The sequence below is a fragment of the Alteribacillus sp. JSM 102045 genome (assembly GCF_041949975.1).
In the GTDB taxonomy this organism is placed as follows: Bacteria; Bacillota; Bacilli; order Bacillales; family Marinococcaceae; genus Alteribacillus.
Map to the genome: position 1 here is coordinate 1 of NZ_JBHFQG010000012.1, position 102,658 is coordinate 102,658.

The following is a 102,658-nucleotide window of genomic DNA, read 5'->3' on the forward strand; positions in this document are numbered from 1 at the left end:
GATCCTTCGGGGAGCCGACTCCTGTGAAGACACAGACAACTCCAGAACGGAGCCTGCTTAAGGGAGGAAGTGGTGAAGTCCACGGGGGACCTTGAGAGGGTGGAACAGGAGAGGAAGAGAACGAAGTGTATATAGTAACTTAAAAGTGAGCCACCATGACAATTGAAAACTGAGCCACTTTTGAGGAAAATAACCCTAATGACATATTAGGGGGAAATCTCAGGAGTGATTAAGTTGAAAGAGAAACAGATGATTATAAAACTATATTTGAATGGAATGAGCAGGAGAAAGATTGCCAAGAAAACAAAGAAATCTAGAAATACAGTTAGTAAATATATAAAAGAATATGAGAAAAGTAAGACGGAGGATGTTCGTAATCTACCGATTACAGAAGAGATCATGAAGCCGCCTACTTATAAAAAGAGAAGAGGGAGAAAGAGAGCATTAACGGAAGAAATTAAAAGCATTTTAAGAAGCTATATAAAGGAAAAGCTAGTTGGGTGGTGCGGGTACTTCGCCTTAGCCGACACGAGGAGCACGTTCAAGGCGCTTGATGAATGGATACGAAGACGATTGAGGATGTGTCTATGGAAAGAATGGAAATGGCCGCGTACACGTAAGAAGAACTTGATTCGCCTCGGAGTTCCCAAAGGGAAAGCGCATGAATGGGCGAATTCCAGGAAGGCCTATTGGAGAATTTCAGCCAGTCCAATACTACAAAGAACCCTAAAACAACTCCTACTGGAGCCGTTTAGGGTTGCGTGATCTGTTTACTAGATATCAATTCTTACGTCAATCTTAGAGAAACCGCCGTATGCGGATCCGTACGTACGGTGGTGTGAGAGGACGGAGGTTAATCACCTCCTCCTACTCGATTTACAGTAAATAACGTCAGGACTTCTTCGTGCTGCGCTCTTTTTCAACATAATCTATATATTTATTTAACGTTAAAATTGTCTGCAGACCAAGCATATCTTTCACTTGCTCAGGCGTTTGACCTTGTTGAAGAGAGCGAACGATAAAGGTATTCCGAAAGTGTCGAGCTGAAACGGCCCGGTCCAATCCAGCACGATTTCGTTCTTCTCGAATCATTTTTTGAATCGCAATTTCCGTTAAATTTTTCGGTGCATCTGTTTCATAACTCCAGCGGTAGGTTTGACGCTGAAAATCAAAAGCTACTAAAAAAGGATCTGCGGGCCTTTTAGGGCGAACCGGTTCTGGAATAACCTTGATATAGTGATAAAGAAGATTTTTATCTTTTTTAGATAATGAAATAGTACGGGGGTTGCCTGTTTCTTCTGGTATGGTTATTTCTCCTTTTCCTTGATTAATGTGAGCGGTCTTCAAAAGCGCTATTTCTTGCAGTCTTAGGCCATAATGCAAGAAGAGGGTAATGATCAATAAGTTACGAGGGGCGAGCAGAGGTCGTGCTGCTGCCTGTTTTGGGGACAGCCCTGCATCAGACGAAAGAGACCCAAGCAGTTTTTTTTCTTCATAACGCGTAAGGAGTTCTTCTTTTGCTAACTTGTTCCAAATCGATTCATCTAAATCAAGAGAAGCCATTGGATTAATATGTATTCTACCCGAACTGTATAAATAAGAAAAAAATCGTTTTAATACGGTTTGAATTCTTTTTAAAGTTCGAAGCGAATAGTGGCGGTGGTTTTCTAAAAAATAAAAATACTCTTCTACCATATGAGGGGTAATGCCCATTGCTTGGTGAACTTTTTCTTCCCCTTCTGTAACAGAAAGGTACCGAAAAAAATCGGCCAAATCATATCTATATCTATTAATGGTACTCCCTTTTCGTTGTTTTGCTGTAAGGCTGTCCAGAAAACGTTCCGCATCTTGCGGAAGCTGAAAAGCTGGCCCAGTCATATCAATCACCCTTTCGCGGCACAAGATAAGAACTTACTTTCGATTATAGCAAACGTACGAATCACCAATCAGCTTTTTTTGCGTATAGTATAGGTAAACGCCCGCTTTATATTTGCAAGAAGAGAGGGGATTGTTCGTGATGATACAAACAAAAGGCCGAGATAAAATTCAAATCACTATAAATTCAGCACAAAAGGGGGCTTCTCATAAAACCCAAAAAAACACACTTTCATCCGAACAGCATTACCCGCTTCTAAAGGCAGAGAAAAGTCTGGATACGATGATAGGGATGAAAAATGTAAAAGAGTTTGTGCGGGAAATGTATGCGCTTGTTTATGTAAACCAATGCAGAGAAAATGTTGAACTGCAGCCTACGCAGCAAAACCTTCACATGCTTTTTATTGGAAATCCGGGAACCGGTAAAACCACCGTAGCCAGAATAATGGCTGATATGTTAAAAGAAATGAAGGTCATTGAAAAAGGACATTTTATTGAAGCGGAGAGAGCGGACCTGGTTGGTGAGTATATTGGACAGACGGCACAAAAAACAAGAGACTTAATAAAAAAGGCCGAAGGAGGCATTCTGTTTATTGATGAAGCTTATTCCCTTGCAAGAGGCGGGGAAAAGGATTTTGGACGTGAAGCAGTAGATACGCTGGTAAAAGCAATGGAAGATCATCAACATAAGTTTATTCTCATTCTTGCAGGGTATCCCGATGAAATGAAGCGATTTTTAAAATTAAATCCTGGTCTCCCGTCAAGGTTTCCAAATACGTTGCAGTTTCATGATTTCACAGGTGCTCAAATGCTTGAACTATTTAAAAGAATGACTAAAGAAAAGGAATATCAATGTACACAAGAACTAATTGAAAAAATGAAAGCCCATTTTAATAAAGTTACTTACTTTAATGAAAAAAGTCATAATGGCAGGTACGTCCGCAATCTCATTGAGAGGATGATAAGACGGCATGCTGTTCGAGTATTAGAACAACAAAAATTAGATAAACAAACGCTCATGACATTAGAAATTGGGGACTTTATAATAGAAGAGGGCTGAAAAGAGGTGCATCTATGAAAGAAAAAGTGATTATTGTAGGCTGTCGTTTACAAGACCAAAAAGAAGAATCATTCCAAATGCTTATGGAAGAATTAAGAGCACTTGTTCATACAGCAGACGGAGAAGTAGTGGAGGAGATGGTGCAGACAAGGGAGCGTCCGCATCCAGCTACCTATATTGGAAAAGGTAAAGTTTCGGAGCTTTCTATTACAGCAGAAGAAAAAGAGGCAGATTCAATTGTGTTCAATGATGAATTGTCACCAGGCCAGGTCCGAAATTTAGATGATGAAATAAATGCCAGAGTCATCGACCGCACACAAATCATACTTGATATTTTTGCCTCGCGTGCTCAAACGAAAGAAGGTAAGATCCAAGTAGAACTAGCTCAGCTTATGTATCTTTTGCCGCGATTATCTGGACAAGGTCAAGTCCTTTCCCGTCTCGGAGGCGGTATCGGAACAAGAGGTCCAGGGGAGACAAAGCTTGAAACAGACCGGCGCCATATTCAAAAACGAATGGATGACTTAAAAAAGCAGCTTGCAGATGTTCAAGCACATAGAGAAAGTTACCGTAAACAGCGCCGCAAAAACAATGCAGTTCAATTTGCTTTGGTCGGTTATACAAACGCAGGAAAGTCGACACTTTTAAGTAGATTATCAGGTGCTGATACGTTTCAAGAAGATTTATTATTTGCTACACTTGACCCGCTTACTAGACAAATTGAACTTCCAACTGGTTATCAAGCATTGCTCACAGATACGGTAGGGTTTATACAGGACTTACCGACAACGTTAATTGCAGCCTTTCGTTCCACACTTGAAGAAGTAAAAGAAGCAGACATCCTCCTTCATGTAGTCGATGCTTCCCACCCGGAAGCCCATGAACAGATGGAGACGGTGGACAAGCTTTTGAGTGAACTAGAAGCAATTTCAATTCCTTCTATTACGGTATTTAACAAAAGAGACCAAGTACAGGAACCAACTGCTTTAACAAGATCTGACCAGCCGTCCATTTTTATATCAGCTTTCAATGAAAGCGACATTCAAGAACTGCGAATAATTATGGAAGAAACATTAAAACAGCAAATGAATTACTTTCATGTGAAAATTCCAGCGCAAGATGGTAAAAGTCTTTCAGATATCCAAAGATATACGCTGATTAAAAACGAGAAGCTGCTCGAAGAAGAAAATAGTTTTGATTTCAAAGGATATGTGCTCCCGAATCATCCAGTAAACGGAACCATAAAAAAATATGAAGCAAACATGTAGAAAGTTGGGAAAAAATGTCTGCACCTTGGCATGACAAGAAAGAATTAATAAAATTAGCCGAACAAGCAGAAACTAAAATACAGCCAATGATAAAACAGGCGGAAGAAACGGCTGATTGGAATCAGGCAAAGGTTTTAAACATTTTTAAAGAAGAAGGTGTTTCGTCCTTTCATTTTAATCCTTCCACTGGATATGGTTATGATGATACAGGCCGCGAAACACTTGACCGAATATATGCTAAAGTATTTGGTACCGAAAAAGCGATGGTCAGGCACCAGTTTATATCTGGAACCCATGCCATCACTGCAGCACTATTTGGAGTATTAAGGCCTAAAGAGCGGTTGGTATACGCAGGAATGCCCTATGATACGCTCCAAACAGCAATCGGCCTGTCTGAAAATAAACGAGGGTCCATGAAGGATTACGGTATTGCTTGTGATATTGCTCCCTTGGATTCAGAAGGATATCCGGACAGCAAAGCTATCCTCGACCGTGTTTATCCAGAAACAAGAGTGGTGGCATTGCAGCGTTCCAAAGGTTATGCGTCCCGTCCTTCTGTTTCGATGGAGAAAATGCAGAAAATAATAAATGAAATTAGAGCATACCGAAAAGACCTAATCATATTTGTAGATAATTGCTATGGAGAATTTGTTGAGAAAACAGAACCGGGGCATCTAGGTGCTGATTTGTTAGCTGGGTCATTAATAAAAAACCCGGGAGGCGGATTGGTTCGAACAGGCGGTTACATAGCAGGCAGAAAGCAATATGTAGACCAGGCAGCTTCAAGGTTTGCCGCTCCAGGTATAGGATTAGAAGGTGGAGCAACATTAAACAGCCTGCTTGAAATGTATCAAGGGTTGTTTTTGGCTCCTCATATTGTTTCACAAGCGTTGAAAGGTGCTTTTTATACGGCTGCTTTACTTGAAGAAGCTGGACTAGAAACATTTCCATCTTGCCTGGAAACAAGAACAGATCTTATCCAGGCAGTCACATTTAAAAACAAACAAAGTATGATCCGGTTTTGTCAGGCTATTCAGGAAGCATCCCCGGTTGACTCTATGGTAATACCAGAACCTTCTCCAATGCCAGGATATAAAGATGAAGTAATTATGGCTGCTGGTGCATTTATACAAGGCTCTAGTATTGAATTATCTGCTGATGGACCACTGCGGCCTCCTTATACGGCTTATATCCAAGGCGGCCTAACATTTTCCCATGTGAAATATGCCGTACAACAGGCATTGCATGCATTAATGAAAGAAGGTTTGCTACCAGAGCAACATAGCAATGAACAGTAATAGGTATAAAGGCATCCGACGTTTCTGAAAATTTCGATGTAAAAAAAGTTAACATGCACTTGACGAAAAACCTAACATCGTGTAGGATGAAAATATCTTCTTAAGGAAGGAGGCGGCCAGGTGAACGATAATATCCGGCGCAACATGCCTTTATTTCCTATTAGCATTGTGAAAAAGCTGACAGAATTGTCCGCACGCCAAATTCGTTATTATGAAGAACACGGTCTTGTATATCCGGCAAGAACCGAAGGCAATCAACGACTGTTTTCTTTTAATGACGTAGACAGGCTGTTAGAAATTAAGGCACTCATCGAACGAGGCGTAAATTTATCTGGAATTAAAGAAATTTTTGAATTACGCTCGCAGCATGAAGAAGAAAAGCCTAAGCCTGCTCTTAAGAACACAGAAAGTATGAGTGATAAAGAACTTCGCCGTCATTTGAAACATGAAGTGATGGCAGCAGGAAGGCAAGGCAGAACTTCTATGATTCAAGGACAATTGTCAAGGTTTTTCCATTGATCAGGTGATTTCCTTTTGTCTCAAGGACAAAAGATTTCATACTAATTTTTTTGAAACGAAGAGAGGAGACTCACCACATGGCCACCAAGTACACTAGAGAAGACATTACAAGAATGGCTGAAGAAGAAAACGTTAAATTTATTCGTCTGCAATTTACGGACCTTCAAGGAATTATTAAAAATGTAGAAATTCCAGTTGATCAACTTTCTAAAGCATTGGATAACAAAATGATGTTTGATGGTTCTTCCATTGAAGGTTTTGTAAGAATTGAAGAATCTGATATGTACTTATACCCTGATTTAGATACATGGGTAGTATTCCCTTGGACTCCGGAAAAAGGGAAAGTAGCTCGTCTTATTTGTGACATATATGAGCCAGGGGAAGTAGGAGGAGACCCAAAACCATTCGCCGGTGACCCTCGCGGAATCTTGAAGCGTGTATTAAAAGAAGCAGAAGAAATGGGCTTCACTGCTTTCAACATTGGTCCAGAGCCAGAGTTCTTCCTTTTTAAAAATGATGAAAAAGGCGAGCCTACCATGGAGCTTAATGATAAAGGCGGCTATTTTGACCTTGCTCCAACAGACCTCGGTGAAAACTGCCGTCGCGATATTGTGCTTGAGCTTGAAGACATGGGCTTTGAAATTGAAGCTTCTCACCACGAAGTTGCTCCTGGGCAGCATGAAATCGACTTTGAATACGCGGACGCTGTAACTACTTGTGATAACATTCAAACCTTTAAGCTTGTTGTAAAAACAATTGCAAGAAAACACGGGTTGCACGCAACATTTATGCCAAAGCCGTTATTTGGAGTAAATGGTTCTGGTATGCACTGTAATATGTCCTTGTTCAAAGGAAAAGAGAACACGTTCTATGATGAAAAGACAGATTCTCAATTGAGTGAAACAGCAATGCAGTTCTTAGGAGGTATTCTTGAGCATGCCCAGGCTTTCACTGCATTGACTAATCCGATTGTTAACTCTTATAAGCGTCTTGTTCCAGGATTTGAAGCACCAGTATATGTAGCATGGTCGCTTCGAAACAGAAGTCCGCTTGTGCGTATTCCTTCTTCTAGAGGATTAAGCACACGTGTAGAAGTAAGAAGTCCAGACCCTTCTGCTAACCCTTACCTTGCTATGGCAGCTATGCTAGCTGCAGGTCTCGATGGCATAAAGAGAAAACTGAACGCTCCAGAGCCAACGGATCGTAACATCTATGTGATGAGCAAAGAAGAGCGTGAAGAAGAAGGTATTAAAGATCTTCCTGCTGACCTAAAACAAGCATTGGACAGCCTTTTGAAAGATGAAGTGCTTGTCAACGCTATCGGACCTCATGCAATTGAGCATTTTGCAGAAGCAAAAGAAATCGAATGGGATATGTTTCGCTCTCAAGTACATCCTTGGGAAAGAGAACAATTCCTTTCCACATATTAATAAGATCCATAAACCCCTTGATGACCTCGCTGTTATCAAGGGTTTTTTAGGTGTTCTGTAACTGAATCCATTATGCTCCTTTTTCATAAATACATCTTTCAGCAAGAAATAAGGCTCCTCATCATGATTATATATCAATGAAAAATGAAAAAAATTTATGATGATACCGTGTACCATTAAATGTTTAAACAGCTCGTCAAAGATAACATAGATTATTAGGGAGGTAAGGTTTAAGGGGAGGGATAGATCGACCGTAACTTGCAGATTCATTCGCAGTCTCCAAGAACGAAAAAATACCCGGCTCATGCTGTATATCAGCAGCCGGGTAAACTATTTAAATAAGTACAAAATTAATGCAGTGTTCGAAATACTCCAGTAACTTTTCCTAGAATAGTGCAATTGTCTAAAATAATAGGTTCCATAGCAGCATTTTCCGGCTGCAGGCGAATGAAATTATCTTCTTTATAAAAACGTTTGACAGTCGCTTCTAACTCTTCTGTCATCGCTACGATAATATCCCCGTTGTCCGCAGTTTGCTGGTGTCTTACCACTACTAGGTCTCCGTCATAAATACCAGCCTCAATCATACTATCTCCTTGAATAGTTAATATGAATACTTTCTCATCAGAAACCATACGCTCTGGTAAGGGGATATACTCTTCAATGTTTTCAACAGCGGTAATAGGTTCACCCGCTGTAACTTTCCCCAAAACAGGAACATAAACAGCATTGCTTTCTGAGATTTGCGGTTGAACGTCTTCTAGTTCTAAAACTTCAATTGCTCTCGGTTTTGTCGGGTCTCGGCGTATTAATCCTTTATTTTCAAGCCTTGAGAGATGACCGTGTACAGTCGAACTTGATGCGAGCCCTACAGCTTCGCCTATTTCACGAACGGAAGGAGGATAGCCTTTTTGCCTGACTTCTTCTTTTATATAATCTAAAATTTGCTGCTGGCGTTTCGATAGTTTGGGCATCGGGTCAGCACCTCTATTTCTATTTTTTTCATATAAACAGTATAGCATGGAAAACATATGTACGCAAACACTCGTTCTAATCTTATCTTGACGGGAACAAAAGTTCTCTATATACTAATTCGTAACGGGAACATACATTCTTATTTATCGGAGGGTATTTAATGATTTTAAAAATGAAGAAGTTAAGCAGTCAGGAATGGGCTATTTTAATTCTTTTTATCATTTCTATTATTTCTCTTGTCTTAACTGTGCAATTAACTGCTCCTGAAGAAGAAAAAAGCATGTATGTAGACAGTATGGATGGACAAGAAGAGGATGTGCTAACCTATACATGGATCGAAAATGGACGCTGACTATATGAGAGGCTGAACAAATGAAGGAGAGAAAATATTTTGAAAAGCTGCATCATTTATTGCCGGGTAAGCACGAACAAAAAATCACAGCAGTCTTCCTTAACAAGACAGCAGGAGGAGCTAACCCGTTTATCGAAGGCAAAAGAATTTACAATTACTAAAATTATTACAGAAGAAGCGAGCGGATATTCCATTGAGCGAGAAGGGCTTCTTGAAGTATTGGATCTGTTGAGCTCACAAAAAGCCGAAGTATTATGTGTGCAGGATGATACGAGACTGGGGCGGGGAAATGCAAAAGTTGCTTTGCTTCATCAATTATTTAAATTAAATGTCCCCATTTATACGGTAAAAGACGAAGGAATTCTTGAGTTATCTGAAACCGATAATATGTTGATGGATATTTTGTCGATGGTGGAAGAACATCAAAGAAAACTTCATAATTTAAAAATAAAAAGAGGAATGAAACAAGCAATAGAAAACGGTTTTAAACCTGAAAAAAACCTCTCGGACCTCCAACAGGGCGGAAGAAAAAAGAAAAAAGCGCCGATAGATGAAATCGTCCGGCTCAGAAAACTCGAACTGACGTTTCGTGATATAGCGGCTACCTTGCGTGGTTTTGGATACGATGTTTCTAAAGCTACTGTACATAGAAGGTACAAAGAACATATAGAGAGCCTGAAAAATTCGGAGTAATTCTTTCTTTGTTTGAAAATAACGTATTTGAGAATGTTGAATGCCCTCTCATCGACTGCAGTGAGGTTTGCAAAATAAAAATAGATCATATAGATTAGAAGACAAGTTAAAAAAGCGGAATACCAGGGAGGTTATTATACATTTATGCTTTCTCAAGAGAAGATTGCACGTATTAATGAGCTGGCTAACCGTTCTAAAACCACTGGTTTAACGGAAAATGAAGAAAAAGAACAACAGCAGTTACGACAAGAATATTTATCTAAATTTCGATCCTCATTCAAAAGTCAGCTGCAGTCTGTTAAAGTAGTTGATCCAAACGGCAAGGATGTCACTCCCGACAAAGTCGTTAAAACGAAAAGTAACAATTCGAACTTTCGCCAATAGATTTATATAGTAGAAATGGAACCTGGTGGTTAAGTTAATTTTCCATCAGGTTTTTGTTATGAAAATTACTAGAATCAGGTTAAAAGGAAGTCAATCTGTTTACATTAAAGCTTCATAAATTTCCGAACAATCTATTTTATACCAATAAATAACAGCTAGAAAAATTATCGTTGTTATTTAAATGAACGAAGTGAAGCAAATGATATGCATAACGATTCCATGATAACCACCTTGTACAATCAGGATAGAACGTTTATGATTAAACACGTAGGTAATAATACATATTGAGTTGTGGGAAAGGAAGGGAATAACATGGCAGCTAAAAATGTGGAAGAATTAGCCATTAATACAATCCGAACATTATCTATTGACAGTATCGAAAAGGCCAATTCCGGCCACCCGGGGTTACCAATGGGGGCGGCTCCTATGGCTTATACATTATGGAGCAAATTTATGAAACATAATCCGGGCAATCCAGACTGGTTTGACCGCGATCGCTTTGTGTTATCAGCGGGACACGGTTCTATGCTATTATACAGTCTCCTTCATTTGAGCGGATATGATTTGTCATTGGATGAATTGAAAAACTTTAGACAATGGGACAGTAAAACACCGGGACACCCGGAATATGGCGATACTCCTGGAGTTGAAGCTACAACTGGACCGCTTGGACAGGGGCTTGCTATGGCAACAGGTATGGCTATGGCAGAACGCCATTTAGCTGCTGTGTATAATAAAGAAGACATTAAACTAGTAGACCATTACACTTATGTATTGTGCGGAGATGGAGATTTGATGGAAGGAGTCTCATCCGAATCCGCTTCGCTTGCGGGGCACTTAAAGCTTGAAAAGCTCATTGTGCTTTATGACTCTAATGATATTTCTCTTGACGGAGATTTACATCAATCTTTTTCCGAAGATGTATTAAAACGTTACGAAGCTTACGGTTGGCACACTATTCTAGTAGAAGACGGAAATGATATCGAAGCTATCGAAAAAGCGATTGAAGAAGCAAAAAATACAGACCGCCCTTCTATGATAGAAGTGAAAACAGAAATTGGATTTGGGTCTCCTAATAAAGGCGGGACGAATGCCGCACACGGTGCGCCATTAGGTGAAGACGAAGTAACCCTCGCTAAAGGATCTTACAAATGGGAGTTTGAAGAAGATTTTCATGTTCCTGCGGAGGTTATGGAACATTTTGCTAAAAGAAAAGCAGAAGGTGCCCGCAATGAACAAGAATGGAATGACAAATTAGAAACGTATAAAGAAAAATATCCTGAACTAGCTGAACAATTTATTCGTGCTGTAAAAGGAGAACTGCCGGCTGAATGGGAAAAAGACCTTCCTGTATATACTGAAGAAAAGCTGGCGACAAGAGCAGCATCTGGTGAAGTACTTCAAGCTATCTCAAAAGCAGTACCGTCTTTATTTGGCGGATCAGCTGACCTTGCTTCCTCTAATAAAACACTAATCAAGGAAGAAACAGACTTCAGCCGTGATAATTATAAAGGAAGAAACATTTGGTTTGGTGTACGTGAGTTTGCGATGGCAGCTGCAGGAAACGGCTTAAAACTGCACGGGGGTGTCCATCCTTATGTTTCTACCTTCCTCGTGTTTTCTGATTATTTGCGTCCGGCTCTGCGTTTAAGTGCTTTAATGGAACTGCCTGTTACTTATGTGTTTACTCATGACAGCATTGCCGTTGGTGAAGACGGTCCAACTCATGAACCAATTGAACAAACAACATCTTTACGGGCTATCCCTAACTTAAATGTTATTCGTCCGGCTGATGCAAATGAAACAACAGCAGCTTGGAAAGCAGCACTAGAGAGCGAAAATACACCAACGGCTCTAGTATTGACCCGTCAAGGTCTTCCAACCCTGTCTGGTACTGCAGAAAAAGCAGAAGAAGGAGTAAATAAAGGGGCGTATGTTCTTGCAGAATCAGCTAAACGTCCAGACATCCTGCTATTAGCAACAGGGTCTGAGGTGTCACTCGCTATTGAAACAAGACAAGAATTAGAGAAAGAGGGAATCAAAGCGAATGTAGTCAGCATGCCGAACTGGAAAGCATTTGATGAACAAGATGCAGCTTATCAAGAAGAAGTTCTTCCAGATGGAGTGCCAGCTTTAGCGTTAGAAATGGGAGCTTCCCACGGCTGGCATAAATATGTTGGTTATAAAGGAGCAGTTTTAGGAATTGACTGTTTTGGCGCCTCTGCTCCTGGAGATAAAATTGTTAAGGAATACGGGTTTACAGTAGAAAATGCAGTAGCCAAAGCTAAATCTTTATTAGATGAATAATAAAACCAAACGCTTCGTTAAAGAGACACGTTATAGTGCTCTTTTACGGAGCGTTTTTTAAATATTAATTATGGTACATTCAGGTAGTTCTCACATAGATATAGTTCCAAAGATGCAGTGTAGAAGAAACTCTTCTATATCTATGTTATCTATTTTTTATTCGACAAAATCAGTATTATTTATTTTCAGAAAATGACAGCACTTTTACTTGTTATAAGTTATTATAAAATTAAAGCAGTGAAGGGGGGAGAAAAACACATGACCCGGTATCAAATGGTTATTATTACAAAAGAAGTAGCTCTCCAATATTACCAATCAGAGGACAAGTTATTTCGTTTGTTTCTAGATTACAATCGTGCATATGAGTGGGCTCGTCCAGTTTTAGAAAAACAAATACGTTATATTACAGACGCTGTATTGCCTGTTCATTGGAATAACTCCCTGTCATGTTACCTGCAAGAATTAGGTTATAACGAAGAAAAGACGAAAGAAGGATATTCTTATTATTCTGAAAAATCGAACAACAATCTGTATGTCACGGAAAGGTACATCTATTTTCATCACGCGGGAAACTCAAAACAGGAGTGGGAAGTGTTTGATTGTATAAAAAACCTGTCGCCCTATGTATTCGCCGTGAATTTCGAGAAAGAAGCATATGGCTGGTTAAAGCCATTAAAAGTATTCTCTGTGTTATAATATCAATTCGCAGAGCTTACGATTTTTCATTTTATCCACTGTTGTTTGGAAGACCTCTATAAAGAAATATTGTCCCCCTCTTTTAATGACAGTAAGGATACGTTATAATTATATAGGTTAAACGTGGCAATTATTACAGAATATTTGTTTCAATGGTTTTAGAAGGAGGATAAAAGAGGAATGGACTGGCTTTGGTTTGTACTCGTTGGTGTGCTTTGTCTATTGGCGGGTGCTGCATTAGGATTTTTTATTGCACGAAAAACAATGATGAATTATTTAAAGAAAAACCCGCCAATCAATGAGCAAATGCTCCGGGTAATGATGATGCAAATGGGACAAAACCCATCGCAGAAGAAAATAAATCAAATGATGAAAGCTATGCAAAAGCAACAGGATAAAAAGTAAGGAAGAGGCTGTTTCAAAAGGAAGTGTAGAGCAATAAAGCTTTTTACACTTTACCGTTTTGAAGCAGTCTTTTCATTTGAAAACATCTCGTTCACTTAATGACTTCCATATTGCCGCATTTTGCTCGTCTATCGTATAGGATGTTTTCAACTTCTTAATTCCTGTTTGCATGCATTCTCTTTTACGTTGTATGATAGAAGTAATGTTTTTAATGAGCGTCCCTGCAATAGCAGCATATGATAACATGCAGGGAGGGGAGTTGGAAGAAATGAACAGCATGTTAATTGTTACTACAATTGGTGCCGCATTCATGGCTACAATCGCTATATTTATTCGAATGAAAGCGATAAAAAAACCGGCCTCCGTAAAGAAAATTATTTTACCACCTTTATTTATGTCGACAGGATTTCTAATGTTTTTATATGAACCAACCCATATTACTTTTTCACAGACGATTGAAGCATTATCGGTCGGCCTTATTTTTTCATTGCTGCTAATTAAGACGTCAAGCTTTGAAATTAGAGATCAACATATCTATATGAAGCGTTCCAAAGCTTTTGTTTTTATTTTATTCGGCCTCTTGATCGCAAGAATTCTATTTAAACTAATAATCGGTGATGCAATAAACATAGAAGAATTAGGAGCCATGTTTTTTATTTTGGCATATGGCATGATTATTCCGTGGCGGATATTTATGCTCGTTACTTATAAGAAAATGGAAAGACAAATGAGGCTGGAAGATAAAAATACTGCCATTGCGTTTCGGCCTTAATTTTAAAAAGGCTGTCCATCGATTACCGATTTGGGCAGCCTTTTTTAAGTAAATAAATGTTCGTAAGGAGCGACATCAATTTCCTTTTCCTTTAATTTTTTTCTTAAAAATTTGTGATCTCTTTTTGGAGTAGCGATAATATAACCGCGTATTAACAGATCTTCATTAATCAGGTTTGCGTTTTCTTCTAGTGCCAGTTCTCCAATTTTGCCGGCAATTTTTTCACGAGCCGTATCTCTGAACAGCTCAGGCACGGGTTCTACTAATTCCTCTAGCAGATCTTTTTTTTCCTGCGGCCACAGGTGAATGGTTTTTTCAAGATAATAATCCTGCCAATCTAAAATAGATTTACCATCTTCTTTGGGAAACCTCTTTAAAAACTTTCGAAACATAAAATATCCACCAATAAACATAATGACCGTAAGAAAAACAGACCAGAAAACAATAAACCACATGAACATATCAGAAGGCATCTGATTCACCTCATTTGCTGAATCTCATCGATATTTTATCATAGAACTAGAAAAAAAGCAGGATTAAAATCGTTTTCTATAATATAAAAATAATCCGGGTTTTGATATACTTCCTATGGAAAGGAGATTGTTTATGTGGATTGATATTACCAGTTATATTATTCATTGGATAATGGCCCTGTCTTTTTTTCTTATGATACCTTTGCCTTTCTTTTTAAAAGGAATGGAAGGGGAGAATCTATTATTTATTAAAAAAATTTACCGGCCGATCATTCACTTTGCTCATGCCGGCATAATAGGTTCAATAATAACCGGTTTGTTTCTCATTCAGGAATGGCTATCCTGGTGGACCATTGCCGTGTTTGTTCTCTGGTTAGTCATTGGAGCTTTCTTAGGTTTAACTGCCAAATCGCTTCGAATTTCCATGGAGAATAATCAATCGAACAGTTCATTATTAAAGCACAGCTGGATTCTCACTAGTGCAGTTTTAACTATGTTCATTTTGAAGTTTGCCAATTGGTTTTAGCGTAAATAATACATATTGATATGGTAATTGCACAGAAAGGAAGTATGAAAACGATGGCCGGCAAAGATGTTAACGATTATATTGAACAAGGAATCTACGGGCCAAAAGAAACAAAGCCGGATGAAAAAAGGAGATTTCTTGGGATGTACCGAGAGCGTATTCTTTTGGCGCTTACAAAAGAGCAAGTAATGGAAAAAGGAACATATTCAGAGGTAGAAGATGTGCTCCAATCTCACTCCGACGTGGTTATGGTGGTGAACGGGAAGTTGGGATATACGGCTTTATCTCCTTACACCAAAATAGCCAGCAAGTATGGAGTGCACGCAAAGCGCGTGACCAATATGGATAACAAAACAGACATTGGTCTCGTTCTAGCTAAAGATTACGCTGTAGATAAAGAATCTATTTTTATAGAAACAAAAAAAGAAGACCAAAAAACAAAAACAGAGAAAAAACCCTGGTGGAAAAGAATATTTAATTAACCTGTGATTCATCATCGGTTTTTTTATTGTTTATTACAAGTTGTGGATAACTATCTCCATATTGTTTGATCCGCGTCTAGCTTTAGCGCCCAGCCTCTCGGAGGCCCAAGAAGGTTTAAGGAACTTTTGCTAGAATCGCGAACATCGTGTTCGCAACGCAAAAGTCAGCACATCCTGTGCAAGCCAGTTCGACGTTGTCACAGGACGTGCTAATGTCGCCAATGCCACAGGACGTGGCGTTTTTGGCGACGAAAGTGCAACGCAGAAGTCACCACATCCTGTGGAAGTAAGAGCGCCTTTCATGACTGAAGAACATTTACCTGTCGAGGCTGATCAGGGCGCTTGCGCTTTTGTTCTTTGTGAGCTTAGCGCCAGGTAATGATTTTATGATCGCTTTCTTTGGAATAATTTATCCTACTTTAACTCGCTTTGCAACCTTTTTAATACGATTTACATTCCCCACAGAGCACTGCCATATTTCTACAACTATTCCCATCTGACCATTACCCTCTTTAAAATCCCTTCTTTGTAGAAATTTCAAAAATTGGGGAGAGATTTTACTTATAAGTGTTTGTTTTTTACAAATATTAAACCAATAAATAGTTTATGGAGGCGATGGAACTGGCGCCGGTAAAAACAATAACGTACCGACATCCTAAGATGGAAGATGGCAAAAATATTTGGAAGCTTATTCAGGAAATTGATGTGTTGGATTTAAATTCTGCTTATTACTACTTAATTTTTTGTGAGTATTTTAAAGATACATGCTTAGTAGCTGAAAATGAGGGTGAAATCGTAGGCTTTGTTTCTGGTTTTCGGCATCCAGAACATAGAGAGATTTTATTTGTCTGGCAGGTAGCTGTAGCAAAGTCCCAGCGTGGAGAAGGACTTGCCTCTAAACTTCTGCAAAAGCTTCTAGAATGTGACGAATGTGCAGATATTAGAGCCATTCAAACAACCATCTCACCTTCTAACAAAGCTTCTTACGGACTTTTTCAAAAGCTCGCTAAACAGCTGGGAGCAGATATGAAAAAAACAATGCGAATTCCACCTGAAGTCTTTCCAGGTAAAGATCACGAAGCGGAACAGACATACAAAATTAGTCCTATTCATTAAAATAAATAAGAAAAGGAGAAAAATGATGAGTATACAGATAAGCGCAGACTTAAACATTTTTAACGAGCATGAATCGGAAGTTCGCAGCTACTGCCGCAGTTTTCCAACTATTTTTTCTAAAGCACAAGGAGAATATTTATGGGATAAGGAAGGAAACAAATTTATTGATTTTTTTGCAGGAGCTGGGGCATTAAATTATGGTCATAATCATCCTAAAATGAAAGAAAAACTGTTAGAGTATGTTAACAAAGATGGGGTCACTCATGGCCTCGATATGGCAACAGAAGCAAAGGAAGAATTTATCAAACAGCTTCAACATATTATTCTTAAACCCAGGAACATGGCTTACAAAATGATGTTTCCGGGGCCGACTGGGACAAACGCTGTCGAAGGAGCCTTAAAATTAGCACGCAAGATTACCGGACGCGAAACAATAATGAGTTTTACCAATGCATTTCATGGTATGACATTAGGAGCTCTTTCTATAACAGGAAACCAATTTAAACGTCACGGAGCCGGTATCCCGCTTCATCATGCAGTCGTTATGCCCTATGACAATTTTTTAAAAGATGGAGCGGATTCAGTAAAGTATATGGAACAGTTTTTAGAAGACAATGGGAGCGGGGTATCTAAGCCGGCGGCTATCATTTTAGAGACAGTTCAAGGAGAAGGCGGTATTAATGTAGCCAGCTTTGAATGGCTTAAAAGAGTGGAAGAGCTGTGCCGGAAGTTTGACATTTTCTTAATTATTGATGATATACAAGCAGGTGTGGGTCGAACAGGATCATTCTTTAGTTTTGAACCAGCAGGAATTGAACCAGATATCATCTGTTTATCTAAATCTATAGGTGGATACGGTCTTCCATTTGCGATCACCTTAATGAAACCAGAACACGATATTTGGGAACCTGGCGAGCATAATGGTACATTTCGAGGGAACAATTTAGCGTTTGTGACAGCAGCTGAGGCATTACACTTCTGGGAAGATGATACGTTAATAAAAGAAGTAAAACGTAAAGGAAACACGGTTCAGGAACGGTTAGAAAAGCTGGTAAGCATCCATCCAGAACTGAAAGGAGAAGTGCGCGGCAGAGGCCTCATGAAAGGATTGGCCTGCACCGTGGAAGGGATGGGAAGTGATATTTGCTGCAAAGCCTTTGAAAATGGATTGATCCTTGAAACGGCAGGGATTAATGATGAAGTCGTAAAAGTCATGCCGCCCCTCAACATTAAAGATGAAGCCTTAGAAAAAGGTTTGAATATTTTAGAAGAAAGCATAAAAACGGTATTAAAGAAATAAACAAAAGGCACGATGGACATTTCCATGGTGCCTTTATTAATAGATAAGAGTATTTTATTCCGGGACATCTTCATACCAGCATTCATTGTTTCTCCAAGCATTTTTGCTATTGCAGACTGCACTTAAAGATATTTCATGGGAGTCGCCAGTTCCATGTGGCTCCGAACGGATTCCCTCTTGTATGGCTTTCTCTTCAATGAATGAATAATAAATTGGTATTGATTACTTGTTAAATGATTATCTTGAAGCTCGCGCAAAAAGACCCTCCTATCTTTTAGTGTTTGATGTTTTTATCAATACATGCATGCAGGAAAACGGAAAAGTCATTGGTGAATAAGCTAGAAAAAGGATTGGAAAGTGTGTTATACAACATTTCGGTTTCTTTCATACTAGATGCCTTTCCCACAGTTGTCAGCCTTTTTTCATTCAATTTCCCTTAAACAATGTATATACCCTTACTATCTTTTGTACTTTGAATAAACTAAATAGATATTTACAGCAGAACTCATAGAAGGAGGGAGAAAAGAAATGAAAATAAAAGGCAGAAATAAATGGAAGTTATACCTTGCTTTGAAAAAAAATAAAAAGCTCCGGCCTTATCTTGTTCCTACAAAAAAGTGGAGTAAAAACAATTTCGAGTATATGTTATCTAAATATCAATCTATCGTAGTGAAGCCAAATAAAGGTTTAAAGGCGAATGATATTTATTTTATTTCAAAGATAGATTCGGGTTATGAAATCCAAATATATGAAAAAAAAAATTACTTTTCAACACGTCAAGAAGCTTATAAATTTATGAAGAAAACGTTAAAAGATGTTGCCAATATTATTCAAAAACGAATTGATATAGCAAAAATAGACGGACGACCTTTTGATTTTCGGGTAATCATTCAAAGGAAAACATTATCATCTCCATGGACGGCCACGGCTTACAAAGTAAGGGTTGCTGGGAAAGGAAGAATGGTAACAAATGCCAGCAAGGGCGGTCATCTTTTGACTTTTAAAGAGGCAATGGAAAAAAGGGCTGTTCCTGGAGACAAAATGGAGCAGTTGATAGAGCACATTAAATACGTATCGGTTACGGCGGCAAAGGCATTAAATGCTTATTATCCTAAAAAACGTCTTTACGGGATAGATATCGGAATGATGAATGATGAATCCCTTCACATTTTTGAAATTAACCGTAAACCTTTACTAAAAGGATTTACCAAAAAACACCAAAAAATGATAAAAAGGTTTAGAAAAGGAGGTTAATCCTTGTTTCGTTTCTTTGCTGTGTTTTTATAACTGAAAATATAAAAAGAAAGAGTGATGATAGGGTGGTAAAAAGATTAAAAGGAAGAAATAAATATAAAATGTATTTAGCCCTGAAAGAAAACAAAGCACTTCAATCATACCTTCCTTATACAGTGAGGTGGAGCAAACAAAATTTTTATAGGATGTTGAAAAAATATCGATCTTTAGTAGTGAAACCAAGAAATGGACGGCAGGGCCAAAGAATATACTTTGTAAACAAAACAAAGAAAAAATATGTTGTTCATATTAACAAAATAAAAAAGGTTTTTAAGACAAGAAAAGATGTTTTCAACTATCTTAGTCAATTTACAAGGAAGAGAAAATTCATTATTCAAGAAGAGATTGATCTTGCAAGAATCGATGGAAAGCGTTTTGATTTCAGGATTATTATACAGCGGCTCTCACGTAAGGATAATTGGGTAGTGAATGGTATCATTGCGAGAAAAGCAGGTAAAGGTTACAAAGTAACAAACAAGCGGCGCCATGGAATTGTGCTGCCATTACAAGAAGCGATGAATAAATTGAATATCAATGAAGAAGTAAAAGTTTCTAAGGTGAAAGAAGTAAAGGACACTGCTCACTTGGCTGCTGTTACTTTAGGGCGTTCTTTTCCTAATCAACGAATATTTGGCGTAGATATTGGTATGAAAGAAAATGGTTCGCTTTATATTTTTGAGTTAAATCGATGGCCATTAATAGCCGGCTTCAAAGGCTTAAAAGATCAAACGCAATATAAAAAAATAATCGAATATAAACGAAAAGCAAAAAAATCATAACGATTGTGCTGTTAGAAAATGACAAATGGTGGAATGCAGTAAAACATTCTAGCAGTTGTGTAACTGAAACAAAAGATGGGTCATATATTTGACAGTACTACATCTTTGAGGAGGATACTGCTGATATATTGATTTTTCGTAATTATTTGAATTATGCTTCTATTTACTACTATAATCCCTAAAGAACCGGTTGACCCTGATCTTTTGTATCAATCAGCACATCAAATAAAGTAGCTTTAGAATGAGGCAGCTATGGTAGTGGATAAACTTTCCGCTTTAAAAGAATTCGGATGGAATTTAAATCTCAAATAGAGGATATTGACTGCTGCAAATTATTGCGTTGGAATTAAAAGAGATTGTTGTTCTTTGCTCGCTATTTGTTATAATACGAAAATAACCATTTTCCATCATTAGAAGGAAAAATCAGCTATTGGAGGATTATTAACGTGTATTATTTTGCTTACGGTTCGTGCATGAATGTTAAAGATATTAAAAGAACAGTATATGCCAGACCTATAGGAGCAGCTGTACTTAAAGATTATCGTTTTGGCTATCGTGCTTATTCGAAGTCTCGGAAAGGCGGAGTAGCAGACATCATTCCAGACCCGGGAAATGAAGTTGAAGGCATTTTATTCGAAGTTCCTGACTTTAAAGGATTGGATAATAGAGAAGGTCATCCTCATTTTTATGAACGAATTGAAACAGAAGTACAGTTATTAGATACGAAAGAATGGATTGAAGCTAAAACATACAGTGTGGTGGAAAAATCTGACGCAGATATTGCTCCTTTCTCTTATTACTCCGGATTAATTTTTGAAGGAGCAAAAGAGCTGACTCAGGAATATCAGCAAAAAATTAGAGCACTCACCGAAAAGCTTCAAAAAGGACCTGAAAGTTATGAATAAATTTCTAAACCCTTTTGACTCAAAGCAGCACTAAGGTTTATTCATTTTACAGCAGATAAAAAAAGCGATAAAGCCATAACCATAGCTTTATCGCTTTTTTTAGATTCTAATTCCAAGTTAAGAAAGATATGTATCGACTGAATGCCGTTTGTGTTCGAAGATTAAACTAATATTTGGCGGGACCGTCTGGGAATCGAACCCAGCGGAGACGGCACGCGCCTCCCTGAAGGTTTTGAAGACCTCGGCGTGCACCAGCATCGCAACCGGCCCCATATTCTTTTACGAGATGTATTTTACCCGCTCTGCCGTTACATTGCAATCAGATAGAATTATTTTCAATCCTTGCTTACCTATAGTAAGATGTACACATAATTATTGTACATACGATCGAGCATAAAGGCGGGAAGTTAAATGGGAAAACGGATGTTTACAATAGGAATGGCTGGTCATATTGATCACGGGAAGACAACGCTCACCAAAGCGTTAACGCAAATAGATACCGACCGTTTAAAAGAAGAAAAAGAGCGCAATATCTCAATTGAACCAGGTTTTGCTCCTTTACAATTAACAGAGGAGATGGATGTTTCCATAATAGATGTACCAGGCCATGAGCGCTTTATTCGTCAAATGATTGCCGGAGTAGCAGGAATTGATGCTGTAGTCCTGACAGTGGCAGCGGATGAAGGGGTCATGCCGCAAACGAAAGAGCATCTGGACATTTTATCTTTGCTTGATGTAAAAGGCGGCCTTATTGCCGTAACAAAGGCGGATAAAGTAGATGATGATTTACTGGAGCTTGCTGGGGAAGATATTCGAGAAGAAGTAAAAGGCACACCGTTTGAACGCGCAGATATGGTGTTTGTCGATAGTGTATCTGGACGCGGAGTGGAAGAGGTACGCAAACATTTAATTAAAATGCTTGCAACGGTGCCGGTGCGAAATGAAAAAGATGCTTTCCGGCTGCCCATTGACCAGGTGTTTACGGTTCACGGACAAGGTACTGTCGTTCGCGGCACCGTATATGAAGGGACCATCCGTGATGGGGAAACAGTGCAGATTCTGCCTTCACGAAAGCATACAAAAATTAGACAGCTACAAATTCACGGAAACCAGGTTTCAAAAGGAGTAGCCGGGCAGCGGCTTGCAATGAATCTAAGTGGGGTTTCAAAAGAAGAAATAAAGCGCGGAGATGTGGCAGTTTCTGCTGAACATTATGTTACGACACAGATTATTCATATTGTGTTATTCACTTCGAAAGAATTTTTATATGCTTTAAAACAGCGCGGCCATATTAAACTACATCTTGGCACGGCAGAAGTGTATGGAAGAATTGTGTTTTTTGACCGTAATCTCCTAGAGCCAGGAGAGCATAAAGTCGTTTGTCAATTAAGATTAGAAGAGCCAGTTGTTACAAAACGAGAAGACCGGTTTATTTTACGCCGCCCTTCACCGGTAGAGACAATAGGAGGGGGCTGGGTTATTAATCCTCACGGGGAACGTCTTCCATTTGGTGAAAAGTCGGTAAAGCGTCTAGAAAACGAACTACAAGGTACTCCTGAAGAACACATAAAAACAGCTCTTCATGAAGAGAAATGGCTGACAAGAGAAGAAGTTGCAAAACAAGCAGGCCTAACGAAAGAAGATGCGGATGAACTGGTACAGCAATTAATAGACGAAAGCACCATTTGGGAGACTTCCAATAAGAAACTCGTCTTGATAGAGGAGTATGAACAGTTTAAAGAACATCTAATAGATGAATTAGCAGATTATCACGATGCTTATCCTTTGAGGTTCGGTAAGAATAAAGAAGAATTAGAAGCTGTAAAAACAGGTGTGCTGCCAAAAGAGTTAAATGACCGATTTTTAGAAGAAGCAGAGAAACAAGAAAAAATAAAGAAAATAAAACAGTATGTATCTCTTTTTTCCTTTTCACCAACTTACCCAAAAGGCTGGGAAAAACGAATGAAGCAATTGTTGGAAACGTGGAGAAATGACGGCATTGCTGTGAAACCTTGGACTGAATATGCTAAAGAGCAAGGCATACCCAAAGATCTTTCCGAGGAACTAAGATGGTCTTTGCTGCAAGCTGAAAAAGCAGCGTCAATGGATGAAAAACATATATGGGATATAAAGCAGATTCATGCAGCTGCAGAACAACTGCGTGCTATCCATCCCGATTCATTTACCCTTCAACAGGCAAAAGAAGTGCTGGGTGTAACTAGAAAATACCTGGTACCCCTGCTGGAATGGATGGACCATGCAGCAATTACAAAAAGAATAGATCAGGAAAGAGTGTGGCGTGACTAACATGAAAGAAAAAAAAACGTTAAACATATTATATTTGACGCCGTATTTTTCCTCTAAACGCGGAAATGCTACAACAGCGAAACGCATGCAGGAATATTTAAAGAAAGCTGGTCTCAAAGTAAACGTCTTTGCTTTTGATGAGGAAGCAGGCTCGATAGAGGGATATTTGGCTCAAGTAGATATAGTTCATGCCCTTCATGTAAGACGGACAGCTGAATGGCTTTCCTCGACGGGAATATCTATTCAAAAACCGTTCATTATTACAACAGGCGGAACAGATATTAATGTTGATTTAAAAGAAAAACATAAAAAGAACAGAATGCAGAAGCTTTTAGAGAAAGCTGATGCTTTAACAGTATTTACTAAGGATGGTAAAGAAAAAGTGCTGCGTCATTTTCCGCAGTTCAGTGAAAAAGTACAGGTTATTCCGCAAGCGGTACCACTGCCAATAACCAACAAAGAAGTACAATTTTCTCTTCCAGCCGGCAGCCCAAATATATTACTTCCGGCTGGTCTTAGGCCAGTAAAAGATGTATTGTATGTCCTCAAAGAGCTTGATGAACTAAAACAAATTTTTTGTAATCTTGAATTTGTACTCATTGGAGAAGCTTTGGATGAAGATGTCGAAATGCAGGTGATCCGGGCAGCAAAGCAGCGTCCTTGGTTTACTTATCTTCCACCTGTAGAGCAGGAAGAAATGCACGCTTTATATGATTGGGCCGATGCAGTCATAAACACATCTCAATCAGAAGGGCAGCCAGTCAGCCTTTTAGAAGGGATGAGTGAAGGGGTGCCTGTATTAGCAAGAAACAACCCAGGTAATCAGAGTGTCATAAAGCACAGTTATAACGGCTATTTGTTTTCCTCCCCGGAAGAATTTTTCAAGTTGTTCTACCAGTTGTTTTCGCATCAGAACTTATATAAGAGATTATCAGAGCAGGCGCGTGATTATGTTTTTACCCACCATCATCCAGAGGAGGAAGCTGATAAATATATAAGGTTGTATAAAAAAATACTTCAACAAATATGCAAGTAATTTTATTAGGTCTGGCTATTGTTTACTTTCCAAATATCGGCTGTCCTTTTGAAAGCGGCCACCGTTTCTTTAGTCTCAGCACTTTTAGAATAAGTAACATAAAAATCTCTTTCATTTGGTAAAAATCCTTTAAACACGCACCCTCTTGCTTGAGAAGAAGAAAGAGCAAATTCAGATAGAAACCCATAACCTATCCCCGCTTCTACAAGAGAAAGCAATCCTTCTGTATTCGGTACGACAGCTGCTGTTTCTAATTCTGCAAGAGTTCCATCCCAGTCATTCAAAGCACTCTCAACGGCTTGATACGTACCGGATCCTTGCTTTCTTTTCACGAAAGCAAAAGACTGCAGTTCAGAAAAACTCGTAACCGGTTTTGATTGGACACCTGGAGGACCAATAATAGCGAGACGGTCTTTTAAAAGCGGATAGGAATGAAAAGCAGATGAGGATGTTTTCGTACCAACCACAGCAATATCTATTTTATTTTCAGTAAGCAAGGTTAACACACTGTTAGAATCATCTATGTAAAGGTTCAAGCGCAAATGTGGAAACCGCTCATGACATTCTTTACATAAAGACGGCAAAAAATAAGTACCTGGAGTTGTACTTGCTCCGATCCGTAAGGTTTGTGTGTACTTTTGGCTGCGCTTTTTGCAGAGTGTGCGGAGGTTTTTCCATTCATCCATCATTTTTTTAGCTTTTTCATGCACTAATTGTCCTTCTTCTGTTAAAGCGGTGGTTTGCCGGTTTATTAATTGACTGCCAAGCTCTTGTTCCAAACTTTTCAACTGCTTGGTTACGGTAGACTGTGAGACCCCCAGTTGGTATGCGGTTTGTGAAAAACTGCGACAGGCCGCTAGCTCTATAAAAACCTCTAATTGTTTTTCGTTCATAATTTTCTCCTTTTATAAGGCTAAATCCTTTACATTGATCATAAACAGTGCTAGCTTTATAACGCAAGATTATTCCAATTTGGAATAATAATTATTACATAAAAGAAAAAAGGGGAGGAGTTCAAGTGAAAAAGTGGATGGGTGCCATTGCAGTAAGTTCTTTGCTCGTCACTGGAGCCTGCGGCGGGGAAGAAGATAATAGAGAAGAAAATGAAAGCGGCAGCGATGCTGAGGAGTCATTAGAAATTGCTGTCATTCCAGCTCAATCTTCTGGGGAAATGGAAGATGGCTTAACTAAACTGGAAGACACCTTAAATGAAAGCATGGACCAAGAAATAGAGGTAGAGCATTATCCAAATTATAATGCTGTTGTCGAAGCTTTAAACTACGGACATATTGATATGGCTTATCTCGGACCGCTAACTTATGTAGTTGCTCATGAGGAAAGCGGGGCCGAAGCTATATTAACGCAGGAAATCGACGGTGAACCTTATTATTATTCTTATATCCTCACTCATGTAGACCAGCCCTGGGACAATTTAGATGAAATGCTGGAAGATGCAGAAGAGGTTGATTTTGCATTTGGAAGCATTTCTTCCACGTCTGGTTCCTTAATTCCTGGACTGGAATTGAGGGACAGGGGTGTATTTGAATCCGAAGAAGAACATAAGTTTGCATCGGTTCGTTATACAGGCTCTCATGATGTTACGGCTAGTGCCCTTGAAAGCCAGGAAGTAGACGCAGGGGCAATTGACAGCGCTATTTACAACGAGCTTGTAGACGACGGCGTGATTGATGATAGTCAATTAAAGACAATCTGGGAATCAGAGCAGCTTTATCAGTATCCTTGGGCTGTTCGAAGTGATATGGATGAGGACACTAAGCAAGCATTGCAGGATGCGTTTACTAGTATAGAAGATGAAGAAATACTTGAAATATTCGGTGGTGCTTCGTCGTTTGTAGAAACAGATCACAGTAATTATGAAAGTATTTTAAAAGCAGCAGAAGATTTCGGTATGCTGAATATGGAAAGCATTGAGGATTAAAAGCCTGATCTGTGAAGTAAAGGAGTATAGGCAATGAGCTGGTTTCGGAAAAGAGCCTGGGTATATGCAGGGCTGTTAGCTCTATTTACGTGGTGGAGCATGGGGAAAACAGAATTTGAATGGGATAATTTTGAAGAATTCAGCAATGCTTATTTTTTTATAAATGACCGGTTTTTGCCGGCAAATTGGGATATATTGCCGAGTCTAATCGACCCCATACTTGTAACTCTCGCAGTGGCATTTCTAGGTACCTTTATTGCATTGCTCATTGCTTTGCCTCTTAGCTTTGCAGCTGCTAAAAATACGACGGCTAACCGATTTCTTTATTACTTTAACCGGTTTTTCCTTTCCATCCTCCGTTCGATTCCGGAAATCGTCTTTGGGCTGGTGTTTGTAGTCGTTTTAGGACTGGGGCCTTTTCCAGCAGTAATGGCTATTTTACTGCATAATGTTGGGGTTTTGGGCAAATTAATATCAGAGCTTATTGAAGCAGCGGATGCTGGACCTCAGGAAGCAATGGAGTCTGTAGGAGCAGGTCGGCGTATTGGCAATTTATTTTCGATTCTTCCACAAATTTGGCCCAATGTCCTGTCTCATTATTTTTACAGGTTTGAGGTAGCTATTCGCACCTCTCTGATTCTTGGTTTTATAGGCGGGGGCGGTATTGGACAAAAGTTGATTAATGACTTTAACAGCTTTAACTATACCGCTGTAACTGTAGAAGTCATCTTAATCATGATTTTAGTCATAGCAGTGGATTTATTTGGAGCTTTTGTACGTAAAAAGGTAATTTAACCGTGGGAATAAAAGAGGTGAAAAAATGATCGAATTAAAAAATGTTTCGGTTTTCTATCCCAAAGCAAAGGATCCTGCGCTAAAAAATATTAATCTTGCCTTCAAATCAGGGGAGTTTATTTGTGTGCTTGGGCCGAGCGGAGCAGGAAAATCTACTATGATTCGAACCATAAATGCGCTTCAACCAGTGACAGAAGGCCAAGTAATAATAGATGGCAAGGATCTTGCTGCCTTGCCAGAGCTGAAAAGACGGGAATGGAGAAGCCGGACGGGGATGATATTCCAACATTTTCACCTTATTCCCCGGCTTACCGTTGAACAGAATATCCTCACAGGTTTGTTTGGGAAGAAAAAAGCCTTTACGACGTTTGCAGGGGTGTTTTCCCAGGAAGAAAAGGTTAAAGCAAAAGAAATATTATATCACGTAGGCTTAGAACAAATGGCAGATCGCAGGGTAGAATGGCTTAGCGGCGGACAAAAACAACGAGTAGGTGTGGCACGTGCGTTAATGCAGGAACCGGAAGTCTTTTTAGGAGATGAGCCAGTGGCAAGCCTTGACCCAGGTACCGCCCGCTCCATCTTTCAGCTATTAAGTGGCGTTCATGACCAGAATAACCTTACTACGATTATTAACGTCCATGATGTCACTCTAGCCAAAGCGTTCGCTACTCGTGTGATCGGCTTATCACATGGAGAAGTCATTTTTGATGGCTCACCTGAAGAATTAGACCCCATGAATTTAGAAACCATTTACGGAAAAGCTCTGCAAGCATAGCCTAAAAACATACGCATGATGTAAACTCGGGATGCTAGTATCTCGAGTTTTTTTATGATTTATTTAAGTAAAGTTGATACAATAAACCATGGGAGAAAAGCTATAACGGTGGCAGTCATCCAAAAGGGGTATAGGTATGTTTGACTTATTGTTAACGATGCTCGAACGTTTAGGAATTATTGTAACGATTGCGTTCATCCTCACTCGGTTTCCTTTTTTTAGAGGCATGTTTTATCAAGATCAGTTAAACCGAAAACAGCAATACATAGCCATTTTATTTTTTGGATTTTTTGGTATTATCGGCACCTATTCCGGCTTAACCTTTAATACGGAATCTCTTCAATTTAACCGGTGGACAGCTGAACTTGCTGCCGATGAAGCAATTGCTAATTCCCGCGTAATTGGTGTTGTTCTAGCCGGAATACTTGGAGGTTATAAGGTTGGAGTTGGGGCAGGTCTTATCGCCGGTGTTCATCGTTTTACTCTTGGCGGTTTCACCGGCTTCTCTTGCGGAGTAGCTTCCATTGTTGCGGGGTTGATTGCAGGGGCTGTGCACAAACGTAATCATCATGTAAAACTAAAAACAGCTTTTTTTGTTGGAGGCTTTGCTGAAGCAGTTCAAATGCTAATTATTTTAACACTGTCAAGGCCGTTCGAAGCAGCTGTCACATTAGTGGAATCGATTGGAATTCCGATGATCATAGCGAATGGGCTAGGATCGGCTCTGTTTCTATTGGTGATTAAAAATGTAATGAATGAAGAAGAAAAAGCAGGAGCGCTGCAAGCGCAAAAAACATTACGAATTACAGATCAAACTCTAGCCTACCTTCGCCATGGGATGACAATAACGTCAGCTCAACAAGTTTGCCGTATCTTATATAATGAAATGACCTCCAGTGCAGTGGCCATAACAAACGATACCCATATTTTAGCTCATATTGGGGAAGGGAGCTCCCATCATCGTACAAACAGTCCCATCCAAACGGACATAACCAAAGACGTGTTAAAAAAGGGGAAAGTTGTCGTGGCAAGTGATCAATCGATACACTGTGTGAATGAAAATTGTCCCCTTGATGCGGCGGTGATTGCTCCATTAAAACAGCGCGGAGAAACTATTGGAACGTTAAAGGTTTATTTTCACTCAGAAAAAGAGATCACAAGTGTTATTAAAGAATTAATTTCAGGGTTAAGTAATCTTTTGAGTCATCAACTTGAAGTGGCCCAAGCAGAGAAAGCATATCAGTTGGCAAAGGAAGCGGAAATAAAAGCTTTACAAGCACAGATTAGTCCGCATTTTCTTTTTAACTCGCTCAACACCATTATTTCTCTCATTCGGATTGATCCTAAACAAGCTCGGCAACTTCTTGTCTCCCTCTCACATTTTTTACGCCAAAACTTAACCGGTACAACAGTTGATATGATATCGCTAGCGCAAGAGCTTCAGCATGTAAAAGCATATCTAGCGATAGAAGAAGCACGTTTTGTAGATAAGCTGAACATTTCCTATAGTATTGAAGAGAATGGACTCCAGGCCAATATTCCGCCACTCACATTGCAGCCAATCGTTGAGAATTCGATCAAACATGGGCTTAAAAATAAAAATCAAGATTGTTTTGTAACCATTACAATCGAAAAGAGTGAAAAGGGAACAAAAGTTAAAGTAGAAGACAACGGACAAGGCATGGATGCAAAAACAATCGAAAACATTTACAAAGGAAAGGTAGTATCAGAGACGGGAGCAGGAGTTGGACTATATAATGTGAACCGAAGATTGACGATGATGTTTGGAGAAAAAGCAGCCCTCCAAATAGAAAGCAAACCTCAGCTCGGAACAGAGATTACTTTTTTCTTGCCTAATGAAGGAGGACGGCTAGATGGAAGCAGCCATTACCGCGCTAATCGTAGATGATGAACGCTATAGTCGAGATGAATTAAAACATTTAATTAGTGAGCATTCTTCGATTTCTATTGTGGGTGAAGCAGACTCAGGAGAGAATGCTATTGTTAAAGCCTTACAGCTTGAACCCGACGTTGTGTTTCTTGATGTGGAAATGCCAAAAATGAATGGCATGGAAGTAGCTCAATCACTGGAAGAATTAAAAAAAGTACCGCTCATTGTATTTGCTACCGCTTACCCACAATTTGCAGCGGAAGCTTTTCGTTATGAAGCCGTCGACTATTTATTAAAGCCTTATGATGAAGAACAGTTAAAACAGGCCATCAACAGATTGGAGAAAATTCTGCAGCCATCGCTTAAAGAGTCAACGACAGATAAATCGCTTGGAAAATTGGCAGTGGAGGACGATGGTGAAATTTTTTACCTGGATCCAAAGCAAATTATTTACATCTATCGAGAGGAAAAAGTATCGAAGCTTATTACAAAAGAAGCAATGTATGAAGTCAAAACCCCATTAAAGGATTTAGAAGCACGGATGGCCTCTTATTCTTTTTTTCGCATTCATAAAAGCTATCTCGTCAATTTAGATTATGTAGTTCGCCTTACCCCCTGGTTTAACGGGGCATACCAGCTTGAGGTGAAAGGACAAAAAGATATGCTGCCGGTTAGTAGAAACTATGTAAAAGCGTTAAGAGCCCGTTTGGAGTTATAGCGCAGTTTTCATATCAGTCTTGAGCAGTTCTCAGTATTTAGCGAGATCTGCTTTTTAAAAATAAATTATTCCTCATTGTGAAAAGGGTTACATACATTGCGTTTCGGGGCGATTATACGACATGATAACGTTATTTTTTTGCACGTTACTTCCTATATCCCCTGCACGACGGTTTGTTAAGCTATACTTCTTTGTAACCGAATTCACAGCATAGCAAAGAGGAGGAGTAAAACATGTATACCTTTTTAACCGGCATTCTTTTATTAATTATAGGTTATTTCACATATGGTAAGTTCGTTGAAAAAGTGTTTGGCGTGAATGAAGGACGAGCCACTCCCGCTTACGCCAATCAAGATAACGTTGATTACCTGCCGATGAATACAAAAAAGAATTCATTAATTCAACTGCTTAACATTGCAGGGGTCGGGCCGATTTTTGGACCTATTATGGGAGCGCTTTACGGACCAGTTGCTTTTTTATGGATCGTCTTTGGTTGTATTTTCGCTGGAGCCGTTCATGATTATTTAACGGGAATGATCTCGATTCGTAACCGTGGTGCTCATCTGCCGGAGCTTGCAGGTAAGTTTTTAGGAAATGTGATGAAGCATGTCGTTAATGCGTTTGCTGTTTTGCTTCTCATATTAGTTGGTACTGTTTTTGTATCCGCCCCGGCTGAACTTCTTCTTAGTTTATCAGACGGATGGACCACTATGGGTCTCATTTTAGCAGCAATCTTTGTTTACTTTATTATCGCAACTCTTTTGCCAGTTGATAAAATTATCGGACGTATTTATCCCTTTTTAGGAGCCTTACTACTAATTAGTGCACTCGGTGTTGGAGGGATGCTCTTGTTTACAGGAGCTCCGATTCCAGAAGTTTCGCTTTCAAATCTTCATCCAGACAATGCACCGATTTTCCCGTTGTTGTTTTTAACGATTTCATGTGGGGCTTTATCTGGCTTTCATGCAACACAAACACCGATTATTTCTCGTACTACGCAAAATGAAAAACAAGGCCGAAAAATATTCTATGGAATGATGATCGCAGAAGGGATTATCGCTATGATCTGGGCGGCAGCAGCTATGAGTTTATTAAATGGACCTGTTGGGTTAAACGAACTGCTTGCAAATGGAGGACCAGCAGCCATAGTTAGTGAAGCTTCTATCTTAATGCTTGGGGCTGTGGGAGGAACACTAGCTGTTCTTGGAGTCATTGTTTTGCCAATTACTTCTGGGGACACAGCTTTTCGCAGTGCAAGAATGATTATTGCAGATTATATTAAATTGCCCCAAAAGAAAATGCGCAGCCGTTTATGGATTGCTCTTCCTCTTTTTGCTATTTCATTTGTTTTAACCAATATTGATTTCGAACTACTATGGCGTTATTTTAGCTGGGCAAACCAGTCTACAGCTGTGATTGCTTTATGGGTTGGATCTATGTATCTCTTTATTGCTAAGAAAAATTATTGGATTGCCATGGTTCCAGGGATATTTATGACGATGGCTACGACAACCTATATTTTAAACGCACCGATTGGATTTGGGCTGCCTATGAACATTTCTTACATTGGTGCGGCAATTGCAACAACTATTGTAATCGTTCTCTTTTTCTCAGCAGCGAAAAAAGCCTGTGCAAACGAACTTCCGTTAGAAGAAGAAATAAACGACAAGAACAATATTGCATGAAAAACGACGGGGATAGAAATTCTCATTTCAGACCATAGTTTTTACAATTTGAAATATTATGGACACTCCTTAGCTCTAATGTGGCTGTGGAGTGTCTTTATTCATCCATTCTTATTTAATGTTTACCAAACAGAAACATTAAACCTTTGAAAATAAGAAAAAGAGAAAATACTAATATAGCAAGAATGCCGATAATATTTGTAACTGGGGCTAGCCCTTCAAGGAAAGTGCCTGCTAAAGGTACTCTGATTAAGGCAACCCCCCCAAAATACTGGCCAGCATTAAAAAAATCCAACTATTCATGCAGATATCCCTCCTTTCTGAATCATAGTATGTGAAAGGTAAGGGAGAGTGTTTGTCAGTGGAAGGAACAGGTTTTAAGTACTAGTAATTTTTTTACTAAAAAATCAAAGTGTATGCTTTCGTATTGTGCCTCAAATTAAGGTGAAAAATGGTGAAAAGATAAATTCTAATTATAATGGAAAACGAATATGTATTGCATTTTAAAAGGGGGAATCTGTTAAAGTTAAATAAGATAAATGTGATCACTCGATGTATATGTAAATAATGAGTGTGAGGGTGAAAAAGATGGAAAATCAAATGAAAGCGGAACGAAAAACTTACACAACTATTCAAAATACCAACCGTCATCCATCAGCTTATTGTTCCAATGTATTTGGATTACATATTAAGACAGACTGACCAAACTACAAAACATGAATTATGGCAGAGGAACTCTTTTTTGAAGTTAGCTGTCCCAGAGTTAAAACTAATGGGACAGCATCATTTTGTTACTTTAGATAAATAGCGTGTGTATTTCGTTCTGTTACCTGACCAATAATTTGTGTATCAGTTTCTCCTTTATTATGCATATCTTGTACATAATTCTCAGCTTCGTCCACTGACATAGCGATAAGAAGTCCGCCGGATGTAATGGCATCACAAAGAATAGATTGCATTAATTCAGAGACATTGCTTTCTCGTGCAATGTGCGACTCAAGGTATTTAGCGTTTGACTTGGAACCTCCTGGAAGTATTCCTTGCTCAGCTAAAGAAGCTGCGCCTTCAAGAAGCGGGATCGTTTCCGTATCAAATGAAAATGTGACATGACTGGCTTCTGCCATTTCACATGAGTGACCGAGAAGCCCGAAACCTGTGACGTCTGTAACAGCATGAGGAGTATAGGCTGACAATGTTTCTGCTGCCGTTTTATTCAGCTCCGCCATTACCTTTGTCACAGCTTCTTCTTGTTTCATAGTAGCTGCTTGTCGCTTGATAGCTGTTGTTAATATTCCTACCCCGAGTGGTTTTGTTAGGACTAAAACATCCCCAGGCTTTGCCCCTTTGTTTGCCCACACTTTTTCTGGGTGGACAATGCCGGTGGCAGCCAGGCCAAATTTTGGTTCCTGGTCATCAATCGAATGTCCGCCCACGATTGTTGCTCCTGCTTCTTTTACCTTATCAGAAGAGCCTTTCATCATACCGGCTAAAATTTCATCTGGTAGCTCTTTTATAGGGAAACCAACAATATTTAATACCGTTGTGGGTGTACCTCCCATAGCGTAAATATCACTTAGAGCGTTTGCTGCAGCAATTTGTCCAAACATGTAAGGATCATCTACGATTGGGGTGAAATAATCAACCGATTGTACGAGTGCGATTTCATCTGTTAGCTTATATACACCGCCGTCATCAGACGTATCCATACCAATTATTAAGTTTGGGTCTTTTTCTCTTTCTGGTAAATGACGCAACACTTGCGCCAGGTCCTCAGGACCTATTTTACATCCTCAACCAGCTTTTGAAGAAAGACTTGTTAGTCTAATTTTTTCTTCTTTACTCATAACCTCACCTCCACACATCCTTCATCTCTTCTAGTATAATGCGTTTATTTGCGTGAACACAAACAATAACCTAAAATAAATGACAGAAGCTTACAGGAAGAAAGGATGGTAATAGTGAAAATAAGTATTGAATTCTGCATGCAGTGAAACTATGGACCAAAAGCCGTGAGTCTCACGGACAAACTATACGATAAATATCGGGGAGAAATTGAATCTATTCAGCTTATTACAGGTTTCGGCGGTGTATTTGAAGTTTCCTTAAATGGAAATAAGATCTACTCTAAAAAAGAAACCGGCGAATTTCCAGATGAAGAAGAACTTGTAGAAAAGCTCGGAAAATAATAGAAAAAAGCAGCCAGAAAAAACAGCTTCTTTTTTCTGGCTATTTTTTTTCTATTAAACCGCGTTCTCCCTATGGAAAAGGAGATAAATAATGAACAATAAGCTAAGAAGAATACCGCCTGTTCATGAATTACAAAAAGATCCTGTTTTTCAGCAAGCAGCAGAGTACATTGGAGAAGAAAAGGTTGTAATGAGCTGGCTCAGAGAAGAAGTCGATCAGCTTAGGCAAGCAATTCTAGAAGAAAATGGGCCTAACGCGGAATCAACGGAAGAAATGAAGGCTTATCTCTTAAAGCGTATCTTTCATAGAAGTGAACATTTTCAAAAAGATCGTCTCCGCCGTGTCATAAATGCTACTGGCACTATTCTTCATACAAATCTTGGCCGCGCGAGTATGAGTGAGGCTTCCGTTAAAAAAGCGGCTATGGCTGCGAGTTCTTATACCAATTTGGAATATGATATATCCTCTGGTAAAAGAGGGTCCCGGCATTCCATCCTGGAAGATTTAATAATAGAAAGCACAGGAGCAGAAGCAGCTATGGTTGTAAACAATAATGCTGCGGCTGTGTATTTAGTATTAAAAGGATTAGCTGAAGGAAAAGAAGTGATAGTCTCTAGAGGACAGCTAGTGGAAATTGGAGGTTCTTTTAGAGTCTCTTCTATTATGGAAGAAAGTGGAGCATCACTAGTAGAAGTAGGAACAACTAATAAAACCCATCCGAAAGACTATAGACATGCTGTCAATGAAAAAACAGCAATGCTAATGAAAGTACACACAAGCAATTTTAAAACAATTGGATTTACAGCTGAAGTTTCTTTAAAGGAATTAGTACATATAGCACAGGAAAAAGAAGAATTAATTGTGTATGAAGACCTTGGGAGTGGAGCGCTTTATGATTTCCGGCAGCATGGAATAGGAGAGGAACCAACTGTAGCAGAGGCTTTAAGTCAGGGGGCGGACCTTGTGACTTTTTCAGGAGACAAATTACTTGGAGGACCTCAAGCAGGAATTATTGCCGGTAAAAAGAAATGGATTGACCGATTAAAAAAACACCAGCTTGCCAGAGTGCTTCGTGTAGATAAAATGACACTTGCAGCATTAGAAGAAACACTGAAAGCATATTTGCAAGGAGAAGAAGGCATACATGCTATTCCAACGGCACGGCGTGTTCTTGAAACAAAACAATCCATACAAAAAAGAGCAGAGTCGTTTCTTCACCTATTAAAGCTTTCTGAATGGACAGTCACAATAGAAGAAGATATATCGAAGGTGGGCGGAGGCACGATGCCGGAAGTGACTTTACCTACCGCTGTTGTACATCTGCATACAGGGGAGACACCTGCTCAAGTAGTGATAGAAAAGCTTCGTAGAGAGTCAACTCCTGCTGTGGTCGCCCGGATAAAAGAAGAAAAAGTAGTATTTGACTTTCGAACGATTACGGAAGTGGAAGCTAAGATGATTGCAAACGCTCTTGAGCGCTTAGAAAGAAGCAGGTAACTGCTTCTCAAGAACAGCAGCTCTCGGAAACACAAACGGGACGCCAGTTAAGAACTCCCGCCGCTTCTACAAGTTTCACTTTATATTTGCATTAAGTTTTGCTATTCTTAGATAGTGGGTGGAAATCATCGTACTTTTCCGGCAATTTATAAGTGAAAAGCATGGGTTTCGACTTTTTGTTCATTCTGTTATATCATAGTTTATGAGGAGGGACTACATATGAGTACAAATCAAGATGTTTTTAATGCGCGCAAGTCTTTCACATCTGATGGGAAGACGTATTATTACTATGACATTAAAGCACTAGAGCAAGCGGGAGTTGGTAATGTGTCCAAGCTTCCTTACTCTGTAAAAGTGCTGCTAGAATCTGTTCTAAGACAGTTGGATGGAAAGGTTATAAAAAAAGAACACGTGGAAAGTCTGGCAAATTGGGGAACAGACAAAGGTGGCAGTGAAGATGTGCCTTTTAAACCTTCTCGTGTTATCCTTCAGGACTTCACCGGGGTTCCAGCCGTAGTAGACCTAGCTTCTTTAAGAAAAGCAATGGCTGACATCGGCGGGGACGCTGAGAAAATTAACCCGGCTATTCCGGTAGATCTTGTAGTAGACCATTCAGTACAGGTGGATGAATTTGGTTCTTCCGATTCTCTGCGCCGTAATATGGAGCTGGAATTTGAAAGAAACGAAGAAAGATATAAGCTTCTTAGCTGGGCTACCAAAGCATTTGATAACTACAGTGCAGTTCCGCCAGCAACTGGCATTGTTCACCAGGTTAATTTAGAATACTTAGCTTCGGTTGTTCATGCAAATGAAACCGATAACGGAGAAGTGGAAGCTTATCCCGATACGTTAGTTGGAACAGACTCTCACACTACAATGATTAACGGTCTAGGCGTACTTGGATGGGGAGTTGGCGGTATCGAAGCGGAAGCTGGAATGCTTCAGCAGCCATCTTATTTCCCAGCGCCGGAAGTTATTGGAGTGCGCTTGAAGGGCTCCCTGCCTAACGGTGCAACAGCAACTGACCTGGCTCTTAAAGTAACCCAGGTTCTTCGCGAAACGAACGTAGTAGGGAAGTTTGTGGAATTCTTTGGTCCGGGTCTTGCTGAAATGCCGCTTGCCGATCGTGCCACAATTTCCAATATGGCACCAGAATACGGCGCAACATGCGGTTTCTTCCCTGTAGACCAAGAATCATTAAACTATTTGCGTTTAACAGGGCGCTCTGAAGACCATATTAAACTAGTAGAAGAGTATTGCAAAGCAAACGACCTTTTCTATGAAGACGGAAAAGAAGAGCCGGATTTCACAAAAGTAGTAGAAATAGATCTTTCTCAGATTGAGCCTAGCTTGTCTGGTCCAAAACGCCCGCAAGACCTGATTCCTATGTCTGAGATGAAGAAGCAATTTAATGAAGCACTAACAGCACCTGCTGGAAATCAAGGCTTTGGAATGTCCCCAGAGGATATTAATAAAAAAGTGGAAGTGAAACATCCAAGCGGTAAAACGTCAGAGCTTGAAACGGGAGCCGTTACTATCGCTGCCATTACAAGCTGTACGAACACTTCCAACCCTTATGTTATGATCGGAGCTGGACTAATTGCGAAAAAAGCAATCGAGAAAGGGCTGGATGTGCCGGAATACGTAAAAACATCGCTTGCTCCTGGTTCAAAAGTGGTAACACGTTATTTAGAAGATGCAGGCTTGATGCCTTATCTCGATCAGCTTGGTTTCAACCTAGTTGGTTATGGATGTACAACTTGTATCGGGAACAGCGGACCGCTTCCAGAGGAAATTGAGGAAGCTATTGCAGACAATGATCTGCTCGTATCTTCCGTGTTAAGCGGTAACCGTAACTTTGAAGGTCGTATTCATCCGCTTGTGAAAGCAAATTACCTGGCGTCTCCGCCGCTTGTGGTAGCATACGCTTTAGCTGGAAACGTGAACTTTGATATGAACAATGATTCGTTTGGCAAAGATAAAGAGGGCAATGATGTTTATTTTGAAGACATTTGGCCAACAGCTGCTGAAATTAAAGAATTTGTTCATAACAATGTATCTCCAGAAATGTTCAAGAAAGAATACGAAAGCGTATTCGATAATAATGAGCGCTGGAATGATCTTCAATCAGAAGAAAATGCGGCATTGTATGACTGGGATGAAGAGTCGACTTATATCCAAAATCCGCCATTCTTTGAAGAAATGTCTGAAGAACCAGAAGACATTAAACAGCTAGATGAATTGCGTGTGATTGGCAAGTTTGGAGATTCAGTTACTACAGACCATATTTCTCCAGCAGGTTCAATTGCAAAAGACAGCCCAGCTGGTAAGTACTTGATGGAAAAAGGACTGAAACCTGCTCAATTTAACTCCTATGGTTCCCGCCGCGGAAACCATGAAGTCATGATGAGAGGTACTTTTGCAAATATCCGTATTAAAAACCAGCTTGCTCCAGGAACAGAAGGCGGTTATACAACGTACTGGCCAAACGGAGAGGTAATGGCTATTTATGATGCGTCCATGAAATATAAAGAAGACAATACCGGTCTTATGGTCATCGCTGGAAAAGACTACGGCATGGGAAGCTCTCGTGACTGGGCAGCAAAAGGTACAAATCTGCTTGGCATTAAGACTGTTATTGCTGAAAGCTTTGAACGTATTCACCGTAGTAACCTCGTTTTAATGGGTGTGCTTCCGCTTCAATTTAAAGAAGGCGAGAACGCAGATACACTCGGGCTTACTGGGAAAGAAACATTCAATGTAAACATTGACAACAATGTGCAGCCTCGTGATTATGTAGAAGTAGAGGCCGTGGATGAAGACGGCAATAAGAAAACATTTGAAGCGCTTGTGCGTTTTGATAGTGAAGTAGAAATCGACTACTATCGTCACGGCGGTATTCTTCAAATGGTACTCCGTAATAAACTTGCTGAAGCAAGAAGTGCAAAACACTAATTTCATGCAGAAGGCCGGACCTTGATGGTCCGGTTTTTTTATTATAAACCAATATAAAATTTCACGTACCGTAGTTATTTATGTAAAAAAGTATAAAAAACAAAAAATTTAGAAAAACTGATTTCAAAAGTTACCATTTTAAATTAGATCTCAAGGAGGAATAAACATGAATAAAAAGAAACGAATTTCTTTGAAAGAGTTAATGGAAGCGAATAAAGAAGAAATTCTAAATAATCCATCTGTATTAGAGAAGATTGAAGAAAAGTGGGAAAATAAAAAAGCAATGCAATAAAAAGTGAGAAAGTTAAAAACGCAATATAATACTGGCTTTGACTCGCCAAGCGGGCGGGTTTTTCTTTTCTTAAATTTTAAAACTTTATTTATTGTTTGAAGTAGTTTTATACTTTTTTCGATTAATATATAACGATTCTCCTTGCCAAAAGCTTTTTAAGAAACGATAATGAATAAAGAAAGAACACGAAGGCAGGAGTTATCAATGAGCAATTTAGACACACGTTCAAGCACTACAACCAATAAAATCTACATCCCTTGGAAAAAGATAGTATGGTTTCTGTTAATTGTTTACCTCGGGATTCTTATTTATGTTACTTTATTTGCCTGGAATTATGGTTCTTCTTATGGCCCAGTAGGTCCGGGCGGAAGAAATTACAACCTCGTTCCATTTCGCAGTATTTTTCGCATCGCTTATTACAGTCCAAATATTGATAATCCTGTTCGAATATTAGGCGGAAATGTTATTATGTTTTTGCCATTTGGAGTCTTAATGGCTTTTTTATTTAAAAAGAAACGCACTGCGCTGTGGCTAATCCCTCTATTAGCAATAGTACTGTCTACATTTATAGAAATAAACCAGTTTATTTTCACCCATCGAGTAGCAAATGTAGATGACGTAATTTTAAATACCGCTGGTGGTCTTATTGGTGCTTGGTTTATATTAATATTTCGCTCGATTTTGAAATTTCTTAGTAAAAAACCATCTTTTTTTAAATCATAGCCGTCTCGAAGTTTAAGCAAGTGAGCTGTTTTCTTTTGATTAGGAAGCAGCTTTTTGTTTTGACTTTGTATTTATATTTTTTATACTGTTAAAAAAGAGATTCTTTACTACTAATTAAGGAGCGTTCGTTTTGGCGATATCTAACTACGACTTTATTCAAGCGGAAATAAAGAGATGGGAAAATCAAATGAACTATTTTTCCATCAAGGAAGCAAAACATCTGCTTGAACAAGCAGACATCGAACAAGAACATGAAACATTTATAGCAGCTAAGATTTATGGACTACTAGCTAGAGATCGTTACAATAAACGTTTTCGTTTTGATCCTATGGTAAAGAACTGGATAGTAAGCGGATTAGAATTAAATGAATACGAGCCTGTTCTATTAAAGCTGTCGGCTTTAGAGAACCTCAGTAATATAAAAGAAACTGTATTTTCTCTTCCTTTGACCTCCATGCGTGAAACAGACCAAAGCAGTGCACGAAAAAAAGCTGCAGGTCAATTAAATGATATAGCTGAAAAAGAACTACATTCCTTATATGAGACCAAAGAATACTTACACAGTAACTCTCAAACTCTTCAAGACACATTAGAAGAATCATTTGAGCTTCATAACTTAGAGGATTTTATTGATCAAGGTATCGATTTATATACAAATTTACACAACGCTACTAATGAATATTTGCGTACTGCTTCCGGTTCGTTTTATTCACCCGAGCAAGTGAAAATTATTAAAAACACTGTCTCTGATTTATCAGTATTAAAAAAACAATGGCATGATTTCCTGGAACGCACAGGTGCCCATCCACCTTCTGAACAGGACCCTTTGGATGAGTTGCACCAAATGATCGGATTGTCTAATGTGAAAAATCGAGTTCATCGCTTATATCATTATCTTCAATACCAGAAATTAAGAAAAGAAAAAGGATACCATTTAAGTGATGAACGGAGTTTGCACATGATTTTGACTGGGAATCCCGGCACAGGTAAAACGATGCTTGCACGTTTACTTGCAAAGATTTACCATCAATTAGGTCTGTTACAACGAGACGAAGTACTTGAAGCAGACCGCTCACAGCTTGTGGGAGGTTATGTCGGCCAGACAGAAGAAAAAACGATGAACCGGGTAAAAGAAGCAGTAGGCGGCGTGCTTTTTATTGATGAAGCATACAGTTTGAAAAGGGAAGGAATGTCAGGAAATGATTTCGGCCAAACGGCTGTTGATACACTCGTTTCTGCCATGACAAGCGGCGAATATGCGGGGACATTTGCGGTGATTCTAGCAGGTTATCCAGAAGAAATGAGACAATTTCTAAGATCTAATCCAGGGCTTCGGAGTCGTTTCCCGGAAAGCAACCATATTCACCTTCCCGATTATTCTGCTGATGAACTTATTGAAATCGCTGAAAAAGTAGCCCTGGATAATGATTTTGTCATAAGTGAAGAAGGCAAAAAAGAACTTGAAAAACGGATTGAAAAAGAACAAGTCGATGAAACTTTTGGGAACGCCCGAACCGTTAAAAATATAATATTGGATGCCATCTTCCAAAAAGGAGCACGTATAGGGGATACCTCCTCTTTAAAAATGGACGATTTTGCTCTTCTCACAGCAGAAGATATGAAAGATCCGTCTTTAACAGAAAAAACAGAAGAAGGCGAACCCCCTCTAGAGCAGTTAGATTCCCTTATTGGCATTAAAGACGTAAAGCAGGAGATGAAAAAGCTCGCTTCTTTTATTCATGTACAGAACGAACGCAGAAAAGCCGGCATTCCTGCTGCCCCCATACAGCTTCATACTGTGTTTACCGGTCCTCCCGGTACAGGGAAAACCACGGTTGCAAACCTGTATGCTAATATTTTAAAAGAAATGGGTTTATTAAAACGCGGCCATACCATCGTCTGCGGCCGAAGTGATCTTGTCGCAGAATATACAGGTCAAACAGCTGCAAAGACCAGACGGAAAATTAGAGAGGCTCTTGGCGGTGTCCTTTTTATTGATGAAGCTTATGCGCTGGTCTCGGCCGGAAGAGGAGATTTTGGAAGAGAAGCACTTGATACACTAGTAGAAGAAATGACGAAGCATGATGAAAATCTTGTCGTCATCCTTTCCGGTTATCCTGGACCAATGGAGCAGTTGTTCCAAACAAATCCCGGCTTACAGTCCCGTTTTAAAAAATCGTTTTATTTTCCTTCCTTTGAGCCGGAAGAGCTTGCATCTATTACGGATCATTACATTCGCAGTTATGGATATCATTTTGAACAAGGGACAGAAGACTATTTAACAGACATATACAAAACCATGGACACATCGGGGAATGCCCGATTTGCTGAGGATATGGCAGAAGAATTGTTTCAGCAGCAAGCGTTTAGGGTTATGGGCTTAGATGAACCAAATATAGATGATTTACGCTTACTGTTGAAAAAAGATATAAAAGCAGCATATGTTTACAAGCAGTCAGAAAGAAGGGACAGAAAAAGTGAAAATAGCCGAAACAGAAATTGACGTTAGATATGCAGAAACAGATCAAATGGGCGTTGTCCATCACTCTAATTATATTGTCTGGTGTGAACTAGGGCGTACGAAATTGATTAAGGAGCTTGGTTTTGATTACAGAGATCTTGAAGACTCTGGAATTGTCTCCCCGGTCATTAACATTGATCTAAATTATAAATTTCCGGCCCATTTTGGTGAAACCATTACGCTTTCTACCTGGATTGATAGTTATGATGGAATTCGAGTGGTGTACGGGTATAAAGTCGTTAATGAAAAAGGGCAGCTATGTGCAGAAGGAAACAGCAGCCATGTATGTGTAAAAAAAGAAACTTTTCGCCCCGTTTCGATTAAAAAACAGCTTCCAGATTGGCACGTAGCTTATGAAAAGTATAAAAAACCTAACTAAATGAAAATTAATCTATCATAAAAGTTCTTTTGAATGATAATGGTATGGTATAAAAGAGAAAGAGGGGCCTTACATTATGGCTTTTGGGATAAAAAGAAAAGAACTGCAATCTTGGAAAGAAAAAGCGAAAAATGAAGAGATCTCTTTTTTAACTCATTATTGGTATGATGAAAGATTTCCTGATTGCCATACCGTTACTAAAGCTGCCTGCTCTAACCTTCAAAAGCTGGCGGATTGGGGAAAACAATACGGATTAAAAGAAGAATGGATTCATAAACGCATCCCTTACCCGCACTTTGATCTGTTAGGCGAGAAACAAATTCATATTCTTGAGGCAGAAAACCAGCATCATCATATAAAACGATTTTCTTTATATGACCGAAAAGGTTTAAAATAAAACAATAGCAGGAAAAGATAAACAGTATACATGCGGAGGGATTGTAATGAAAGTTACGCAAAAAGAAATTATCGAAGCATTACATGTGAAGCCATATATCCATCCAAAAGAAGAAATTGAAGAGAGAAAAAACTTCTTAAAACAATATGCTAAAAAAACTGGGGTAAATGGGTATGTACTGGGTATTTCAGGCGGCCAGGATTCTTCTTTAGCTGGGAAAATTACACAAATGGCAGTAGAGGAACTGATTAAAGAAGAACCTAAAACATATGAATTTATAGCACTGCGGCTTCCATATGGTGATCAATTTGATGAAGATGATGCGGTTTCTGCGATGGAATATATTTCTCCATCACGAGCATTAACTGTTAATATAAAAGAAGCAACAGATGCAGCTCAACGTGCATTTGAAAAGGCTGCAAACAAAAAAATGAGCGACTTTAACAAAGGAAATACAAAAGCAAGAGAACGGATGAAAGTACAATATGATATCGCAGCAGAATTCGGTTGTCTTGTCATAGGTACTGATCACGCGGCCGAAGCTGTTACTGGTTTTTTCACTAAACACGGAGACGGTGCCTGTGATGTTGCACCATTATTTGGTCTAAATAAACGCCAGGGAAAACAATTATTAAGAGAATTAGATGCACCTTCCCAATTATTTGAAAAAGTACCTACCGCAGACTTAGAGAGCGATAAACCTGGCCTGCCTGACGAAGAAGCGCTTGGAATGACTTATGATCAAATTGATGATTTTTTAGAAGGAAAAGAAATTGACCCGCAAACAGCCGAAAACCTTATAAAAAGATATGAACAAACCGAACACAAACGCCAGCTGCCCGTTACAGTCCAAGACGAATGGTGGAAATAAAAATCGTGTATATGTGCTGTAATACTCCCGGTACTGCCGGGACTTTTTCTGATAATAAACTTACAGAATAGGCTTTTGATGGGAATGGGAGAGAGGAAAAAAGATGGACAAAAAATATTGGCTCTTGCTTGGATTAACACTAATTTTAGGTTTTTTCAGTGGTATGTTTATCCAATCACAGCGGGGAGCAGACAATGGAGAGCAGTTTTACCAAACTGTGTCTGCTGACTCAGAGCACTTATTGGAAATGGGGGAAACAAGCCGGGTTAACCGATTTGATATTACGGTCCATGAAGCCTACATAATGAATGAAGAGGATAGTCAGTATGTAGTAGTAGATGTTTCCTTTTTTAATACGGCAGACGAAGCTAGAGAGATTCCCCTTTTTAATACATTAGTCGTTGATGAAAAAGGGAATGCTTCAGAGCATGAATCAATGCATGATGACCAGCGCCTTGTTGGAGGCCAGATTCGACCAGAAGGGCTTCGACGTGGAACTATAGCTTTTAAAGTAGAACCCTCTTCTCATTATGAGTTTTCTTATATGGACCATACTGGAAAAGGAATGGCTACTTGGAACTTAGAATTAAATGAAGAAAAGGAAGGCTGAGGCAAAGTGACCAGGGCAGATTTACACATGCATTCTACAGCATCAGACGGGGGCTACACCCCGTCTGAATTAATGAGAAAGTGCTATAATGCAGGGTTATCCATTGTTTCTCTTACTGACCATGACACCACAAACGGTATAAAAGAAGCTAAAGAAGAGGCCTCAAAGCTTAACTTAACCGTTATTAATGGCATTGAACTTTCTACGAAAAATAAAGGCAAAAGCGTACATATATTAGGTTATGGCATGAATATTGAAGATAATTCGTTTCAAAAAATACTCGAAGAACAGAGGCAAATGCGGGAAGACCGCCTTCATATAATGCTAGAAAAACTGAAAGCACAAAATATTACCCTCCACCCAGAAGATGTATTAAAACACGTAGATGGGGGAAGCATCGGAAGACCGCATGTTGCGATGGCTTTAGTGGAAAAATCATTCGTCGCAAATGCTGCAGAAGCTTTTGATTTATATTTGGCGGAAGGAAAACCTTGCTATGTAGAAAAAGCTAAAGAATTTTCTCCCCAGGAAGCAATCCAATTAATAAAAGGTGCAGGCGGACTAGCTGTTGTGGCTCATCCCGTGTATTATGGAATAGACAGGCAAATTAAGCAATGGATCAAAGAAGAAGACTTAGATGGAGTAGAAGTTTACCATAGAGACCATGACTACCAGACAGTAAAGTATTATGAACGCCTGGTTTATGCTTGGGAAAAAGAAATCGAAAGAGACCTTTTAAAAACAGGGGGATCTGATTTTCATCATGAAACTTACGGCAGAAAGATAGAACCGGTAGGCACGACTACTGTTTCTTTATCGTTAGCCAACAAATTGTTAGACGCAGTCAAACAAGGCAAGCGGAAAGAGAAATAGGCAGAACTTTACTATATATATTGCTTATTTTCTCAATTCATGATATTTTGTAGAATTAAAGAACCCGAATTTTTAATAATAATAGAGAGAAATCGGACGAAGGAGTAAGAGAGACGTATGCCTATTAAAGTACCTGATCATTTACCGGCAAAAGATATATTAACTAAAGAAAATATTTTCGTTATGAATGAAAGCCGTGCGTACACACAGGACATTCGGCCTCTTAAAATTCTCATATTAAATTTAATGCCTTTAAAAGAAACAACAGAAACCCAGATTTTAAGAATGCTCGGTAATACACCACTGCAAGTCGATGTATCTTTTATGCATCCGGATACACACCGGTCTAAAAATACCCCTCAAGAGCATCTAGCTGCTTTTTATAAAACAATAGATGAAGTAAGCTATCGAAAATTTGATGGAATGATTGTCACAGGAGCGCCGGTAGAGAAACTTCCTTTTGAAGAAGTTGATTATTGGGATGAGTTAACAAAAATTTTAGATTGGAGCAAGACAAATGTGACGTCTACACTCCACATTTGCTGGGGAGCTCAAGCAGGATTATATTATCACTATGGTGTGCCAAAACATCCTTTGCCAAAAAAGAAATTTGGAATATATAAACATAGTGTCAATAATCCAAACCACAATTTATTACGCGGTTTTGATGATATATTTTACGTCCCTCATTCAAGATATACAGAAACGAAGAAAGAGGACGTAGAAAAAGTGGATGATTTAGAGATATTAGCAGAATCAGAAGATGCTGGATTATATATTGTCTCTGCAAAAAACGGGAAACAGATTTTTGTAACAGGTCACAGTGAATACGATACAGAGACTTTACAGGTCGAATTTGAAAGAGATAATAGAAGAGGTCTTTCTACGGCAATCCCTGAAAATTATTTTCCGGAAGACAATCATTTGCTGCAGCCGCCCCTTCGATGGAGAGCTCACTCCAATTTGTTATTCAGTAATTGGCTCAACTATTATGTTTATCAGCAAACACCTTACGATTTCGCATGAAATCATGCTTACAGCAGTCGATCTGTATAAGAAAAGAACCTTATACAGATTTTTTTTGCATTGTATTGTAAGAAAGTAAAAAGTGTTTTTCAGTAAACAGTGTACGTAAAACCGGCCATTCGCTATAAAAACGAGGCAGCAAGCTAATTTTCCCCATAAATACAACATATCAAATATAATTTCCTTTCATTCGAAAAAGGTGATAAATATGGACATCCTTGATATTGTAATGAATAAAAAAAGAGCTTTTCCTTACTACCAGCCAATCATTAGTGCGGATAAGCAAGAAATTACAGGGTATGAAGTGCTTGGACGCTTTCAAAAAGAAGATGGAGAAGTGATCAGCCTCGGTAATTTTTTTCATAACCCGAATACTCCCGAAGAGTACCGGTTAGAATTAGATGAGCACATTCAACATCAAGCCTTTACTACTTATCTGAAAGAAAAAAGAACCGATTATCTTTTCATAAATGTGGATGCGAATGCCATCACAGCCGACGGCGGAGAGCATTTTTTTGAAAATCTATCAAACTATCAAAAACAAGGGCTGCCTTTTGAAAACATTGTGCTTGAAATAAAAGAACATGAATTTGAAGGGGATACCTCACAGTTAAAACATTTTATTCAATACGTTCAAAGCATGCGGATCAAAATAGCGCTCGATGACGTAGGGAAAAGTACTACCCATTTGGATGCAATCGCATTTCTTGAACCTGACATTATAAAAGTCGATTTAGAGTTTGTGGAAGATCATTCTTTTCCAAGCATGTTTAGTGATGTACTTCACTCATTATCGATGCTCTCTCGAAAAATCGGTGCATCTCTCTTATTTGAACGCATTAGTGCGTTTAATCAATTAAACTATGCGTGGAGACATGGAGCCAGGTATTATCAAGGATTTTATTTAGGAAAACCAAAACCGCAATTTCTTGATAAAATGTCGTTTGCAGAGACACTGCGGAAAGATTTTCATCACTTTCTCCAATTTGAAAAAAAGAAAATTGAAGCACAGCTCGATTTAGTGAATACATTGAGCCAGCGTCTTCAAGAACAATTAAAACAAAACAAAGCATTAAATGATATTGACAAGCTCACCCAGAACATTGCATCGGCACTAGAAGATATCACTTTCCGAGTTTATATCTGTAATCATGAAGGATTCCAAAAGTCTGGAAACGCGGTAAAAGATGAGGAAGGAAACTGGCAGTATAGAGCAGAAGAGCGTAACCGCAATTGGAGTTGGCGCCCATATTTTTTAGAAAACATTATCCGAATGAATTATGAAAAAAAAGGGATATTGTCCGATTTATATACAGATATACATAGGGAAGAGAGAATCCGAACGTATTCCTATCCTGTTAATGAAGAACTGTATGTATTTTTAGATATCCCTTATTCCTATCTTTACGAAAAAGACTTTTTAATTTAGATATCGCATATTATGTCAAGGTCGGGCCAATTTAATATACGGCTTGACCTTCTTTATGGAAATACAAAGGAGGAATGAAATGATTCAGCAGCACGGAATTTACCCTTTGATGATTTATTTGTTTTTTGCCTACTCTACTTTAACAGTTATGGTTGGCTATGCACCCGTTTATTTTCAGTATGAAGGAATTACGCAAACACAGATCGGCTGGCTGATGGCCGTTGGACCACTGGCTTCTGTTTTTGCTCAACCTTTTTGGGGGTATAGAAGCGATAAATGGAAAACAATCAAGAAAGTCCTCATGGTCTGTATGGGATCCGCTATCATTATTAGTATAATATTTTTTCAGGTGAGCTCCCTCCCTGCTCTTATGCTTTTAATGTTTTGTTTATTCATTTTTTTAGCTCCTTGTACTGCGCTAGGGGACAGCTTAGCTCAGAAAACTGCTATACAAGAAAAAGTTAACTTTGGTTCCATACGAATGTGGGGATCACTCGGATTTGCTGTTACATCTCTTGTAACCGGTTTTATTCTTGAAGCATTGACTCCTGCTTATATATATTTACCTTTTCTTATATGTGCCGTCCTAGCTTTTGTATTAATCTTTTTTCTTCGAGATGTGAAACCGGCTAAAAAACCTGTTACGCTAATAAATGCTGTTAGATTTGGATTGAAACCTCAAGTTTTTATATTTCTTTTATTAGTATTTTTTATTTCACTCGGGCACCGCGCCAATGATAGCTTTCTAGGATTATATATCATAGAGCTTGGCGGTCGAGAATCACTGATTGGCAGAGCGTGGTTTATCGGGGTTGTATCAGAGGCTTTCGTTTTTTTCTTAACGGCGTTATGGTTTCGGCGTTTTCATCCGCTAGTATTTATTATTATTGCAGGAGTGCTATACGCCAGCCGCTGGATTATAATGAGTTTCATTAATGATCCTGTTCATATTATATGGCTGCAAGTGTTCCATGGCGTTACGTTTGGTTTAATGTATTTTTCTTCTTTGTCCTATATCACGAAGCTGGTTCCAGAAGAATTACAGGCTACAGGTCATTTATTATTTATTACAACCTTTTTTGGACTTTCAGGAATTGTCGGGTCGCTCGGGGGCGGTTGGGCCATGGATGAGCTCGGAGGTGCAGGACTATACCTATGGCTTGGGGTATTCAGCTTAATAGGGGCTCTCTCTCTCACTATATATACCATAATCATGAAAAAGAAAAGTGTCAGCGCAGCTTTTTAAGGTCAAGGAGGGATTCCTAATGACAGATACTAACATTTCATCCTGCTTTTTATCTGAAAATGAACGTACTGCATTGTTTACTAAACACAATTTTTCTCATGAAGCCCTTTTGGAGATAGCTCAAAGAATACAGCACGCGGCCAGCACGTATGAATGTCCGCGTATTTTTAAAAATGTAGATGTCCTGCTAAAAAAAATAGAAGATAAACGCCGGACAGCTGCATTTTGCGGGCAATTTTCTGCTGGAAAATCGACATTATTGAACCAGCTGATCGGAAAAGACCTCTTGCCATCCCACCCGATACCAACAAGTGCTAATATCGTTCATTTTAAAAAAGGGAAAGCCCCTTCTCTTTCTTATGAAGACGCTCAAACCGGAGAAACAAAAATATTATCAGAAAACGAATGGAAAGACGAATGGTTCACAAGTACGGACATCACGAAAGAAGTGTATCTTCAGCTTCCAGTACCGCATTTTCCAAACAACCTTGAAATCTTAGATACCCCGGGCATTGATTCAACCGAAAAAAACCATAAGGTCCTAGCAGAATCACGTCTGATTGAAGCAGATACAGTATATTACATGGTAGATTATCAAAAAGTAGAATCCGAAGAAAACTTCTCTTTCTTAAAACAATTAAACAAAGCTTATATCAGCCCTGTCCTTCTTATCAACCAAGTGGATAAGCATGAAGAACAAGAATTGGCGTTTTCTTTATTTCAAGAAAGAATATATAAAAGCTTACAGCAACAAAACATACAGGTAAAAAATATTTTCTTTCTCTCCGCGGCAAGACCCACCGTAAACAAAAAAGACTGGGATGCTTTTATCGACGAATTGTTTCAACACGATGATTCCACTTTCCAGGAAATCATTCAAACTAGTGCCCTCGGGATCTATCGGGAGCTCGAGCATCTTGCCTCTTACATACATACACAAATTCAGCCGTCAAAAGAAACGCTTAATTATATGTCATCGTATCTCTCCCTTCATTCTTTAGAACAAGAATGGCAAGAGAAACAAGAAACATTAGACAGCGTACCTTATTGGGATCGTCTCATTGAAAAAGATATTTTTAATGAATGTGAGGCTATTTTTAAAAATGCAAAGATTACTCCCTACCATACGAGAAACTTAGTTCGAGATTATTTAGAATCAAGACAAGCTGCTTTCCGCTTAAAAGGCTTATTCTCCAAAAATAAAACATTGCATGAAAAAGAAAAACGCAAGAAAAAACTGGTGGATAGTTTAAATGAAAATGTGAAAAATTATATAGATGTTCACTTGAGAACAGGCATCCAGCGTATTTTATCCGCTTATAGAATTGAAAACCGGCATTTTAATAAGGATCTGCTTTCTATTCAACATAAAATAAATTCGGATATACTGAAAAAAGCAGAAAGAAAAGGAGCTCAATTTTCTCAGGAGTATGTGCTGACCTTCAGCCGTTTTATTGTCGATGAAATCCGAATGAAATATAAAGAAATTCTCCGCGATTTACTTCCAGCTTTTAAAGAAGCCGTTCGAGAACAGCAGAAGATTCAAACAAGAACACTGACAAAAGAAGTTTCAACATTAGAGGGCGTTTTGCAGGAATGGAAAACCTGGGAGAAGGAGTATAACAAGCTGTCGAAAATGACTGCTTCAATTATCACCGAATTGAAGAACGCACACATACCGTTAACCTTGCCGTCTAAACGCTCTAAACATCAGACGCTTACGTATGAAGGGACGGACGTTCTAAAATCAGATGAGGTGGACATTAGTTCATTCTATCAAGATAACATTTCCAGCACTGCTGCCACATTCATGGAAACCAAACAAGCAGAAACAAGAAAAATAGAAAAGGCAGCATCATTGCTTCAGGACGTTAATGGTTTATCGGAAATTCAACATTCCCTTCAAGAACGTGTTATTCGGCTTCATCAAAAAACATATAGAATTACTCTATTTGGAGCGTTTAGTACGGGAAAATCATCAATTGCTAATGCGCTGCTCGGAAAGAATTTTCTTCCTGTTGCTGCCAATCCAACCACAGCTTCCATACAATACATCAAAGCACCGGACAGCAGGCACTCTCATGGATCCGTGGAGATTTCCTATAAAACCGAACAAGAAATAATAGAAGATATGAATGATGTCGTGAAGAAAGCCAATGTCACTTTGAATTCTATAGAAGAATGGAAGGGTTTTACTGCTGATAATGAACGCAACGAAACAGATGCTAATGAAGAAAATAAGGAAGAAGATGATCAAACGCTAAATCCGATGAAGCTCCTTAAAGAGGAAGAAATAATATTAGCAGACCAGTTTCATCAATCTTATCACCAATACAATAATGTGATAGGAAAAAGGATAGAAACAGATCATGATTCCTATCTAAAGCTGGCAGCAAATGAAGAACAAGCCATTCTAATAAAAGATGTAACTATATATTTTGATTGCGATTTTACAAGAGCAGGATATGTGTTAACCGACACTCCAGGGATAGGTTCTATTTACCGTCGTCACAGTGAAATTGCTTTTGAAGAACTGAAAAAATCAGATGCTCTATTATTTATCAGTTATTATAACCACTCCTTTTCAAAAGCAGATCATGAATTTTTATTACAGCTGAGCAGAACGAAAAATTATTTTTCTTATGACAAATTTTTCTTTCTAGTAAATGCCGCCGATCTTGCTCAACATGAAAAGGAATTATCCTCGGTTTTAGATTATGTAACAGACCAGTTAGTCCGCCTGGGTTTAACAGAGCCTCGGGTTAAGCCGATATCCGGAAAAAAAGCTTTACAATGTCACAACGACATATCATATTGGCAAACATCCGGTGCAGAGGGTTTTATCGAAGAGTTTCATCAATTTGCAAAAGCAGCGCTGGATCAAACGTTGATAAAAGAAAGCAAAACGGAAATAAAACAAGCCATTAATATATTACAAGATCAAAGCAAACATTTAGCTGATAAACAGCAAAGCCTGGTTCTGCAAAGGCAAAATTGGAGGGAACAGCTGCTTTCTTTTCAAAAATGGGTGCAGCACTATCATCCTCATCCGGAATGGCAATGGATAGAACAAGAATTAGAGGAATTATTATTTTATGTGAAGCAGCGCGTGTTTTATAGATATTATGACGAATACAAAGTAATATTAAATGCAGCACGTTTTAATGAAAAAGAAAGCTTCTCTTCTCAATTACACCGGTTTACCAATGAATTAATTCATTTTATCTTTTATGAATTTGCTCAAGAGATCAGAGCCACTATCATTCGTATGGAACACTTTATTGAGAAGCAATGGAAGGATCTTCAATATAATATTTTGAAAAAATTATCTCCTGAGGTTCGTCGTTTTTTTGTCAGAAAGAACCTGCATGCGTTCCCTGATATTACTATCTACGAAGATGTTCCTGTAAATAGCAGGTCTTTTTCATTTATTAGAGAGTACACTTCTTACCAGCAGTTTTTTATAGAACAGCAAAATAAACAATTAAAAGAGCAGCTAGAAGAGGCTCTTCGTCCTTATGGTGACGAAATAATGGAAAGCTACCTAAGGAAGTTAAAAAACATGTATCAAACTTATTTTTATGAACAATGGAATAATTGTCAGCAGGAGTTTGCTCATGCTGCAGACAACATGATAAAAGAATGGAAAACCAATACTCGAATAGATGATACAAGAGAGCTGGAACAGACTATTCACCAGTTAAAACGGTTGATTTGAATGTAATTTTTGTTTATAATTGAATGTTATGTTAAAATACTGGGAAAAGGCACAAACATCGCTAAGTTCCGACATACGAATAACATTTAAAGGATGGTTATATAATGGAACAACGTAATATTTTTCTTGACGATGTGAGGCCTAGTCCAGATGACCATATTTTGGTCACAACAGCGGAAGATTGTATCCTAATGCTGCAAGAAAATAAACCAGTTTCCCATTTATCACTTGATCATGATCTTGGGAGTAACAATAAAAATGGATTTGAAGTAGTTTTATACCTTCTAGAAAATAAACAATTTCCTGAACGGATTACTATACACTCAGCTAACGCACCAGCAGGCAAGAAAATGTATAATCACTTACTCGATGCAAAAGAAGCCGGGATTCTCCCAACACATGTAAAAGTTCTTCACCGGCCGCTGCCGCTTAGATTTTCACAGGTTTCAACAAAATAGAGATGCTCATCATTTTAGGGATTGCCTCTTATCGAAAGGGGCAATCCTTTTTAAAATGTGGTATTTTTTATGTATAGCGCCCAGAAAAGAACTTGTTCTTTCTTAGAAGAAAGGGGAAAAGGAATTGAATCAAGTAGAGGTTACAGATAGAGCCGTGGATTTCATTACGAAGCAGACTGCGAATGATAATCAGCCAATCATAACACTTACCTCTACTTTAACAGGAGGTTGACAGGGAGATATAGAGTTTTCCTTGATTCTGGACGAATCAATAAACGCCGATAAAATAATAGTGTATACCGATACGGAGACGTTACAACATACAGGTGAACTGCCGCTCCTGGACCGGCATCCAACCCTTGGATGGATATTAAAAAACAAAAACGAAACCCTTGCAGTCGGGTTAAAATGGAAAAAGAAGTAAGCATCAAACCAAAACCACATATTACACAACTGATGTAAGGCCGCATATCTTATATTACTAGAAAGAGCATGGGTTCGATTTTATAAAAAGAGGGGAATTGTAGGTATGTTTATCGCAGACGCTCATTGTGATGCTTTATGGAAAATGCAAAATATGAAGCATTACTCGTTTTATGGGACCTCACCTTTACGGGTAAATGCGGAGAGCTTAAAACGAGGCCGCGTCCGAATTCAAAATTTTGCTCTGTTTACGTCCGTAGAAGATCCTATAAAAACACAAAAAGAGAAGCTTGATAAAGAAATTAATTTATTTAAAAAGTATATCGCCGGGAATAACTATATAAAATGGACCCCATGGAAGCCGATACGTTTTTCTCCTAATCACACTCATGCCATATTATCTTTAGAGGGTGCAGGTATGATTGGAGATGACCTAAATGAATGGAGAAAGCTAAAGGAAATTGGAGTGGAAATGGCAAGCCTGAGCTGGAACGAAAAAAATGATCTCGCTGCAGGAAGTTTGCAATCAAATAAAAACGGTTTAACAAAAGCAGGTAAAAAAGTGGTAGCATGGCAAAATGACAATGGGATGGTAACAGATGCTGCTCACTTAAACGAACGCAGCTTTTGGGATGTTTTAGAACATGGGAAACACATTGCTGTAAGCCATGCTAATGTGAAGGCCCTTTACGACCATCCAAGAAATTTAAGTAACCAACAAATAGAAGCACTCATTAAACAACATAGCTTTATTGGTTTAACCTTTTATCCGAAATTTATAAATGGTACAGATACCGCTGATTATACAGATTTTGCAAAACAAGTGGATTACCTCTGCAGCAAAGGAGCAGAGAACATTATCGGTTTCGGCTCTGATTTTGATGGGATAGATACAAGTATACAGGGATTGGAAAGTCCAGTCCAATTTCCTCGTTTTATTGACTGGTTGTTAACACATTTTGATGAAAAAATTATTCGAGGTTTAGCAGGTGAGAATTTTAAGCGCTTTTGGGAAAAAAAGAGGTTGGTACAGTGAGGTCATTGTGAATTCCTTTGCAAATATAACAATTTGCTCTAAAATAATAAGTGGAGAAAGAGGTGAGAACAAGTGCAAATTACAAACCAAGCAAAGCAATTTATTGAAGAAGTCATGAGTGAGCATGACATGTCTACGATTCGTGTTGTTTTCTCCGGTATGGGCTGAGGCGGTCCAAAATTGGGACTGGCTCTGGATGAGCCGGCAGAAAATGACGTCAAACAGGAAATTAACGGTATTAATGTAGCAATTGAAGAACAAATCGTTTCTCACGTTCAAAATGTAACGTTAGACGTGGAAAGTTCCGGCGACGGGCAGGTCGGGCTTGTCATGAAAGGCGAAACGAATAGCGATTGCTGTTAATTAGCACGGTAAGCAGCGGAGCTGTCTCAATAGCAAGAAGAGACAGCTCCTTCTTTGATATGCAACACTTACAAGTCCAAAAGAGTACACCGGTAAAACATTCTGGTTTTTTCATAATAGCCATTGGTTGAAATTTCTCTTTCAATTTTACAAGGAGGACCCTTTATGGAGGACGTAAATAATATGCTTTTATCCTTCCAAAATGTCAGCGTTATCACTGGTGGAAAACAAAGATTAAAAGACATCACATTTGAAATGAAAAAAGGCGAACACTGGGGTTTATTAGGATTGAATGGATCCGGAAAAACTACACTTTTACAATTGATTACAGGATATGTGTGGGCCAGCAAAGGAACATTAGCAAGCTGGGAAGGTACATTTGGAAAGATAAATATTCACATGCTTCGCCAGCAAATTGGCTGGGTCAGCGATTCTTTAGATGACCGGTATCGAACCAAAAACACCAGTACGGCCCTTGAAGTAGTTTTAAGCGGGTTATTCGCCACTATTGGTGTCTATGAAGAACCTGGAAACGAAGAAATTGAAAAAGCAGAGCACTGGCTCGATTTTTTTGGAATTTCTCACCTTAAAAATACTTCGTATATGTATTTGTCTCAGGGTGAAAAGAAAAGAGCAATGCTTGCCAGGGCCTGGATTGCTGAGCCTAAGTTATTGCTTTTAGATGAGCCTTGTACAGGACTTGATGTAAAGGGCAGAGAGGAGTTTCTGGCTTCCTTAGAAGACTTGCTTCAGCTTGAGAACGCTCCTGCACTTTTATATGTGACTCATCACTTAGAAGAATTACCTGCATCTGTACAAAATGTATTATTATTAAAAAATGGGGAAATCCTTCATAAAGGACCAAAACAAAAGACACTAACAGACGTATTTGTTCAAGACGCATTTGATGTTAAATCACGAATTGTCTGGGATCAAGATAGACCGTGGCTGGTCGTTTCCTCTTAATAATGTTTTCAAAGAGTTTGGGAAATGTTTTTTATAATTTTACAAATTTCCATGAAAATGAGAGGATCACTTCAAGACTTCCTGTCATACCAGGAAAAAAGCAATTTTTTATTTATATTTTTATTTACAATAGTTTTCTATATATTGCTTGTTCAACCTCGAATGTATTTATATAACCATTCTATATGTTACAATACATTTCAGTATTGAAATGAAAGGAGAATTCCTTTGAGTAAAAAGTGGATATTAAGCATTGCCCTGGCTGTATCAGTATCAGTAACTGCAGCTTGTGGGGATGAAGAAGCTCAAGAAGGACAAGAAGGTCAAGAAGGAGAAGGCCAGCAGCAAGAAGAGGGTCAAGAAGGAGAAGCACATGAAGAAACTCCCGAAAAACCGGAAATGCCAGATCCAGACCTTGAAGATATACCTGATGTAGTAGCAGAGGTAAATGGAGAAGAAATTTCTAAAGATGAATTTGAATCTGTTTATGTTTCTACGCTTAATACCTATGCTATGCAAGGAATGAACATTGAAGAGCAAGATGATGACGGTGAGATGGAAAAGCAAATTCAAGAACAAACAGTAGAACAGCTTATCGGACAAGAATTATTGATTCAAGAAGCAGATAAGCGGGAATTGACTGCTTCTGATGAAGAAGTAGAAGAAGAACTCACTTCGTTAAAAGAACAATTTGGCTCCGATGAAGAATTCAAACAAGCACTTGAAAGCGAAAATCTTTCAGAAGAAGAGCTTCAAAGTGACATAGAAAAACAAGTAAAAGTAGAGAAATTAGTAGAAGATGAAGCAGGTAATATTGAAGTATCCGAAGACGAATTAAAAGAAATGTACGAACAAATGAGTCAAGCACAAGGTGGAGAGGATGGAGAAGAAGGTCCTTCCTTTGAAGAAATGAAACCTCAGCTTGAAGAACAAATGAAACAGCAAAAAGAGGGCGAAGAAATCCAGAAATTAGTGGAAGAACTTCGTGAAAGCGGAGATGTCACCGTTAATATTTAATTAGCTTACGATCCATCCGGCAGAAAAAAGCTGCCGGATTTTTTATTTTTATGATTGCAGTCCCCGCATTATAAGGTAAAATAAAGACAAAAGTACCAATAAACTGTTCGGTTTATATGTGGAGGAGATAATGATGGCACTAACGAATCAATCGGATATATTACTCGAAAGCGGTACAAACGAATTAGAAATCGTCATGTTTCATGTAGGGACTGGGATGTTTGGTATTAACGTTTTAAAAGTGAGAGAGATTATCCAGCCTGTTGAAATAACTGAAACTCCTAACAGGCATCAGAATTTAGAAGGTATCATCCGTCTGCGCGAAGAAGTTATTCCGGTAATTGATCTTGCTAAAGTACTAGGATATCCACCAGCTGACCAACCGGAGCATGATAAATTTATCATAGGGGAATTGAATCAGAGAAAGGTGGCTTTTCATGTTCATTCTGTATCACGAATACACCGCATTTCTTGGGAGCAAATAGAAAAACCAGGGGACCTTTCTCAAGGACACGATGCTAATACAATAGGTATCGTTAAAATGGACCAGGGGATGGCACTTTTACTCGATTATGAAAAAATTGTCATGGATATTGCTCCAAAAACAGAGATTCAAAGCATCCAAAAAAATGAAGACCAGGTAAATGATCGTTCTAATAAAAAGCTAATGATCGTAGAAGACTCGCCTGTACTTAGAAAATTACTGGCAGATACGCTGGAGGAAGCTGGATACACTTCAATAGTAGTGTATCAGGATGGAAAAGAAGCCTGGGACTTCGTTAATGGTCTTGTTAAAACCGAGGATATTGATGCGAGCGACATCCGTATTCCAGATGCTATTATTACAGATCTTGAAATGCCAAGAATGGACGGCCACCAATTAACTTTAAAAATAAAAGAACATAGTAAGTTGCAGCATCTTCCTGTTGTTATTTTTTCTTCTTTAATTACAGAAGATTTATACCACAAAGGAGAACGAGTGGGTGCAGACGCCCAGATCAGCAAGCCTGAAATAAGTCAGTTAGTCGAAGAAATGGACAAATTAATATTAAACTAAGAAAAAAAGCTTTAGAAGGGTCTCCTTTTAAAGCTTTTTTGTGTCTTATTAGATCATTACCAAACCGGACAGAAGGTTCAGCTTTTCTATTTTTTGTTATATAAATTTTCAAAAAATTATTGACTGTGTTATAACACATGTGTATAATAATCATTAACATATAACAAAATAGGGAGTGGTTAGAATGAAACAAACAAACAAAAAAACAAATGAGCGTCGTTTTACGCCAAACAAAGAAGAAAAATCTATTTTGCAAATGATTAACGACTATTACACAGCCAGATAATTAAAAATAGACCTCTATCTACTCCTTACAATAGCGGGAAGCAGCCGTTATTGTATTTTTTTCACCCATTAACTAATACAGTATGTCCTTCGAATTGTATTTTTTTGATCTGTTTTAATACAACCTCTCGCGAAAATATTTTGAATATTCTCGTTTCGTGGAGTATAATATATAATAAGCAATAAAATTCACGGAGGGGAGACGATCTTAATGAAGGAAATAGATCGCATCAACCTCATAAAAGAATTAGAAGAACTTTGCGGTATACCGCACGCTTTACTCGTCAGACTTAATAATGAAGAAATTAAAAAGCTGTATGACGAGAGAGTACAAGACCGAGTCACATCCACCAATTAATTACAGCATATATGTCGTGAATTTCACCTGTCGCAGAGGCGGCAGGTTTTTTATTATGCCAGAAAACGAAAGTATTGGTGAAGAATCTAAGGCTTTTGCCATAACATTCGCAGGAAAACTGGTTTTAATGATTTATTGATTGGAAAACAAACATATATTCGCTAAAATATACATAATAGAGGTGAACAACTAATGCGAAAAAAATCCTTAGAACAATTAATAGAATGGATAAAATCAGAAGAATCCATAAAAAATCAAATAGAATACTGGCATACGCTGGAGGAAGAGCCGGCTAAAACCGTTACGTTTCCTACCGAGCTAGATAAAAGAATTGTAAATGCCCTGCAAAATAGGGGCATTTCTTCTCTCTATACTCATCAGCGATCGGCTTTTGAAAAAAGCGGAGTGGAATATAAACATACAGTTTCTGTTACGCCCACAGCCTCTGGTAAAACACTATCCTATAACCTTCCTGTTTTACAATCTATTCTTGACGATAAAAAAAGCAGAGCCCTTTATTTGTTTCCGACAAAGGCTCTTGCTCAAGATCAAAAAAGTGAAATCAATGAACTGATTGACGAAATGGAAGCCGATATAAAAAGTTATACGTATGACGGGGACACGTCCCCAAATATCAGACAGGTCATTCGAAAGGCCGGCCACGTTGTTATTACAAATCCGGATATGCTGCATTCAGCGATTTTGCCTCACCATACAAAATGGGTCTCTTTATTTGAAAACCTTAAATATATTGTGATAGATGAGCTTCATACGTACCGTGGTGTCTTTGGCAGTCATGTATCCAATGTAATCCGGCGTTTAAAACGGATTGCTAATTATTACGGAAGTTCGCCTGTGTTTATTTGTACATCTGCCACTATTGCCAATCCAAAAGAGCTTGCTGAAAACCTTATCGGAGAGAGTTTTCATTTAATTGATAACAACGGGGCGCCCCGGGGACGAAAACACTTTGTTTTTTATAACCCACCTATTGTAAATGAAGCCATGAATATCCGAAAAGGAGCAACAACCGAAGTATATAAATTAGCTTCGATGTTTTTAAAAGAAAAAATACAAACGATAGTGTTTGCAAAAAGCAGGGTTCGAGTAGAAGTAATCTTAAGTCATTTAAAAGAATTAGTTAAAAAAGAAGTCGGCCCTAAATCGATACGTGGGTATAGGGGAGGATACCTCCCGAAACAGAGAAGAGAAATTGAAAAGGGACTTCGAAACGGAGACGTGATGGGGGTAGTCAGTACTAATGCCCTTGAATTAGGAGTAGATATCGGCCAGCTTCAAGTTTGTATTATGACGGGCTATCCAGGATCTGTCGCAAGTGCCTGGCAGCAAGCAGGCCGTGCCGGCAGAAGACAGGATGAATCACTAATTCTTATGGTTGCCAGTTCCGCTCCGGTGGATCAATACATGATTCAGCAACCAGAGTTCTTTTTAAACCAAACCCCTGAATCAGCGAGAATCCATCCAGACAACCTTATTATTTTAGTGGATCATATTAAATGCGCAGCGTTTGAACTCCCTTTTCAAGAAGGTGAGACCTTTGACGGAGTTGAGATAGAAGAAGTGCTTGAATATTTAACGGAAGAACAAGTACTGCACCATCGCGGCCATAAGTGGTATTGGATGAATGACGGCTTTCCTGCTCATGGTGTCAGCTTACGCTCTGCTTCCCAGGAAAACGTCGTCATTATTGACCAAACGGACATTGCGAATGTAAAAGTTATTGGTGAAATGGACCGCTTCAGCGCGATGACGCTGTTACATGATAAAGCTATTTATTTACACCAAGGTGTGCAATTTCAAGTGGAAGAACTTGATTGGGAAGAAAAAAAGGCTTATGTCAAAGAAGTACAAGTGGAATATTTCACCGATGCTAATTTGGCTGTCGAATTAAAAGTATTAGAGGAAGATAAAAGGACAGAATATCCTTCTTTTGAATCGGCTTTTGGGGACGTCATGGTTAACGCAAAAGCTACGATTTTTAAAAAAATTAAAATGACGACCTTTGAAAATATAGGTTCCGGCTCCATTCATCTTCCGGAAGAAGAATTGCACACGAATGCATGCTGGATCAGTTTTCCAGATCATACCGTCAGCCAATTTGGAAAAGAACCGTTAGAACAGGCACTAATTGGAATAGCTAATGTACTGCGTCACGTTGCTCCTGTTCATGTGATGTGTGACCAAAGCGATCTCCATGTTGTTCCGCAGATGAAAGCCACTCATTCCGAAAAGCCGACCATCTTTTTATATGATCGCTACCCTGGCGGAGTAGGTTTATCTGCAGCGGTGTACAACAATTTTCCAGAATTGCTTCAAAACGGTAAAAAACTTATTCAGTCCTGTCCTTGTACGACCGGCTGCCCATCCTGTGTAGGTTCTGATTTAAACCTCGGGGAAGAAGCAAAATGGCTGACACTTCGGCTTATGCGGCTGTTAGAGGAGGAACAACAGGTTGAAGCTAAAAAATAAATTGAATCGCATGAAACACCATTTAGGGTCTGTAAATCACAGCCAGTCAAATAAAAAAGAAAACATTAATGAACAAGACGGCTGCCAAACTTCAGATATTCCATATGCCAAAGAGTGGGAGAAATTGAATGCATCTGCTCGCTTTTTAGAAGATCAATACATGGTAAAAAGAGAAGTCATTTATCCGTTTCATCATGCTCATGGCAAATATAGATTAGAGGAGCTGTATGACGTGTGGGAAGAGTGGGGAAAAGAAACAGCTTTTCACCCTCTTCACCCTGAGAATCGAAGCCCGGAGGATCTTTTATTTTTTGACACCGAAACAACCGGTTTAAACAGCGGAGCAGGCAACATGATTTTTTTGCTCGGCGGAGCCCAGTTTACAAGTGCACATGTAAAAGTGAGTCAATTTTTCCTGCCAGGTCCAGAAGCCGAAGTGGCTTTATATCACCATTTTTTAAGAGATACGGCTTCTACAAAAAACCTAGTCACATACAATGGAAAAGCTTTTGACTGGCCGCAGCTTAAAACCAGGCACACTTTTGTAAGAAACGAAGTACCCAAACTTCCTCCATTCGGTCACTTTGATTTACTGCATGCGGCCCGCCGGCTTTTTAAGCACCGGCTTTCTTCTTGTAAGCTTTCTGTCGTGGAAAAAGAAATATTACAATTCGAGCGTATTGATGATACACCGGGGTATCTGGCACCAATGCTTTATTTTGATTTTTTAAATGAAAAGCATCCCGAATATATTGAAGGAGTTCTCACTCACAATGAGTGGGATGTACTGTCCTTAATTACACTTTATATCGACCTTTCGAAACGAGTTCTAAGAAATAGACCTTTCGGAAGAGAAACGTATGAAATAGGAAGATGGTATGCTCAATGCAAAGAATGGGAAAAAGCAAGTTGGTGTTTTGAGAAAGCACTGGAAACAATCCAAGAAGAAAGTGATTGGCAGGAAGAGTGCTTGTGTGCACTTGGTTTTGTATATAAAAAGTTAAACCTTGAAACAGATTCAATGGAATGTTTTATAAAAGTGGTAGAAAACAATGGGGCAAACGGGGCCGAAGCGGCCATAGAATTAGCTAAATTTTATGAACACCGGAAAAAAGATCCAGAGAAAGCTCTATCCTTTGTTCTTGAAGCAGTTAAAATAAATGGATATGCAAATCAGGAAATAAACAAAAGAATAATCCGCTTACAACAAAAAATAGGGAAATAGGAGAATGTAATATTTCCCGGGCAAGCGCAGAATAGTACGCTTTTAGTAAGAATGTTCCTTTTTTCGACAAAACGAGTAAAACTTAAAGTAATTTAATTAAGTGATTATGTCGAAAATCCAATTTAAGCAGGGATCCTCTGTCGGTTTCATTCAAAGGCAGAAGAAAGGAGGGGATTTTTTGAAAGTACTTGCAGCAACCGGATATAAACCTCAGGAAATGGGGATCTTTCAGCCAAATGCCAAAGAAATCACCTATATTAAAAAAACAATTGAAAAGCGATTAATCGGTTTTTTAGAAGAAGGACTAGAGTGGGTGGTTGTGTCCGGGCAGCTTGGTGTAGAACAATGGACAGCCGAAGTGGTTATAAAATTAAAAATAGAATGGGATGCCTTAAAATTAGCCGTGCTTCCTCCTTTTCTGGAGCAGGAAAGCATATGGCCTGAACAAGCACAGGAAAGATACCAGCATATTATTAATCAGGCTGATTATTCAGAAGCAATTTCCAAAAAGAAGTATGATAATCCCGGGAAGCTGCGGGCAAAAAATGATTTTATTATTATGAAAACAGACGCCCTTTTGTTATTGTATTCAGAAGAACAGGAAGGAACACCGCGTTATTATTTACAGGCAGCAGAACGAAAAGCAGCCAAAGACCACTACCCAATATATTGGATTACTCCAGATGACTTACAGCAGACAGTCGAGGAAATAGCAGAGGGAATGGACACCTTGGAATAGGAATAGCAATTCAAATTGACTTTTCCCTGAAGTTCTGAAAAAATGAAATACAAATAACGATTTATATAACAATGAGCATCTAAACTGAATTGATATTTGGGGTGAACCAAAGCATGCAAAATATTCATTTATCTGCCAAAGAAATTTTAGATAAAGACTTTAAAAGCAGCATGAAAGGTTATAATAAAGATGAAGTAGATCAATTTCTTGATATGGTTATCCAAGATTATGAAGCATTTGAAGAAAAATTAAGTGAACTTGAACGCGCCTTAGAACAATCTAAAAGACAAACAAACAGTGCATCTGGAGAAACAAGGTTCAATAGAGAAAGCCAAGTTTCTGCAACAGAGCAGACTGCTCCTGCCCAAGCAGCCGGCGGTACAAATTATGATATTTTAAAACGTTTGTCAAACCTCGAAAAAGAGGTGTTTGGCAAAAAATTATATGAATAATAACTTATACAAAGTATGCTTAGCCCAGCAATGTTCTATGCATGGGAAAGTGGAAGATAATAAAGAAAGGTGTGCGGATACTGCAAGAAAAGCAGCAGCTGAAGGTGCCGCTTTATTAGTATTTCCCGAGCTTGTATTAAGATGATACCACGCTGAAAAAGAGGATTTTTATCAACTGGCAGAACCTGCCCGGCCCAACACACCTATAATCCAATTCTTCCGCACTCTTAGTGCACAAAACAGGAATGGGCATTGTATTTTCTTTTCCAGAAAGAAATGGCAGTAAATTGATATTACCTCCGCATTCATCGATGAATCGGAGGAACAGCTTGTTTTGTATCGAAAATCCAAATTATGGGGAGTAGAAAAGAAAATTTTTTCTCCTGGTCCTAAGGATTACAAATCTTTTTCGTCTCGTTTTGGACGAATTGGCATGTTTATATGTTTTGATATGGAATTTCCTGAACCATCCAGAGAATTAGCAAAAAAAGGAATAGACCTTATCATCTGTCCTTCTGTCTGGAGCCAATCAGCAAAAACGCGCTGGGAAATCCAGCTGCCGTGCCGTGCATTGGATAATCAATGTTATATAGCTGGTGTTAATACCGTTTTTAACCAAGCATGCGGCGGTACTCAATGGGTGGACCCTTTTGGCAGGGTAATAAACAAAGCTTCAAAGGATGAGGAAGCACTAATATATGGAGATTTTGATAAAAGCCTTTTGGAAAATGCCCGCACATCTATTCCTTATTTAAAAGAAATGAACTTTGACACATCTAAAGAGTGATTGCTGTATACATGGTTAGGAGGTAAATACCAGGATTGTTAAAAATATATGTGGACGGTGCCAGTGCTGGAAATCCAGGACCTGCTGGTGCCGGCATTTTTGTAAATAAAGGAAAGGGAAAAAATGAGCATTATGCCATACCGCTAGGTCAGATGACGAATCACGAAGCGGAATTTGTAGCGTTAATGGAAGCTTTAAAGATCTGCAAGGAAAATAGTTGGAATATGGTTTCTATCTGTACAGATTCAAAACTCGTAGATGAGGCTGTAGAAAAACGATATACTAAAAAAGCAGCATATAAACCATATCTAACAGAGATTCTAAAACAGCTTGAAGAATGTGAATTATGTTTTGTAAAATGGATCCCATCGAGTTCAAACCGCTCAGCTGATCAACTGTCCAAAAAAGCGATTCAAAAAAATAAGTCATCGAATACTTTTCTGTAACTCTGGGTTGCCAAAACAACCTATTCGCGATATAATAGAATTTGTCACTAAAATGAAGCATAAAACATTCTGGCAGTCGCTGCACTTACGGTGCAGAGGAAAGTCCATGCTCGCACAGCCTGAGACGGCTGTAGTGTTCGTGCCTGACGAAACCATAAGTCAGGGCAGTCTGGTAGACTACTAGGCTGACGGCGGGGAAACGACCTGTGTCGATTTGATATGGTCTTATTACCCTGAAAGTGCCACAGTGACGGAGTCCGTTTGGAAACAAACGGAGTGGAACGAGGTAAACCCCTCGAGCGAGAAACCCAAATTTTGGTAGGGGCGCCTTTCTGAAGGAAATGAACGGAAAGAAAGGGCAGAGTTTTCACTCTGCAGATAGATGACTGCTTCCGGAGTGCAAGGTGAATAACCGCAGCAGCACAATGGGACAGAACATGGCTTACAAGAATGTTTTATGCCTCTCAACGAACCCCTGATCAGGGGTTTTTTTATTTTAACGGATAATCAGCCGGTCGTAATTTATTTTTACGATCGGCTGTTTTTATGTATCAAAAAGGAAAGACTGGTGTTTCGTGTATATTTACCATTAGCAGATTTTTATTAATACCTAGTAAAGCATGTCAAAGGACTTTCACGGGTCTATTCAACCACCTTACTGGACGATGGCGGAACAAGGCTATGTACTAAGAACTAAAATGCAGGGAAAAGGTCTGGCACTCTTTTTTAGAACCTGTTTGATAAATAAACAAAGGAAAATGAATAGTTGTATGGAATAAATACAACAGAAGGCACGGGTGTACTCTCTAAGACTTTTCCAAAAAGAATTTCAAAAGTTGGCAATATTATTATATTAGGACAAGAAACTGAAATCTATTTTACTGTGAACTAAAACTATAGCAGAGGTGAGTGATAGAATGCCGAAGAATATCCGTTACGAACAATTAGTAAAACAATTCACTTGGGAAGAAGCTTTTGAAACTTATGATGCTGACCCGAACATATTTTTTAACACCGCTCATGAATGTTGTGATCGCTGGGCTGACAATCCTGAACAGGTTGCTATTTATTGGGAAAACCAGGCGGGAGAAAAGAAAACGTGGACATATAAGGATCTTAAAGAAAAATCCGATAAACTGGCAAATGGCTTTCGATCACTTGGTGTTGAAAAGGGGGAACGTATTGCTTGTCTCTTAGGCAAAGACATAGAGCTTGTCCTTACTGCCTTAGCTGCCTGGAAGATTGGGGCAATATACCTCCCATTGTTTACTGCCTTTGGACCGGAAGCTATTTCTCACCGCTTATCGATTTCTGAGAGTAAAGTGCTCATTACAAACAAGGACCAAAGCAAAAAATTAGACAACCTTGATTTTTCCGGCAAAGTTATATTAATTGATCATGACTCCCCTTCTAATAAAAGCTTTTGGCAGCTTTTAAATAACGCTTCCCCTCAACATATAACAGAAAAAACGAAGCTGACGGATCCAAGTGTTATTCAATTTACTTCCGGCTCTACAGGCATGCCAAAAGGTGCTGTTTGGGCACATAAAATATTAATAAGTGTCTACCCCTATACCAAATATGCTATAGGGTTAAACAAAAACGATATTTTCCTTGGCGGAGCTGATCCTGGGTGGGCATACGGATTTATAAATAGTATTATAAGCCCCCTCAGCTTTGGGGTGCCGATTGTAATGTATAAAGGGAGTTTTGAAGCAGCCAAATATTATGAACTGATGGAGCGGTATAAAGTTACGAGTTTCGCCTATGCTCCTACAGCTTATCGAATGATGAAAGCAGCAGGAGAAGAACTTGTGAAAAATTATAATTTTCATGTTAAAAAATTCAGCAGTGCAGGAGAACCATTAAACGCAGAGGTCATCCGGTTTTTTAAAAACAATTTTGGTCAGGAAATTTATGATCATTATGGATGCACGGAAACAAATATGCTTGTTAACAATTACCATGCTGTATCTATGACTGTAAAGCCTGGTTCTATGGGATTTCCCACTCCTGGTTATAAAGTAGATATCATTAATGAATCAGGGGATCCTGTTCAAATTGGAGAAGTCGGTCAAATTGCAGTGGACGCGACCGGATTTCCTTTCAATTTTCTTGGTTACTGGAAAGAGCCTGAAAAGACAGAAGAAAAGCGATTAAAAAATTGGTTTTTAACCGGAGATCTTGCTTTAAAAGATGAAGAGGGCTATTACTGGTTTCAAGGTCGTTCGGATGACATCATTTCAAGTGCCGGTTACCGAATCGGACCATTTGAAGTAGAAAGCTGTCTATTAGAGCATCCAGCCGTGACAGAAGCGGCAGTCATCGGTAAGCCGGACAGCCTTAAAGGAGAAATTGTAAAGGCCTATGTCGTTCTAGGGAATGACTACCCGGAGTCGTCGTCTTTAGCAGAAGAGATAAGTAATTACGTTAAAACGAAATTATCCAAGCACCAATATCCAAAGGAAGTGGAGTTTATAAAGCAATTGCCCAAAACTTCAAGCGGAAAAATACAACGATTTTTACTCAGAAAAGAAGAGCAAGCCCAATAACCCATTTATTACCCTTTAGGAGGAATTCACATGAATATAAAAGATAAAGCAGCCGTTGTAACAGGAGGAGCGTCAGGTCTCGGAGAGGCCACAGTTACAAACATTATAGAACATGGTGGAAAAGCGGTGATATTAGATGTAAGCGAAGATAAAGGAATGGAGCTTGTAGAGAAACTAGGAGCTGGTCATGTACTGTTTGTCAAAACAGATGTAACGAATGAAGCAGATGTAGAAAAAGCACTAGATCAAGCCATCGAACAATTTGGCAGCATTCAGATAGCGATAAACTGTGCTGGAATCGGCACCCCTCAAAAAGTTTTAAGCAAAAGAAAAGCACAGGACTTATCTCCGTTTAGCAAAATTATTGAAGTCAATTTGATAGGAACGTTTAACGTGCTGCGGCTGGCCGCAGAAAAAATGCTGCAAAACGAAGAAAATGAAGAAGGAGAACGCGGTGTGATTATCAATACGGCATCAGTTGCTGCATACGAAGGGCAGATCGGTCAAGCCGCATACAGTGCATCCAAGGGCGGTATTGTGTCAATGACGCTTCCAATCGCACGGGAATTTGCCCGGCACGGCATTCGAGTGATGACTATTGCTCCTGGTTTAATTGAAACACCTTTATTTCAAACATTATCTGAAGAAGCGAGAGCTTCTCTTGGTGCAACCGTCCCATTCCCGCCTCGACTGGGAAGACCATCTGAATTTGCTGCATTAACACAAAGCATCATTGAAAACCCGCTCCTCAATGGCGAAACTATTCGCTTAGATGGGGCTATCCGTATGGAGCCAAAATAATAACCCTAATTGAAAGCGCTGACAAATAAATTAAGAAAGAAAGGGAGTATAAGTGAGAAATGAAAGAACCTGTCATTGTCGAAGCGGTAAGAACGCCTGTCGGAAAAAGAAATGGAATGCTGAGCGGAGTTCGGGCAGATGTGCTTGCTGCTGAACCATTAAAAGAAATTGTGAAGCGCACCAATATAGATGCCGGTATGATTGAAGACGTCATTTTGGGGTGTGTGTCCCAAGTAGGAGAGCAGACGCTGGATATTGCAAGAGTTGCCGCTTTGGTAGCAGATTTTCCAATAGAAGTGCCAGGTACTACCATTGATCGTCAGTGCGGATCGAGCCAACAAGCCGTTCATTTTGCTGCCCAGGCGATTGCCAGCGGAGATATGGATGTGGTAATAGCAGGAGGAATTGAGAACATGTCCCGTGTGCCATTAGGGTCAAGTACTCAAGGAGCGGGGTTTAGTGAGGAATTGACTTCACGCTACGAAATGATTCATCAAGGATTATCTGCTGATCGTATTGCTGATAAATGGGGCTTCAGCAGAGAACAAATGGATGAATTTTCGCTAGAAAGCCATGAAAAAGCAATAACTGCTCAAAATGAAGAGCGGTTCGACCGCGAAATCATACCGCTTGAAGTGACCCCGCCTGAAGCGGACAGTTCTGAAACGATGAAAACGGATGAGGGACCAAGAGCAGATACAAGCATGGAAAAGCTGGCAAGCCTTAAACCATCCTTCGATGAAAAAGGAAAAATCCACCCCGGAAATGCAAGCCAGATTAGTGACGGAGCTGCAGCGTTATTATTAATGTCATCCGAAAAAGCAGCTGAACTTGGATTAAAACCCCGATTTCGAGTAATATCTCGTAGTGTTGTAGGTTCAGATCCAACATTAATGCTTACAGGACCTATTCCTGCTACTGAAAAAGCATTGAAAAAAGCAGGTCTCACCATTCATGATATCGATGTTTTTGAAGTAAATGAAGCATTCGCCTCAGTGCCGCTTGCCTGGCTGCAGGAAACCGGCGCTGACCCGAAAAAATTAAATCCTAATGGTGGAGCTATCGCTCTTGGCCACCCGCTAGGAGCAAGTGGAGCAAGATTAATGACCACCATGATTCATGAACTAGAAAGAACAGGAGGCCGCTTCGGCTTGCAAACGATGTGTGAAGGACACGGAATGGCAAACGCCACCATTATTGAACGTATAAATTAACACGTGAACGGAGGGCTAAAATGAACAGAGAGCTTTTTAATGAAGACCATCAGATTTTTAGACATTCTCTTCAGAAATTTTTAGAGAAGGAAGCCATCCCTAACTTTGAACATTGGGAAAAAGAGAAATCCGTTCCCCGTTCCTTTTGGAAAAAACTTGGTAACCAGGGATTTTTATGTCCCTGGGTGGATGAAAAATATGGTGGATTAGAAGCTGATTTTAGGTATTCTGTAATTATCAACGAAGAAATGGAAAAGGTAGGAACGGGTTTAGGAGGGATTGGGCTGCATAACGACATCGTTATGCCCTATATTGATCAATTTGGAACTGTTGAGCAAAAGAAACGTTGGTTTCCTGGAGCAGTCAGTGGCAGTCTTATTTCTGCCATTGCAATGACCGAACCTGGAGCAGGCTCTGATTTAGCGGCCGTGCGAACGACTGCTCTAAGAGATGGCAGTCATTATATTGTGAATGGGGAAAAAACGTTTATTACTAATGGAATTCAATCCGACCTGGTGCTTGTCGTTTGTAAAACAGATCCAAAGGCACAGCCTGCTCATAAAGGAATAAGTTTACTTATGGTGGAAGCTGGGACACTAGGTTTTTCTAAAGGAAAACAATTAAGCAAGGTCGGCCAGCACGCTCAAGACACATCGGAACTTATTTTTGAAGACGTAAAAGTCTCCGCCTACAATCTTTTAGGAGAAGAAAATAAAGGATTTTATTATTTAATGGAAAAACTCCAGCAAGAACGTTTGCTTGTTGCTATTCAAGCTATAGCTTCTGCCGAAAAAATGCTCGCTATCACAATGGATTATGTAAAACAGCGAAAAGCATTTGGCAAACCAATTAGCAAATTTCAAAACACTCAATTTAAAATAGCTGAAATGGCAACCGAAATTGAAATAGGACGAACATTTATCGATCAATTAATTCAAAAACATATGAAAGCAAAAGATATCGTAACCGAAGTATCGATGGCAAAATGGTGGGTAACAGATCTTGCTAAAAAGGTATCGACAGAATGCATGCAGCTTCATGGCGGTTATGGATATATGGAGGAATATGAAATTGCCAGGCGGTTTCGTGATACTGCAGTTACTTCCATTTATGCGGGGTCAAATGAAATTATGAAAGGGATTATCGCTAAAAACTTACAGTTATAGAGATATACAATACTTTAAAAAACTAAGGCGAAGGGGGTAATAAGCAGAACAAGAGAGTGAATAATACAACAACTTACCTTTGTACATCTATAATTTAAAGGAGGAAACAATGTATGCCGCTGCGTTCCTATCGTGTTCTTGATTTAACCAGATTGTTACCAGGTCCCTACTGTACAATGCTGCTTGCTGATTATGGAGCGGAAGTGATTAAAGTAGAAGATACAAAATTAGGAGACTATTCCAGATGGTATGATCCTAAAATTGATGAAAACAGTGCTCTTTTTCATTCCCTGAATCGAAACAAAAAAAGCATTAGCATCGATTTGAAAACAGAAAAAGGGAAAGAAGTCTTCTTAAAGCTTGTAAAAGGAGCAGATGTGGTTGTAGAGTCTTTTCGCCCCGGTGTGATGGATAGGCTGGGATTAAGTTACAATACACTTCAATCTGTAAACCCAGATTTAATATACTGTGCAATTACTGGCTATGGCCAAACCGGTCCGTATGCAAATATCCCTGGCCACGACATTAATTATCTCAGCTACGCTGGCTTGCTCCACTTTTTTGGAGATAAGGAAACACCTCCAAAAGTTCCTGCAGCACAAATTGCTGATATTGGAGGAGGAGCAATGCCTGCAGTTATTGGTATTTTAATGGCTTTAATAGAAAGAAAAGCTTCCGGCAAGGGTCAGTTTGTTGATGTTTCCATGCTGGATAATGTTGTTTATTGGATGCAGACTATTCTGCCTGAATATTTAGCTGCTGAAATTGAACCTAAACCTGGCGAATTAACTTTGTCGGGTGGAAAGGCGTGCTATGAAGTATACGAAACAAAAGACAACCGTTACTTGTCAGTAGGTGCCTTGGAACCGAAGTTCTGGGAAGCTTTTTGTAAAGTAATTGAAAAAGAGGAGTGTATCCCTTTGCTAGATGCTCCTTTACATATCCAGCATCAATTAAAAGGAGATATTCAGAAGAAAATACAAGAAAAAACATTACAAGAGTGGATGATAGAGTTTGCTGAAGTTGACGCTTGCGTTGCACCCGTCCATACATTAGAAGAAATGACAAGGGACCCACAAGTACTTGCTAGACAGTTGATACAATCAATAAATGGTCATCTGAATATTGCTCCACCTGTAAAAATGTCAAACACACCAGGACACCTAAGAAATAAAGCCCCAGTATTGGGTGAACATACCGAAACGTTGTTAAAAAACTGCGGAATCTCCATAGAAGAGATCGAACAATTGAAAGGAAATAACATCATCAACTAGATAATTCTCTTTATAACAACAAGCAAAATAGTCCAGAATTAAATAAAGTAAATGGAACAAGTATTACCGGAATAGACCACTGGTCCAGGATATCATGATAGAGTATCACTGGCCCGGCAACGTAAGAGAACTGCGAAACGTATTAGAACGTGCGATGATTTTTGCGGAACACGGTATGATTCAAGCCGAGGATTTACCAGAATATGTTCTAAAGCAAGTTAGACGTGATATAACCATTCAAGATAAACATGACGATCATTTTTCGCTTTTGGAAAAAGCCGAAAAACAGCAATCCATCAAGCTCTGCATAAAGCAGGAGGCAACAAAAGCAAAGCTGCAAAATTATTAGGTGTCAGCCGGTCGGTGTTGTATGATAAACTAAAAAAGTATGAACAAGTTTTGTAGTACAGCCAGTAAGGCGGTACATAACCTTATCTAAAATATGGAATGATACTAAAATACAAAAAAAGCAAAACATCTAGAACGATTTTTTTGCAGCACAAAGGAGTTTCCTGCATGGAAAATAAAGTTACTTTAATTGCAACAGCTACGATGGGCCTGGAAGCACTGGTAGGTAGTGAAGTAAAAGCCCTAGGGTATGAAGATGTAAACGTTGAAAACGGTAAAGTAGAATTTACCGCTTCGCTTGACGCGATTCCAAGAGCCAATATGTGGCTTCGTACCGCGGACCGCGTCAAAGTCAAAGCAGCTGAATTTAAAGCTGTTTCCTTTGAAGAATTGTTTGAGCAGACAAAGTCTGTACCGTGGGAAAAATACCTGCCGGAAGACGCGGAGTTTCCCGTCACAGGGCGTTCTGTTAAATCGAAGCTATACAGTGTACCGGACTGCCAATCTATTGTGAAAAAAGCAATCGTAGAGAGATTAAAGCAGTCGTATCATACCGAATGGTTTCAAGAAACGGGCGCTCTCTTTAAAATCGAAGTAGCCATACATAAAGATACAGCGATTCTTTCCATAGACTCGTCTGGAGACGGACTTCATAAAAGAGGGTACCGGCCTTTACACAATAAAGCGCCGTTGAAAGAAACCCTGGCTGCAGCGATGGTTCAACTTACGAACTGGCATCCCGAACACCCATTTGCAGATCCGTTTTGCGGGTCCGGTACCATCCCCATCGAAGCTGCTCTTATCGGACAAAACATCGCACCTGGTTTTAATCGTGATTTTGTTTCCGAAGAATGGCCATGGATTCCTGCACAGCTTTGGGATCGTGCCCGGGAAGAAGCCGAAGACAAAGCAGACTACGACCAGCCTTTAGACATTCAAGGTTCTGACATCGACCACAAAATGGTCCAGCTCGCTGAAGAAAACGCAATGGAAGCAGGGCTTTACGGAGCCATTTCGTTTAAACAAATGCAGGCCACCGACTTTACGGCCAAGAAGGATTACGGCTGTCTCGTCTCCAATCCGCCATACGGCGAACGCCTGGGAGAAAAAGAAGCCGTCGAAGCGCTTTACAAAGAACTCGGCAGCACCCTGCGCCCACTTGACACCTGGTCGATTTATGTATTGACCTCGAATGAAAAATTTGAGTCGCTTTTTGGCAAAAAAGCCACCAAAAAACGAAAGCTTTACAACGGGAATATTAAAACAGATTATTATCAGTACTGGGGCAATAGACCGCCACGGAATAATGAAAACAGCAGAAAATGAAAGGGCACAGAAAAGGTGCCCTTCTTATTCTTCATCATTTCTATCATTTGCCTTCAAAACCAGCTTCACGACTCAAAATCGTGTTCTCTAACATTCCTAATACCTCTTTTTATTTATTATCGTTCCAATTTACATCCCAGTATTTCCACGGCGAGTTTTTCGTAAATGGCATTGGTCCAACCAAACCCTTCCTGCAAAGGATACCTTCCCGTTGTATTAAGATTGAAGTCGGCGACATTATACTTTTCGTACAACTTTCCTTTTTTTATAAATTGGTCGGTACATAAGTTTATCCATCGTTTTGCAATTTCTTTGCTTTCCTCTTCATGTCCATAATTCCTTAATCCCTTTATAACTATCCATTGTAATGGTGCCCACCCATTAGGATAATCCCATTGAAATGATGTGTAATTCACCGACGTGGCCATTCCTCCTGGCTGCAAAAATAAATGGATATTATTTTTAACCTTTTCTGCCTGATGCTGATCGGCTGCTCCAGCCCATAAAGGAAAGAATGTAGCCAGGGTAGGGTAAGCATATTGTCTATTCCACACAAAATTAAAATCAAAATACAACCCGTAGTCGTCATTCCATAAATATTGATTCATCAACTCTTTTCTTATTTGAGCTCGCTCTTTCCATACCTGTGCTTCATCTGAAACTCCCAGTATATGCACAAAATCACTAAAATCCTTTTCATATTGATATAACAAGACGTTTAAATCAACCGGTAAAAAATGTCCGCATTCTTTATTGAATCGCCCTGTGTAATCCCAGCCTGATTCAGCTTCTGTTCGCTCTTGCCAGAATTGGAACGGAATATACATTTCATCAACGTGCAAATAAGCTTCCTCTTCTATCCGGAGCATTTTTTCTAAATCATCAAAGTACCGATTTAAACCAATTTCCTCACGATAATGAGTCTCGCGATTCATCCAGACATTAAAATATTCTAATTTGGCGATGCGAGATGCATACTTTAACCATTCAACATTGCCATCCCAAACCTCTTTGATCATTGAAGTTAAAAAAGGTGGCTGTGACCGGCTTAAGTGAGCAACCTCTGAACTGTTAGGAATGATCCCAAAGGTTCTCATTTCATAAAGGAAATTGTTAACGATTCCTTTTGCTAAACGGTTCAATTTTGATACTTTTAGACCTAACAGAGTAAAATAACTATCCCAATAAAATAATTGCTGAAAAACTCCACCAGGTACGACATACGGATGAGGCAAATAAAATAATTGTCCTTTTGTATACGGCGGACTGCTTACTACAAGCTCTTTCCAATAGGAGTGAATGTATTTCACTGCCTTCTCCACATCGTTGTTCGGACAGCTAATCTTTAATGAAGGGAAATTATTTTTCAACATTTCACCGCCCCGTAATTAAAAGTTAACAGATAGTATGTTTTAAAAGAAATAAGTATTTCCAAGAAACATGTAGGGTATTGGAAAATTTTTTCGTTCTATATACCCTCAAAAAACAGGCATATTCCTTTCTTGTTTTGGATATTCTTTTAGAGTAATACCTTCAAGGAGGGAAAATAAGTTGGTAAGATTTCAAAAAGATCAAAGGCTGTATTCACTGCAGCAAATAGAAAAAGCGATCGGCAATGCCGAAAAAGCATTCCAATCGCATGAGGAGCCGGCTCGTCTGCCAGAGGGGAAAACAGCGCTTGAAGAAGCGAAGCAGCAGCTGCAGCAGGCGTGGGAATATCATTTAAAAAACTAGTCCTCAATTCTTATTTGGGATTGATTACATCATAGATTTTAGGATTTTCATACTGTAAAAAATCAATCGTTTTATCATAAGAGATCGTCATACCGTCGAGATACCATTTATCCTGCGGATTGACAAAGAAAGAAATACCTTCTTCCTGAAGCACGTACGCCTCTGCTTCAGGTTTTTCTTTTGCCACTCCAATAGAAAAGCCGCCAGAGCCAACCCCGCCGATGCGTACAAATAACCTTAAGTGATCGCTTTCCTTTAAATCCATTTCCTCTTTATAGTGACGGGCTGCTTCCGGAGTAATCGTTAGATCCATTCTATCTCTCCTCTCTGTTTTTATGTTATAACATGAGGACAGATATGTTTCAAAAAATCACGATGATAAAGCAGGATAATATTGTTTTATCAAGAAATTATTTCTGTATGCAGTAAACCTAGCAGAACCTTACTACATATAAAGGAGCGAATTCTTAATGAATGTAAAGAAAACCGAAGAATTATTTCATGAACATATGAAAAAATTATCTGCTTATGAACAAGCCATTGGATTAATGCATTGGGACGCACGCACAGGTGCTCCAAAAAAGGGGGCCGATCGGCGTTCAGAAGTTCTTGGTTACCTTTCGACCGAACTCTTTAAACTGAAAACATCGGAGGAAACTGGAGAATACGTGCATATGCTTTTAGAAAACGGCGCTGAAGATTCTCTTTCTTCCATAACTATACAAGCTGCAAAAGAATTGAAAAAAGAATATGAACGCTCCAAAAAAATCCCCGAGGACGAATACAAAGAATACAGCGTGCTAACCTCTAAAGCAGAATCAGTTTGGGAGGAAGCAAAAGAAAACGATGATTTTGAAACATTCCAGCCCTATCTTGAAAAAATTGTAGATTTCAGCCGGAAATTTGCTGATTACTGGGGCTATAAAAACCATCCATATAACGCTCTGGTTGAAGACTATGAACCGGGAATGACTGTCGAAAAGCTTGATGACGTATTCGGCCGTTTAAGAAACGGATTAATCCCGTTAGTAGAAGGGGTTACTTCTTCATCACATAAGCCGGAGACAAGCTTTTTGTTTGAACATTTTCCAAAAGAAAAACAGCGTGCGTTCAGCTTGGATATTTTAGAACAAATGACGTACGATTTTAAAGCCGGCCGTCTGGATGAAACGGTACATCCGTTTGCGATTGGATTGAATCCAAACGATGTGCGGGTCACAACCAAATATGATGAAAAGGATTTTCGAACTGCCGTGTTTGGGACGATTCATGAAGGAGGCCATGCTCTCTACGAACAAAACCTTTCTCAAGAATTAGAAGGGACCATTCTTTGTGACGGTACTTCCATGGGCATTCATGAATCTCAGTCATTATTCTACGAAAATTTTGTCGGCCGCAATTATTCCTTTTGGGAAAAGAACTATGAGCTGCTTAAGTCTTATGCAAACGGTCAATTTGATGGCGTATCGTTGGATCGGTTTTATTCCGCTATCAATGAAGCAAAGCCATCTCTTATCCGCATAGAAGCAGACGAAATGACGTATTCGCTTCATATTATCCTGCGCTACGAAATGGAAAAAGCTCTTATCAGCGGAGACCTTCAAGTAAAAGATCTGCCGAGGATATGGAATGAAAAAATGGAAGAATACCTTGGTGTCACTCCCCCTAATAACGGCAAAGGGGTGCTGCAAGATGTACACTGGTCCTTCGGGGCGTTTGGCTATTTTCCATCTTATGCATTAGGCTACATTTATGCAGCTCAATTAAAAAATGCCATGCTCAAAGACTTGCCGACGTTCGATGATCAATGCTCAAAAGGTGATCTCTCCCCAATTAAAGAGTGGCTTACCAAAAATGTCCACCAGCACGGGCGTATGAAAAAACCGGAAGGAATTCTTAAAGATGCAACCGGAGAAGGCGTGAACCCTGACTATTTACTTGCGTATCTAGAAGAAAAATACAAAGGACTCTATCAATTTTAAAAAAAACGAAAAAACTTGGCATTGTTTTTGCATTAACTAATGAAGAGTTCCGACAAAACAATATGCAAGTACAGGAGGTTTTTTCATGAGAGAAGCAGTTATTGTAAGTGCAGCCAGAACGCCGATCGGAAGCTTTGGCGGTGCGCTGTCCTCTAAATCAGCAGTCGAACTTGGGGTTGCTGCAGCGAAGGCCGCGATCGACAGAGCCGGCATTCCAGCAGAAGAAGTGGATGAATTGCTCGTAGGGAATATTTTATCTGCAGGTCTTGGCCAGAATGTAGCAAGACAAATTGCCATTCACAGCGGCCTTCCCGAGAGCACTCCTGCTATGACCATTAATAAGCTGTGCGGCTCAGGCCTTCGTACCGTCAGCATGGCCGCTCAATTTATCGCATTAGGAGATGCTGAAGTCATATTGGCCGGAGGTACAGAGTCGATGAGTAATGCTCCTTATGTTCTGCCGGGTGCACGCTGGGGAGAACGTATGGGAGACGGCAAAATGGTAGACACCATGCTGACAGATGGTTTAATGGATTCGTTCCATAATATCCATATGGGCATGACCGCAGAAAATATCGCCGAACGGTGGAAATTAACCCGTGAAGAGCAGGATGCATTTGCCTTGAAGAGCCAGCAGCGAGCAGAACAGGCAATACAATCCGGCCTTTTTAATGAAGAAATAGTTCCTGTAGAGATACCTCAGCGTAAAGGGGATCCAATTGTCGTCGATACCGATGAATTTCCAAAGCCCGGGATGACTATGGAAAAGCTGAAAAAGTTAAAACCGGCGTTTAAAAAAGATGGCACCGTAACAGCCGGTAATGCTTCTGGGATCAATGACGGCAGCGCTATGCTTATTATTATGGCCAAGGAAAAGGCAGAGGAACTCGGCCTAAATCCGCTGGCTTCTATTACATCCTATGGAAATGCTGCTCTCGACCCTAAAATTATGGGATACGGGCCGGTTCCTGCCTCCAAACAAGCACTAGAACGGGCGGGGCTCTCTATTTCGGATATGGACATAATTGAAGCAAATGAAGCCTTTGCTGCTCAGTCCTTAGCCGTTTTAAAAGACTTAAAGATCGATCCAGACCGCGTGAATGTTAATGGCGGCGCGATCGCACTCGGCCATCCAATCGGAGCCTCAGGAGCGAGAGTCCTTGTAACTCTCTTGCACGGGATGAAACGAAGAGATGCAGCCCGCGGACTGGCTACATTGTGTATCGGCGGCGGTCAGGGAACCGCTCTTATCGTGAATCGTCATATAAAATAATCGCAAAGGGAGGCTGCCAAGTTTATGCAGTCTTCCTTTTTTTCATTAGTGATATACTATACGTATAGAGATGCTGCTAAACGGAGTTGAGTTTCCATGAATTTACCAAAACGAGAAGAAATAACCGTGCAAGCCAGCTTGACTATGAAATTTTCCCTCCGCATTCAGGATGCTGCCCGGCAATTAAAAGAACAGGATGCTGAAGAGGCTGTTATTGTTACAGAACAAGAGGAATATGCTGGCACGATACATAAAGAGGATTTATATGAAACCATTGTCGAGGGTATTTCTCCTGACACACAAATCGGGAAAATCTGTTCAGCACCTGCAGCCGAGTTATTGTTAAATGAACCTCTCACAAAGGAGGACCTGAGGCGGTCCCGGCTGCCTGTAAGTGATGAAAAAGGGAGATTTATCGGATTCTTTTCGTTTGAAAAATGGCTTCAATTTATAGAAGAATGTTTTGCCCAACAAAATGACTGCTTCCAAGCCATTTTGCAACAGCTGCAAGAAGGGATACTAATAATAGATAAAAACAATCAACCTCTCTTTTGGAATACAGTCATAGAAGAATGGAGAGCATTTGGGAAATCGAAAACCGTACATGAGATTTTTACCGAAAACGAATGGCATCTGTTAAAAAGGTTAGAACCGAAAAAAGAACAAAGCATCACATTAGCAGCACCAGATGCTGCGTTTCATATCACAAAATACGAGATAATTTATAAAGGAAATCCAGCTCTGCTTTTTACTTTTTTAAAAGACCAGACGTCTTCTGCCTGGCAAAAAACAGGACAGAGGGCAGAATCATTAGAAACGATTTATGAATACCTCTATGACGGTATTATTATGGTCGATAATGACGGTTACATCACCATGTTAAGCCAGGAATATGCCGATTTTCTAGAAGTAAAACTGCAAGATGTGATTGGGCGGCATGTCACAGAAGTTATTGAAAATACGAGAATGCATATCGTCGTACAGACAGGAAAGCCTGAAATAGCTGATTTACAACGTATTAAAGGAGACTATATGATTGCCTCTAGAATCCCTATTATTAAAAATGGGGAAATCACAGGGGCTGTCGGAAAAGTATTATTTAAAAATGTTGGTGGTTTCAATGCGTTGTATAAGCGGATTCATCGTATGGAAAAAGAATTAAAGCAGTACAAAGGAGACTGGCAGGAGCAGCATCAGGCTAAATATCAATTTTCTCATATCATTGGCGAAAGCCGGACGATGAAGGATACGAAACAGCTGGCAGAAAAAGCGGCTGACACCGATTCTAATGTTCTGCTTCTCGGTGAAAGCGGAACAGGAAAAGAGCTGTTTGCTCATGCGATTCATAATGCAAGCTCAAGAGCTCCAGGCAGCTTTGTAAAAGTAAATTGTGCTGCTATCCCGCCGGAACTGTTAGAAGCCGAGTTGTTTGGTTACGTCGAAGGATCTTTTACTGGGGCAAAGAAAGGCGGGAAAAAAGGAAAATTTGAAGCAGCAGACGGAGGGACGATTTTTCTTGATGAAATAGGAGAACTGCCTCTTCATATGCAGGTCAAATTTTTGAGAGTGCTGCAGGAAAAAGAGGTCGAAAAAGTAGGAGCAAATAATACCACTTCGGTAGATGTCCGTATTATAGCCGCTACCAATCGTGACCTAGAAGAAATGGTTGATAAGGGGGAGTTCCGCCTCGATCTATACTACCGCTTAAATGTTATAGCTATATCGATCCCGCCGCTGCGTGATCGAGAAGAAGATATTAAAAAATTAACCACCCTTCTGTTAAATAGGATATCAGAACAAATGGGAAAGCATATACTAGGTATTTCTGATAAAGCAAAATTTATGCTGCTTCAGTACCATTGGCCCGGTAACATTCGTGAACTCGAAAATGTTCTCGAACGAGCTATCAACCTGGCAGATCCGTATTCTGAACTGCAGCCAGAGCATTTTTCTGAAAAACTAAGATACAATTCATCAGAAAATATAAAACCATTGCATTCCGTTCTTGAAGAAGCGGAGAAGCTTGCTATATCAAGAGCTTTACAAAAAACAGAAGGAAACAAAAGCAGAGCAGCGTCCTTATTAGGCATCAGCCGCACTGCATTTTATGAGAAAATAAAAAAATATTCTTTAGAATAAAAGGAAGGCCCAAATACGAGGTGATTTGTATTTGGGCACTTTTTTGTTCGGATAGATTAACAACTCTTCTCGTTCTTTATATGATTGTAAGAGTAAGTTTACAGTTGTTTTGTAAGCGCTCAAAAAATGTAAACCTTTTCTTACAAAAATAATATATTTTTCTTATTATCACCCCTCATATTCTCCGAAACCTCCCCTTTACCTTCTTTATTTTTTGGCACAGTATTTGCATTTTAATATTGCAGCCGTTCATGAAAGCGGATACAAATTAATAAAAGGAGTAGAAGCCATGAGCAAAGTAATGAGTGCAAAAGAAGCCGCAGCATTAATTAAAGACGGTTCTACTATTGCTACAGGGGGGTTTGTCGGAAACGGCCACCCAGAAGAATTAACGAAAGCATTAGAAGAAAGTTTTCTCGATGAAAACAAACCGCAGCACCTAACCGTCGTGTATGCTGCAGGCCAAGGGGACGGTAAATTAAAAGGACTGAACCACCTCGGTCATGAAAACCTTGTCAAAAAAGTCATAGGAGGACACTGGGGACTTGCTCCGAAGCTGCAAAAGCTTGCGATTGAAAATAAGATCGAAGCGTATAATCTGCCGCAGGGTGTCATCACTCACCTTTTCCGGGATATTGCCGCCGGAAAACCCGGCACCTTCACTCATGTCGGCTTAAAAACGTTTGTTGACCCTCGAAATGACGGCGGGAAACTAAATAATTGTACAAAAGAAGATGTCGTAGAGCTGACATCGATTAATGGCCAGGATTACTTATTCTACAAAGCTTTTCCTATAGATGTAGCGTTAATTCGCGGCACCTATGCCGATGAAAATGGCAACGCGACCATGGAGAAAGAAGCAGGAACACTGGAAATTTTATCTATTGCTCAGGCTGCACGGAATTCAGGCGGTAAAGTGATTCTCCAAGTAGAAAAAGTCGTTGAAAATGGAAGCTTGGATCCCCGCATGGCTAAAATACCAGGGATTTATGTAGACGCCATTGTAGAAGCAGCTCCGGAGAATCATATGCAAACCTTTGGGGAGCATTACAATCCAGCCTACAGCGGAGAAATAAAAACGTCTATTACATCCCTAAGCCGTCTCCCGCTGAATGAACGAAAAATTATTGCCCGCCGTTCTGCGATGGAACTTATGCCAAATGCTATTACAAACCTTGGTATTGGAATGCCGGAGGGAGTAGCAATGGTAGCAAACGAAGAAGATATCGGCCAAGAGATGCGCTTAACCGTTGAATCCGGCCCGATTGGCGGACTACCTGCCGGGGGGTTAAGCTTCGGAGCGGCCACCAACCCAGATATCATCATCGACCAGCCATATCAATTTGACTTCTATGACGGCGGCGGTCTGGACGTAGCTTTTTTAGGATTGGCACAGCTGGACCGCAATGGAAACGTAAATGTCAGTAAGTTCGGTCCAAAAATTGCCGGAGCAGGCGGCTTTATTAATATCTCACAAAACGCGAAAAAAGTGGTGTACTGCGGGACATTTACCGCTGGTGGATTAAACATTGAAATTAAAAATGGTGCTCTTCACATTCTGAAGGAAGGAAAAATTAACAAGTTCCTTCATGATGTAGAACATATCACATTCAGCGGAGAGTATGCCCTAGAAACTGGGCAGGACGTGTATTACGTAACAGAACGAGCTGTTTTTAAACTGGTACCGGGCGGGATTGAATTAACAGAATACGCTCCTGGCATTGATGTAGAAAAAGATATTTTCGATCAAATGAGCTTTAAGCCTTCGATTTCACCACATTTAAAAGAGATGGATAAGCGGATCTTTAAAGAAGAAAAAATGAATTTATCCGTACAAACAGAGAAAGCGGCTTATCTTGGCTTATCATAAAGGGGGAATTTTCATTGTTTGGTATAGTACTAGGACTTATTGTATTAATGGCGCTGGCTTATCTTGGCTGGTCTATTATATGGGTAGCTCCCATTGCGGCCGGAGTGGTAGCTCTCACCGGCGGATTGGATTTATTATATGCTTATAAAGACACGTATATGGGCGGATTCGTTAATTTTGCAAAAGATTGGTTTCCTGTGTTCATGCTCGGTGCGTTGTTTGGAAAATTGATGGAAGACACCGGAATGGCAAGGTCTGTTGCTGTTGCCTTAACAAAAATCATCGGTACGAAACGGGCTATTTTAGGAGTACTCGTATCGGCAGCCGTTCTAACATATGGCGGAGTTAGTTTGTTCGTCGTTGTATTTGCAGTATATCCTTTAGCACTAACTTTATTTCGGGAAGCGAACATCAGCCGTAGATTAATACCGCCTACGGTGGCGCTTGGAGCCTTTACTTTTACCATGACGGCAGTTCCCGGTACACCGCAGATTCAAAACCTTATTCCGATAGACTATTTTAATACCTCCGCAACAGCCGCTCCCATTATGGGTATTGCAGCTGGAGCGGTAATGTCTGTTGGTGGATATGTTTATTTGCGCTGGCGCGAAAGGAGTATGACAAAAGCTGGCGAAGTATTTGCTGAACCAAAAGATAAGAAAATAGTTAAAGTGGAAGGGGAGGATCCATCTTTTTTATTATCTCTTTTGCCGCTTTTAACTGTACTTATCACGTTAAATTTGCTTGGCTGGGATATTGTAGTTGCTCTTCTTTCTGGGATTTTATTAATTATGCTTTTAAACCTTTCTAAATTTAAAGGATTTGTGAAAGCTATTAACCTTGGAGCTGCCGGTTCTGTTACAGCTATTATTAACACAAGTGCCGCAGTTGGGTTTGGTACGGTAGTGCAGGCCGTGCCTGGATTTGAAAGATTAACAGAAATTCTAATGGGAGTAAAAGGAAGCCCGCTCATCTCTGAAGCAATCGCCGTTAACATTTTAGCTGGCGCCACTGGGTCTGCATCCGGCGGGATGGGGATTGCCTTAGAAGCGCTTGGAGCAAGATATTATGATATTGCTATGAACACCGGCATCAATCCTGAAGCGTTTCACCGGGTAGCATCCCTTTCATCCGGCGGTTTGGATGCCCTTCCTCATAATGGTGCAGTCCTTACTCTTTTAACCATCACGGGAATGACCCATAAAGATAGCTATAAAGATATTTTCGTCGTCGCTGTAGGAATCCCTGTTCTTTCCGTTGTTGTAGCTATTCTTCTAGCATCGGCCGGACTGGTATAAACTTAAAAATATTAGGAGGAACATAAGATGAAACTAGAAAATAAAACAGCCATTATTACAGGCGGAGCTCGCGGAATTGGAGCCGCTACCGCAGAAAAATTTTTAATAGAAGGAGCAAATGTTGTATTAGTTGATCTAAACCAAGAAGCAGCAGATCAAACAGCCGCCTCCTTTTCAGACTATAAGGGAAAGGTTGTAGGAGTTGAAGCCGATGTAACAAAAAAAGAATCGGCACAAAAAAGTATTGAAGCCGCCGTGGAGCAATTCGGCTCTGTAGATGTTCTCGTAAACAATGCAGGAATCACAGCTGATGCCCAATTGTTAAAAATGGAAGAAGAGCAGTGGGATAATGTCATAGATGTAAATTTAAAGGGCGTTTTTCTTATGACTCAGGCAGCAGCTGCTCAAATGAAAAAGCAAAACAGCGGGGTTATCTTAAACGCATCTTCTGTCGTCGGCCTTTACGGCAATTTCGGGCAGACAAACTACGCTGCTGCTAAATTTGGCATGAACGGTATGACAAAAACATGGGCAAAAGAACTCGGCCGCTATAATATCCGTGTAAATTCAGTGGCTCCAGGATTTATCTTAACACCGATGACAGTGAAAATGCCGGAAAAAGTATTACAAACGATGAAAGAAAAGTCTGTATTAAATGACCTTGGAAAACCAGAAGATATTGCGAATGCGTATGCATTTCTTTCCTCAGATGAAGCCCGTTTTATAACAGGAGCCGTCTTAAGCGTAGACGGTGGTGTTGTCATTTAATAGGAAAACCTGCCAGGAAATCTGGCAGGTTTTTTCTTTCTCTCTATAGTCAGCAAATCAATTTTTCTTCCAATCCAGTGTTTTAATACGAAAAAATAGTGAAATATAAATATATGGTCTGTTCTACTGTTAGAAAAGTAATAGTATAAGAAAAACTACGGCTTTCAACGTACAGAACGTACTAACACCACCGTTGCCACAGGATGTGGCGTTTTAAGATGCTTTCCCCTTTACACGGCGACAAGCCTAGGTATTTCTAATCAGGATGATTTGTAAAAGAGAGGACGCAATGCATGATCACATTTCAACATATTTCTAAACAATTCACAGATGGGACAAAAGCAGTTCAAGATTTCAATCTTACAATAAATCAAGGAGAATTGTTTGTGTTAATCGGTCCCAGCGGCTGCGGCAAAACGACGACCTTGAAGATGATCAACCGCTTAATAGAACCGACGGAAGGGCAGATTTTCATAGAAGGAAAAGATATTCGAGAGTGGAATATTCAAGAGCTGCGTTGGAATACAGGTTACGTCCTCCAGCAAATCGCACTTTTTCCAACGATGACGACCGAAGAAAATGTTTCTGTCGTTCCCGAAATGAAAAAATGGGGTAAACAAAAGACCAGGGCACGAGTGGACGAGCTTTTGGATATGGTGGGATTAGATCCTTCCTTATATAAAAAAAGAAAACCTTCGGAATTGTCCGGCGGCCAGCAGCAGAGGGTAGGAGTCGTTCGAGCTTTAGCTGCAGACCCGGATATTTTACTGATGGACGAGCCGTTTAGTGCGCTTGATCCACTCACAAGAGAACAATTGCAAAACGATATCCGCAGGCTGCAAACAGAAATTCAAAAAACCATTGTTTTTGTCACACACGATATGGATGAAGCATTAGCTTTAGGCGACAAAATTTGTTTAATGAATGAAGGAAAACTTGTCCAGGCGGGTACAGCACATGAGTTAACAAGACGACCGGCCAATGCGTTTGTCAAAGAATTTATTGGAGATAGAAAAAATGAATGGGAAACACCGGTATCTGAAATAATGGATCCGCACAGCGAATTTATTGCCAGCGTGAACCTCCTGAATGAACTTCCCCTGTATCCGGCTCCTTTATATATTTTCGGTACGGACCGTCAGTTCCTTGGCCGCAGGCAGGGAAATGAAATTGTTGACCATGATATTTCCGTTTCTCCGGACACCATGCTGCAGGAAGCAGTTCATTATTTTGAAAAAACGGATGCGGATGCTCTTCCTGTCATTAATGAGGGCAAGTTATTAGGTGTGATAAGCTATAAAGATATTGTCCGCTATTTAAAAGAGATAAACAGCCCTGCAGAAAGGGAGTCAGTCTAAATGGGAACCTTCCAGGCTATGGTAGAACTGTTTTTAGAAAGACAGGGAACCTTCTGGACTTTAATGTGGGAGCATGTGCATATGTCCCTGCTTTCGCTGCTTTGTGCGGTGTTGATTTCCGTCCCGCTTGGCATCTACTTATCTAGAAAACGGAAAATTGCGGAAGCGATCATCGGTGCGGCAGCCGTGCTGCAAACCATTCCCAGCCTTGCCCTTCTAGGGTTTATGATCCTTCTTTTAAATCAAATAGGTACGTTTCCGGCAGTCGTAGCTCTAACTGCTTATGCTCTTCTTCCGATTCTTAGAAATACTTATACTGGCATTAAAGGAGTGGACCCTGCTTTAAAAGAGGCAGCAACTGGAATGGGAATGAGCTCTTTTCGGCGTCTCCGTAAGATTGAACTTCCTATGGCTATTCCTGTCATTATGGCAGGTATCCGCACATCAATGGTCCTGATTGTCGGTACCGCTACGCTTGCTGCTTTAATAAGCGCAGGCGGACTCGGAGATTTTATTATGACAGGGATTGACCGGGCCAATAACGCTTATATTCTGCTCGGTGCGATACCTGCTGCGCTTTTAGCCCTGTTTTTCGATCTCATCTTGCGAATAACCGAACGAACGTCACAGGGAAAAGCACTCACACCTATTGTTGTCGTACTTGCTGTTTCTTTGCTTGTGGTGTTTGCTCCGCTTTTATCTTTTAATCAAAAATCAGAGCTTGTTATAGGAGGAAAAGTGGGAGCCGAACCAGAAATAATAGCTAATATGTATAAGCACTTAATTGGAGAAGAAACGAATATTTCCGTAACTGTGGAATCCGGATTAGGAAGTACTGATATTGCGTTTAATGCGTTATCTGCAGATGAGGTCGATATTTATCTTGAATTTACTGGTACGGCGTTAACTGCATTGTTGAATGAGCAGCCTGAACGAGGAAGCAATGAAGAAGAAGTGTACGAACAAGCAAGAGAAGGAATGAATAGAGAGTACGATATGTCTTACCTGGAGCCCATGCAGTTTAACAATACTTACGCTATAGCAATGAAAGAGGATCAAGCCGAAGAACTCGGGATAGACAATATCTCTGACATGGAGGAGTATTCGGACGAGCTGACAGCAGGCTTCACCTTTGAGTTTGCCGACCGAGAAGATGGTTATATCGGGATGCAGGAAGTCTATGGGTTTTCGTTCGATAACGTAGAAACAATGGACCAGGGCCTTCGTACCCGGGCAGTGGAAGCAGGAGAAGTCGATTTCATTGATGCGTATTCCACCGATGCCGATGTGGTAGAATATAACTTATTCATATTAGAAGATGACAAAAACCTCTTTCCGCCATACCAGGGCGCACCATTAATGAAACAAGAAACACTAGAGGAATACCCTGAGCTTGAAGAGATTTTAAATCAACATTCAGGAGAAATATCTGACGAAGAAATGCAGCAAATGAATTATATGGTGGATTATGAAGACGCAGACCCAAGCGAGGTAGCTAGAGAGTACCTTGCAGAAAATGGTTTTTTAAATTAATTAGCTCGGTGCGGATAGAGCAATGGAGGTCAACGTTCAAGAGCCAATAACGGAACGTATGTCCACACAGGCATTAAAAAGAGTGCTGTTTGTTACACTAGCGGAACCTAAGTCCGCAGAAGGACCTTCAGCAAAAATCGTACCTTGTCTCATAGGGATATCACTTAATACGACAACCAATACAAGGAGGAAGATAAATGAGTACACTAAAATACCCAAGCCAAGAAGAGATCAGGAACATTTTAAAAGGCAGTCAAACCATTGCAGTAGTAGGATTATCCGAAGACCCTTCCCGCACTTCCTATCAAGTGAGTAAAGTCATGCAGAATGCCGGCTATAAAATTATTCCCGTTAACCCAAAGGCATCAGAAGTGTTAGGAGAAAAAGCGGCTTCATCCCTGCAAGAAATTGATGAACCCATTGATATAATAAATGTGTTTCGGCGCAGTGAACATCTCCCAGGTGTAGCCAAAGACGCAGCTGAAACTAATGCTAAAGTTTTCTGGGCTCAGCTGGGCTTAGAAAACGAGGAAGCATATCACATTGCTAAAGATGCCGGCTTGACAGTTATCATGGATAAATGTATAAAAGTAGAACATGCAAAAATAAATTAATGTGCAAGTATGGAACGCTCATTTCTTCTGAATGAGCGTTTCTTTATGCACAATTAGAACATTTGGTTGACGGACTGGCAAAGATACGCCCAATCCTGTGAAACCAGCTGATAACCAATGCTTTTCTGATACTGTTTATCGTTAAATCTTTAAACTTTCTTAACGAAATCATAAAGAAGGGTTAACATTTAACCTCATCACGATAGAATAATAATACCTTTTAAAAATCAAGGATGAAACATACGTTCTATTTATGGTATGTTATAGTGTAGATTACAGGTTTTGCTTTTTTTAGAAAGGAGAACAAGCCATTGAAACAAGCATTCGATTATAACGACGATGCCATACAGGTGCTCGAAGGACTGGATGCTGTCCGGAAAAGGCCAGGAATGTATATAGGCAGCACGGACACACGCGGTCTTCACCACCTCGTTTTTGAAATATTAGATAATGCTGTTGACGAAGCCCTAGCCGGGTTTGGTGATACGATAGATGTTATTCTTCATGGAGATAATAGTGTAACGGTGGCTGATGAAGGGAGAGGAATCCCTACAGGAACCCACCGCACCGGCCGTTCAACCCCTGAAGTCATATTTACTGTTCTGCATGCTGGTGGAAAATTTGGTCAGGGAGGATATGCCACAAGCGGCGGTTTGCATGGTGTAGGGGCTTCAGTAGTGAATGCTCTATCAGAGTGGCTGACTGTTACCATTCACCGTGATGGCGAGATTTTTTATCAGGAATTCGCTCATGGCGGACAGCCGATTACCCCTTTAAAAAAACAAGGGAGCACGAAAAAGACGGGGACCATTATCCGTTTTAAACCAGATCCTGATATTTTCAGCACCACGACGTACCAATATGAAACGCTCGCAGAACGGCTGCGCGAAGCTGCTTTTCTTTTAAATGGTGTAAGCATACGCCTTACTGATGAAAGAAATGCAGAAAAAGAGTCTGAAACATTTTCCTACGAAACTGGCATTAAAGCTTTTGTAGAATACTTAAATGAAGATAAAGAAGTACTTCATCCGGTTGTCTATTTTGAAGGCACCAGCCAGGATATTGATGTTGAATTTTCTTTTCAATTCAATGATGCCTATACAGAAAATGTCCTGTCCTTTGTAAACAACGTTCGCACAAAGGACGGCGGTACCCATGAATCAGGTGCCAAAACAGCCATGACAAGAGCGGTTAATGAATATGCGAGAAAAATGAATTTCTTGAAAGAAAAAGATAAAAATCTTGACGGCTCCGACATACGGGAAGGCTTTACCGCTGTCGTTTCTATTAAGGTGCCGGAAAACATGCTTCAATTTGAAGGACAGACAAAAGGGAAGCTGGGAACGACAGAAGCACGTTCTGCAGTGGACCAGGTCGTCTCCGATAAACTCACTTATTTTTTTGAAGAAAATCCTTCCGTAAGCTCTATGCTTATCAAAAAAGCAATCAAAGCCGCACAGGCTAGAGAAGCAGCAAGAAAAGCAAGAGAAGAAGCAAGAAGCGGCAAAAAAAGCCGGAAAAAAGATGTACTGCTAAGCGGAAAACTTACACCGGCGCAATCCAAAAACCCTGAAAGAAATGAATTGTATCTCGTAGAGGGGGACTCTGCCGGCGGTTCTGCCAAACAGGGAAGAGACCGAAAATTCCAGGCTGTGCTGCCACTGCGGGGAAAAGTAATTAATACAGAAAAAGCAAAGCTCGATGACATTATGAAAAATGAAGAAGTGCGTACGATTATATATGCCCTCGGAGCGGGTGTAGGTACCGATTTTGAAATGGATGACCGCAATTACGATAAAGTGGTCATTATGACAGATGCGGATACAGACGGCGCCCATATTCAAGTGCTGCTGCTTACCTTCTTTTACCGTTACATGAGACCGCTTGTGGAAGCAGGGAAAGTTTATATTGCGCTTCCGCCGTTATACAAAATAAGCAAAGGAAGTGGTGCGAAACAAAATATTGAATATGCCTGGGATGAAGATGGCCTGCAAGAGGCAATCAAGAAAGTCGGAAAAGGGTATGCGATTCAGCGTTATAAAGGTCTTGGTGAAATGGATGCCACACAGCTGTGGGAAACAACAATGAATCCTGAGACGAGAACGTTGATCCGGGTTACAGCGGAAGATTTGGCTCGTGCCGATAAACGGGTCACAACGCTGATGGGAGATAAAGTAGAACCGAGACGAAAATGGATCGAATCTCATGTCGCATTCGGCCTCGAAGAAGAAACGAACATTTTAGAAAACGAAAACCTTCATTTTGCCGAGGAGGAGTAAAGGGTGGCAGAAGCTGAAAAGTACTTAGATTTACCATTAGAAGATGTACTTGGCGACCGTTTTGGCCGCTATAGTAAATATATTATTCAAGAACGTGCGCTTCCTGACGCTAGAGATGGTTTAAAGCCGGTGCAGCGCAGAATTTTATACGCCATGCTTCAAGACGGAAACACCGCAGACAAACCATTTCGTAAAGCTGCCAAAACAGTTGGTAATGTGATAGGTAATTATCATCCGCACGGAGATTCTTCAGTATACGATGCTTTGGTAAGGATGAGCCAGGAATGGAAAGGACGAAACTTACTTGTTGAAATGCACGGCAACAATGGTTCGATTGATGGGGACCCGCCAGCTGCCATGCGTTATACGGAAGCAAGACTTTCTTCCATTTCTGCAGAGCTTTTGAAAGATATTGAAAAAAATACAGTAGAATACATCCCGAATTTTGATGACTCTTTAGAAGAACCAGTCGTTCTGCCGGCTATGTATCCTAATTTATTAGTGAACGGATCCACCGGCATTTCATCAGGCTATGCTACAGACATTCCGCCTCATCAACTTGGGGAGGTTATTGATGCTGTTTTAATGGAAATGGATAATCCAAATTGTACGGTTGATGAATTAATGACCGTTTTAAAAGGACCGGACTTTCCTACAGGCGGCATTATCCAAGGGGTAGATGGCATTAAAAAAGCCTATCAAACAGGCAAAGGCAAAATTGTCGTCCGTGCTAAAGCGGAGATTGAAGAAGTAAGAGGCGGACGGAAACAAATTGTAATTACAGAGATACCTTATGAAGTCGTAAAAGCAAATCTAGTTAAAAAAATGGATGAAATCCGCTTTGACAAAAAAATTGATGGTATCGCGGAAGTTCGGGATGACACAGACCGTACAGGGCTGCGTATTGTAGTGGAATTAAAGAAAGATGCGGACCCAAATGGTATTTTAAATTACTTATATAAAACAACTGATCTGCAGGTTTCTTTCAGCTTTAATATGGTAGCTATCCATAATAAAACCCCTAAGCTGTTAAGTTTAAAACAGCTGCTGCAAGCTTATATAGAACATCAAAAAGATGTAGTAACAAACAGGTCGCGTTATGAATTAAACAAAGCAAGAGACCGCCAGCATATTGTGGACGGGCTAATTAAAGCGATTTCCATTTTAGATGATGTTATTGCCGCTATCCGCGCATCCAAAGACAAAAAGGATGCAAAACATAACTTGATAGAGCAGTTCCAATTTACAGAAACTCAAGCTGAAGCCATTGTCACCTTGCAGCTTTACCGCTTAACAAACACTGATATTACGACCTTAGAAAAAGAAGCAGAAGAACTTGTAAAACAAATCCAAAAGCTTGAAGGAATACTTTCGAGCGAGAAAAAGCTTCTTCGTGTCATTAAAAATCAGCTCGAACGAATTAAGAAAACATATAACGATGAACGCCGTACTGTCATTGAAGACAAAATTGAAGAGCTGAAGATTGACCTTGAGGTTATGATTCCGTCTGAAGATGTGATCGTTACTGCTACGAAAGAAGGGTATGTAAAACGAACCAGTCCTCGCTCTTATTCAGCGTCAAACGAAGACCCACCAGGTATGAAAGAAACAGATGACCTGTTGTTCTTCGAGGAATTAAATACAACCGATACTTTGCTTTTGTTTACCAAAAAAGGAAATTACCTATTTATGCCGGTCCACGAACTTCCTGATATTCGCTGGAAGGATAATGGACAGCATATAGGAAACATTGTTCAGCTCGACCCGGATGATGCTTTAATTAAAGCTGTTCCTGTTTCGAAGTTCACGGAGGATCAATTCCTTATCTTTTTCACCAAAAACGGTATGGTGAAAAAGACAGTATTATCTGCTTACAAAGCCCAGCGATATTCAAGAGCACTTGTTGCAGTCAAAGTAAAAGAACAAGATGAAGTGGTTAATGTAGAGATTACGGACGGAACAAATGAGATCATTATTGGTACACACAAAGGCTACGGTCTTCGTTTCCATGAAGAAGAAGTTTCTCCTGTCGGTCAAAGAGCAGCCGGAGTAAAAGGTATCAATCTGAAACAAAATGATTTTGTCGTCAATGGTTTGTGCTTGAACGATCAAAAGGAAGACATTTCTCATATCGTTGCGGTGACCCAGCGAGGAGCTATGAAAAAGATGCCATTAAGCGAATTTGAGAGGAGTACGCGGGCAAAACGGGGATTGGTTATGTTAAGAGAACTAAAATCCAAACCTCACTATATCGTTGGCTTAGAAATTCTTGAAGACCCAGAAATATCTATTCAAATTCGAACAGAAAACGGGGAAGTCTCAGCAGAACTTCCTTCTCACTTGAGAAAAAGTGACCGGTACAGTAATGGCTCCTTTGTGATTGATACAGATGAAAAAGGAAAAGTTACGGATATTTGGAAGACAGTCGATCATCAAAAGCTGAACAATAATAACAACGAAGCGAAAAACAATTAAGTTACCGTAATATAATTATGTTAACTAAAAAAGAAAAGTAGAAAGGTTTTACAAAAATGAATGCTGGAACACATACAATTGGAGCCGCAGCAGCAGGAACAGCATGTTATGCATTTTATTCTATGCCATTTACGTTAGATAGTATCCATGGAGCAGTATTTATAGCAAGCACTGTAGCTGGAGGATTAATTCCTGATATTTGCCAGCCTTTTTCCTGGATTGGGAGAAGATTGAACCTAATATCTAAAACAGTGAATAAAATCTTTGGACATCGTACTTTTACGCACAGCTTACTCTTTTTAGTTTTTCTTTTTCTAGCTGCTGGTGCTATTCAACAGGATTGGGGATTGTCTTTTCAATATGGAATTACCATAGGAGCAGCAAGTCATTTACTGCTTGATATGCTCACACCGCGTGGAGTAGCTTTGTTATATCCTGTTAAATTTAATATAAGAGCACCGTTAACGACAAAAACAGGCTCGGTAATGGGGGAGGGCGCGATTGCTTTTCTCCTTATGGCCTGGATTGTTTACTTCAGCACTTCGCTTACCGGATAACTTATTTTAGTTTCCCTCTGTATTATGATTGCGGCAGAGGGAATCCTTATTTTATTTTGTGAGCATTTACCTAGAATGAATTTTCCGAATAGTGTAAAATTGTTAGTATCACGAAAGAAAGGGTGGACAGAATCGGTGTATAAACATTTAATTGGAAAACAATCAGAAAAAGTAGAGAATATCGTAGAACGAGGAGCCGTAAAAGCTTTTGTTCGTGCGATTGGCGACCCTCATCCTCTTTATACGGATAAAGAATATGGGAAAGAATCGAAGTATAAAAATAATATAGTTCCGCCAACGTTTCCACGCACATTTTCATATGGTACTATTCCAGGTTTGAACCTTCCGTCTGCAGGGTTGATTCATGGAGAACAGCAATTCGAATACAATAGACCTTTGTTAGTCGGAGAAGAAGTATATTGTTATTCAAAAGTAGAAAATTATCGTGAGAAACGCGCAGCTTCTGGTCATCTTGGTTTTCTCACACTATTAAATTTTGGGGAGGATAAAGAAGGAAATCAAGTCTTCTCATCAAAGTCCGTCCTCATTTTAACCGAGAAAATAAGAGAGGAGAATGAACGTGACAGCTATAACAGAGCTTAACATTAATGAGACGATCCCATCTGTAACGATGCCTCCTGTTTCAAGGCTCGATTTAATAAAATATGCCGGGGCTTCAGGGGATTTCAATCCTATTCATACCATTGATAAAGACGCTGAAAAAGCAGGCCTTCCAGGCATTATAGCTCACGGAATGTGGACCATGGGTAATCTCAGTAAACTATTTACTCCGTTTATGGAGCAAGGCTTTATTCAATCCTTTTCTACTCGTTTTACCGGCATGGTATTTTTAGATGATGTGCTAACACTTTCTGCTGAGCTTACAGAAAAACAAGATGATAAACTTTATTTTAACGTCAAAGCTGAAAAACAAGACGCTACTATAGCCGCAAAAGGTACAGTTATATTTAAACTATATTAAACCATTAATCAATCAGCATATTGGAGGCTTTTTATGTTCAAGGAGCTGGGAATCGAGCAAGTAACAATTGATCTGCCATTTCGTTTAGACCATGTTCATTGCTTTCTTGCAGAGGGCGAAAACGGTTGGACCGTTATTGATACAGGTTTACATAACAACTACACCGTTGATTTGTGGGAAAAAGAGCTGGAAGATAAAGAAGTTCATAACATCATTATTACCCATTACCATCCCGATCACTTTGGATTTGCAGGAGGACTGCAAAATAAAACGGGGGCACGTGTCTCCATGACTAAGACAGACGCATATTTAGGAAGACATTCATGGACGAATGAACTTATTAATGAATTACGAAAGAATTACAAGTTAGCAGGTGTGCCAGATGAAATGGCAGACAAAATGAAAAATAATACAAAAGAATTTATTCGGAATGTAACCCCTTATCCAAGCATCGATCACTATTTAAAAGAGGGGGAGAAGGTTCAAATTGGGCCTTATGAATATGAAATCTTTTTTACCCCCGGGCATTCAGATGGGTTAGTGACGTTTTATAATGAAGAAAAAAGCGTATTATTAGGTACGGATCATATTCTGCCAAAAATCACTCCGAACATTTCTTACTGGTTTCACGGAGAAGAAAACCCTTTAGAATTATATTTAGCATCTTTAAATAAAATCAAAGCATTAGATGCAGAATATGTTATTCCATCACATGGAAAGCCGTTTCATAATGCAAACGCACGGATTAATGAAATTAAAGAGCATCATGAGGAACGATTAGAAAAAATTCATTCCATTATAGAAGAACCGTGCAGTGTATATGATGCAAGCTGGCAATTATTCGAAAAAAAGCTTAATGTTCATGAAACCCGATTTGCAGTCGGAGAAACGCTTGCTCATTTAGAGTATCTGCGAAAAAAAGGAGAATGTCAGAGAGATTTAGATAACGATTCCTGGATATATTACAAATAACCCCGAACCAGAAAGAATGTTAACGAATTTATTTAAAATAATTTTATTTTCTGTCTCATTAACATGAGTTTACTTAAGTTTTGAGACAGAATTTGTTTTGAAACATAACTTCCGATAATATATATTATGTTAACTTGAAATAAATCCCAACGTACCATAAGTTCCCGTTCGCATGTTGATGTAATTTTCATTATCGTCAACATCCTCTGCTTTGGTTGACGATAATGACTTCAACATCGCATAATCTTCGTGGTCGTCGGCATAATTCACATGGTCGTCTGATAATCTTCCGTCGTGTCCAATAATTCATTTTTATTGGAGGTTCTTTGTTATGGAATTCACGCATGCTGTTGATGATTTTCTCATGCATCTCGAAGTCGAAAAAAATTATTCAACAAACACGCTGCGCGGATACGCGTATGACTTAAAATGTTTCGAAGATTTTTTGCATCATCACGACCGTTCTACAGCCTTAAATGAAATCAATCCTTCTACGGTTCGCCGCTATATTCAAGATCAAGTTTTAAATTTTGGGATCAAACCTCGAACCATGCAGCGACGAATCTCGAGTTTAAAGTCATTTTGCCAATTTAGTTTAAAAGAAAATTATATAAACCTCGATTTTACCGCTGGGATTCAATCACCTAAAGCAGATAAAAACTTACCCAGATATATGCGTCTAGATGAATTAAAACAATTATTTGCGTATTTAGAACAAGAAAACGGACCGTATGCGCTTCGAAATGAGTTACTATTCAAATGTCTTGCTACTAGCGGCATGAGGCGTCAAGAATTAGTGGATCTTAAATGGGAACACATTGATTTGAATAATGAAACGATCCTTATACGAGGAAAAGGAAATAAGGAACGACTCCTCCCTCTTCATCAGATGGTTATTCCGCTGTTTCATCAGTACCGAAAGCAGCTATTGGCACATCAATTACATGATTCACAACCCGTGTTTATTAACCGATATGGAAACCAAATGAATCCAAGAGGGCTTCATGTCATGTTTAAACGTATTCTTGAGAAAGCAGGATTACCGCCCCATCGCTTCTCGTTACATCATTTAAGGCACACGTTTGCTACGTTACTCCTACAAGATGATGAAAACAATGTGGATGTTCGTACACTCCAAGAGTTGCTCGGACATGAGAGCCTCGCAACAACCTCAATGTATACGCATATTGACTTTAAACAAAAGAAAAAAGCGATATCATCATTTATGATGAGTTAAGACCGTGGTCCAATAAAAAGCAGACTCAATCCACTTGGGTTGGTCTGCTTCTTCTGCGCTTAAATTATTTTTTAAGAAAATATAATAAACGCTCATAATAAGTTATTCTTATTATGAAATTCTCTCATCACCTGTAAAAACATATCAGGATTTCTATCGGAAAGCTCAAGAAGAAATTCCTCCGAATACGGTAACGTCGTATTGGGCGCATTATTATCTTGGTGCTTGTCCATTTGTTGGTTTTCAATTTTTTGTTGGTGTTCTACTTGAGTTTCATGAGAGCCATGTAAATGCTCCTCTAACTCCTTTTCTATATCTGTGAGGGCATTGCGTATTTGATGAATTTTACGTTTGTGCCTTTTAATATATTGCTTAATGGTTTCAGACGATGTATGCCCAAGTAAAAATTGAATATTCTCTAACTTCACGCCTTTCTCATCAAGCAATGTGGCGATACAATACCGGAACCCATGTGGAGTGATCTTTTCTTCATTCTTCCAGTCTAAACACTCGCATAATTTATCAGTGATACGGTTGAGCTGCTTTTCACGTAATGGGTGCCCTTTTAAGCCATAACATAGAGGGTCTTCTTGAGATAAATGTTGTTCATCAATATATTTTTCAAGTTGCTTCAAAAACACTGGAGGAATAGGGAGGAATTGAATTTTGTGTTTATTGTTATCTATTCCCTCGTTATATACCAGAACTTCCTGTTCCCAGTTGATATCACCCACTTTTAAGGCAGACAATGCGTGATTGCGAAGCCCAGTATATATTAATATTTTTAATGGAATATCAACGTCTATGCCATCTTTTTTTAGATCATGAATGGCTGAATAAACCTCTTTTAATTCCTCCATATCAATCAGACGACAGAATGAACCTGTATGAGAACCTGGCACTTGTACAGCCTTGAACACATTATTTTCCACGATTCCTAAATTTAAATAAAAGCTGTATATTGTTGATAACGACGCAATTCTTCTTGTGATGGTTTTGTAAACTGCCCCGTTTTCTTTTTGTTGCTTTATCCAACGGTTAACTACTTCCAGGTTAGCACCGTTCTCTAGCGTCGCATCCAACTCCATGTCCATTAAAAATTCTTCAAACGCTTTTACATCTGTTACATATCCATCAATTGTATTTTTTGCCCAGTAACGATAGTCTTTCATGAGGTGTAAAGCGTCTATTATATCTGTTTCTTCAGAAACACATTCTTGGATTGCTACCATTTAAGTGTAACCCTCCCATCTAAACTGTTTTATCACTTTTCATTAAACTATAGAAATATTAGTCTATGTAAAGTGATAATGAATAAAACTTTAATGAATGGTGAAGAAGCCAATTTTAAAGGGAAGCAACAGCCCCTTGGAAACTTAAACCATGAGCAATATGCTCATAACAATAGTGATGTTTCCTTTGTAAAGCTAAAAAATCTGGACAAGCATAAGCATTGTCCGATATTTTTTTGATTCAGAGTGTCTTTAACAGTAATGCACTCAAAAATTACCGTCTAGTTTAATAACTTCGACTAGTTATCGTTTTTTAAAGAAGATATCTCCAATGCTTTCTTTAAGTCTTCATTTGGAGACAAATAATGCATTGTAGTATCCAATTTTTCATGACGCAATTGTTTTTTGATTGAAATGGTGTTTATTCCCCTAATATACAATAAATAAGCCATTGTATATCTTAAATCGTGTAACCTTACGTGCCTTTTAATTTCGGCTTCTTCATAGACTTGTTGAATCATTTTTTTCAATCGATAATGATTTAATGTCTTTCCCTCATAAAAAAACACTTCCTTATCTCTTCCATTTGCCCAGCTTTGCCATCTCGGATGATTAAAATATTGATAAAATTCTTCCATTAAGAGTTCTGTCATCCAAACTACGCTTGCATGTGTTTTATGACCCTTTGTTACTTCAACAGTTTTCCTATCAAATTTGACTTGTGATTTCCTTAACATACAAACTTCCTGCGCGCGTAATCCACAAGTTAAAAGTAAAAGAATTAGTACAAAATAGGATTTAAAAAATGGATCAAGTTTATAAGCAGCGTTTAGCAACTGTAAAGCCTCTTCAAGACTAAATGCCCGATCCCATTTTTTTAAATCATAGTAAGGGTTTGAATAATACCGAAGTGGGTGTTTATCGATCAAACCCACTGTCTTTAAAAATAAGAAAAAGTTTTTTATCGCTGAAATATTGGTGTAAAGGGTAGCTTTTGAGGTGCCTAACCCTTTTAAATAATCAATATATTCATCCATGAATTCTTCATCAAAAGGCTCATAGGAATCGTTACTTTCAATATAGTAGAATTTATCAAAATCTAGTTTCCTTACAGGATTTTGAAGCATAATAAATTCCCCCAACTTTTTAAGTTGGCTCGTTTGGCTACGTAAAGAGCTTTTAGCTAAGGACGAATGTTGTAACCAGGTTTTATAATATTCAGATTCCAGCAAGATATTCGATGATTGTTTCAATTTTATTCTCCCTTCCAGTTTCGTAGGTAGTTTACTTGAAATTCGGACAAAGCATGACATTCGATGTCTTGTCTCATTTGTTCGTCTGTTTGGTTTAAATAGACCTCGGTCGATGCTAGGCTTTTATGTCCTAAAAATTTAGAAATAGAATTTATATTAATACCAGATCTTAACCCCATTAGACTAAACGAATGACGAAATCCGTGTGTGCAACGGTTTATTAGTTCTTCCTCTGTAATGGTTGTCGCTTTTCTGCCAAGAGCCTTTACCATATACTGAATTGTACGATCCTCAATTGGTTCTTTCCCTACTGGTAAGGATCGTCTTATCGATCTTTGTCCATCGAAACCTTTTTCTGCGGTTTTAGGAAATACATACAAATCACCGTGATTCTTTTTTAAAGCTCCCCAACTATCTTCTAGATGACCGTACATAAAATGTACATAACTCATGAGTATTTCTAAGCCTGTTGAAACAATAGGAGTTGGTTCAGCTTGAAAATTCTTTCTTTTTTTTCGAAAAACCTCTATCATCTGGTTATCGACATCAATATTTTTTAGTTGGAGTTGCGTCAACTCATTTAACCGAATTCCAGCAGCCAAAAATGTCGTAATAATGGAATAATTCCTTAAACCATTGGAAGTATGCTTACTCAAAATGAGTAATTCATGAATCTGTTCCGGTGAATAATCCTTTGGAAGATCATTTTTTTTCCAACTAAGTTCAAGAGCTTTGCCAAAAACCTCTCTATTCTCCTCATAAAAATCTTGAACCACTGTTCGAATAAATTTTCTTAAAACAGCCTTTTTCTTATTTAAAGTATTGTGGTTTTTAGCTGCCTGTTTTAAATATTTCATTAACGTCATTGTAGGAAAAATGACCTCTGTAAAAGGTGTTTCTCCTTTATTTGGAAACTGCGGATCCTTTATTACAAATTGTTTGAGTTCTTTTATTACGGACTTATATGACCGTTGTGTGTTCTCCGAAAGTAAAGCATAATGATCACTCTTGATAAAAATTTCTATAGCCTCGTTCATTGTTGGAACTTTGACGTCGGACTCTTTTTCGTAACTTGATTGTATACCAAAAAGATCGAAGGTAGCATCCTTTAAATCTTCTATATTGTACATACTTAACATTTCCTGTAATGCAGATGTGATTTCTTGCTTTTTGGATTGTTTTTTATTCAACGTCATTTAAAATCACCCCTAAAATGAACGTCCATCTTATTGATTTCCTTTTTTAAAAATTCATTGTCAAAATGAATATACATTGCGGTTGTCCTATCGGAATTATGTCGGGCTAATTGCCTTATTAAATTAGGTGAACAATACTCTGATAACCGCGTAACAAATATATGACGGAGTAAATGTAATCCACCCTCATATTTCCAACCAGCAATCATCGTGTATAACTTATAATTCTGGTAAAGTTTGATTCTATATTTTTTGGGTTCAGAACTGAATACATGCCCCTTGCTCTTAACAACCATTTCCTTGAACATCTCACAAATAGCCTCAGGCAGTGGTAAAACGCAGTTCTTACCCTTAGTATCGTTTAAGCTGATTGTTTTTGTCCCTAAGTTAACGTCTTCCCAACGTAGCTGTGACACTTCAATTCCTCTAAGCCCTATTACGAGCATTAATGAAAATGCTAAACGTTCCTTGACAACATCATCAGAATAGATTTCAACTACATTAAACAATTTTTGTATTTCTAGATCAGTTGGAATTTTCCTGAATTTGTAGTTATCTGCTTCCAGGTTCGTAACAGTGCGCCCCACATCTCTATTCACTTTCTTATCTTTATAAAGAAGCTTAAAAAACTTCTTTACGTCTACTAAATGTTGACGTGCGCCATTTTCGGTAATTTGCTCTTCTTTCACCTGTCTAATTAGGTAAAGTTTGTAATCTTTAAGGTGTTCCTCCGTAATGAAATGAACAATTACCTCATTAATAGAGCAACCTTTAAATCGCTCGTACACAGAACATAACCAAATGAAAAATCGTTTAGTTGGCTCAATTAGGTTATTTCTGATACTAGCCTCTTTATTGCCTTTTTTTCTTTGTTGTATAGAACAATAATTTACCATAGGATGGTTAAAAGAGTATTTGAATCTCGTAGCTTTCAACCCAAGGTCAATTTTTTCAAAAGGAGACATTTCATTCAAAAAATTACGATAATAATCGGTCTCCATTTTAGAAGTTAATAAATTTAAAGCTTTCTGATAAACCTTTGGATCTGTAAAGTCCTCTCTTTTTAAGTCTGAGACCGTTTTATTTCTTACTGCGGTAGTCACGGATAAAACTTTTTCCAAAAGAAACAAAATTGTACGGAATGTCCATGGATCCAAATGCACTTTTTGGTCTAAATATCCAATTACTGCCGGGCAATTGTATCTCTTTAAAATGACGTTATCCCGGTACCATAAATTGATGCCTTTTCGTCCGATATGGGTTTTGTCTTTTCGATTATTAATTGTCTGAATCCGTTCTAAAATGGTTTTTATCACCCTTTCAATATTTTCAGAATCATCGTATTGGGTATTATGATCACTTCTATGGAAAAATATGTCACTTTTTGAAAGGTATGTCGGATAATTACCATACCAAGAAATACTTTTCGAGTTTTTCTTAAATAGCTCCAGATCCTTGTCACTCCAAATTTGATTAATATCAGTAATGATGTTACTTTTATACTGTGCCTCACGATTGGTTTCTTTATCTTTCATCTTTAATTACCCCCAGCTTGCTTCGCCTTAGTATTGTAAATGAGCCCTTATACGGAATGAAATATTGTCTGCTCATCTATTTACATGGAATCATATTAAAGACGTAAATAACGAAACGAAAACAACATTTGATTGTGTATTGAACACAAATAAATTGTTATATTAGGGGTTTCAAAATAAATGGAAAAAATAAACATGAGCATTTTGCTCATATTAATATTGTGAAATTTCTTCGTTAACTACCTTAATCTAGGAGATATATCGTGAAAGACATGCATCACCAGCTACTGCAATCTTCTCCATTTAGTTGAATAAAAACCAACAAAAAAGACCGTCCTCAGTTGCGATCCAAGCAAGCCTAGAGGACGATCTTTTTAATTAATATTATCGATAATGCTCTGTTGACGAATGTCAAATTATTGTTTATGGCATTCTTAAACGTCGGCATAAGATATGATGTTATTATTTGTGATGCTTTGACTTCCACGATTAGTCTCTTGTCAGACCGTAGTCATGAAACACTAGAAAAATGTCTTATCAACTGCAGTTGCGCTCGACAGGTTCCCAGAAACCGTTTTTCACGCTTTAGAAAAGTGATTGACAAGGTGTTTCCACGAACAATCCAGACCAATGATCTTTTTCATCTTATTCAAAACCTATGGTCATTACATGACCGTAATAAAGTAAGCGTCAAATAATCCCCACCTTTCAAATGAGATGGGGATTTCGTATGCTTTAAGTATTCTGATTTGGCACGTGACAGATCTCGGGAAGCTCCGGTGACCATGGAAGGATCAGATCCAGGTTAGA

Annotated in this window: 92 protein-coding genes, 1 tRNA gene, 1 other RNA gene and 3 pseudogenes; 85 read left to right on the forward strand and 12 right to left on the reverse strand. The window is 39.3% G+C overall.

Annotation, left to right across the window (positions count from 1 at the left end):
- Nucleotides 1-234 precede the first annotated feature (234 nt).
- Nucleotides 235-489: pseudogene (locus ACE1TI_RS21905) on the forward strand (helix-turn-helix domain-containing protein); the annotation flags it as partial.
- Between the two features lie 3 nt (nucleotides 490-492).
- Nucleotides 493-802, forward strand: a pseudogene (locus tag ACE1TI_RS09980) (group II intron maturase-specific domain-containing protein); the annotation flags it as partial.
- An 89-nt stretch (nucleotides 803-891) separates the two neighbouring features.
- On the opposite strand, the gene ACE1TI_RS09985 reads toward ACE1TI_RS09980, so the two are convergent.
- The gene (locus ACE1TI_RS09985) at nucleotides 892-1,878 is read right to left on the reverse strand and encodes a tyrosine-type recombinase/integrase (RefSeq protein WP_375007433.1); all 987 of its coding nucleotides are present in this window, start codon (nucleotides 1,876-1,878) and stop codon (nucleotides 892-894) included.
- A 139-nt stretch (nucleotides 1,879-2,017) separates the two neighbouring features.
- Here ACE1TI_RS09985 and ACE1TI_RS09990 point away from each other — a divergent pair, with 139 nt between their 5' ends.
- The 5 genes from ACE1TI_RS09990 to glnA all read left to right on the forward strand — a co-directional run bounded on the left by ACE1TI_RS09990 (nucleotide 2,018) and on the right by glnA (nucleotide 7,450).
- Entirely contained in the window at nucleotides 2,018-2,935 is a 918-nt protein-coding gene (locus ACE1TI_RS09990; protein ID WP_375007434.1) for an AAA family ATPase, read from the forward strand.
- A gap of 14 nt (nucleotides 2,936-2,949) precedes the next feature.
- Nucleotides 2,950-4,203 carry a GTPase HflX gene (gene hflX, locus ACE1TI_RS09995; protein WP_375007435.1) on the forward strand — a complete coding sequence of 418 codons (1,254 nt, stop codon included), beginning with the start codon at nucleotides 2,950-2,952 and terminating at the stop codon, nucleotides 4,201-4,203.
- 14 nt (nucleotides 4,204-4,217) lie between these two features.
- Nucleotides 4,218-5,501, forward strand: coding sequence for a methionine gamma-lyase family protein (locus tag ACE1TI_RS10000; protein WP_375007436.1), 1,284 nt, complete (start codon nucleotides 4,218-4,220; stop codon nucleotides 5,499-5,501).
- A 120-nt stretch (nucleotides 5,502-5,621) separates the two neighbouring features.
- On the forward strand, nucleotides 5,622-6,020 hold the full coding sequence (locus tag ACE1TI_RS10005) for a MerR family transcriptional regulator (protein WP_375007437.1): 399 nt from the start codon (nucleotides 5,622-5,624) through the stop codon (nucleotides 6,018-6,020).
- A gap of 77 nt (nucleotides 6,021-6,097) precedes the next feature.
- Nucleotides 6,098-7,450 (forward strand): type I glutamate--ammonia ligase, encoded by a 1,353-nt coding sequence (glnA, locus tag ACE1TI_RS10010; protein WP_375007438.1) that lies wholly within the window; start codon nucleotides 6,098-6,100, stop codon nucleotides 7,448-7,450.
- A 350-nt stretch (nucleotides 7,451-7,800) separates the two neighbouring features.
- On the opposite strand, the gene lexA is transcribed toward glnA, so the two are convergent.
- The gene (lexA, locus tag ACE1TI_RS10015) at nucleotides 7,801-8,424 is read right to left on the reverse strand and encodes a transcriptional repressor LexA (RefSeq protein ID WP_375007439.1); all 624 of its coding nucleotides are present in this window, start codon (nucleotides 8,422-8,424) and stop codon (nucleotides 7,801-7,803) included.
- 161 nt (nucleotides 8,425-8,585) lie between these two features.
- Here lexA and ACE1TI_RS10020 point away from each other — a divergent pair, with 161 nt between their 5' ends.
- From ACE1TI_RS10020 to ACE1TI_RS10050, 7 genes are all read left to right on the forward strand, one after another.
- Nucleotides 8,586-8,777 (forward strand): hypothetical protein, encoded by a 192-nt coding sequence (locus ACE1TI_RS10020; protein WP_375007440.1) that lies wholly within the window; start codon nucleotides 8,586-8,588, stop codon nucleotides 8,775-8,777.
- A gap of 39 nt (nucleotides 8,778-8,816) precedes the next feature.
- Nucleotides 8,817-9,470 (forward strand): YneB family resolvase-like protein, encoded by a 654-nt coding sequence (locus tag ACE1TI_RS10025; protein ID WP_375007441.1) that lies wholly within the window; start codon nucleotides 8,817-8,819, stop codon nucleotides 9,468-9,470.
- 144 nt (nucleotides 9,471-9,614) lie between these two features.
- A complete protein-coding gene (locus ACE1TI_RS10030; RefSeq protein WP_375007442.1) occupies nucleotides 9,615-9,854 on the forward strand; it encodes a DUF896 domain-containing protein in 240 nt (79 codons plus the stop codon).
- Between the two features lie 312 nt (nucleotides 9,855-10,166).
- Entirely contained in the window at nucleotides 10,167-12,161 is a 1,995-nt protein-coding gene (tkt, locus tag ACE1TI_RS10035; protein WP_375007443.1) for a transketolase, read from the forward strand.
- Between the two features lie 258 nt (nucleotides 12,162-12,419).
- Complete coding sequence (sirA, locus tag ACE1TI_RS10040; RefSeq protein ID WP_375007444.1) at nucleotides 12,420-12,857, forward strand: sporulation inhibitor of replication protein SirA; 438 nt, start codon at nucleotides 12,420-12,422, stop codon at nucleotides 12,855-12,857.
- Between the two features lie 180 nt (nucleotides 12,858-13,037).
- Nucleotides 13,038-13,262, forward strand: coding sequence for a YneF family protein (locus tag ACE1TI_RS10045; protein WP_026701153.1), 225 nt, complete (start codon nucleotides 13,038-13,040; stop codon nucleotides 13,260-13,262).
- A 268-nt stretch (nucleotides 13,263-13,530) separates the two neighbouring features.
- A complete protein-coding gene (locus tag ACE1TI_RS10050; RefSeq protein ID WP_375007520.1) occupies nucleotides 13,531-14,034 on the forward strand; it encodes a CcdC family protein in 504 nt (167 codons plus the stop codon).
- Nucleotides 14,035-14,078: 44 nt separating this feature from the next.
- Here the strand turns inward: ACE1TI_RS10050 and ACE1TI_RS10055 are convergent, their stop codons facing one another.
- Complete coding sequence (locus ACE1TI_RS10055; RefSeq protein ID WP_375007445.1) at nucleotides 14,079-14,507, reverse strand: DUF2621 domain-containing protein; 429 nt, start codon at nucleotides 14,505-14,507, stop codon at nucleotides 14,079-14,081.
- Nucleotides 14,508-14,640: 133 nt separating this feature from the next.
- Here ACE1TI_RS10055 and ACE1TI_RS10060 point away from each other — a divergent pair, with 133 nt between their 5' ends.
- From ACE1TI_RS10060 to ACE1TI_RS10090, 7 genes are all read left to right on the forward strand, one after another.
- Nucleotides 14,641-15,033 (forward strand): hypothetical protein, encoded by a 393-nt coding sequence (locus tag ACE1TI_RS10060; RefSeq protein ID WP_375007446.1) that lies wholly within the window; start codon nucleotides 14,641-14,643, stop codon nucleotides 15,031-15,033.
- A gap of 53 nt (nucleotides 15,034-15,086) precedes the next feature.
- A complete protein-coding gene (locus ACE1TI_RS10065; RefSeq protein ID WP_375007447.1) occupies nucleotides 15,087-15,515 on the forward strand; it encodes a YueI family protein in 429 nt (142 codons plus the stop codon).
- Nucleotides 15,516-16,130: 615 nt separating this feature from the next.
- Nucleotides 16,131-16,631: a diaminobutyrate acetyltransferase gene (ectA, locus tag ACE1TI_RS10070; protein ID WP_375007448.1), complete on the forward strand. Its 501-nt coding sequence runs from the start codon at nucleotides 16,131-16,133 to the stop codon at nucleotides 16,629-16,631.
- Nucleotides 16,632-16,656: 25 nt separating this feature from the next.
- The gene (gene ectB, locus ACE1TI_RS10075; protein ID WP_375007449.1) at nucleotides 16,657-17,931 is read left to right on the forward strand and encodes a diaminobutyrate--2-oxoglutarate transaminase; all 1,275 of its coding nucleotides are present in this window, start codon (nucleotides 16,657-16,659) and stop codon (nucleotides 17,929-17,931) included.
- A 528-nt stretch (nucleotides 17,932-18,459) separates the two neighbouring features.
- Nucleotides 18,460-19,185, forward strand: coding sequence for a YheC/YheD family protein (locus tag ACE1TI_RS10080; RefSeq protein WP_375007450.1), 726 nt, complete (start codon nucleotides 18,460-18,462; stop codon nucleotides 19,183-19,185).
- A gap of 65 nt (nucleotides 19,186-19,250) precedes the next feature.
- A complete protein-coding gene (locus tag ACE1TI_RS10085) occupies nucleotides 19,251-20,003 on the forward strand; it encodes a YheC/YheD family protein (protein ID WP_375007451.1) in 753 nt (250 codons plus the stop codon).
- Nucleotides 20,004-20,449: 446 nt separating this feature from the next.
- Nucleotides 20,450-20,908, forward strand: coding sequence for a gamma-glutamylcyclotransferase family protein (locus tag ACE1TI_RS10090; protein ID WP_375007452.1), 459 nt, complete (start codon nucleotides 20,450-20,452; stop codon nucleotides 20,906-20,908).
- A gap of 174 nt (nucleotides 20,909-21,082) precedes the next feature.
- On the opposite strand, the gene ACE1TI_RS10095 is transcribed toward ACE1TI_RS10090, so the two are convergent.
- A tRNA-Sec gene (locus ACE1TI_RS10095) sits at nucleotides 21,083-21,179 on the reverse strand.
- Nucleotides 21,180-21,319: 140 nt separating this feature from the next.
- On the opposite strand from ACE1TI_RS10095, the gene selB reads away from it, so the two are divergent.
- Nucleotides 21,320-23,215, forward strand: coding sequence for a selenocysteine-specific translation elongation factor (selB, locus tag ACE1TI_RS10100; RefSeq protein ID WP_375007453.1), 1,896 nt, complete (start codon nucleotides 21,320-21,322; stop codon nucleotides 23,213-23,215).
- Between the two features lies 1 nt (nucleotide 23,216).
- A complete protein-coding gene (locus tag ACE1TI_RS10105) occupies nucleotides 23,217-24,251 on the forward strand; it encodes a glycosyltransferase (RefSeq protein ID WP_375007454.1) in 1,035 nt (344 codons plus the stop codon).
- A gap of 5 nt (nucleotides 24,252-24,256) precedes the next feature.
- On the opposite strand, the gene ACE1TI_RS10110 is transcribed toward ACE1TI_RS10105, so the two are convergent.
- Nucleotides 24,257-25,144, reverse strand: coding sequence for a selenium metabolism-associated LysR family transcriptional regulator (locus ACE1TI_RS10110; RefSeq protein WP_375007455.1), 888 nt, complete (start codon nucleotides 25,142-25,144; stop codon nucleotides 24,257-24,259).
- Between the two features lie 125 nt (nucleotides 25,145-25,269).
- Between ACE1TI_RS10110 and phnD the strand changes: the two genes are divergently transcribed.
- The 6 genes from phnD (at nucleotide 25,270) to ACE1TI_RS10140 (ending at nucleotide 32,054) form a co-directional block, all read left to right on the forward strand.
- Complete coding sequence (phnD, locus tag ACE1TI_RS10115; protein ID WP_375007456.1) at nucleotides 25,270-26,190, forward strand: phosphate/phosphite/phosphonate ABC transporter substrate-binding protein; 921 nt, start codon at nucleotides 25,270-25,272, stop codon at nucleotides 26,188-26,190.
- Nucleotides 26,191-26,223: 33 nt separating this feature from the next.
- On the forward strand, nucleotides 26,224-26,985 hold the full coding sequence (phnE, locus tag ACE1TI_RS10120) for a phosphonate ABC transporter, permease protein PhnE (protein ID WP_375007457.1): 762 nt from the start codon (nucleotides 26,224-26,226) through the stop codon (nucleotides 26,983-26,985).
- Between the two features lie 25 nt (nucleotides 26,986-27,010).
- A complete protein-coding gene (gene phnC, locus ACE1TI_RS10125) occupies nucleotides 27,011-27,760 on the forward strand; it encodes a phosphonate ABC transporter ATP-binding protein (protein ID WP_375007458.1) in 750 nt (249 codons plus the stop codon).
- A 136-nt stretch (nucleotides 27,761-27,896) separates the two neighbouring features.
- A complete protein-coding gene (locus tag ACE1TI_RS10130) occupies nucleotides 27,897-29,669 on the forward strand; it encodes a LytS/YhcK type 5TM receptor domain-containing protein (protein ID WP_375007459.1) in 1,773 nt (590 codons plus the stop codon).
- On the forward strand, nucleotides 29,635-30,369 hold the full coding sequence (locus tag ACE1TI_RS10135) for a LytR/AlgR family response regulator transcription factor (RefSeq protein WP_375007460.1): 735 nt from the start codon (nucleotides 29,635-29,637) through the stop codon (nucleotides 30,367-30,369). Before ACE1TI_RS10130 ends, ACE1TI_RS10135 begins: the two co-directional genes overlap by 35 nt.
- A 233-nt stretch (nucleotides 30,370-30,602) precedes the next feature.
- A complete protein-coding gene (locus tag ACE1TI_RS10140; RefSeq protein WP_375007461.1) occupies nucleotides 30,603-32,054 on the forward strand; it encodes a carbon starvation CstA family protein in 1,452 nt (483 codons plus the stop codon).
- Between the two features lie 791 nt (nucleotides 32,055-32,845).
- Here the strand turns inward: ACE1TI_RS10140 and selD are convergent.
- Nucleotides 32,846-33,898 (reverse strand): selenide, water dikinase SelD, encoded by a 1,053-nt coding sequence (gene selD, locus ACE1TI_RS10145; protein ID WP_375007462.1) that lies wholly within the window; start codon nucleotides 33,896-33,898, stop codon nucleotides 32,846-32,848.
- A 159-nt stretch (nucleotides 33,899-34,057) separates the two neighbouring features.
- Between selD and ACE1TI_RS10150 the strand changes: the two are divergent.
- The 39 genes and pseudogenes from ACE1TI_RS10150 to ACE1TI_RS10340 all read left to right on the forward strand — a co-directional run.
- Nucleotides 34,058-34,240: pseudogene (locus tag ACE1TI_RS10150) on the forward strand (Rdx family protein); the annotation flags it as partial.
- A gap of 91 nt (nucleotides 34,241-34,331) precedes the next feature.
- Complete coding sequence (gene selA, locus ACE1TI_RS10155) at nucleotides 34,332-35,738, forward strand: L-seryl-tRNA(Sec) selenium transferase (protein WP_375007463.1); 1,407 nt, start codon at nucleotides 34,332-34,334, stop codon at nucleotides 35,736-35,738.
- Nucleotides 35,739-35,957: 219 nt separating this feature from the next.
- Nucleotides 35,958-38,693 (forward strand): aconitate hydratase AcnA, encoded by a 2,736-nt coding sequence (gene acnA / locus ACE1TI_RS10160; RefSeq protein WP_375007464.1) that lies wholly within the window; start codon nucleotides 35,958-35,960, stop codon nucleotides 38,691-38,693.
- A gap of 166 nt (nucleotides 38,694-38,859) precedes the next feature.
- Nucleotides 38,860-38,985: an FbpB family small basic protein gene (locus ACE1TI_RS10165; RefSeq protein ID WP_375007465.1), complete on the forward strand. Its 126-nt coding sequence runs from the start codon at nucleotides 38,860-38,862 to the stop codon at nucleotides 38,983-38,985.
- A 204-nt stretch (nucleotides 38,986-39,189) separates the two neighbouring features.
- Complete coding sequence (locus ACE1TI_RS10170) at nucleotides 39,190-39,708, forward strand: VanZ family protein (RefSeq protein ID WP_375007466.1); 519 nt, start codon at nucleotides 39,190-39,192, stop codon at nucleotides 39,706-39,708.
- Nucleotides 39,709-39,838: 130 nt separating this feature from the next.
- Complete coding sequence (locus ACE1TI_RS10175) at nucleotides 39,839-42,211, forward strand: AAA family ATPase (RefSeq protein ID WP_375007467.1); 2,373 nt, start codon at nucleotides 39,839-39,841, stop codon at nucleotides 42,209-42,211.
- Complete coding sequence (locus tag ACE1TI_RS10180; RefSeq protein ID WP_375007468.1) at nucleotides 42,186-42,608, forward strand: acyl-CoA thioesterase; 423 nt, start codon at nucleotides 42,186-42,188, stop codon at nucleotides 42,606-42,608. The genes ACE1TI_RS10175 and ACE1TI_RS10180 overlap by 26 nt, the downstream gene beginning before the upstream one ends.
- A gap of 76 nt (nucleotides 42,609-42,684) precedes the next feature.
- Entirely contained in the window at nucleotides 42,685-43,005 is a 321-nt protein-coding gene (locus ACE1TI_RS10185) for a hypothetical protein (protein WP_375007469.1), read from the forward strand.
- Nucleotides 43,006-43,051: 46 nt separating this feature from the next.
- A complete protein-coding gene (gene nadE / locus ACE1TI_RS10190) occupies nucleotides 43,052-43,876 on the forward strand; it encodes an ammonia-dependent NAD(+) synthetase (RefSeq protein WP_375007470.1) in 825 nt (274 codons plus the stop codon).
- Nucleotides 43,877-43,979: 103 nt separating this feature from the next.
- Nucleotides 43,980-44,486, forward strand: a complete 507-nt coding sequence (locus ACE1TI_RS10195; protein ID WP_375007471.1) for a DUF4352 domain-containing protein — start codon at nucleotides 43,980-43,982, stop codon at nucleotides 44,484-44,486.
- A 27-nt stretch (nucleotides 44,487-44,513) separates the two neighbouring features.
- Nucleotides 44,514-45,359 carry a PHP domain-containing protein gene (locus ACE1TI_RS10200; protein ID WP_375007472.1) on the forward strand — a complete coding sequence of 282 codons (846 nt, stop codon included), beginning with the start codon at nucleotides 44,514-44,516 and terminating at the stop codon, nucleotides 45,357-45,359.
- A 117-nt stretch (nucleotides 45,360-45,476) separates the two neighbouring features.
- Nucleotides 45,477-46,385, forward strand: coding sequence for a homoserine O-acetyltransferase MetA (metA, locus tag ACE1TI_RS10205; RefSeq protein WP_375007473.1), 909 nt, complete (start codon nucleotides 45,477-45,479; stop codon nucleotides 46,383-46,385).
- A 208-nt stretch (nucleotides 46,386-46,593) separates the two neighbouring features.
- On the forward strand, nucleotides 46,594-47,814 hold the full coding sequence (locus ACE1TI_RS10210; RefSeq protein ID WP_375007474.1) for an EAL domain-containing protein: 1,221 nt from the start codon (nucleotides 46,594-46,596) through the stop codon (nucleotides 47,812-47,814).
- 79 nt (nucleotides 47,815-47,893) lie between these two features.
- Nucleotides 47,894-49,060 carry an MFS transporter gene (locus ACE1TI_RS10215; protein ID WP_375007475.1) on the forward strand — a complete coding sequence of 389 codons (1,167 nt, stop codon included), beginning with the start codon at nucleotides 47,894-47,896 and terminating at the stop codon, nucleotides 49,058-49,060.
- A gap of 19 nt (nucleotides 49,061-49,079) precedes the next feature.
- On the forward strand, nucleotides 49,080-52,778 hold the full coding sequence (locus ACE1TI_RS10220) for a dynamin family protein (RefSeq protein ID WP_375007476.1): 3,699 nt from the start codon (nucleotides 49,080-49,082) through the stop codon (nucleotides 52,776-52,778).
- 104 nt (nucleotides 52,779-52,882) lie between these two features.
- A complete protein-coding gene (locus ACE1TI_RS10225; RefSeq protein WP_375007477.1) occupies nucleotides 52,883-53,236 on the forward strand; it encodes a cyclic-phosphate processing receiver domain-containing protein in 354 nt (117 codons plus the stop codon).
- A gap of 253 nt (nucleotides 53,237-53,489) precedes the next feature.
- Nucleotides 53,490-53,660, forward strand: coding sequence for a hypothetical protein (locus tag ACE1TI_RS10230; RefSeq protein WP_375007478.1), 171 nt, complete (start codon nucleotides 53,490-53,492; stop codon nucleotides 53,658-53,660).
- A gap of 105 nt (nucleotides 53,661-53,765) precedes the next feature.
- Nucleotides 53,766-54,695 (forward strand): dipeptidase, encoded by a 930-nt coding sequence (locus tag ACE1TI_RS10235; protein WP_375007479.1) that lies wholly within the window; start codon nucleotides 53,766-53,768, stop codon nucleotides 54,693-54,695.
- Between the two features lie 72 nt (nucleotides 54,696-54,767).
- Complete coding sequence (locus ACE1TI_RS21910) at nucleotides 54,768-55,058, forward strand: HesB-like (seleno)protein (protein ID WP_483860645.1); 291 nt, start codon at nucleotides 54,768-54,770, stop codon at nucleotides 55,056-55,058.
- 165 nt (nucleotides 55,059-55,223) lie between these two features.
- Nucleotides 55,224-56,024, forward strand: a complete 801-nt coding sequence (locus ACE1TI_RS10245; RefSeq protein WP_375007481.1) for an ABC transporter ATP-binding protein — start codon at nucleotides 55,224-55,226, stop codon at nucleotides 56,022-56,024.
- Between the two features lie 228 nt (nucleotides 56,025-56,252).
- Nucleotides 56,253-57,041, forward strand: coding sequence for a SurA N-terminal domain-containing protein (locus ACE1TI_RS10250; protein WP_375007482.1), 789 nt, complete (start codon nucleotides 56,253-56,255; stop codon nucleotides 57,039-57,041).
- A 133-nt stretch (nucleotides 57,042-57,174) separates the two neighbouring features.
- Complete coding sequence (locus ACE1TI_RS10255) at nucleotides 57,175-58,098, forward strand: chemotaxis protein (RefSeq protein ID WP_375007483.1); 924 nt, start codon at nucleotides 57,175-57,177, stop codon at nucleotides 58,096-58,098.
- Between the two features lie 496 nt (nucleotides 58,099-58,594).
- Entirely contained in the window at nucleotides 58,595-58,741 is a 147-nt protein-coding gene (locus ACE1TI_RS10260) for a hypothetical protein (protein ID WP_375007484.1), read from the forward strand.
- A 192-nt stretch (nucleotides 58,742-58,933) separates the two neighbouring features.
- Entirely contained in the window at nucleotides 58,934-61,231 is a 2,298-nt protein-coding gene (locus tag ACE1TI_RS10265) for a DEAD/DEAH box helicase (protein ID WP_375007485.1), read from the forward strand.
- Nucleotides 61,215-62,456, forward strand: a complete 1,242-nt coding sequence (locus tag ACE1TI_RS10270; RefSeq protein ID WP_375007486.1) for a ribonuclease H-like domain-containing protein — start codon at nucleotides 61,215-61,217, stop codon at nucleotides 62,454-62,456. Before ACE1TI_RS10265 ends, ACE1TI_RS10270 begins: the two co-directional genes overlap by 17 nt.
- 178 nt (nucleotides 62,457-62,634) lie before the next feature.
- Nucleotides 62,635-63,195, forward strand: coding sequence for an SLOG family protein (locus tag ACE1TI_RS10275; RefSeq protein ID WP_375007487.1), 561 nt, complete (start codon nucleotides 62,635-62,637; stop codon nucleotides 63,193-63,195).
- Between the two features lie 170 nt (nucleotides 63,196-63,365).
- On the forward strand, nucleotides 63,366-63,647 hold the full coding sequence (gpsB, locus tag ACE1TI_RS10280) for a cell division regulator GpsB (RefSeq protein ID WP_375007521.1): 282 nt from the start codon (nucleotides 63,366-63,368) through the stop codon (nucleotides 63,645-63,647).
- Nucleotides 63,640-63,792, forward strand: a complete 153-nt coding sequence (locus tag ACE1TI_RS10285; RefSeq protein ID WP_375007488.1) for a hypothetical protein — start codon at nucleotides 63,640-63,642, stop codon at nucleotides 63,790-63,792. Before gpsB ends, ACE1TI_RS10285 begins: the two co-directional genes overlap by 8 nt.
- A 162-nt stretch (nucleotides 63,793-63,954) precedes the next feature.
- The gene (locus ACE1TI_RS10290) at nucleotides 63,955-64,434 is read left to right on the forward strand and encodes a nitrilase-related carbon-nitrogen hydrolase (RefSeq protein ID WP_375007522.1); all 480 of its coding nucleotides are present in this window, start codon (nucleotides 63,955-63,957) and stop codon (nucleotides 64,432-64,434) included.
- A gap of 35 nt (nucleotides 64,435-64,469) precedes the next feature.
- On the forward strand, nucleotides 64,470-64,880 hold the full coding sequence (locus ACE1TI_RS10295; RefSeq protein ID WP_375007489.1) for an RNase H family protein: 411 nt from the start codon (nucleotides 64,470-64,472) through the stop codon (nucleotides 64,878-64,880).
- A gap of 65 nt (nucleotides 64,881-64,945) precedes the next feature.
- Nucleotides 64,946-65,330: RNase P RNA component class B (rnpB, locus tag ACE1TI_RS10300), an RNA gene on the forward strand.
- A gap of 467 nt (nucleotides 65,331-65,797) precedes the next feature.
- Nucleotides 65,798-67,432 carry an acetate--CoA ligase gene (locus ACE1TI_RS10305; RefSeq protein WP_375007490.1) on the forward strand — a complete coding sequence of 545 codons (1,635 nt, stop codon included), beginning with the start codon at nucleotides 65,798-65,800 and terminating at the stop codon, nucleotides 67,430-67,432.
- A gap of 30 nt (nucleotides 67,433-67,462) precedes the next feature.
- Nucleotides 67,463-68,233 carry an SDR family NAD(P)-dependent oxidoreductase gene (locus tag ACE1TI_RS10310; protein ID WP_375007491.1) on the forward strand — a complete coding sequence of 257 codons (771 nt, stop codon included), beginning with the start codon at nucleotides 67,463-67,465 and terminating at the stop codon, nucleotides 68,231-68,233.
- Between the two features lie 59 nt (nucleotides 68,234-68,292).
- Complete coding sequence (locus tag ACE1TI_RS10315; protein ID WP_375007492.1) at nucleotides 68,293-69,447, forward strand: thiolase family protein; 1,155 nt, start codon at nucleotides 68,293-68,295, stop codon at nucleotides 69,445-69,447.
- A 20-nt stretch (nucleotides 69,448-69,467) separates the two neighbouring features.
- Nucleotides 69,468-70,613 carry an acyl-CoA dehydrogenase family protein gene (locus tag ACE1TI_RS10320; RefSeq protein WP_375007493.1) on the forward strand — a complete coding sequence of 382 codons (1,146 nt, stop codon included), beginning with the start codon at nucleotides 69,468-69,470 and terminating at the stop codon, nucleotides 70,611-70,613.
- Between the two features lie 113 nt (nucleotides 70,614-70,726).
- Nucleotides 70,727-71,887 carry a CaiB/BaiF CoA transferase family protein gene (locus tag ACE1TI_RS10325; RefSeq protein WP_375007494.1) on the forward strand — a complete coding sequence of 387 codons (1,161 nt, stop codon included), beginning with the start codon at nucleotides 70,727-70,729 and terminating at the stop codon, nucleotides 71,885-71,887.
- A gap of 94 nt (nucleotides 71,888-71,981) precedes the next feature.
- Complete coding sequence (locus ACE1TI_RS10330) at nucleotides 71,982-72,236, forward strand: AAA-type ATPase lid domain-containing protein (protein WP_375007495.1); 255 nt, start codon at nucleotides 71,982-71,984, stop codon at nucleotides 72,234-72,236.
- On the forward strand, nucleotides 72,191-72,292 hold the full coding sequence (locus ACE1TI_RS10335) for a helix-turn-helix domain-containing protein (protein ID WP_375007523.1): 102 nt from the start codon (nucleotides 72,191-72,193) through the stop codon (nucleotides 72,290-72,292). Before ACE1TI_RS10330 ends, ACE1TI_RS10335 begins: the two co-directional genes overlap by 46 nt.
- Nucleotides 72,293-72,403: 111 nt before the next feature.
- Nucleotides 72,404-73,561 (forward strand): THUMP domain-containing class I SAM-dependent RNA methyltransferase, encoded by a 1,158-nt coding sequence (locus ACE1TI_RS10340; RefSeq protein ID WP_375007496.1) that lies wholly within the window; start codon nucleotides 72,404-72,406, stop codon nucleotides 73,559-73,561.
- Between the two features lie 116 nt (nucleotides 73,562-73,677).
- Here ACE1TI_RS10340 and ACE1TI_RS10345 read toward each other — a convergent pair whose 3' ends face one another.
- On the reverse strand, nucleotides 73,678-74,934 hold the full coding sequence (locus ACE1TI_RS10345; RefSeq protein ID WP_375007497.1) for a trehalase family glycosidase: 1,257 nt from the start codon (nucleotides 74,932-74,934) through the stop codon (nucleotides 73,678-73,680).
- A gap of 178 nt (nucleotides 74,935-75,112) precedes the next feature.
- On the opposite strand from ACE1TI_RS10345, the gene ACE1TI_RS10350 reads away from it, so the two are divergent.
- On the forward strand, nucleotides 75,113-75,295 hold the full coding sequence (locus tag ACE1TI_RS10350; RefSeq protein ID WP_375007498.1) for a hypothetical protein: 183 nt from the start codon (nucleotides 75,113-75,115) through the stop codon (nucleotides 75,293-75,295).
- 10 nt (nucleotides 75,296-75,305) lie between these two features.
- Here the strand turns inward: ACE1TI_RS10350 and ACE1TI_RS10355 are convergent, their stop codons facing one another.
- The gene (locus tag ACE1TI_RS10355) at nucleotides 75,306-75,608 is read right to left on the reverse strand and encodes a HesB/YadR/YfhF family protein (RefSeq protein WP_375007499.1); all 303 of its coding nucleotides are present in this window, start codon (nucleotides 75,606-75,608) and stop codon (nucleotides 75,306-75,308) included.
- A 157-nt stretch (nucleotides 75,609-75,765) separates the two neighbouring features.
- Between ACE1TI_RS10355 and ACE1TI_RS10360 the strand changes: the two genes are divergently transcribed.
- The 16 genes from ACE1TI_RS10360 to ACE1TI_RS10435 all read left to right on the forward strand — a co-directional run bounded on the left by ACE1TI_RS10360 (nucleotide 75,766) and on the right by ACE1TI_RS10435 (nucleotide 96,632).
- Nucleotides 75,766-77,277, forward strand: coding sequence for a carboxypeptidase M32 (locus ACE1TI_RS10360; protein WP_375007500.1), 1,512 nt, complete (start codon nucleotides 75,766-75,768; stop codon nucleotides 77,275-77,277).
- A gap of 85 nt (nucleotides 77,278-77,362) precedes the next feature.
- On the forward strand, nucleotides 77,363-78,550 hold the full coding sequence (locus ACE1TI_RS10365) for an acetyl-CoA C-acetyltransferase (protein ID WP_375007501.1): 1,188 nt from the start codon (nucleotides 77,363-77,365) through the stop codon (nucleotides 78,548-78,550).
- 96 nt (nucleotides 78,551-78,646) lie between these two features.
- Entirely contained in the window at nucleotides 78,647-80,689 is a 2,043-nt protein-coding gene (locus ACE1TI_RS10370) for a sigma 54-interacting transcriptional regulator (protein WP_375007502.1), read from the forward strand.
- Nucleotides 80,690-80,978: 289 nt separating this feature from the next.
- A complete protein-coding gene (locus ACE1TI_RS10375) occupies nucleotides 80,979-82,559 on the forward strand; it encodes an acyl CoA:acetate/3-ketoacid CoA transferase (RefSeq protein ID WP_375007503.1) in 1,581 nt (526 codons plus the stop codon).
- Between the two features lie 14 nt (nucleotides 82,560-82,573).
- Nucleotides 82,574-83,857 carry a GntP family permease gene (locus ACE1TI_RS10380; protein ID WP_375007504.1) on the forward strand — a complete coding sequence of 428 codons (1,284 nt, stop codon included), beginning with the start codon at nucleotides 82,574-82,576 and terminating at the stop codon, nucleotides 83,855-83,857.
- Between the two features lie 27 nt (nucleotides 83,858-83,884).
- A complete protein-coding gene (gene fabG / locus ACE1TI_RS10385; RefSeq protein ID WP_375007505.1) occupies nucleotides 83,885-84,625 on the forward strand; it encodes a 3-oxoacyl-[acyl-carrier-protein] reductase in 741 nt (246 codons plus the stop codon).
- A 293-nt stretch (nucleotides 84,626-84,918) separates the two neighbouring features.
- A complete protein-coding gene (locus ACE1TI_RS10390) occupies nucleotides 84,919-85,983 on the forward strand; it encodes an ABC transporter ATP-binding protein (RefSeq protein ID WP_375007506.1) in 1,065 nt (354 codons plus the stop codon).
- Nucleotides 85,984-87,516, forward strand: coding sequence for an ABC transporter permease/substrate-binding protein (locus tag ACE1TI_RS10395; RefSeq protein ID WP_375007507.1), 1,533 nt, complete (start codon nucleotides 85,984-85,986; stop codon nucleotides 87,514-87,516).
- Between the two features lie 197 nt (nucleotides 87,517-87,713).
- A complete protein-coding gene (locus tag ACE1TI_RS10400) occupies nucleotides 87,714-88,130 on the forward strand; it encodes a CoA-binding protein (protein WP_375007508.1) in 417 nt (138 codons plus the stop codon).
- A gap of 311 nt (nucleotides 88,131-88,441) precedes the next feature.
- Nucleotides 88,442-90,409, forward strand: a complete 1,968-nt coding sequence (gene parE / locus ACE1TI_RS10405) for a DNA topoisomerase IV subunit B (protein ID WP_375007509.1) — start codon at nucleotides 88,442-88,444, stop codon at nucleotides 90,407-90,409.
- A gap of 3 nt (nucleotides 90,410-90,412) precedes the next feature.
- Nucleotides 90,413-92,884, forward strand: coding sequence for a DNA topoisomerase IV subunit A (parC, locus tag ACE1TI_RS10410; protein WP_375007510.1), 2,472 nt, complete (start codon nucleotides 90,413-90,415; stop codon nucleotides 92,882-92,884).
- 56 nt (nucleotides 92,885-92,940) lie between these two features.
- Nucleotides 92,941-93,441 carry a metal-dependent hydrolase gene (locus tag ACE1TI_RS10415; protein WP_375007511.1) on the forward strand — a complete coding sequence of 167 codons (501 nt, stop codon included), beginning with the start codon at nucleotides 92,941-92,943 and terminating at the stop codon, nucleotides 93,439-93,441.
- 135 nt (nucleotides 93,442-93,576) lie between these two features.
- Nucleotides 93,577-94,044, forward strand: a complete 468-nt coding sequence (locus ACE1TI_RS10420) for a MaoC family dehydratase N-terminal domain-containing protein (protein WP_375007512.1) — start codon at nucleotides 93,577-93,579, stop codon at nucleotides 94,042-94,044.
- The gene (locus ACE1TI_RS10425) at nucleotides 94,022-94,423 is read left to right on the forward strand and encodes a MaoC/PaaZ C-terminal domain-containing protein (RefSeq protein ID WP_375007513.1); all 402 of its coding nucleotides are present in this window, start codon (nucleotides 94,022-94,024) and stop codon (nucleotides 94,421-94,423) included. The genes ACE1TI_RS10420 and ACE1TI_RS10425 overlap by 23 nt, the downstream gene beginning before the upstream one ends.
- A 33-nt stretch (nucleotides 94,424-94,456) precedes the next feature.
- Nucleotides 94,457-95,395 (forward strand): MBL fold metallo-hydrolase, encoded by a 939-nt coding sequence (locus ACE1TI_RS10430; RefSeq protein WP_375007514.1) that lies wholly within the window; start codon nucleotides 94,457-94,459, stop codon nucleotides 95,393-95,395.
- 331 nt (nucleotides 95,396-95,726) lie between these two features.
- Entirely contained in the window at nucleotides 95,727-96,632 is a 906-nt protein-coding gene (locus ACE1TI_RS10435) for a tyrosine-type recombinase/integrase (RefSeq protein ID WP_375007515.1), read from the forward strand.
- Nucleotides 96,633-96,724: 92 nt separating this feature from the next.
- Here ACE1TI_RS10435 and ACE1TI_RS10440 read toward each other — a convergent pair whose 3' ends face one another.
- From ACE1TI_RS10440 to ACE1TI_RS10455, 4 genes are all read right to left on the reverse strand, one after another.
- On the reverse strand, nucleotides 96,725-97,864 hold the full coding sequence (locus tag ACE1TI_RS10440; RefSeq protein ID WP_375007516.1) for a tyrosine-type recombinase/integrase: 1,140 nt from the start codon (nucleotides 97,862-97,864) through the stop codon (nucleotides 96,725-96,727).
- A 299-nt stretch (nucleotides 97,865-98,163) separates the two neighbouring features.
- Entirely contained in the window at nucleotides 98,164-99,117 is a 954-nt protein-coding gene (locus tag ACE1TI_RS10445; protein WP_375007517.1) for a tyrosine-type recombinase/integrase, read from the reverse strand.
- A gap of 2 nt (nucleotides 99,118-99,119) precedes the next feature.
- Nucleotides 99,120-100,313, reverse strand: coding sequence for a tyrosine-type recombinase/integrase (locus ACE1TI_RS10450; protein WP_375007518.1), 1,194 nt, complete (start codon nucleotides 100,311-100,313; stop codon nucleotides 99,120-99,122).
- Nucleotides 100,310-101,848 (reverse strand): tyrosine-type recombinase/integrase, encoded by a 1,539-nt coding sequence (locus ACE1TI_RS10455; RefSeq protein ID WP_375007519.1) that lies wholly within the window; start codon nucleotides 101,846-101,848, stop codon nucleotides 100,310-100,312. Before ACE1TI_RS10455 ends, ACE1TI_RS10450 begins: the two co-directional genes overlap by 4 nt.
- Nucleotides 101,849-102,658 lie beyond the last annotated feature (810 nt).

Excerpts from the sequence above, each read along its gene's own strand:
- ACE1TI_RS10360 (WP_375007500.1), top strand. The coding sequence starts at position 75,766 with ATGAATGTAAAGAAAACCGAAGAATTATTTCATGAACATATGAAAAAA.
- ACE1TI_RS10020 (WP_375007440.1), top strand. The coding sequence starts at position 8,586 with ATGATTTTAAAAATGAAGAAGTTAAGCAGTCAGGAATGGGCTATTTTA.
- ACE1TI_RS10135 (WP_375007460.1), top strand. The coding sequence starts at position 29,635 with ATGGAAGCAGCCATTACCGCGCTAATCGTAGATGATGAACGCTATAGT.
- ACE1TI_RS10055 (WP_375007445.1), bottom strand. The coding sequence starts at position 14,507 with ATGCCTTCTGATATGTTCATGTGGTTTATTGTTTTCTGGTCTGTTTTT.
- ACE1TI_RS10390 (WP_375007506.1), top strand. The coding sequence starts at position 84,919 with ATGATCACATTTCAACATATTTCTAAACAATTCACAGATGGGACAAAA.
- selB (WP_375007453.1), top strand. The coding sequence starts at position 21,320 with ATGGGAAAACGGATGTTTACAATAGGAATGGCTGGTCATATTGATCAC.
- ACE1TI_RS10235 (WP_375007479.1), top strand. The coding sequence starts at position 53,766 with ATGTTTATCGCAGACGCTCATTGTGATGCTTTATGGAAAATGCAAAAT.
- ACE1TI_RS10370 (WP_375007502.1), top strand. The coding sequence starts at position 78,647 with ATGAATTTACCAAAACGAGAAGAAATAACCGTGCAAGCCAGCTTGACT.
- ACE1TI_RS10210 (WP_375007474.1), top strand. The coding sequence starts at position 46,594 with ATGGACATCCTTGATATTGTAATGAATAAAAAAAGAGCTTTTCCTTAC.
- ACE1TI_RS10450 (WP_375007518.1), bottom strand. The coding sequence starts at position 100,313 with ATGACGTTGAATAAAAAACAATCCAAAAAGCAAGAAATCACATCTGCA.
- ACE1TI_RS10245 (WP_375007481.1), top strand. The coding sequence starts at position 55,224 with ATGGAGGACGTAAATAATATGCTTTTATCCTTCCAAAATGTCAGCGTT.
- ACE1TI_RS10435 (WP_375007515.1), top strand. The coding sequence starts at position 95,727 with ATGGAATTCACGCATGCTGTTGATGATTTTCTCATGCATCTCGAAGTC.
- ACE1TI_RS10255 (WP_375007483.1), top strand. The coding sequence starts at position 57,175 with ATGGCACTAACGAATCAATCGGATATATTACTCGAAAGCGGTACAAAC.
- ACE1TI_RS10060 (WP_375007446.1), top strand. The coding sequence starts at position 14,641 with ATGTGGATTGATATTACCAGTTATATTATTCATTGGATAATGGCCCTG.
- gpsB (WP_375007521.1), top strand. The coding sequence starts at position 63,366 with ATGAAAGGTTATAATAAAGATGAAGTAGATCAATTTCTTGATATGGTT.
- ACE1TI_RS10225 (WP_375007477.1), top strand. The coding sequence starts at position 52,883 with ATGGAACAACGTAATATTTTTCTTGACGATGTGAGGCCTAGTCCAGAT.
- ACE1TI_RS09985 (WP_375007433.1), bottom strand. The coding sequence starts at position 1,878 with ATGACTGGGCCAGCTTTTCAGCTTCCGCAAGATGCGGAACGTTTTCTG.
- ACE1TI_RS10400 (WP_375007508.1), top strand. The coding sequence starts at position 87,714 with ATGAGTACACTAAAATACCCAAGCCAAGAAGAGATCAGGAACATTTTA.
- phnC (WP_375007458.1), top strand. The coding sequence starts at position 27,011 with ATGATCGAATTAAAAAATGTTTCGGTTTTCTATCCCAAAGCAAAGGAT.
- ACE1TI_RS10375 (WP_375007503.1), top strand. The coding sequence starts at position 80,979 with ATGAGCAAAGTAATGAGTGCAAAAGAAGCCGCAGCATTAATTAAAGAC.
- ACE1TI_RS10455 (WP_375007519.1), bottom strand. The coding sequence starts at position 101,848 with ATGAAAGATAAAGAAACCAATCGTGAGGCACAGTATAAAAGTAACATC.
- ACE1TI_RS09990 (WP_375007434.1), top strand. The coding sequence starts at position 2,018 with ATGATACAAACAAAAGGCCGAGATAAAATTCAAATCACTATAAATTCA.
- ACE1TI_RS10320 (WP_375007493.1), top strand. The coding sequence starts at position 69,468 with ATGAACAGAGAGCTTTTTAATGAAGACCATCAGATTTTTAGACATTCT.
- ACE1TI_RS10165 (WP_375007465.1), top strand. The coding sequence starts at position 38,860 with ATGAATAAAAAGAAACGAATTTCTTTGAAAGAGTTAATGGAAGCGAAT.
- hflX (WP_375007435.1), top strand. The coding sequence starts at position 2,950 with ATGAAAGAAAAAGTGATTATTGTAGGCTGTCGTTTACAAGACCAAAAA.
- ACE1TI_RS10195 (WP_375007471.1), top strand. The coding sequence starts at position 43,980 with ATGGACAAAAAATATTGGCTCTTGCTTGGATTAACACTAATTTTAGGT.
- ACE1TI_RS10430 (WP_375007514.1), top strand. The coding sequence starts at position 94,457 with ATGTTCAAGGAGCTGGGAATCGAGCAAGTAACAATTGATCTGCCATTT.
- ACE1TI_RS10030 (WP_375007442.1), top strand. The coding sequence starts at position 9,615 with ATGCTTTCTCAAGAGAAGATTGCACGTATTAATGAGCTGGCTAACCGT.
- ACE1TI_RS10170 (WP_375007466.1), top strand. The coding sequence starts at position 39,190 with ATGAGCAATTTAGACACACGTTCAAGCACTACAACCAATAAAATCTAC.
- ACE1TI_RS10220 (WP_375007476.1), top strand. The coding sequence starts at position 49,080 with ATGACAGATACTAACATTTCATCCTGCTTTTTATCTGAAAATGAACGT.
- ACE1TI_RS10260 (WP_375007484.1), top strand. The coding sequence starts at position 58,595 with ATGAAGGAAATAGATCGCATCAACCTCATAAAAGAATTAGAAGAACTT.
- ACE1TI_RS10215 (WP_375007475.1), top strand. The coding sequence starts at position 47,894 with ATGATTCAGCAGCACGGAATTTACCCTTTGATGATTTATTTGTTTTTT.
- selA (WP_375007463.1), top strand. The coding sequence starts at position 34,332 with ATGAACAATAAGCTAAGAAGAATACCGCCTGTTCATGAATTACAAAAA.
- ectA (WP_375007448.1), top strand. The coding sequence starts at position 16,131 with ATGGAACTGGCGCCGGTAAAAACAATAACGTACCGACATCCTAAGATG.
- ACE1TI_RS10395 (WP_375007507.1), top strand. The coding sequence starts at position 85,984 with ATGGGAACCTTCCAGGCTATGGTAGAACTGTTTTTAGAAAGACAGGGA.
- ACE1TI_RS10345 (WP_375007497.1), bottom strand. The coding sequence starts at position 74,934 with ATGTTGAAAAATAATTTCCCTTCATTAAAGATTAGCTGTCCGAACAAC.
- ACE1TI_RS10355 (WP_375007499.1), bottom strand. The coding sequence starts at position 75,608 with ATGGATCTAACGATTACTCCGGAAGCAGCCCGTCACTATAAAGAGGAA.
- ACE1TI_RS10285 (WP_375007488.1), top strand. The coding sequence starts at position 63,640 with ATGAATAATAACTTATACAAAGTATGCTTAGCCCAGCAATGTTCTATG.
- ACE1TI_RS10080 (WP_375007450.1), top strand. The coding sequence starts at position 18,460 with ATGAAAATAAAAGGCAGAAATAAATGGAAGTTATACCTTGCTTTGAAA.
- ACE1TI_RS10140 (WP_375007461.1), top strand. The coding sequence starts at position 30,603 with ATGTATACCTTTTTAACCGGCATTCTTTTATTAATTATAGGTTATTTC.
- lexA (WP_375007439.1), bottom strand. The coding sequence starts at position 8,424 with ATGCCCAAACTATCGAAACGCCAGCAGCAAATTTTAGATTATATAAAA.
- ACE1TI_RS10315 (WP_375007492.1), top strand. The coding sequence starts at position 68,293 with ATGAAAGAACCTGTCATTGTCGAAGCGGTAAGAACGCCTGTCGGAAAA.
- ACE1TI_RS10110 (WP_375007455.1), bottom strand. The coding sequence starts at position 25,144 with ATGAACGAAAAACAATTAGAGGTTTTTATAGAGCTAGCGGCCTGTCGC.
- nadE (WP_375007470.1), top strand. The coding sequence starts at position 43,052 with ATGAAAGTTACGCAAAAAGAAATTATCGAAGCATTACATGTGAAGCCA.
- ACE1TI_RS10325 (WP_375007494.1), top strand. The coding sequence starts at position 70,727 with ATGCCGCTGCGTTCCTATCGTGTTCTTGATTTAACCAGATTGTTACCA.
- ectB (WP_375007449.1), top strand. The coding sequence starts at position 16,657 with ATGAGTATACAGATAAGCGCAGACTTAAACATTTTTAACGAGCATGAA.
- ACE1TI_RS10050 (WP_375007520.1), top strand. The coding sequence starts at position 13,531 with ATGAACAGCATGTTAATTGTTACTACAATTGGTGCCGCATTCATGGCT.
- ACE1TI_RS10365 (WP_375007501.1), top strand. The coding sequence starts at position 77,363 with ATGAGAGAAGCAGTTATTGTAAGTGCAGCCAGAACGCCGATCGGAAGC.
- ACE1TI_RS10105 (WP_375007454.1), top strand. The coding sequence starts at position 23,217 with ATGAAAGAAAAAAAAACGTTAAACATATTATATTTGACGCCGTATTTT.
- glnA (WP_375007438.1), top strand. The coding sequence starts at position 6,098 with ATGGCCACCAAGTACACTAGAGAAGACATTACAAGAATGGCTGAAGAA.
- ACE1TI_RS10440 (WP_375007516.1), bottom strand. The coding sequence starts at position 97,864 with ATGGTAGCAATCCAAGAATGTGTTTCTGAAGAAACAGATATAATAGAC.
- metA (WP_375007473.1), top strand. The coding sequence starts at position 45,477 with ATGCCTATTAAAGTACCTGATCATTTACCGGCAAAAGATATATTAACT.
- ACE1TI_RS10130 (WP_375007459.1), top strand. The coding sequence starts at position 27,897 with ATGTTTGACTTATTGTTAACGATGCTCGAACGTTTAGGAATTATTGTA.
- ACE1TI_RS10185 (WP_375007469.1), top strand. The coding sequence starts at position 42,685 with ATGGCTTTTGGGATAAAAAGAAAAGAACTGCAATCTTGGAAAGAAAAA.
- tkt (WP_375007443.1), top strand. The coding sequence starts at position 10,167 with ATGGCAGCTAAAAATGTGGAAGAATTAGCCATTAATACAATCCGAACA.
- fabG (WP_375007505.1), top strand. The coding sequence starts at position 83,885 with ATGAAACTAGAAAATAAAACAGCCATTATTACAGGCGGAGCTCGCGGA.
- ACE1TI_RS10045 (WP_026701153.1), top strand. The coding sequence starts at position 13,038 with ATGGACTGGCTTTGGTTTGTACTCGTTGGTGTGCTTTGTCTATTGGCG.
- ACE1TI_RS10305 (WP_375007490.1), top strand. The coding sequence starts at position 65,798 with ATGCCGAAGAATATCCGTTACGAACAATTAGTAAAACAATTCACTTGG.
- ACE1TI_RS10415 (WP_375007511.1), top strand. The coding sequence starts at position 92,941 with ATGAATGCTGGAACACATACAATTGGAGCCGCAGCAGCAGGAACAGCA.
- ACE1TI_RS10200 (WP_375007472.1), top strand. The coding sequence starts at position 44,514 with ATGCATTCTACAGCATCAGACGGGGGCTACACCCCGTCTGAATTAATG.
- ACE1TI_RS10330 (WP_375007495.1), top strand. The coding sequence starts at position 71,982 with ATGATAGAGTATCACTGGCCCGGCAACGTAAGAGAACTGCGAAACGTA.
- ACE1TI_RS10265 (WP_375007485.1), top strand. The coding sequence starts at position 58,934 with ATGCGAAAAAAATCCTTAGAACAATTAATAGAATGGATAAAATCAGAA.
- phnE (WP_375007457.1), top strand. The coding sequence starts at position 26,224 with ATGAGCTGGTTTCGGAAAAGAGCCTGGGTATATGCAGGGCTGTTAGCT.
- sirA (WP_375007444.1), top strand. The coding sequence starts at position 12,420 with ATGACCCGGTATCAAATGGTTATTATTACAAAAGAAGTAGCTCTCCAA.
- ACE1TI_RS10000 (WP_375007436.1), top strand. The coding sequence starts at position 4,218 with ATGTCTGCACCTTGGCATGACAAGAAAGAATTAATAAAATTAGCCGAA.
- ACE1TI_RS10310 (WP_375007491.1), top strand. The coding sequence starts at position 67,463 with ATGAATATAAAAGATAAAGCAGCCGTTGTAACAGGAGGAGCGTCAGGT.
- ACE1TI_RS10065 (WP_375007447.1), top strand. The coding sequence starts at position 15,087 with ATGGCCGGCAAAGATGTTAACGATTATATTGAACAAGGAATCTACGGG.
- acnA (WP_375007464.1), top strand. The coding sequence starts at position 35,958 with ATGAGTACAAATCAAGATGTTTTTAATGCGCGCAAGTCTTTCACATCT.
- ACE1TI_RS10340 (WP_375007496.1), top strand. The coding sequence starts at position 72,404 with ATGGAAAATAAAGTTACTTTAATTGCAACAGCTACGATGGGCCTGGAA.